Raw genomic sequence first — 112823 nt, forward strand, 5'->3', positions numbered from 1 at the left:
TCAGGATGGTCATTCCTCACTCCTTGCAGATCGGTGCGATCATTTCCTTCAGCCGCCCGGTTTGCTATGGTGGCCGGTATAGATTTTTTATAGCAGTTGATTGAGGATGGCGCAAGGAATCCGCTTGTGTTTTTGGGCGGGATCAGGGACCGGAAGAGCGGCCACACGGCCCGGAACCGCCGTTTCCGCGGCCTGCCACGAAAGGCGGTGCCGGGCCGTGCCGCGCATGCGGGCAGGAGCCCTTCTCCGGACCGGCAAGTATGTGACGGCGGGGAGCTGCGCCTATGGGGCCTCCCTGTACCTTTCGCCGGCATGAATCCTCCAGGCCCGCGTCAAAGGGGGTCTAGGCTGCCAGCCCGGAGTCCTGGCTGTGGGACTTGCGGTTGTGCGGCGAGGCGCCTCGGGGACGCCCGGCGTCGGGGATGCTGGCGCCGTCGGGCACCAGGCTGTCCCCGTGCAGCACTACTCCCTGGCCGATGCGTGCCCCAGCGCCGATGCGCGAATGGCTGCCGACGCGCACCCTGCTTCCCAGCACCGCTCCGCGGCCAACGTAGACATCGTCCCCAATGAAGACAAGGTCAGCGATCACCGCCTGCCGATCGATCCAGCCTCCCCGGCCGACCCGGCATCCGGAGCCGACACAGGCTCCGGCCTCGACGTAGGTTGTTTCAGCGATGAATGAATCCGCCGCTACCCGGGCCCGATCAAGCCTCCCCCGTGAGGATGCCGGCGATAGGTGGTGGCCTTGCCGGCATCGTCCTCGACCACCTCGAGGTTCCCTCTCCTCCTGCTCATCCTGTTCCTTCCTGCGACTATTTGCCGCATGAAAATTAACGCCGCAGATCCGGCGTTGATTCCGGAACCGGCTCGACGGGCGATGGTCACGGACCAGTGTTCTCCGTCCAGGGCAGTCGGGCAGCCAGGTAGGAAAGAAGGAAGAAAGGAAAGAAGGGCAGCCGGGAACTCATCCGGAGTCGAGGAGGCGCAGTCACGGAAGGATCCGGTGTACGGGTGACCTGACCCCGGGTTGCAGGGCCGGCCCCGCTCTCTACTTCCCGGCCCTCGATGAATTCCTTGAACCGTTCCAGGTCCCCGGCGGGAACAACCGGTCTTGCTGTTCCGTTTCTTTCCAGAGGGCTGTGGCGGCTGCTCGGAGGCGGGGCCGAATCAATTTCCCGGGGCGACTGGCACGTCTACCTCAATGCCCGCGGCAGTCTGCTGAACCTGCAGCCGAACCTCCGTGCCGCCCAGCTCGCGGGGGATGCGGGCCGGGTTGTTCTCCTTCCGGGGCTCGGCCCGGTCGTTGGCGTCATTGGCACTTTCCGTGCGCAGACCGCGGCCAGACGCAGCCCGGTCCGGAACGCATGGTCGGGCATGGGGACTTTCCGGTTCAGGGCGCACCAGCCCACGCAGAGCCCGTAGAACGCAGCGGAGCCGGGTCGTGAACGGCCCGCCCCATCGTGGAGAGTGCAGTCCTGGAGGAACCGGCTGATTTGTTGCGGGTCGTGGTAGCCCTCCGGGTTCGCTGACGGTTGCCCGGTCCGGGTGCGGTTCAGGGTTGGGTTCCGTAGATGAATTCCTTGGCGTGGGCGACGGCTTTTCTGAAGGCGTCGTTGCGCAGGGTGGCTTGCTCGGGGTTCTTGGGGTCGGTTTCGAGGTAGTTGGTGTAGCCGGGGCGTAGGACCCAGATGTCGCCGGCCGGTGGCAGGTAGAACACCCCGAAGGAGCGGTGCTGGGGGTCTTCGGTCCAGATCGGGACGACCGCGACCGCGGCGCCGGTGTCGACATTGATCCATTGGGCCCGGGGCATGGGTTGTTCGTGGGTTTCGGGGTCCAGGAACGGTGCTGTTCCCGTGCCCCACCGCTTCTCGAAGCGTTCGTAGAACGCGGGCAACAACTGGCTGTCGTACGGACGCCAGGCGCTCATTGGGTCTCCTTGGTCAGGTGTGGTTCGGGCGGCAGCCGGTGGTCAGTGGGGATGCGCCGGCTCAACGGGTAGCTTCATGGGTTGGGGACAGGGATGGTCCCCGGTCCGTTCAGCCGGGGACCATCGTTGCGGGAGTCGTCCTTGGGGCCTCTATCTCTTGCGCTACCCGCGCTGTGGCGTGGTCTATGTACTCCATCACCCTCTTGCGTGTTGGCCGCTTCGGTGCTCCCGGTCCGGGAAGCCACTTCGATCCTCAGGCACTGATCTCCTGGCGCTGGTTTCCGGAGGTTTCGATTTCGATGCGGCGCGGCTTTGCCTTCTCCGCCACCGGGATCCGCAGAGTCAGGACGCCGCCGTCGTAGTTTGCCTTCACGCCGTCGGTATCGAGCGCTTCGCCGAGGATGAGCTGGCGGCTGAAGACGCCGCGGGGACGCTCGGAGGCGATCAGTTCCGTGTTCTCACCCACCGGGTCTGGGCGTTCGGCCTTGACGGTCAGCACGTTTTGTTCGACGTCGATGTCCACCGAGTCCACGTTGACTCCGGGAAGGTCGAAGGCGACGACGAAGTCGTCCCCATCCCGCCAAGCGTCCATCGGCATCGCCGCGGGCCGTGCCGTCGTTCCGAATACCTGCTGGGCCAGCCGGTCGAATTCACGGAACGGATCTGTTCGCATCAGCATGGTTTCTCACTCCTTGCAGATCGCAGTTTACCTCTTTGTAAACCCAGCCGATCTATGGCAGCTGGTATATATTTCTTATAGCACTATGAATGGGTCGGGGCAAGCCCGGTAGGAGAGATTTTGGAGGTACCCGATGGGCGACGCCGATGACCGGGCAGGGGTGTGTACGCGATTTCCGTGGCCGCCGAGCTGGTGGGGATGGGGCACCAAAACCTGCGCCTCTACGAGCGCAGGGGGCTGGTGATACCGGGCAGGACCCTGGGCGGCACCCGGCAGTACAGCGAGGGCGATCTGGTGACATTGCGCGGATCGGTGAGCTGCTGGACCTGGGGTTGAACCTGGCTCCTGCCGTCTTCAGCTGGGCACGACCTCCATCATGTGACCGTGGCCTAGAAGCTTCTCCTAGCCCGGGCATTGACATGGCCAGGGCGCGTTAAGCACTTAAGGGGCCGCCGCTGTTGAGCTGCGCACAACCAGACGTGGCTCGAGCATGCGCTCGATGACAGGATGGGTGGGGTTGGCAAGCCTTTCGAGCGCTGTGATTCCGGCAGTCCGTCCAAGCTCAAGCGCGTGGAGATCCACCGAGGTCAGATCGATTCCGTGGAGTCTGGCGATTCTCGAGTTGTCGTAGCCGACGAGCGAGAGGTCCCGTGGGACTTCAAGGCCGTGTACGTAGGCGCTCTCGCGGACGCCGAGCGCTATCTCGTCGTTGTGCGCGAAGATGGCGGTCGGCCTGTCCAATGCGCCGAAGAGTTGATCGGAGGCTTGCCGCGCCGCTTCCTGCGTGTAGTCGTGGACAAACACCACTTGCGGTACGAGACCGGCTTCGCGCATGACCTTTTCGTAGGTCTGCCGACGCTCCTCATGGCCTTGGTGCGTTGGTCCGGTCACGTGGGCAATGCGGGTGTGTCCGAGCCTGAGCAGATGCTCTGTAGCGGCTCGCGCGCCCGCTACGTCGTTTGAATATACGCTGTCAACGCCTTCCACGCGCCGCGTAACGTTCACGAGGGGCACGTTCCTGGCGAGTTCCTGCACCTCCGCGTCAGGCTCGAGGAGCGTCGCCGCGATGACGACCCCGACTCGCGCTTCAATGAGCGAGCCGATCGATCCTTGGTCGATGCTGCCACGGGAGTGGGAAACGCTGAGGATGAGGCGCTTCTTCATGGGGGAGAGGGCCTCGCGCACCCCGCTGAAAATATCAACGTAGACCTGATTGCTGAGATCGAGAAGGAAAAGACCGATGGTAGAGGGGCGTTTACTTGCCAGGTCTGCAGCGGCTGCATTGTGCCGGTAGCCCAGAAGTTTTGCCGCGTCGAAGATTGCCTGTTTGGTCTCGTCGCTCACGCCAGGGGCTCCGCGGAAGGCAAATGATACGAGTGTCCGAGATACACCCACCTCGCGCGCAACATCTTCCTGCGTGATGGAGTGAAGTCGCCCTGAAGGCTTATGAAGAGTCACATGAACAACCTGCTCTGATGAATGGCGCCGACGACATGAAGTCTTTTCTACCTTACATTTTGATAACTAATAGAAGGGAGGTGTCTGACTCACCTCGAGCCATCACCAGAGGTTGCCTAGATTCATGATGGCCCCGGGGCAGATGGCGTTGACGCGCACTGCCATACCCCATCAACCGCGAGGGAGATCGTAAACCCGAGGAGCGCGGCCTTGCTCGCACTGTAGTGGGTGATGCCTGCGTAGCCCAAGGGTTCGACCGCCTTGTCGTAGACCATGGCGTCAAGGTGGCCCTCGAGCTGCACCCGCGTCAGCACCGCGTACGCCGCGTCACGCTACGCACATTTTTGGCGCCCACACTGCTCCGAAACCCCGGAATCCCTGGCTCGCAGTCGGTTGGGAGCGCCGAAAACCTGCTCAGCGTGACGCGCTGCGACGCGCTATGACGGGCTCCGACTATCAGCGGGTCGCGTCAGTTGATCCGCTCGGCCAGGGCGACGATGATTCCCTCTGGACCTCGCACATAGGCCATGCGCCAGGCTCCCTCATACTGGCCGATGCCGCCGATCAACCCGTATCCCTGCGCGGCCAGCCGGTCGACGTGCGCCTGAAGATCGTCGACTTCGAAGGACAGACTGCGGAGCCCGAGCTCGTTGGCCATCGCGGCGGGTGATCCCGGCTCGGGGTCCGGCCTGACGAAGCTGGATAGCTCCACGCCTGTTCCTCCGTCAGGTGTCCGCAGCATGACGATCTCTGTACGGGAATCGGGGATGGCTATGACGGTGTCGATGAACTCGCCCTCCACGAACATCCGGCCCTCGACCTCGAGCCCGAGTCCAACGAAGAACGCCGTCACGTGGTCGAGGTCCTGAACGGTGACACCGACGTGGTCGAACCGCACGATTCGCGACATGGGAAAGCCTCCAAGTGTTCTTTACACAGGCAAGGGGCAGCCTACCGCGGACTTTAAGGCGAATCCACGTCGGGGGGAAAGGCTCCTGCCGCGCGCGGCAGGCTCCTTGCCGGGTACGGATTCCATTCGAGCCGGCGGCCCGGCTGGGTGCCGTCAAGCCTGCCGGTTGGCGCACGAACTGTGTGTAGGCGTGGGGAGTGACCATGTAAGACTGGACGCATGTGTCCCCGCCCTGTGAAGCCGCGCGCCCTGTCCGACAGCGTTGACAGCGGGAGCCCGACGCTGCCGGGCCTCGCGCGCCGCCATCTCGCCCTGAGGCTCGACGATGCCTGGCTCAGGTTCCAGACGCGACTGGCTATCCGGCGCGGTCGGGTGGAGACCGTCATCCCTTACACCGGTTACGGCACCACTTCCTGGGTCCGGGTGTTGGCGCGCGTTGTCCGCAGTGACGCGAGGGACACCGGGACCGGTGCTCAGGCAAGTGCGCTCAAACCATTGCAGGATGGAATGCGCGGCTGGCGCAATTTCACGAGTGCGCCCGTGGCACACGCCGCCGTGCGCGTGACGGTCGCGGGCACCGTCCATGACGTCGAAGCGGACCGCGGAGGCGTGGTCGACGCGCATATCCCCGTAGCCCTCGACGCCGGCTGGCATACGATCACGCTGCAATCCGGGGAATCCAGGGTGGTGGAGGCTCCGGTGCAGATCGTCGCTGACGATACACACTTCGGTGTCGTCTCCGATATCGACGACACCGTGATGGTCACCGCGCTGCCCCGTCCGTTCCTGGCCGCTTGGAACACTTTCGTCCTCGATGAACACGCGAGGACCCCGACACCGGGCATGGCAGTGCTGTACGAGCGGATCGTAAGGACGACGCCCTCGGCTCCCGTGGTGTATCTGTCGACCGGGGCTTGGAATGTCGCACCGACCCTGTCGAGGTTCCTGTCCCGCAATTTGTATCCCGCGGGTCCCATGCTCCTGACCGATTGGGGTCCCACGCCCGACCGCTGGTTCCGCAGCGGCCAGGAGCACAAGAGGACATCTCTGGAACGCCTCGCGGCGGAGTTCCCCGGCGTTAAGTGGCTGCTGGTTGGTGATGACGGACAGCACGACGAGGCCATCTACGCCGAGTTCGCCCAACGCCATCCGCAGAACGTCAGGGCCATCGCGATCCGCCAGCTTTCCGTCAGTGAGGCGGTGCTCGCCGGCGGGCGGTCGAAGTCCCCAGTCCAGCCCACCCCTGGGGTCCCGTGGATCTACTCTCCGGACGGTGCCGGGATGTCGGCCCAGCTCGAGCAAATGGGCATCATCCGGCGCGGCGACCGGTCCGCAGACGTTCCTGAGGGTTCCGACTGAGAAGCAGTTCCATCGGGCCGTGTCAGGAATCCGCCCCAGCTCTGACGCCCAACTCCGCCTATGATTGAGATGAAAGCGCGCACGGAGGTTGACGTGACAACTGCAATTATCGGAGTCGGCAATATCGGGTCAAGCGTCGCCCGCCACCTTGTTGAGGGCGGCGAGCCGGTCGTCTTGGCGGCCCGCGATCAATCCCATGCTGAATCGTTGGCCGCTGAGCTGGGTGCGTTGGCGAGTTCGGCGAGCGTCGCCGATGCCGTGGCACAAGCTGACGCTGTCCTGATGGCCGTGTGGCTGGACACCGAGAAGGAACTCATCTCCCAATTGTCCGACGCGCTGGCTGGCAAGGTGGTAATCGACCCGACCAACCCGATCGGGCCTGATGGCCAGGGCGGCTACACCACTACGCTGCCGGAGGGCCAATCAGCAGCCTCGATCGTGGCAAGCCTGCTTCCTGACGGCGCGCATTTCGTGAAGGCTTTCGGCACGTTGGGTGCCGACGCACTGGGTTCTGCCGCCAACCGGCCATCCGGGCGGGCAGTTCTGTTTTACGCAACCGACGACGACGCGGCGGCCGAAACGGTGGAGAGGCTCATTGGTGCCGCTGGCTTTGATCCGGTCAAGGCCGGAGGACTCGGGGCGGCCGGCAGGCTGGAGCTGATGCGAGGCGACCTTCACCAGAACGGCGGGCTTGGTGGAAGGCTTTTGAACGCCGACGAGGCGCGTGCCGCACTCTAGGCCCCCGGCCTGGCTAAACGAAAACGGATAGCAGCAGTGTGAATCCGAATCCCACGACGGAAATTATGGTTTCCATGACCGACCAGGTCTTGATCGTTTGCCCTACAGTTAGCCCGAAGTATTCCTTGACCAGCCAGAAGCCGGCATCGTTGACGTGGGAGAAGAACAGCGATCCGGCGCCGATGGCGAGTACAACCAGCGCCAGCTGAGCCGGCGACAAGCCGGTTGCCAGGGGTGCGATGATGCCGGCCGCCGTCACCGTAGCAACAGTTGCCGAGCCGGTGGCGAGGCGAATGAGCACTGCGATGATCCACCCAAGCACGAGGGCCGACAGACTGGCAGCTACAGCGATTTTGGCGATCGCGGTTCCGGTACCGCCGTCGACGAGCACTTGCTTGAAGCCGCCGCCCGCGCCGACGATGAGCATGACCCCGACAATCGGCAGCAGGCTCTCGCCGATCTTCTTCGTCAGGGTCGAGGCGGAGAATCCCACCCTTGTACCAAAAGTCACCATGGCCAGAAGCACCGCGACGAGCAGCGCAAACACCGGATCGCCGATGAAGTCCAGCAAGGGCCGGAGCGCGGCGCTCTTGTCCATCCAAATGTCTGCCCCGGCTTTGATCAGCATGAGCACCAACGGCGACAGCAAGGTCACCAGGGTCCAGGCAAAGGACGGGCTGCGCGTGGCCTGTGGATCCTGTGCCTTGCCGACGGGCGCTTCGCCGCGGGACCCTGCGGCTTTTGCGCCGGGGCCTTGGGACCTGGCCGACTGGCTGTCACCGGCTCCGACGGTGACGGCCAGGCCAGCGCCTGCAGCTCCGATCGGTACGATCCGGGCAGCGAGACGGCCAAAGAGGGGACCTGCGATGATGACGGTTGGAACCGCTATAAGCAGGCCAAAGGCAAGAGTCACGCCGACATTGGCGTGGAGGATGCCGATCGCGGCCAACGGGCCCGGGTGCGGTGGGATGAAACCGTGGAGTACCGACAAGCCCGCCAGGGCCGGAATGCCAAGACGCATCGCCGGGCCCTTGGAACGGTGGACGGCGAGCATCACGACGGGTATGAGAAGCACGAGCCCGATCTCGAAAAACATGGGGATACCGATAATGCCGGCGATCAACGCCATCTTCCACGGCAGCGTTGCAGGACGGCCGTGGAGAAGTGTGTCCACGATCTTGTCCGCACCGCCGGAATCGGCCAAGAGTTTGCCCAGCATCGCTCCCAAGGCGATGAGCACGCCAACGTAGCCCAGCACGCCGCCGACGCCGTTTTCGTAGGACGTGGTCACCTTATCCAGGGCGATTCCCGAGGCAATGCCGACAAAGAGGGCGCCGATGCTCAAGGCCAGGAAAGCATGCATCTTTACCCAGACGATCAGCAAGACGACTATCGCGATGCCTATGGCCGCCACCACAAGGACTTGGGTGTCGTGGCCGGTCCACGGTTGATTCATCGCGTCCGTGGTGGCGTCGGTGGCGACCCCGGCGAAGGTCCTGTCGGGGATGGAGATTCCGTTCATGGTTCTCGTCCTGTTCCGCTCGGCCGCAGGCCGAACTTGTCCATGATTTGTTGGGCAATCACTCCCGGACCCGGACCCACGTCGATCCGGATTCCGGGCTCACCCGGGGACAGCTCCTCAAGGTCTGCGAACTGACTCCCCAACATGCTGGCGGGCATGAAATGGCCATGGCGTTCGGCCAACCGTGCGCTGATGGTCTCGGGCGTCCCGGACAGAAAAACGAAGACAACACCTGAACCTCGGCGATTAATGATGTTCCGGTAAGACCGTTTGAGCGCCGAACAAGTGATGACGCCGTTTTCCCCATGATCCAGCCTCCGGTCGACCCACTCGGCGACCTTCTCCAGCCAGGGATATCTGTCCTCATCCGTGAGTGGATGTCCCGCTGCCATCTTGTCGATGTTTGTTTGGGGATGCAAGGCATCGCCTTCTTCGAACGCCCAGCCAAGCCGGCCCGCAAGGAGGGCCGCGACTGTGGACTTGCCGGACCCGGAAACGCCCATGACAACCAGCACAACGGGTTCGTCCAGAGGCGGCGTCGCCATGTCCAGAGGGTCCATGGAGCCCATCATGGCAGCAGGTGGGCCTCTGTGCCATAGCTCATGGCAGCGGCCTGACGGCGCTTATTCGGGGCGCTGTTCGATCTGGGACAGGAGCGGCAATTCTCGAACGGCACCGGAGGCGGCAATCCAGCAAGCTGAAATCACGACGCCGGAGCTCGCCGCGGCGAGTACGGCACCGGTCGGAAGGAACAGGGCCAGAACGCCGGCCAGAGCAGCGCCGATCGGGTCGATACCCCACGTGAGGACCCTGCTGGCGGATGAGAATCTTCCGAGGGCTTCGTGTGGAATAAGAAGCTGTTTGAGTGTTTCGGTTCCGGTGATGTTGACCATCACGCAAGACGCCCAGAAACCGAGCGAAAGCCCGAGGAGAAGTACGTTCGCGACGACTTGTCCAGGCGTGAGTAAAAGCATGCCGAGGCCTGCGAGGGCTGGGAGCATGAAAGTTGCCATGAGTGCCCGGACAGGCCGAAACCTGTCCCAGACCCAGGGTGCGGCCATCATGGAGAGCAGGCCGATGATTCCACCGATGGCTCCAGCGATTCCGATCTCGGCCGGCGTCATCGATCCAGTCCGCAGTGCATGTGTGACATAAACCGGCTGGATCGCCGCGGTGAATAGGTTGAAATGGGCAATCGACAAGGTGACTGGCCGCATCACGCGATCCCGTACGAGAATTGCGAATCCTGAACCCAGCGACAAGAAGTAGCCCCTGAAAGTGAATGTCTGCGGTGGCGCCTGTCGCTCTTCCCGGATCCGGCCAACCGCAAGCGCTGACACCAAGTACGTGAGTGCATCCGAAATAAAGAGGGCCACAGGTGAGAGCAGCTGCAGGAGTATTCCGGCCGTCGCTCCAGCACCAATGTCGCCAGCGGATCTGATTCCCGCGACCCAGGTGTTCGCCGTCGTCAGTTTGGAACGATGGGCGACGCTCGGGAGAAGGGCTGCGAAGGCGCTGTCGTAGAGCCCGGTCAAGCCCGACACCAGGAAAGCCGCAATTACGAGGGCGAGCAGTGAAAGGTTTCCCATGAGAAACAGAACTGCCATCGCGCTGAGGACCAGTGCTCGAAGTCCCGACATCACGGACATGAACCGCGTCCTGCGCACCTTATCGGTCCAGGGTCCCAGCAGCCCGAGAAAGACCACCGTTCCCAGTCCTGCTGCCGTGTTGATCCACGCGACGTCCGAGGCGGAAGAGTCAAGGATCTGGAGCGCCACGATGGGAATCGCGAACAGGGTGAGCTGGCTTCCGAAGAACGATACGGCTTCGCTCCACCACAGTGTGCTGAAATCGCGATTCCAGAGCTTGGCGGAGCTGCGCTCTATTTGATCAGTCATTTTGAAGTCAGCGCTCCGACTTCAACCACATTTCGGCCAGCTAAGTGGAAGAGAACCTCCTTAAGCTCGTTGTCAATCCCAGAACTGAAGGTCACCCAGCGCTCAAGCTCCAGCCGCTCAAGTTGTGTCCCCACTGCCGAATTTACCTTCACTGTGAATTCCTCGAACGAGAATGAGAATCCGTCTTCAGTCTTCGTGACGGTTGCGTCCTCCTTCAGTCGGATCCGGTTTCGTTCGTTGTATAGATTTGCCCAGGAAGTGAAGGGCAGATGATGCAACACGTGCGGGACCTTGTATGGCTGCGGCTTCGTCAATTCAAGTTCGAGTGCTCCGAGAAACGCTGAAACGTCCGGCTGCTCTGTGCCCCACGATTGCAGTTTCCTTAAGTCGGGTATGTCAGACACGACGCGATTGACAGCGTCGTCGAGGATGTGGCGAACGCGAGGACGTTCGACCGAGAACGTGATGTGGATCGAGAGGTTCTCCTGGGTCGTTGCGACATGCGGCGTTCCAGCTGGCATGAAGAACATGTTTCCGGCGCTGAGCACCCGCGGTCGAACCTGTTTCATCTGTTCGTTGAAGGGGAATCCCGATGCTGTGGCAATTTCCTGCCGCTGGTCGTTATCGACTGTCCACCTTTTGGTTCCAAATGTCTGGAGCACGAACACGTCCTCTTCGTCTGTGTGCGGGCTAAGCCCTTGGCGGCCCGGAGGGGTTACATAAGCCGTGGCCGTCGCCTGCATGCCGAGTTCATCGCTGAGATGACCGCAAATCTCTCTTATGGGATCAGACAGGTATTCAAGTGAGTCCAGCGTGATAGTGGCGCCCCGTGTGAGCCAGCGGGCGACGCAACGGGCGTCAATACCATCCTGGATCCATTGGGTACCAATCCGCCTCGATTCGACGTACTCACTTGAGGGGACAGGTTTTCCTGACGAGGCGACCCGAACTTGTGGATACCTAACTAGGGGATGGGCAAGAAGGTCGCCAAGGCGTTCCGGCGAAAGGAGGCTACTTGCCGTCTCAGGTGGAACGCTTCCGGCGGTGAACCGCTCTGCGCCACGTCCGGCTGCAAGGGCCACGATTTGCGCCGAAAGGTCGCTTATTTTCATCGATTTGCCTTTCTAGGTTCTAACAGGCTGAAGTCGAACAATCCGCTCCTTGGGAAGTTCAGCGCTGATTCGCACCGGAACCGTGTGAGCAATCGTCCAATGACTGCCCTACGCAAGACGGAATCGAGCGGTCGTTCAATGTCCTTCGCGATCTGTCGACGTTCAACGGGGCTCTCTGTGCCCCACATCGCCTCAGAGAGCTCGCGAATTTTTGCTGCCCCGGGGACGGATCCATTGGCGACGACTGCGCTTTCGACGAGGAGGCCAGCGTCGTCCGGGAATTGCGAAGAATGGATTTGGAGCGAGAATCCATCCCTCGGTATCGCACCGGCTATGTAGTCTTCGTAAGGGATCACGGTTGGTATCAGCTGGTTTCCAAGGGTCCTCGCTAATTCCGTGGCGATCTCACGATTCGGGGGGAAATCCGTGAAGTACAGCGGCCAGCGGTCTGATGCGACGCGAGGCGCAGCGCATGAGGGTGGCGGCGATTCATACTCGCTCGAGAATCGCGTAAATGTTCGTTTGAGGCCGAAATTGGTGCCATCGGAAAGCCCGCACTGGGAGAGGATCTCGCTGGCCGTCGTCTGGGGAAGGTTTCGCCCTGCGGTAACGATCACATGCATGTCGAGCTGGTGGGACTCCGAAAACGGGCCCGGATCCTCGACTGACCAAAACGACGGGGGAACCCCGATCCCCCAGCCAATATCAAGCCGGCCATCCCTAAATTGCCGACGGCCTTCTTCGCGAGAAGAAGTCGTCACCAGTTCGATGACCGATCCACTGGTCCACTCGTTTGGCTCCAGGATCGCTCGGTTCCGTTGTACTCGAGCAATGCGATAATTTCCGGAAGAGCTGCCCGGGTGCCGTGGGGCGAAAAGGGGACTGGCGAATATTCGGTCGAGCAGCACGACCCTTTGTCGAGTGGTCACACTGAGTGTTCGGGCATCGTGAACCCGGCAAGCGCTTAAGAGGGCACGGACCCACACCAACTGGGGGAGGTCAACCACCTGGGCCAATCTTCTGGCAACATCGTGCGCGGAAACAGCTTCGCTCTCCTGCCAGCGTGCGTCATCTGAAATACGAAAAACCCATTCTTTGGGTCCAAGCTGGTCATGATGAGATAGCAGGTCTGGGGCGAGATCGGGACCGGCCTCGCGAAACAGAGGTCGATGGAGTTGTCGATCGAGTAGTAAGCCGGTGAACTCCCGGGACGTTCTGTATTGGGAAGGTACGGTATCGATCTCGATGGATACGGTCGCGTTCATAGCTGAACCGTGTCCACCCGGGTAGCGCGAGGGGCTCCGTCCGGAGTTCGTCGAATAATCAATGCCTTTTCGTACTCGACAAAATGATCCAGTCCCGCCAGATGGTGCAATATCTGGTCTGCAGCGATGGCCGCTGGGAACGTGTTTGTGGGTCCATGGGATGCTTGAAAGGGTTGTCCAGAATTGCGAAACTGAGCTGCCGGAAAGACGTCGCGGGGGGCTTTGGGACTAAGTTCAGGCGAGAAGACTGGGCTTACGAGGGACCTATGCAAGCCAACGGTGGCAAGTATCGAAGGCACCTGAGCCGACCAAGATACTTGCAGTATGGCGATCGCCGACTCAATCGTAGGCTTATCTATGGCTGCGACAACGAAGTCCACACCTTGTGAAACGAACGATCTTTGTTGAGATGAGTTGGGGTCCCAACTGGCTGCAAGCACGGAAACGTTTGCGGCGGGGACTCGGTCAATTACGTAAGCGCGCGCGGCGTCGACCTTCTGACTACCGACCGAGGACTGACCATAGATGAATTGGCGATTGAGATTTGATAGTTCGACATCGTCGGCGTCGAGGAGCCGAAACTGGCGCACTCCAGCTCCGACGAGATGCTGAAGAACTACTGCGCCGATACCACCCACTCCAACGATCGCAACAGTCGACGAGCATACGTTTGAAACGGCACCGACCGCGTCGTCGGTGAATGCCCGCCAGTACTCGATTTGCCGTTCTTGCTCTGGGATGGGGGCGATTGCCCGAGGTCGGAGGATACCGCGCCGGGCAAGCTCCGCTCGGAGCGGTTCCAACTCAGGCACCTCGTTTGGCGCCCAGCCTGCAAGAAGTTTCCTCATGGCTGCCGTAACGTTTTTATCCAACCTGATCCTCAGCTCGGTTTCTTCGGAGCTGAGCACGATTCGCGTCGCAGTTTGGACCACGGTCCAACCAGGCGTCAGAGTGTATTTCATCCGTGTCTCTTCTCAAGACAGGGGGTGCGCACGCATGCGCACCCCCTGGTTGTACCGCCTCAGCTGCGGTGGACAATAAGGGTGTCGATTTCGATCGACGCCTCTTCGATCTCGAACGAAGTGGTCTCCATGCTGCACCTCCTCCCGAGGTAATTCGCGCCGCTAATCGCTGTGCGTTCAAGCACGGACGGGAACGGACTTCCCTGTCCAGGTTTGACACTACGGACATCGTTGAGCAAAAACAAACCGGTCGACCTGATTTTTCTAAGCTACGTCTTGTCAGATTCATCGGGCGCCCGATCGGTTGACGCGCGCAGGCTAGTTGCCAATATTTGGCAATCGGTTGTCAAACGGGTGCCAAGGTGGCTAGACTCAAGGCGAACGCATGCCCGCGAACTACCACTTGGCGCCATATGCCGCCGTGCGGGCGAACGGATCCAAAGGAGATTTCCGTGACTGAAACCAATGCCATGTGGAGCCTGTCCGGTTTCGGCGACGAAGTAGATCCCGATCCCGCGGTCCAGGCCGCCGTACTGCAAGCCCTCGGTGCCAGCCATATCGAAGTGCGCAGCGCATGGGGCACCAACGTTTCGGAACTCGAGCAGGAAAAAGTCGAGCGGCTCAAGGCCATCCTGGACGAGAAGGGCTTGAAGGTTTCCGCGGTCGCGAGCCCCATCGGCAAGATCGACGTCAGTGTTCCCGTGGAACATGAGCTCGCCCGGCTGCGGCAAATCATTTCGGTGGCCAAGGGCCTCGATACCAAATACATCCGCATCTTCTCCTTCTACCGGGCCGAAGGGCAGAGCCACAAAGACATCCGCGACTTAGTGATGGAGCGCCTGACCGCACTCACGAACGAGGCGGCCGCGTCCGGCGTCGTACTCCTGCACGAAAACGAAAAGGGCATCTACGGCGACACGCCCGAGCGCGTCCTGGACATCATGGAGACCGTGGATTCCCCCTCGCTGCGCGTTGCCTGGGACAGCGCCAACTTTGTCCAAGTGGGCGTCAAGCCGTACACCGAGGGTTATGCCGTGCTGCGCCCCTACCTGGAGTACTTCCAGGTCAAGGATGCGGTCGCCGGTACAGGTGAAGTGGTGCCTGCCGGTGAAGGCGACGGCGAACTGGACGCCACCATCGCCGCGCTCAAGGCCGACGGCTTTGCCGGCTTCGCATCGCTGGAACCGCACCTTGCAAGCACCCACGAACTGGGCGGATTCTCCGGACCCGTCGCCTTCGGCGCTGCGGCGCGCGCCTTTGCGGCACTGGCAGCCAAGAACGGTGTTGCCCTCGCCTGAGGGCCTGTAGGTTCAAAGAAAAACATCTTTCGAGGAGAAGAATGCCTACAGCAGCAGTCATCGGTTGCGGCGATGTATCGAGCGTGCACTTCGGAGCGATCGCCAAGCTGGACGACGTTGAACTCGTGGCAGTCTGTGACACGGACGCCGGACGCCTCCAGGCGGCAACGGACGCCTACGGCGTGGCGGGGTACGCGGACTACCTGGAGATGCTCGATGCGGTGAGGCCCGACGTCGTGCACGTCTGCACCCCGCACCACCTGCACGCTTCGCTGGCCGCGGTCTGCCTTGAGCGCGGCGTCAGTGTGATTGTCGAGAAGCCGCTCGCTCACACCCTTGAAGAGGGGCGCCGGCTGGTCGAGGCGGCTGAACGGAGCACGGCGAAGATCGCCGTATGTTTCCAGAACCGCTACAACGCGACGTCGCAGGCCATACGGAGACTGCTCGACGACGGCAGGCTGGGCCAGGTTCTGGGCGCCTCGGCAACCGTGATGTGGCACCGGACGGCCGAGTACTACCGGGACAGGCCGTGGCGCGGGACCTGGGCCGAAGGAGGCGGCGGCCTCATGATGAACCAGGCCATCCACACGGTGGACCTGCTCCAGTGGCTGGTAGGCGACGTGACCAAGGTGGAAGGCCACGCCTCCACGCGCTCGCTCGGCGGCGTGATCGAAGTGGAGGACACGGCGGAATTCATCGCCGGCCACGCGAATGGTGCCACCAGCGTCTTCTATGCCACCCTGGCCAACGCAACGAACGCACCGGTGACGCTCGACATCGTGACCGAGAACGCCACCCTCAGCCTCCGGGGCGACCTTGTTGTCAGCTACGCCGACGGCACCCAGGAAACTGTCCCGGAACGTGCCTTGGAATCGGGTGGGCGTGCGTACTGGGGCGTATCCCACGAACTCCTGATCAAGGACTTCTACGCCAAGCTCGGGGACCCTGCTCCGTTCTGGATCAGCCCCGCGGAAGCCGAAAAGTCGCTCAGGATCGTCAAAGAGATCTATGCCCAGAGCTACCCGGAGATCTCCGGGCAGGTGGGCTAACCACGCGGCCCACGAGGGCCCGGAACCAACGGAGGACATAGTGGCCAAAATCGGCGTACAGGCAATGATGCTGAAGGGCAGCTTTGCCGAAGCAGGGGCGTTTGAAACGCTCCGCAAGGTCAGCGCGATCGGGTACAACGCCGTCGAGATCTCCCAGATCCCGATGACCCCGGAAAACGTTGCCGAACTGGACCGTTCGCGCAGCGAACTGGGCATGGACATCGCGGCCCTTTCGGTTGCCATGGAGACGCCGAAGGGTATGCCCGGCGACTCCCTCAAGGACCATTTCGCCAAGATCGTTGACGACGCAAGGCGGTTGGACACCCACCTCCTGCGGATCGGCATGATGCCGTTCCCTGCCATGAAATCGATTGACGCAGTTGTGGACTTCGCGAAGCAAGCCAACGAATACGCCGAAAACCTTCGGGAACATGGCATCGGCCTGTACTACCACAACCACCACATCGAGTTCGCGAAGTTCGACGGCAAGTACATGCTGGACATCATTGCCGAAAACTCTCCGGCCATGGGCATGGAGATCGACGTGCACTGGGTGCAGCGCGGCGGACTGGACCCTGTCCGGATCCTGGCCAAATACGCCGGACGCACTGCCACGGTGCACCTGAAGGACTACCGTATCGGCGAGTTGCCGGAGCAGGCCTTCGGGCTCCTGGAAACGGGGGACATCGCGGGCTTCATGGCCGAGTTCAAAAACGTGGTCCAGTTCGCCGAAGTGGGGGAAGGCAACCTTGACTTCCCGTCCATCATTCCGGCGGCCCAGGCTGCCGGCGCGCAGTACTTGCTCGTGGAACAGGACGAGCTCTACGGCCGGACGGTGTGGGAAGCGCTGCAGACTTCCTACGACAACCTGGTGGCCATGGGCCACGCAGACCTCTTCTAATCGCACAACAACGAAAGATCCACTCATGAGCAAGAAAGTACGCCTTGGCATCATCGGCCTGGGCCAGCAGGGCGGCACGTACGCCAAGTTCATCACTGAAGGAATGGTTCCGAACATGGTGATCGGCGCTATCTGCGACACCGACCCGGCAAAGAGGGAGCTGGCGGCCTCCCGGTACCCTGATGCGCCTTTCTACGACGACTACATCGCCATGCTTGAAAGCGGCGGCGTCGATGCGATCGTCACCTGCGTGCCCCACTACCTGCACCCGGAAATGGGCATCGAATCGCTCAAGCGCAATATCCACGCCCTCGTGGAGAAGCCCGCCGGTGTCTACACCAAGCAGGTCAAGGAGCTCAATGAGTTCGCGGCCTCCAAGCCAGGGCTTTCCTTCGGGATCATGTTCAACCAGCGCAACAACCCGCTGTACAAGAAGCTCAAGGAGATCGTCGACAACGGCGAGATCGGGGCCATCCGCCGCACCAACTGGATCATCACCAACTGGTGGCGTCCGCAGGGCTACTACAACTCCAGCGAATGGCGCGCCACGTGGGGCGGCGAAGGCGGCGGTGTCCTGGTCAACCAGGCACCCCACCAGCTCGACCTGTGGCAATGGATCTGCGGCGTGCCGAAGTCCGTCTACTCCAAGGTGGCGTACGGATTCCGCCGGGACATCGCCGTCGAAGACGAGGTCACCGCCGTCGTGGACTACGGCAACGGCGCCACCGGCGTCTTCGTCACGGCCACGCACGACCTCGTGGGCACGGACCGCTTCGAGATCCTGGGCGACCAGGGCAAGATCGTGGTGGAAAACAGCAAGACCGCCACGGTCACCCGACTGGTCAAGCCCGAGCGCGAACTCAGCGACGGCATGGACATCGACGATGTCCGCAAGCTCTTCATGGGCGAATTGAAGGCCGAGGACTACTACACCACCGAGGTCATCGAGTTCGAGTCGGCCTGGGGCGGACAGCACGCAGGCGTCCTGGAGAACTTCGCGGCCAACATCCTGGACGGCACGCCGCTTTTGGCACCCGGCTCGGACGGAATCAAAGGCGTCCGGCTTGCCAACGCCATCCACCTGTCGAGCTGGACCGGCAAGGAGGTCTCCCTCGACTTCGACGAGGAGGAATACATGCGCGAGCTCAACAAGCGCATCAGCGAAGAAGGCAAGTTCGCCGAGCGCTCGTAAATCAGCAGCGCACTCAAGCGGGGGACGTCAGCAGCGCACTCAAGCAGGGCGGTCGCCGGCCGAATGGTTTGGCAACCGTCCTGCTTTTTGTTGCCATGCCCCATTACGATGGAGCGGTGACTGAAGCGACGAATTCCGGAGCAGCAACTTACCCCGCCAAACGTGGACGCGGGGAAAAGTCCTCGCCCACCATCTACGACATCGCGAGGCTTGCGGGAGTCAACCCATCCACGGTTTCGCGGGCGCTCAGCAAACCGGGCAGGGTCAGCGCCAAGACCCAGAAGATCATCGAGGATGCCGCCGAGCAGCTGAACTACCAGGTGAACCCCTTCGCCCGGGCTCTTCCCACCGGCCGTACCCAGACGATCGGATTGATCGTCGCGGATATCACCAACCCGACCTTCTTCGACATTATCCGCGGTGCGGAAACCACGGGGTCCGCCCGGGACTACACCTTGGTGCTCGCCGAGTCAGCGGAGTCGGCTGAAACCGAGCTCATTGCCGCCCGCAGGATGTTGAGTACGGTGGACGGCCTTATCTTGGCGAGCCCGCGCATGGACGACGACAAGATCCGGGTCCTGGCTGCGGACAAGCCGGTGGCCGTGATCAATCGGGAAATAGAGGGAGTGCCATGCGTGGTCCCCGATGTCAACAAGGGAATCAGCCAGGCCGTGCGGAGCCTTGCTGCCAACGGCCACCAACAGCTCGCTTATGTTGCGGGGCCGCCACAGTCCTGGATGTCGCGGCGCCGCTGGGAAGGCGTCCAAGCTGCCTGCGATTGGTACAAGTTGGGGGCGGTCCGCTTGGAATCGTCCAAGCCAACCGTCGACGGCGGCCGCCAGGTAGCGCGCGACGTGCTGGCGAGCGGCGCGACGGCGGTGATCACCTACAACGATCTCCTCGCCATAGGCCTCATGCAGGAGCTTCAGGCCGCCGGTATTCACGTGCCCGACCAGATCAGCATCGTGGGCTTCGACGATATCTTCGGGGCAGACTTCACGACGCCGCCGCTCACTACGGTGAGGTCGCCTTTGGGGGAGTGCGGTTCCCGCGCTGCCACCCTTCTGCTGGACATGTTGCTCGGCCACGATGGGCCCGCGGGAGCAGTCCGGGTAGACACCGAGCTTGTGGTGCGCGGCTCCAGCGGACGGCTGATGGCCTAGTTTCAAGCGGCCGGGGATGAGTTGCAACGAGATGGCAATAGTTGGCAACCGGTTGACAGATTGCCTCTTCAGGCCGAAAATTGATCTATGTCACAGTCGATCGCAGCCAATCCTGACCGGCTCCTGCCCGCGGATCCCGGGACGCGCCGCATCGCGCGCTCCCTGCTGGAGCGCGTCCGGGACCTGCCCATCATCTCTCCGCACGGCCACGTTGACGCCGCCGTCATCGAGCACAACACCCCGTTCCCTGATCCGGCCGCGCTTCTGGTCAGCCCGGACCACTACGTCACCCGGCTGATCCACGCCAGCGGAGTCCCCATGGACAAGTTGCTGCCGGGAGGCGCCAATCCCTCCGAGTCGCGGGAGATCTGGCGGACTTTCGTCCAGGCTTGGCCACTCTTCGAAGGCACCGCGTCCGGGTACTGGCTGCGAACCCAGTTCGACAGCGTATTCAAGCTCGGCGCAGACCTTGGCGAGATGACTGCCGACGCCAGCTACGACGCCATTGCCGCCAAGCTCGTCGAGCCCGATTTCCGTCCCCGCCAGCTTTTCAAGGACTTCAACATCGAGGTCCTCGCCACCACTGACGACCCCTTGGACAGCCTGGCCAGCCACAAGGCCATTGCCGGGGACCCTTCATTCAACGGCCGGGTGCTGCCGACCTTCCGTCCGGATGCCTACGTGAACATCGCGCACCCGGCGTGGAGTGCCAACGTCGAGCGGCTCATTGAAACCGCCGGCGATGGTGCTACCGGCTACACCGGCTACATCAAGGCCCTGGAAAACCGCCGTCGCTATTTCGTGGACCATGGCGCGGTGTCCGCGGACCACGGCGTCCTCACCCCGGCAACGCTCAAGCTCGACCGGGGCGAAGCCGAGCGGATCTTCGAGCTTGCGCGTGCCGGCAAGGCCACGGTCGTGGACCGCAACACCTTCGAAGCCCACATGATGTACCAGATGGCCAGGATGTCGGTCGAAGACGGCCTGGTCATGACCATCCACCCGGGTTCCTTCCGCAACCACCACCAGCCCACCTTCGAGGCCTACGGCGCGGACACCGGGCACGACATCCCGTTCGCCACCAACTACACCGAGGCCATCCGGCCCCTGCTTCAGGACTTCGGCACGGCCAAGGACTTCCACTTGGTGCTGTTCACCCTGGACGAGACCGTGTTCTCGCGCGAACTGGCGCCTCTGGCAGGGTTTTACCCCTCCGTGTACCTCGGCGCGCCGTGGTGGTTTCTCGATGCACCGGACGCCATGCTCCGCTTCCGCTCGGCCGTCACCGAGACCACCGGCTTCTCCCGGTCCTCGGGCTTCATCGACGACACCCGCGCATTCTGCTCCATCCCGGCCCGGCACGACGCCTCCCGCCGGATCGAAGCATCCTTCCTCGCCCGCCTCGTAGCCGAGCATCGTGTCAGCGAGGACCGCGCACACGAAATCATTGTCGACGTCGTCGACTCCTCACCCCGGAGGGTTTTCAAGCTGTGACCAACGAACCCGAGCAAACCGCGGACCTTCCCCGCCTGAGCCGTGCCATCAGGCCCATCGGCAAAGCCCCGGTGCGCATTGTGCACATGGGACTGGGTGCCTTCCACCGATCCCACCAGGCGTGGTACACCCAGCACGCCGGGGACGCAGCCGAGTGGGGCATCGCCTCCTTCACGGGCCGCCGCCCGGATGCCGCAGAAGTCCTGGCCGCCCAGGACGGCCTGTACACCGTGGTGGAGCGTTCGGACGCTGGTGATTCTTTCGAAGTCATCGGCAGCATTGTCGAGGCTGATGACGGTGCCGACGTCGGGCGATTTGTGGAGCTTGTCGCCGCCCCGCTGACTTCACTCATTACGCTCACGATCACTGAGGCCGCCTACCGGCTGGGCGCCGACGGCAAGCTGGACACCCAAGCGCCGGACGTCGTCGCGGACCTCGCTGTGCTCGCTGGCGGATCTTCTTCGGGCAAGCCGACGACGCCGCTGGGCCGCCTCGTGCTCGGCCTCGCCGCGCGCCGGGACGCCGACGCCGGTCCACTCGCTGTGGTGTGCTGCGACAACCTCTCCAACAACGGGACCGTCGCCAGGAGCGCCGTGGTGGGGATGGCCAAGGCGTTCGACGCCGGGCTCGCCGCTTGGATCGACGCCAACGTCAGTTTTGTCAGCACTTCCGTTGACCGCATCACGCCGCGGACGACGGACGCAGATATCGACGCCGTGGCCGCGGCCTGCGGATATCGCGACGAATCGCCCGTGGTTGCCGAGCCGTTCCGCAACTGGGTCCTGAGCGGGGACTTCCCGGCAGGACGCCCGCACTGGGAAGACGCGGGCGCCGTTTTCGTGGAAGAGATCGAGCCGTACGAGAACCGCAAGCTGTGGCTCCTCAACGGCGCCCATTCGCTCCTCGCCTACGCCGGGCAACTGCGCGGACACAAGACCGTCGCCGAAGCCCTCGCTGACGATTTCTGCCGACGGGCTGTGGAGGACTTCTGGGACGAGGCCGCTGCCAGCCTGCAGGGTGAAGATTTGCGCATTCCCGAGTACCGGGCCGCTCTCTTGGAACGCTTCGGCAATTCCCGGATCGCCCACCATCTGGCCCAGATAGCCATGGATGGCAGTGCCAAGCTGCGCATGCGGGCGCTGCCTGTGCTCCGCGCCGAGCGCGCCGCGGGACGCAGCGGTCAGGCCGCTGCGCGGATGATCGCAGCCTGGTCTGCCTACACCGCCACGGCAACAGGCCTCCAGGACCCGCTGGCGGAAGACATCGCCGCGGCGAACCTCCTCACGGGCCGTGCCCGCGTTGAGGCCCTGCTCGGCCTCGTGGATCCGGATCTGGTTGCCGACGCGGGGATCGTGGACCTCGTCGAGGGCTTGGCCGGAACCTTCGCGGCCGCCGGCAACCTCAGCTGATCCACCAGGCACTTTCGACGGCGCCCGTTGCCTTCCACGTGAAGGCGACGGGCGCCGTCGTGTGGGCCTGCATATCTGAGCGAGCGTTCGCCAGACACGCGATATATGTGAGCGAGCGTTTGGCAGGGACGCGATATATGTGAGCGAGCGTTTGGCGGGACCGACGCTCGCTCACCTTTACGGCATTTTTCGCCAACGCTCGCTCACCTTTACGGCACCTTTCGCCAACCCTCGCTCACGTCTACGGCACTTTTCGCCAACCCTCGCTCACCTTTAGGGTATTTTCTTCCGACCCTCGCTCACCTTTGACGAGTCCGGTCTGAGGGGAAAGGTTTATGGAAACATTTGGCAACCGCTTGCCGAATGATTGCCCGGCTCATTAGAATTACATCAAGCTTCAACTAATTCAGGCCTGGTTCGGCCGAAGCCTTTCCATCATCGCAAGCCGGGACATGGGGTACCGGCAAGGGTAAAGGAGCCCGCAATGAACAAGCTCAGCAAACTCAGCATCCTAGGCTACGGGGCTGGCGACGCCGCCAACAACCTTGCCTTCACTACTGCCACCATGTTCCTGCTCGTCTACTACACCGACGTCGCGGGCATATCTGCGGCGGCCGCCGGGACCCTGTTGCTCACTGTCAGGATCTTCGACGCTTTCGCCGATGTCTTTGCCGGACGGTTGGTTGACCGCGCCTACAGCAAGCGCTTCGGAAAATTCCGCCCATTCATCATGTTCGGCTCCATCCCGTTGCTGCTCCTGAGTGTCGCGGCCTTCTCCATTCCGCAGATCGGCGAAACGGGGATGTTGCTCTATGCCTACGTGACATACGCGGCCTTGGGCCTGGCCTACTCGCTGGTCAATATCCCGTACGGTTCGCTCGCAGGTGCGATGACCCAAGAACCGGGCGAGCGCGCCAAGCTGGGTTCCGCCCGCATGGTCGGCGCCCTGTTGGTAAGTTCCGCGTTGGGCATCTTCGTAGCTCCGCTGATCAAGCCCGGCGCCAACCTGCAGTCCACGTTCACCATCATCACCCTGGTCTTCGTCGTGATCGGCGCAGCGCTGTACTTCTTCACGTTCCTGACCGCCAAGGAACGTGTCCACCGGGCGGTGCCGAAGGTGTCCTTCAAGCAAAGTATGGCGACGCTCAAGACCAACCGTCCCTTGCTCATGCTGTGCCTAAGCTCCTTCCTCTTCCTGACCGGCTACATGGCCCTGTCTTCCGTGCAGCTGTACTACTTGCGCGACGTCCTCGGCCGGCTGGATCTCTACGCAGTCCTCTCCATCGTTCAATTGGCGGTGACCTTTGCCCTCACTCCGCTCATGCCGAGATTGGTCCGAAGCTTCGGCAAGAAAACCATCTACGTGGCCGCCGGGTTCCTCGCCATCATCGGCGGCGCAATCGTCTTCTTCGCTCCGGCCTCCATGGTCTGGATCGGGTTCTCCGGTCTGCTCCTGAGCATGCTTGGTGTCATGGCCGTCAACATCGTGGTGTGGGCCCTGGAAGCAGACACCGTGGAATACGGCGAATGGAAGACCGGTGTCCGGACTGAAGGCATCACGTACGCCCTGTTCTCCTTCACCCGCAAGACGGGCCAGGCCGTCGGCGGTGCCCTTGCCGCATACGCGCTCGCGGCCGGCGGCTACAAGTCCGGTCCTACGCACACCGCCGAATCCCTGCAGGCTATCCAGTTTGCCGCAGGCGCGCTGCCCGCCATCATGACCATCCTCGCAATCGTCGTCATGGCCAAGTACAAGCTGACCGATGCGTTCCATGCCCAAATCCTGGGCGAAATCAAGGCCCGTCGGGCCCTGGAAACATCCGGCGCGGAGCCGTCGGGTGGGGGACGTGCCGTCTCGACTCCCGGAGTGCGGACCGCGTCGGAAGCCGCCTTGGAAGCCGCTGCAGAAACCGCCGGACCGCGAAACATCTCGACGAAATAATACTGCAACCGGTTGCCAATAATTGTCATTCGTCCTAAGATCGTCTTTACCCGCCCTGTGGTGCACGTCGCATCCGGGCCACGCCAGCCCTCGATCAGCAACCCTGAAAGGACCAGCTGTGAAAATCATTGCCGCTGAAGTCTTCGTGACCAGCCCCACCCGGAACTTCGTGACTTTGCGGATCACCACCGAGGACGGCGTGACCGGCATCGGAGATGCGACGCTGAACGGCCGTGAACTCGCCGTGGCCGCGTACTTGAAGGAGCACGTCGCGCAGCTGCTCATCGGCAAGGACCCGCACCGGATCGAGGACACCTGGCAGTTCCTGTACCGCTCGGCGTACTGGCGCCGCGGTCCGGTGACCATGGCCGCGATCGCCGCCGTCGACATGGCCCTGTGGGACATCAAGGGCAAGGTGGCAGGGTTGCCGGTCTACCAGCTCCTGGGCGGGGCCTCCCGCAACGGGCTCCGCGCGTACGGCCACGCTTCGGGCGCGGACATTCCCTCCTTGTTCGACTCGGTCCGGGAGCACTTGGAGCTCGGTTACAAGTCGATCCGTATTCAGACTGCCATCCCGGGCATCAAGGCCGTCTACGGGGTGGCCGCGCAGGCGCAGGCCTCGGGCGAGCGCTACGACTACGAGCCTGCCGGCCGCGGTGCGTTTCCGCAGGAAGAGGACTGGGACACCCGGGCCTACCTGCGCCACCTGCCCACTGTCTTCGAGGCGGTGCGCAACGAATTCGGCCCGGAAATCCCGTTGCTGCACGATGGCCACCACCGCATGACTCCCATCCAGGCAGCCAAGCTCGGCAAGGCGCTGGAACCGTATGACCTGTTCTGGCTCGAAGACTGCACTCCGGCCGAAAACCAGGAAGGGCTGCGCCTGGTCCGCCAGCACACCACCACGCCGCTGGCCATCGGTGAAATCTTCAACACGGTCTATGACTTCCAGACCCTCATCAAGGAACAGCTCATCGACTATGTCCGTGCCGCGTCCACGCACTTCGGCGGGATCTCGCCGCTGAAGAAGGTCATGGACTTCGCCGCGCAGTACCAGATCAAGTCCGGCTTCCACGGCCCCACCGACATATCCCCTGTCGGTTTCGCCGCGCAGCTGCACGTGGGCCTGGCCATCCACAACTACGGCATCCAGGAGTACATGCAGCACTCGGACAAGACCAACACGGTCTTCGAACAGTCCATGACCTTCACCGACGGCTACCTGCACCCGGGCGACAAGCCGGGCCTCGGCGTCGAATTCAACGAAGAAGCCGCCAACTCCTTCCCGTATCAGCAGGCCTACCTGCCGTACAACCGCCTCGTCGACGGCACCGTCCATGACTGGTAGGAACATCGGCTCGGCCGGCGATCTCGGCGCAGCCGCCGAAAAGCCGCGGCGCATTGTGGTGATGGGCGTCTCCGGTTGCGGCAAGACAACCATCGGGGACCTCGTGGCCAGGGCGCTGGGAGTTCCGTTCCTCGACGGCGATTCGCTCCACCCGGTGGAAAACGTCGCCAAAATGGCTGCCGGAACCCCGCTGACTGACGAAGACCGCTGGCCGTGGCTTGCGACGGTCGGCACGGAACTCGCCAACGCCGGGGACGGCGGGCTGGTCCTTGCTTGCTCCGCCCTCCGGCGCAGCTACCGTGACGCCATTCGTGAGAAAGCCCCGGACACCGTCTTCCTGCACCTGCACGGCAGCAAAGAGGTGCTGAGGGAAAGGACAGAAGGGCGTTCCGGCCACTTCATGCCGGCTGCCCTCCTTGATTCGCAGCTCGCCACCCTGGAACCGCTCGACGCCGACGAGGCCGGGTTCGTCGTGGACATCGCCGCCCCGGTAAGCGAGGTGGTCGCGGAAGCGCTGGCCGGGATTGCCGCAGTCGCAGGTTCCAAAGCTCCGGCCGGCAGCCGCCCCGCGGGTGCCGCGGGCACCCAAGCGCGCCAGTTCGACGTCGACCTGCAGTCGGCGCCGTTCAACCTCGACGACGACGCCGTTGCGTGGGTGGACTCCACCATCCGCGGCATGAGCCTCGAGGAAAAAATCGGGCAGCTCTTCATCAACCACAACAACGATTACTCGCCCGAGTACCTCGACGGCGTGCTGGAGAACTATCACGTTGGCGGGATGCGGTACAGGCCGGGTCCGTCCGCGGCTGTCCAGCAACACATCCGTTACGCCCAGTCCAAAACGCGTATCCCGCTTCTGGTGGCCTCCAACCCGGAAATGGGAGGAGCCGGAAGCTGCGACGACGGAACTTTTGTGTCGACCCACCTGCAGGCCGGTTCGCACCCGGATAAGTCCATCGCCAGGAAAATGGGCCAGGTGGCGGGCGTTGAAACCGCGGCATTGGGCTGCAACTGGGCCTTCGCGCCGATCGTGGACATCCACTACAACTGGCGCAATACAGTCATTTCCACCCGGGCCTTCGGCAACACACCGGAAATCGTGGTGGAGCGCGCCAAGGAGTACTTCGACGGCATCAGCGAATCGCCCACCGTCTGTGCCATCAAGCACTTCCCGGGGGACGGCGTGGACGAACGGGACCAGCACGTGGTCACTTCGTACAACACGCTCGGGTATGCGGAATGGAATTCCAGCTACGGACATGTGTACCGGGAAATGATCGGCCACGGGGTCCAATCCATCATGGTCGGACACATCGGGGCGCCTGAGCTCACACGGCATTTTCGTCCGGGGACGGAGGACAGGGACATCCTGCCCGCCACCCTCGCTCCGGAGCTTCTCCAGGACTTGCTCCGTGGCGAGCTCGCCTTCAACGGCCTTATTCTCACCGATGCATCGCAAATGGTCGGCCTCACCCAGGCCAAGAAGCGCAAAGACCTCGTTCCAGCCACCATCGCCGCCGGCTGCGACATGTTCCTGTTCTTCCGCAACCCGGCGGAGGACTTCCAGTACATGATGGACGGCTACAAATCCGGCGTGATCACCGATCAGCGCCTGCATGACGCACTGCGCCGGATTCTGGGATTGAAGGCCTGCCTCGGGCTGCACAAGAAACGGCCGGAAGAATTGACGCCGTCGGCCGAGGCATTGCGGCTGATCGGCAGCGAGGCGCACCTCGCCGTCGCCGCCGAAATCGCCGACAAGACCGTCACCCTGATCAAGGACACCGCCGGCAATCTGCCCATCACACCGGAAACCCATAAGCGCATTCGCCTCTATGGCATCTCCGGCGGTTCCGATTTCACCCGGGCGGACCCGCTGGCCTACCTGGATACGGTCAAGGAGGAACTTGAAACCGCCGGGTTCGAGGTCCACCTCTTCAAGACCGCGGAACAGCGCGAAGCTGCGGGGGAGTCGGGCGTGAACTTCATGAGCGTCATCTCGGACGAAGCCACCGGCGATTATGCGGAAAAGTATGATGCCGCGTTCGTCTTCGCTTGCGTGTTGGGCTTCGCCCAAGAGGCCGCGATCCGCATCAAGTGGTCCAGCCCCATGGCGGCGGAAATCCCTTGGTACGTCACGGAAGTCCCCACGGTGTTCGTCTCGCTGAACCAGCCGAACCACTTGATCGATGTGCCGATGGTCAAGACGGCCATCAATGCCCATGCAGGGACTCGCGAGGCCATCCGGGCCACCATCCAGAAAATCCAGGGCAAGTCCGAGTTCCACGGAACGTTCAACGAGAACGTGTTCTGCGATTCGTTCGACACCCGGCTTTAGGTGGTGGCGGCCCCTTCCCAGCGGCACGGGAAGCGGCCGCCGCACGCCCGGTGCCCCGCAAGGACGGGTTAAGGAGCTCGAATCTCCTGACCTCCATATTGTCGATGCCTCGCAGTAGTATTCGGGCATGCCTGACCAGCCCGAATATCCCGCGCCGTTGAATTCAGTCGGTGCCCCGCCTCCGCGCCAAACGGAACCACTGTCAACCGTTTCGAGGGTGCCCGTTATCGCCAAGCTCGTTTGGCCGAAGTACCTTCAATATGTTCCGGCCATGGTCACCCGGACCTCGGAGGGCAAAGTCCTCGTGCAGTGGTGGCCGAATCCCTTTGGATCGGCCACCAGATTGACGTGGCTAAAGGATACGGACGTGAGGGCCGAACTGCGCTACGAACGTTGAGTCAGGCGGCCGGATTCGCGACGTCCACCAACTTGGTGTTGTCCTCAACGAGTTCCACGGGCCTCGTCGTCCATGACGACGCCAAGCCATACGCATCGCCCAGCACGGCGTCCAGCAGGGCCTGGCCCCTGGTTTCCTTGGGGTCGATCCAATCGTCGATCATGTCTGCAGAGATCGGAACCGGGATCCGGTCATGCAGATTGTGCAATCTCTCATGAACGCCTTCCGGAGGGGAATCCATGGTCAGGATCGAGCAGGACAAACGCCAGGCGCCGGGCGCTGACTTGTCCTCGATGCTCTCGTCACGCCATGGCGCAAACAATCCGGCAAAGGTAATCAGCTCATCCTGGGGTTCAACGATGTAGCGCTGCTTGGGATCCTTGCGGCCGGGCCCCGATTTCTTCCACTCGTAGTAGGCGGAAGCCGGAACGACGGCCCGCCATTTGGGTAGGGAAGCCCTGAACACCGGGACTGCCCCGGCGGTTTCCGAGCGCGCATTCCAGGTGGGCACCTTCGAATCGAAAGACTTGGAGAAGGTTGGAACCAAACCCCACCGCCCGGCCGCGAGCTCCCGTTCGACTGAACCGTTTCCAGCCCGTCCCCGCAGAAAGATCACGGGGTCGGTCGGGTTGATCTGGAGCGTTGGCGAAGGGTAGTCGGTATCACCGCGCAGCACGGCACCGAGCTTCCTCGAGAGATAGTCTGCTTCGAACCCGACACTGAACCGACCGCACATATCGACATTCTCGCCTAGCGCTTGGGACAACGCCAGCCGAACGAGCCCATACTGAAGCAAGATGCAAGAGCCCGCATCCTGACCACCCGGACATCTGGAGGGCCCCATGAGCAATCCCCGTGGCGAGGAAACGCCGCTGGCCAAGGGCCGCCCCGCCCGCTTGAGCGGACCGGTGCTGGCAGGTGTCCTCCCACATCAGCCTGGCGCTGTGGTTGAGAAAGCCGCGGAAGTTGCGCTGAGTGCGGGATTGGAATTGGTCCTGGCCTTCGCCGATGTCACCAACTTCCCGGCGGCAGGGGACCGGGACGGGCATCTGGCGGCCCAACCGATCGACCCGGACGGAATCGACGACGACGCCGCGGCCATCTCGGAGTCGCTGCGATCCCGCATCGCGGATCAACTTGACGGAACGGGTGTGCGGTGGACCTTTGTGACGCTCGCCGGCGAGCCTGCCCGTTCACTGGGCCGTTATGCGGCGGGTATCAACGCTTCCATGATCGTCGTAGGAACCAAGGAACATGGCCTCGGCCCGAGGTTTGAAGGACTGCTCACCGGATCGGTAGCCTTGCATCTGGCACATCGCCAAAACTGCCCCGTGCTCATGGTTCCCTTGGGCCGTCACGACCCAAGCAGGGATCAATGAAGGAAAGCAGTACCGCCCCGCCGGGAGCCAAATCCCAGACGGCACCACCTGACCGGCACCCGCACCGCCCGCTTCATCTGCACGGGCGGTTCGTTCTGCTCGTCGCCGCCGGCGGAAGCCTGGGGGCTTTGAGCCGCTACGGGTTCGGCATCGCTCTTCCGGCGCCAAACGCGTGGCCGCTGCCCACCCTGCTTATCAATCTGTCCGGCGCGCTCGCGCTTGGCTGGCTCCTCGAAGCACTCTCACGGAGCGGGCCCGACGCCGGCCTCCGCCGGATTGCCCGCTTGGGCATAGGAAGCGGCTTCCTCGGGGCCTACACCACCTACAGCACCCTGGCGCTGGACTCTGTGCAGCTCTTCGGAGCAGGACGCGCGATGGATGCTATCTGGTACCTGGCAGCCAGCCTGCTAGGCGGTGCCGCGGCCACAATCGTGGGGATTTGGCTAGGGGCGCTCCGCCACAAGTCCGCCCAAAAGGGGCAGAAGGGCCGGCCATGACCCTCCTTCTCATAGCGCTCGCGGGGGGCGCAGGGGCGGCAGCCCGATTCGTAGTCGATGGAGTGGTCCGGTCCTGGGCCCGGACGGCGCTGCCGCTGGGCACTATCTTCATCAACACCTCCGGTTCGCTGCTCATGGGGATCCTGGCGGGACTGGTCATGGCACACCAGGCTCCCGAATCCCTTCAGTTGATTCTCGGCACAGGATTCCTCGGCGGATACACGACCTTCAGCACGGCGAGCTTGGAGACCGTCAGGCTTGTCCAGAGCGGCCGGACCGGACTTGCCCTCCTCAACGGAGTGGGCACTATGGCGGCTTGCGTCGCAGCTGCGGCAGCCGGCGTCGGGCTGGTCCTGTTGTTCTGAGGCGCTGTCCGCAGCTTGTTCTGAGGCGCTGTCCGCAGCCAAATCCCAAAGGTAGGATCGGGCGCATGGCAAAGAAGACATTCAATGAGCTCCTGGCTGCCCAGGTAGGAAACGAGTTTGCCGCGTCCCAGCAGTACATCGCGGTGGCGGTGTACTTTGATGCCCAGGATCTACCGCAGCTGGCGGCACACTTCTACAGGCAGTCATTGGAAGAACGCAACCACGCCATGATGATGGTCCGGTACATGTTGGACCGCAATCAGCCGGTCGAGATTCCAGGAGTTCCGGCCGTCCGAAACGACTTTGCCGACGTACGGGAACCGATTGCCTTGGCGCTGGCCCAGGAAAAGGAAGTCACCCGCAACATTGAGGAACTCTTCCGGGCAGCGAGGGAACAAAGTGATCCCCTCGGCGAGCAATTCATGTTGTGGTTCCTGAAGGAGCAGGTCGAAGAAGTGGCCTCGATGACCACTTTGTTGAATGTTGCTGAGCGTGCGGAGAACCTCTTCGACCTCGAGAACTATGTCGCCCGGGAACAAGTCGGCGACAGCGGGAACGACACCGGCGCGCCGCCCACGGCAGGTGGGGCGATCTAGCTCCCGACCCGCCGCAGATGTGCTGCTCAGGCTTTGGGAGTGGTTTTTTCGCCTGCGAGGGACGCTGTGAGTCCGGCGAGCAGGATGCTGATGCCCTGGTCCAGTTCGGCCGCGCCATCGTAGTCCGCGAGCACCGGGCCAAGGGCGCGGAGGCGGGGAAATTCCTTCGCAGGCAGGCGGTGCAGGCCAAGGCGGAGCAGCGCTTCGTTTTCGTCCGGATCCACCACGAATTCCTGCAGTTCATTGAGGATGTGGCCGTACAGGAACCCGTAGTAAGCCCGGTAGACGTGCAGCGCGTCGGCCGGGGCGAACCCGGCGTCGATCAGCAACGAGAGGATCTGTTCAAGCGGGCGCAGCGTGCCCAGCGGGCGCAGGCCCAAGGGCGTCGAGAGCGGGCGGGTCACGAGCAGCGGCACCACGTTCGGGTGCCGTAGCGCCAACAGACGCAAGTCATGGGCTATCTGCCGCAGCTGTGCCTGCCAATCCGGGCGGTCCGGAAAGATGGAAAGCTCCTTCAGGACCAACTCCGTCACGCCGTCCAGGAGCGCGGCCCGATTGGCGGCGTACCGGTAGAGACTCATCGGATCCCGGCCGAGTTCCTGCCCAAGGCGCCGCATGGTGAGCGCGTCCAGTCCTTCCGCGTCCACCAATGCCAAGGCGGTGGAGAGCACGAGGTCGCGGCTGAGCTTGGGTTTCTCCCCGGGGGCTTTATCGCCGGCAGTCGAAGAATTGATCGGAGTCTTTCGGGGCGGCACGGGTTTCCATCCTGATCTGATCGCGTTTCGCGTGTTCTTGGGGAAGAAAGAAGCTTGATTACTTTGTAGTCTACGCGTAAAGTCTACATCGTAGACAAGATTTCTACGCAGGTTTAACGAGGCGGACTTCAGCGCACGGCCACCGGCCGTCGCACCCCTTGGAAAGCCGTGACTGCGCACAACGCACAGACCGCCCGAGCCGCAGAGTTCCACAGAAACCGGGTGACCGCCCCGGTGCCGCGTGCACGCATTGGGGCTCAGCTGCTATAGCCACATGGCAGCACACACAATGCACCCGCAACAAAGGGCCCCCATGGCTAATGCACTTAGTATCCACTTCGACAAATTCCTTGAAGAAGCCACCATCCACACGAACGAACGGTCCGACTCGACTCTCGGACGGGATTGCTTTTACGGCCTGTACACCAGTTGGAGTTGGCTGCAGCAGTCCGTGCCGCAGCCGGAGAGCTCTTTTTGGGCGGCGATGAAGGCCAGGGGCATTGATCCTGCCGGCAACGGTTTGGCCATGACGGGCCCGGCCGCTGCCGACTACATTCTGGCAAGCTGCCCGGCCCTGGCCTGATCCGATGAGCACCATCTCAAGCACCTACCTCCCCCTGGATGCCCACCAGCCCCGGGGCAAGCAGCCCTGGTGCGTGACATGCGACACCGACGTGCACCTCGTTGTGGACTCCATCACCATGATGGACCGCCGCAGCGAAACCCTCGCCGCTGCCTTCAACTGCGCCAAATGCGGCGGCGCGCGCGTCCTGTCCACCACGGCGGCCTTCGTCGCCGCGGTCCTGGCCCGGTCGACAGCCAATACTGACGTCCTCCATCTGGGCGCCGAGTACATCCACTGCGGGGAGCCCATGACCCCGAGCGATCCGGACCGGAGAAGCTCGCTCACGCCGGTCTCCACCCAGTCGCGGCCAACGGACCTCCTCGGGAACTACCTCCGCATCCGGGTACTGCGTTGCCGGTGCGGCTTCCAAATGGAAAAGCCGCGCTAGCTGACCCGCTTACCTCAATTAGTAAGTATACTTAGTAACGAATGCCCTAGGGCGTCGGCCCGGGCACGCAAACAAACAAGGGAGACTCACATGTTGCTTTGGATAGCCATCATTATTGCCGTTCTCTGGCTTCTCGGCCTTATCGGCGGCATCGGCGGCGGGCTCATCCACCTGCTTTTGGTTGTCGCTGTCGTCGTTCTGATCTTCCACTTCATCCGCGGCAGGTCACGCGTGTAGGGTCCGACTGCTACGCCGCCACCTCCTGGGCTTAGGTTCCGGAGGAGGCGGATTCCAGGGCAGCTGATCGCCGGGAACCGGCGATCAGCTGCCCCCGGTCTCTATCTCTTCAAAAGGTTCCGAGGCTTCCACCCGGCCCAGGAGCGACAGGCGGCTCGCGATTCGCGCCAGATCAACCCGCCGGGCACCGATCGGCCGGCCCGGGTCCGGGGCCAGGTCACCGGCCAGCTCCCAGTCCAAGGGCCCGTGTCCCACCAGGAACAGCGTGATGCCCTGGTCGTACAAGACATCCACCACGTTGCTGAACCGTTGCCAGGCCGGTGCGGACCCGGCAGCCGACTCGATCGTTGGCGAGGGTACGCCGTCGATCACCCAGGTCCCGTAGTCCTCGGCCAAAGCCAAGTAGTCCGCCGTCGACATGAGGCCGCCGCACAGTTCCGCGAAACCGACCCAGAGCATGTCGTCAGCCATTTTGACGGTGAGCCGTTGCGTCGTAGGGGTGAGGATCCGCTCTTGTGACTTCACCGGCTGGAACAAACCGAAGGCCCCGAGTTGCGCCGGCGACCCGGGAGTGATGATCTTGCCCCTGCTGAAGCCCTCCTGTCCGGGAGCCACTAGAGCCAGCTCTTCCGCTTGAAGATGACGTACATGATGAAGCCCGCGGCAAGCATCATTCCCAGCGCCATGGGATAGCCGAATGGCCAATGGAGTTCAGGCATGACGTCGAAGTTCATGCCGTAGAGCCCGGTAACGAAGGCTGGTGCAAAGAAAATCGCGGCCCACGAGGAGATCTTCTTGGTCTGTTCGTTTTGTGCCGCGCTCGCCTCGTTTTGCCGGTTCGCGGTCAGGGTCCCGTCGAGGGTCAAGGCGTTTTGGAGCAGCTCGCGGAACCCATTGGCGCGGGAGATTACTTGTTCGACGTGGTCCTCCACGTCCCGGAGCATGCGCTGCAGCTCGATGTCGACTCCGTATTTCACGAACCCGCGCTTCAGCGAGGCCATCATGTCCGGGAGCGGGTTGATTGCGCGCTGGAACTGGATGACCTCGCGGGCAAGTTCATAAATGCGCCGCGAAACCAGGGGATCGCCGCCGAATAGCTGGTCCTCGATCTCGTCGATGTCGTTTTCCAGCCCCGAGATCACCGGGCCGTAGTCGTCCACCACCCGGTCCAACAATGCGTACAGGACGGCTTCGGGACCATGGCGCAGCAGTTCCGGTTGTTTTTCCAGGTCGCGACGGACCTGGGCCACCCCGGGCGTTTCCGCGTGCCGGACCGTGACTACGAAGTTCTTCCCCGTGAAGATGTGAAGCTCACCGAACTCCACGGTCTCTGTAGCGTCTACGTATCGCGCAGGCCGGAGGACTGTGAAGAGGTTGTTGTCGTAGCGTTCCAGCTTGGGCCGCTGGTGGGCGTTGACGGCGTCCTCGACTGCGAGCAGGTGGAGGCCGAATTCGGCAGCAACTGCCGCCATTTCCGTCTCGTCCGGCCGGTACAGTCCAATCCACACCATCCCGCCGTGGGCGGCCAGCGTTTCGACGCTTTGCTCGAGGCTTCCAGGGGTGGCGGTCCGGATACCGTTCACATAGACGGCATTGTCAATGATGGTCACGAGGCTATTCTCCTCCCGTTACTGCAACGCTCCGATGATTGACCCGGCGACAGTCATGGCCACGATGTCATGCCCGGAGTCGATGAGGGTCACGGCGGACGGCCTGCCCGCGAAGCCGTTGTGGATGACGTGGCCGCCGACGCGGAAGACAACCGCAATCACTAGCGCAAAGAAACCCGCGGCCAGGCTGCCCTGCACGCCCAGCTTCCCGATGAGGACGGCCAGAACGATGCTCGTGAGTGCTGCGGCCACCATCATGGGGACCCAGATCCCTGCGCCGCCGTCGATCTTCTTGAGGTCTTCCTCGGTCTTGCCAATGGCTTCCATCCATCGTCTGCCGAGGACGGCGGGCATGTACCAGACAAATCCGATCACCATGCTGGAAACGAACGCCAGGAGTATGGCCAGCCAGTTGAGGTGCTGAAGAGAAGAGAGCCAATCCATGCTGGAATCCTAGTCGGCTTCCCTGACCGGCGAATCAGTGGAAAGCTGCGTTTTGACCCGTTTCGTGGCGCCAGCGGTCTCGGCGGCGTCGGCGAGCCTGCCGATGAGCGGCTCTGTCCGGTAGGGGATATGGGTGTGCAGGGCAAGGACCGTCTCCGTGCGGATGACGCCTTTGGTTCTGAGGATGGAGCGAAGCGCGGTTTGCAGGTTGTGCGTGTCGGTGGCCACCACCCGGCATAAGAGATCTCCCCTCCCTGAAATTTCATGCACCTCAAGGACCTGCGGGATGCGGCGCAGGGCTCCGATCACGCCGTCCAGTTCGCGGTGGGTCACCTCCAGCGTCACGAAGCCGACGACGTCGTAACCCACCTTTTCGAGGTCGACCTCGCGGCCGCCGTCGTTCAGTACGCCCGAGCGGACCAGCCGGCGCATCCTCGATTGGGCGGTGTTGCGCGCAATCCCCAGGGACTCGCTGAGTTCGCCGATCTGGACCCTGGGATCACGGATCAACTCGAGCAAGATCTTCAGGTCCGTCGGATCGAGGGTATTCAAATCGTCACTCCGGCTCATTTGTGGTCATCAGTGGACCTCAATTTTGACTATTCTGATCAATTCTTTCACGGACATCTGATCTATCCAGCAGGCCTGCGGCATCCTATTGCCATCAATATTTTGGGCCGTCCAGTCCCGGCCCACAAGGCCCGGTACCGTGATGGCCGCTGAGGCGAAGGCACGGAAATGACTGTCATTAGCGAACTGCGCATGCGCCAGGCCACCGCCGCGCGCCGGGGCTGGGATGCTTCCACCACGGCGCGGCTGGTCCTGGCCGGCGCCGTCATGTTCACGCTGCTGGTCGGTGCCAACCTGGCGAGCCCGCTGTATCCGCTTCTGCAGGCAGAACTGGGAATCACTTCACTGGGTGTGACCATTGCTTTTGCAAGCTACGTCCTGGCACTCGTGGCTGTGCTGATGCTCGCAGGGCACTGGTCGGACCATATCGGCAGACGTGCGGCCCTGGTGCTGGCTGTCCTCGTTGGCTTGGCGGGCGGCCTGGTTTTCGCCAACGCTGACAACCTCTTGATGCTCTCGGCCGGCCGGATGCTCCAGGGCGTCGCCGTGGGCCTTGCAACCGGAGCGAGTTCGGCGGCGCTGCGTGAATTGCTTCCGTCCCGGCCCGAGTGGGCTTCCCGTTTCACTTTATTGTCGTCCTCCGGAGGGGTCGCCGCCGGTCCCGCCATCGGTGGACTGCTTTCGCTGCTCCCGGGTGCCACGTCAACACCGTTCTTCATTCACGCGGCCGTCCTGCTCCTATTGCTGGTCCCGCTGTGGCTTCTCAAAGCACGCCCGGCGATCCGGCCTGCCGGAGGACCTCGCCCCTACACGGTGCTCGCCCCACGCCGGCCCTCCGTATCGCGGGAAGCCAGGGGAGCGTTTTGGCTCGCCTCAAGCGTGGGATTCCTCAGCTTTGCCGTGTTCGGATTCTGCCTTTCGCTCGCGCCCGGCTACTTCGCGGTCGTCGTGCACGCCGATTCCCGCCCCATGGCCGGTCTGCTCGCCGGACTGACGCTCGGGGCGTCCGCGCTTAGCCAATTGCTGAGCGTCCGAGGCCGTTTCGCCGTGCCCGCCGGACTGGCGGTCCTGGCGGTTTCCATTGTGCTGGTCGGCGCTGCGGCGTCCCTTTCCAGTCCGGTGCTGCTGGTGGCAGCGAGCCTGTCCGCAGGGGTAGGGCAGGGGATTGCCTTCCGGCTGGTGTTCAATGATGTTGCCAGCAAGGTTGAAGCGTCCCGGCATGCCCAGATCATCAGCACCGTCTACGTCATCACCTACCTTGGCAGCGCCGTGCCGGTCATCGGGTTGGGACTGGCTGCCTCGGTCATCGGGCTGGGCGCCGCTGCCAGCTATTTCACTGTGGTGTGCGGGCTGGCCGCAACGGTACTCGCCGGCGGATCCTTCCGCGGGGTGCTCCGCAAGGGCTGACCGGCGGCCCGTTTGAGGAGCCCGCGTTCGCAAAGATTCATTTGCAAAGAAACTCTTGCAAAGGTTTCTTTGCAAGAGTAGCGTTTCCGGCATGGACACGCTTCAAGAGCCGGAATTCCCCGTCCGGAAGGTCGATACGGCATCCCTCAAAGCGCTCGCGCACCCTCTGCGCGTCCAGATCCTCGAGATGCTGTCCCGTTACGGGCCGCAGACCGCCTGCAGCCTGGCCGAATTGCTCGATGAATCCAGCGGTGCCACGAGCTACCACCTGCGGCAACTTGCCAAGTTCGACTTCGTCCAGGAGGTCCAGGGCAAGGGGACGGCGCGGGAGCGGTGGTGGGAGCGGCCCAGGGGAGCAATCCAGATCACTTCGCCCGAGTTGGCACATTCACCGGCAACGCAGGAGGCATCGCGGCTGGTAACCCGCGAGTTCGAACGCAGCAGGCAGGCTGTCCTCGCCGACTTCATGGCACACGGCATGGACTCCTTGGACGAAGACTGGCTCGACGCAGCCATCGTCAACACGGCCAATGCCCGGATGTCGGCCGAGCAGCTGGGCCGCTATGCCCGCTCCGTCGAAGCCTTCGCCCGCAATCTTCTGGAGGAGATCCGGAGCGAACCCGAGGCGGACGGTGCCCGTCCCGTGCAGATCCATTTCAACGCCTTCCCGATCCTGGGCGTTCCGGCGTGGGCCGGAGACAAGAAATCCCGCGACGCCAAGTCGTACGCAGCAGCCACCGAAGGGAAAGAGTCATGAGCACTGCCACCGCACCATGCGGCACCTACCGCCGGCCCTCCATGCTGGAGTCGGCAGCCGCCGGAATCGGAACCAGCCTGGTTTCGTGGGCCGAGCGCAGGCGCTACACGCCTCCGGTCGACCCGGCCATGCAGCGGGCCGCCCTCACGCGCCGGCAGGAACTCGGTGACTTGCGTCAGGACGCCATTGGGGCCTCACACTCGGGCTTCGAGCCGCGCCACTGAGCTGAGTCGAATCGCCCGCTAGTCAACCGCTATTCCGGCAGCGGCCCGTGGTTGCCCTGGATGTGGGCGAAGACCAAAGTGGTCTCGGTGTGGCCCACCACGGGATCCGTAGCGAGGTTGTCCAGGACCCAGTCGCGGAGGTCGTCGGTGTTGGCTACGGCGATGTGCAGCAGGTAGTCCACGGAGCCCGAAGTGTGGAACGTGGAGATGACCGCAGGGAGGGCGGGAACCCGGGCGGTGAACCGGTCGATCTGGTCGCGGTCATGGGCGCGCAGGCGCACGGCGATGAGGGCCTGGACCGAGCGGCCGATTGCCGGGAGGCTGAGGACGGCTTCAAAACCCTCGATAATGCCGCGTTCGGAAAGTGACCGCGTCCGCATGAGCGCCGTTGACGGCGCGATTCCGACGAGTTCGGCCAGCTGCTTGTTGGAGATCCGGGCGTCCTCAACCAAAGCCGCAAGGATGCGTTCGTCGATCGCATCCAAGGGCTCGCTGATGCCGACGGGCCGAACGTTCTTCGGGGTGGTGGTCACGGATCCTCCTGAAAGTGCTGTCTATTCATCATAGATGCCAGTTTCCACTCAATCCATTCATTTGCACTGTAAATCTCCGAATTATTGCCAGATACTAACCGAATTCAACGGTGAATAATTCAAGGAGAGCAGTGACAGCCATAGACACACTCGCAGTCCACGCCGGCCGGACAGGACTCACGGAGCAAGGCGTGCACGCCGTTCCCATCGACCTGTCAACCACTGCGCCGTTGCCTTCTGTTCACGACGGCGGCCTCGCCTACGAGCAGATGGCCACCGGCGGCGTGCCCTTCGACGGTCAGAGCACGGTGTACCAGCGTCTCTGGAATCCTACGGTAGCCAGGTTCGAAGACGGCGTAGCTGCGCTCGAAGGTGCAGCGCAAGCCGTCGGATTTGCCTCAGGGATGGCCGCCTTCAGCGCCGTGCTGCTCGCGTCCCAATCAGAAGGCAAGACGCACGTGGTGGCGGTGCGGCCACTCTACGGCGGCACGGACCACGTTCTGGCCAGCGGCCTGCTTGGCAACCAGGTCACCTTCGTCCAGGCGGACGCCGTCCGGAATGCCCTTCGCCCGGATACCGGCCTGGTGGTAGTGGAAACCCCCGCGAACCCGAGCCTTGACCTCGTGGACCTTGACCGCCTCGTGGCCGACGCCGGAGACGTCCCGGTTCTCGCGGACAACACTTTTGCCACGCCGATCCTCCAGCGGCCACTCAAGCACGGCGTTGCGATGGTGCTCCACAGCGCCACGAAATTCCTGGGCGGCCACGGCGATGCCATGGGCGGCGTGGTGGCAACAAGCGAGGAGTGGGCCACGCGGCTGCGCCGGGTCCGTGCCGTGACCGGAGGGATCCTGACTCCGTGGCCCGCCTACCTGTTGCACCGGGGCCTGGCCACCCTCCCGATCCGGGTACGGGCCCAACAGGACCACGCCCACAAGATCGCCGCAGCGCTCGCAGGCCACGAACTCGTCGCCAAGGTGTACTACCCGGGGCTTCCCGAGTGCGACCCCTTGCACTTGGTAGGTACACAGATGAGCGGTCCGGGCTCGTTGGTCTCTTTCGACCTTGAATCGGCCGAGCATGCAGAGCGAATTCCCGGCGCGGTCCGCCTCATCACGCACGCAGTGTCCCTGGGCGGAATCGACACACTGATCCAACACCCGGCCGGATTGACCCACCGCCCGGTGGCCCCGGAGGCCAAGCCCCAGGCGCGCATGCTCAGGCTTTCCATCGGTTTGGAAGACCCGGCCGACATCATCGATGACCTGGTCCAGGCTATCGAGTCCACCGTTGAACTCAATTCGGGAACGTGAATCTTGGTTACCTAAGGCAATCTGCTGGTTACCTTAGGTCGTCCGACATACCATAAAGGTGCTGGGATTGTCAATTTCCAATGGTGAATCGGATGACTCAAGGAGGCACTCGGAATGAGTGATGTCAGTCCACTAAGGAATGCAGTCCGCAAAGGGAGCGGCCTCAAGCAACTGGGTGGTACGTGGGGTGAACTCCTTGCCGAGTTCCTCGGCACATTTGTGCTGATCTCCTTCGGCGACGGGGTTGTGGCGATGGCGGTTGCCGCCTTGCCCGGCTCGGGACGGGCCGCGACGTCGACCACGATCTTCATGGCCGCCGGCGACTGGTTGTTGATCACGTGGGGATGGGCCATAGCGGTGATGCTGGCAATCTACGTCGGCGGAGGGGTCAGCGGGGCGCACATCAATCCGGCAGTGACACTGGCCTTCGCGGTCCGGCGGAAGTTTCCGTGGAAAAAGGTAGGCCCGTACATCCTTGCCCAGATTGTTGGCGCCTTCGCCGGCGCCGCGCTGGTGTACCTGCTCTATCACGATGCCATCGACGCCTATAACAAGGCTGTCGGCACCGGGCGCGCAGATCCCAAGGGGCTGGCGACATATTCCATTTTCGCCACCTTCCCGGCACCGTACTTCAACGGAAATCCCGTGGGTCCACTGGTCGACCAGATTGTCGGCACGGCTTTCCTCGTCTTGTTCGTCGTGGCCATCATCGACATGCGCAACACGGCCGTACAGGCGAACCTGGGCCCGTTCATGATCGGGCTCGCCGTGGCGGCGATCGGCATGTCCGTGGGCGCGAACGCCGGATACGCCATCAACCCAGCCCGTGACTTCGGACCGCGGTTGTTTGCATGGCTCGCGGGATGGGGGCAGACGGCGCTGCCGGGAACAGTTGACGGAGCGTTCAGCTGGTATTTCTGGATCCCGATCGTCGGCCCCCTCGTCGGCGGAGTGATCGGTGTGCTGATCTACGACTGGTTCATCGGGGACGTGCTCCATGCGCGCACCCTGTTGGCAGAACCCACGCTTCCGGGACGGGCCGGCGCCGAGATCCCTCCGGTGTCCGAACCGAAACGGGCAGCCTAAAATAGCCCGATCCTGGGCCTGATCTGCCGTGCTGTGCGGCGAACGCACGGTCACACGGAGGAGCCGACGACGGCGACCTGGCGCGCCGGGGATCGGTGCACGACGGCGGTGATCACCGCCGTCGTGCACCCGAGCGCGATGACCGTCCAGGCGAGTGCGCTCCAGCCGAAAGCCTGGAAGGCGAGTCCGCCGGCCCAGCCAATACTGCTGGAACCCAGGTAGTAGGAAAGGTTGTACAACGACGCTGCTTGCGCGCGGCCGACCGTCGCGATAGTCCCGGTCCAGCCGGCTCCGATGCTGTGCGCCGCGAAGAAGCCTCCGGTGAAGACAACCAAGCCTGCCAAAACCGCGGCGATGTTGTCCCACAGGGTGAGTCCAAGGCCGGCCGTCATGGTCGCGATTCCGGCGAGCATGACCGTGCGGCGGCCGAAGCGCATGGACAGTCCGGCTCCCCAGCGGGAACTCACGGTTCCGGACAAATACGCCAGGAAAATGAGGCTGACCACGGTGGCGGGCAGTCCGAAGGGCGCGGCATGGAGGCGGAATCCGAGGTAGTTGTAGACGGCCACGAAACCACCCATCAACAGGAACGCTTGAACGTAGAGGGCCAGCAGCCGAGGATTCGAAGAATGGGCCGCCAACGTCTTCACGGCCCCGCGGAAACCTCCAGCGGAACTCGGTGTGAAGCGGCGCGGCTTCGGGACCAGCAACAGGAACAGGGCTGCCGATGCCGTCGCAAGGACGGAAACGGCGAAGGCCGCGGCCCGCCAACCCCACAATTCGCCGATGGGTCCCGCGAGCAGACGGCCGGCGAGTCCGCCGAGGGTTGTGCCTGCCACGTAGCTGCCGGCGGCCAGCGCGGCGTGCACTTTGTTGACTTCTTCATTCAAGTACGCGATGGCGATCGCCGGAATACCGCCCAGGGCCATGCCCTCCAGTGCCCTCAGGGCGAGAACGAGCGGAAAGGTGGGGGCCAGGGGGACGAGCAGGCCCAGGACCGTGGCTGCCGCGATTCCGATGGCCATCGCACGCACGCGGCCGATCTTGTCGGCGACGAAGGACCAAGGCAACACTGTTGCCGCCAGGCCTACCGTGGCCAGGGAAATGGTGAGCGCTGCCTCTGCCGCCGTGATGTGCAGCTCGTTCGCCATGAGTGGCAAGACGGCTTGGGTGGAGTACAGCTGCGCGAAGGTGGCCACTCCGGCGAGGGCCAGGCCGGCGAGGATCCGCCGGTAGGCAGTGGAGCCCTTCAGGTGGCCTTCCCAATCGGACTCTGCGGGGCTCGTGGATGCTGCGCTTGTACTCACCTTTCCACAGTAGGGCGATCCGAAGTGATGATTCCAATGCATGATTCACTTAAGATTGATAGCCAAAATGGATGATATTGAGATGGTCAATCGGAGGATGGAGAGGCATGGACATCGAACACAAGCAACTGGTCCAGCTACTGCCGTTGCTGCCACTGCTGGCTGAGCTTGGCCGGACGCAACATGTCACCGAGACGGCCGAGCTGCTCGGAGTACCCCAATCGACGGTGAGCCGGGCGCTGGCCCGGGCAAGCGCCGTCGTCGGGACCGAACTCCTTATCCGTGAGGGCCGGGGAGTCCGCCTGACCCCGGCCGCCAAGACCCTGCTTCCCTACATCGAAGCGGCGCTCGCCGAGTTCCAGGCGGGACTGGACGTGGTCCGCCACGAATCCGATGTAGTCCGCGGCCGAATCGGGGTGACCTTCCAGCACACTTTCGGCGAGGCCACGTTGCCGCTGCTCATGAGCGCATTCCGGAGCCGGCACCCTTCCACGGCCTTCGAGCTCAGCCAGGGAGCACGCGCCGCCTGCCTCGATTCGCTCATCGCGGGTGAGGCCGACTTTGCCTTGACGGCACCCGTGGCGGCGCCCGGCAGGGGCCTCGCCTCGGCGTCGCTGTACCGCGAGCCGTTGCGGTTGGTGGTCCATCACCGCCATCCGTTGGCCCGGCGGGCCAGCGTGCGGCTCGCCGAGCTCAAGCATGAGCCGTTCGTTTCCATGGGGCCCGGCTTCGGCTTGCGTTCGCTGACCGACGCGATCTTCCGGGACGCGGGCTTCCGTCCCAGGGTCGCTTTCGAGAGCCAGGACTCGCACACCATCCGCGGGCTCGTCTCCGCTGGACTGGGCTACAGCATCCTGCCGCCGGGAGGACTAGGGCCCGGTCCTCAAGGGGTCCTGGATTCCACGGACCTGGGGTGGGTGGAAGTGTCGCTCGACTCGGAACTCGCATACCGGGAGATAGGGATTGCCTGGCGTGAACGGCGCAAGGAACCGGACCCCGTAAGGCTTTTCCGTGAACTGGTGCTTTCCGATGGGCCGGGGCTGCTCGCAGGCCTTGTCAAAGCGCGATCCGGAACCCAATAGATCCACCCGCTGCGCCCGCGCTAGGCTTTTGGACGTGGAGACTGCAGAAAACACGACCCCCCGGCCCGACGACGGATTGGTACCGGGCGCCGCCGAGGGCACTGCCCGCGGACCCGTGCCGAGTCACGGCTCCGTCGCGGCAACGGTCATCGGGCTAGACATCGGTGGCACGAAGACCCGCGGTGTCCGCTTCGAGCACGGCAAGCCGGTCCGCGACGAAAGCACGGGGAGCTCCAACGTCCAGAACGTGAGCCGGGAGACGGCTGCGAAGAATCTTGGCGAGCTCTTCGCCATGATCGGTGGCGGCGACGTGGACCGCGTCCTCGCCGGCGCAGGGGGAATCGACACTGACGCCGATGCCCGCGCCCTGGCCGAGCTGATCGAACCCCATGTCCCGGGCGCACAGGTCACGGTGGTCCACGATTCCCGCCTGCTACTGGCGGCAGGCCGGGCCAGCACAGGAGTGGCCGTCATCGCCGGTACTGGATCCGCGGCCTGGGGAAAGAACGCCGAGGGGGAAGAAGCCCGGGCCGGCGGCTGGGGCTTCCTCCTGGGCGACGAGGGCAGCGGTTACTGGCTGGGCCGGGAGGCGGTGCGTCACAGCCTCCGGCGGATGAACAAAGGGCTGGAGCCGGATGGCCTCACAGTGGCCCTCCTGGAATCCTGCGGCGTGGATGACCCCAACAAACTCATCGCACTGTTCCATTCGGAGGACACCGACCGGCGGTACTGGGCCCAGCGCGCAAGCGCCGTAGTCGAGACCGCGCGTGAAGGGCTCGAGATCAGCCGCCAACTTCTGGACCAGGCAGGGCGGGATCTCGCGGAGCTGGCGGCGCAGGCAGTTCGCCAGCTTGGCCTCCCCGGACCGGTGATTCTGGGCGGCGGCCTCGGCATGAACGTCGAGCCCTTGCAGTCCGCTTTCAGGGCGGGACTGGCCGCGCACGGGATCACCGACGTGCGGGTCCTGGACCAGGAACCGGTTTTCGGTGTGCTGCAGATTGTCGCGGAGTTGCCCTAAGGCGTGTCGCCAGGCTGTGGGTTCTACTCCGCAGCCCTGTTCCGTGACCTCGGCTTGAGCTGGACGCCCGGCATGGGCGGGGCGGGGATGCGCCCGGCTTCGGCTCCGGCATCCGGCCCGTGGCCGTGGATCCAGCCGAACCGCGAAGCGCGGGCATCCTCGTCACTCAGGAGCGCCTGGGCTTCCCAGTCGTCCCGGGCCTGCTCCACTTCCTCGTGCGTCCGGCCCACGAAGTTCCACCACATCAGGATGTCCTCTTCGAAGGGTTCCCCGCCCAGAAGCATGAAGCGTGTCCCAGGCGCCGCCTCAAGGCGGAGCGATTCCCGGCCCATGCCGAGGAAGGCCAAGGGACCGGGATCGACTTCCTGGCCGTCGATCACGGCGGAGCCGTCCAGGACCAACACGGCATGCTCGAATTCGGGGTTCAGCGGCAGCTCGATCGGACCCGAGGCTGAGATTTCCACGCCGACAATCGGGCTGTACATGACCGCGGGAGAGTTCTGCCCGGCGAATTCGCCCACGAGCACCGTTGCCCTGAAACCGTCCGTAGTGACCACCGGAAGGTCGACGATCTGCTGGAACGACGGCGCCCGGTGCCTTACGGCGTCTGGCAAAGCAACCCACAACTGCAGGCCCCGGGACAGCGGCAGGAGGGTGCCGCCGTCGGGGGAGTCCGGGTGAAGTCCTGCCGGCAGCACGCCGAACTCGGAATGCGAAATGCCGCGGCCGGCCGTCATGATGTTCAACTGTCCGGGACGGACCACGACGTCGCTGCCTACGCTGTCGCGGTGCCGTACCTCGCCTTCGAGGGGCCACGTGACCGTCTGCAGTCCCATGTGCGGATGGGGAAGAACGCTCATCGCGACGCGGTCCGGGCCGAAACTATCGAGGAAGCACCAGGCTCCTACGGTCGGCATTCCGCGCTGGGGCAGGGTGCGGGAGACCGTCATGTTGCGGACACCGCCCAAGGGAACTTCGCGGGCCGGCCAAAGCTGTACAAAAGGACCCTGCCCGGGGTGTCCGGCGGGGCAGACTTCCTGGGACGGCGCCGTTTCCAAGTTGGTCACGATACAACTCCATGTGCTGAACAGTGTTCCTCCCAGCTTAGGCCTAGGCTGGCTCCATGAGCATGCAGTTCGACACCCGCCCGGCCGCGTACGGCGTGGTCATACGCGACGGAGCAATCCTTTTGGCCTATTGGAAGCAAGACGGCAAAGAGGGCTGGACCCTTCCCGGCGGAGGCCTGGACCTGGGGGAGCATCCCGTGGACGGCTGCCGCCGCGAGATCCGGGAGGAAACCGGGTACGAGGCCGACATCCGAGCGATGCTCGGGATCGACGTCGGCCACTGGCCGGGTGAGGAGCGGCTGGACGGATCCGGCCGTGATTTCCAGGCACTCCGGCTGGTTTACGAGGCAAGCATCACGGGCGGCGAATTGACCCACGAGATAGACGGCAGCACTACCCACGCCGCCTGGGTGCCGCTGGGCAAGGTTCCCGGACTGAACAGGGTGTCCCTGGTCGATATCGGCCTCCGCCTGCACCGTGAGCGGCCCCTCAACGGAAAACTGCCGGCGCCCTGAGGATTGCCGATTCATTACGGTCTTCGCGCCTGCGCTGACATCGTCGGTGGTGCTGGTTAGGCTGTAGAACATCAGTACGCTGTTGATTGATTTCCCTCGTTGATATTTGCGGCCCGAAAAGTTAGGTAAGCCCCGGAATGGCTGAAGCCATGATTGAGTTCCAGAGCGTCACCAAGCAGTATCAGGGCGGACAACCCGCTGTTGATCGATTGAGCATGTCCATCGACAAGGGTGCCATCACCGTATTCGTCGGACCCTCGGGCTGCGGAAAGACCACGTCCCTGCGGATGATCAACCGCATGGTAGAGCCCACCTCGGGCACCATCACCGTGGCCGGCAAGGATGTTTCGAACGAGCCGGCCGCCCAGTTGCGCCGCTCCATGGGCTACGTCATGCAGTCTTCGGGACTCATGCCGCACCGTTCGGTGCTGGACAACATCGCCACCGTTCCGCGGCTCAACGGCGTTTCCAAGGCGGCGGCCCGCAAACGCGCGGAAGAGCTGCTCGACGTCGTCGGGCTGGCGTCGGTGCTCGGCAAGCGGTACCCGTCCCAATTGTCCGGCGGCCAGCAGCAGCGCGTCGGCGTAGCCCGCGCGCTCGCAGCGGACCCGCCCGTACTGCTCATGGATGAGCCCTTCAGCGCGGTGGACCCCGTGGTCCGCGACGAGCTCCAGCAGGAACTCCTCCGGCTCCAGCGCGAACTGGCCAAGACGATTGTCTTCGTCACCCATGACATCGATGAAGCCACCGTGCTCGGCGACAAGGTGGCCGTTTTCGCCGTCGGCGGCAAACTGGCGCAATATGCGGCACCCGAAGAGATCCTCCGGGCGCCCGCCAATGACTTCGTAGCCTCGTTCGTAGGCCGCGACAGGGGATTCAGGCACCTTTCCTTCAACGGCGCCGAGGATGTTCCGGTGCATCCGGTCAAGACGGTGGAGGCCCCGCAAGTTGCCGCGGGCAGCAGCGAATGGGCCTTGGTGCTCGACGGCGACTCCCGGCCTTTGGGATGGGCCTCGCCGCGCGACGGTGCCGGCCTGATTCCCGGCGGCTCCTTGTTCCGGCGCGGCGATACGCTCCGCCGGGCGCTGGACGCCGCTTTGTCCTCACCTTCGGGCCTTGGCGTAGTGGTGGACGACGCCGGCAGGCTCGCCGGTGTGCTCAAGGCCGATGAAGTGCTGGCGCTCATCGAGAAGACCCGGCACAACCGGGAGGACGCCCCCTGATGGAATGGTTCCTGGCGAACAGCGGGATGGTCTTCGAGCGGGCCGGCGAGCACCTTGTCCTGGCGTTGATTCCCATGGTTTTGGGTCTGCTGATTGCGGTGCCCTTGGGGCAACTGGCCCGGCGCAACCGTACCCTCAGGGCTGTGGTCACCACGGGAAGTTCCCTGCTGTACACCATTCCTTCCTTGGCGCTTTTCATCATTTTGCCGCCGATCCTGGGAACGCGGATCCTGGATCCGCTCAATGTCGTGGTCGCCCTCACCCTCTATGCAGTCGCCTTGCTGGTCCGTGCTGCCATGGACGCCTTCGATTCCGTGGACGACGACCTCCGCATGGCGGCAGTGTCCATGGGGTTCAAACCGACCGCACGGTTCCTGCAAATCGACCTTCCGCTTTCCCTGCCCGTGCTTTTTGCGGGCCTGCGCGTGGTGTCCGTCAGCAATATCTCCCTCGTGAGCGTCGCCGCGCTCCTGGGGGTCGGGAATTTGGGAATGCTGTTCACCGACGGGTTGCAGCGCTCGTTCGTCACTGAGGTGGTGGTCGGCATCATTGCGATCCTCCTTCTGGCCCTCATCATGGATACGTTCCTGGTCCTGCTCGAGAAGCTACTGACGCCCTGGACCCGGGCCGGTGCGGCAACCGCCAAGCAAGACGCGAAAGCAGCGCAGTTCATCGCCGATGCCCGGATCCATGCGGAGGCGGGTCGATGAGCAACATCTTCGTTGACACCCTCGCATGGCTCACGGATCCAGCTCACTGGTCAGGAAGCGGCGGAATCGCCACCAGGCTCCTGGAGCACCTGGAGTATTCCGGGCTGGTCCTGGTGATTGCCGCAGCCATCGCCGTGCCGGTGGGCCTCTTCATCGGCCACACGGGACACGGACGCGTCGTTGCCGTGGCGTTCGCCGGCGCCTTGCGGGCCCTCCCCACCCTCGGCCTGCTTGTCCTCTTTGCCCTGTTGGCTGGAAGCGGACTCATGCCTCCCGTCTGGGCCCTGGTCATCTTGACTGTGCCGCCTCTCCTGGCCGGGACCTACGCCGGGATTTCGAGCGTTGATCCAACGGTGGTTGACGGCGCCCGGGCCATGGGCATGACAGAACTCCAGATCCTTTTCCGCGTGGAGCTGCCCAACGGACTCCAGGTCATGTTCGGCGGCATCCGCACGGCGGTCCTCCAGGTCATCGCAACGGTTTCCGTGGTGGCGTACCTTCCGCTGGGAGGCCTGGGGCGTTATCTTTTTGACGGATTGGTCCTTCAGGACTTCCCCCGCATGCTCGGCGGGTCACTGCTCATCGCGGCGTTGGCAATCGCCGTCGACCTCATTCTGGCCATGGCGCAGAGGATCCTCCTCCCGCCCGGACTTTCCACCGATTCCAACGGCGGCCACAAGGCCGCCGGAGATCTCGCAGCCGCTGCACCAGCAGGGGCTGCCGTTCAAGGAGGTACCGCATGAAGCAACCCGTCACCCTGACCCGCCGCGGGCTCGGCGGCCTAGCGGCCGGAGTCGGCATTGCGCTTGCCCTGAGCGCATGTGGCGGCAGCCCGCTGTCCACCCCGTCCACCAGTGCCCCGTCCGGGGCCGGCGGCTCGCTCACCGTGGGCTCGGCGGATTTCCCCGAGAGCCAGGTCATCGCCGAAATCTACGCCGGAGCACTGAACGCCGCCGGCGTCACCGCTACCACGAAGCCCAACATCGGATCCCGCGAGATCTATTTCAAGGCCGTGCAAGACGGTTCGATCGACCTCGCCCCCGACTATTCCGGCAACCTGCTGTCCTACCTGGATGCCAACGCCACGCAGGTTTCGGCTGACGACGTCTACAAGGCGCTGCCAGGAAAGCTTCCACAGGGCCTGGGAGTGCTCGACCCCGCCAAGGCTGAAGACAAGGACGCCATGGTTGTCACGAAGGCCACGGCGGAGAAGTACCAGCTCAAGTCCATCGCGGACCTGGCCAAGGTCTGTGGGGACTTGACGATGGCGGCGCCGGCAACCTTCGAGACCCGCGCCTATGGGTTCCCGGGCCTCAAGGCCAACTACAACTGCGTGCTCAAGGGCCTGAAGCCGTTTAGCGACGGCGGCGGCAACCTCACGCTGCAGGCCCTGCTCTCCAACGACGTCCAGGTTGCCGACATCTACACCACCACGCCGTCCATCCAGGACAACGCCTTGGTGGTCCTGGATGACCCCAAGAACAACTTCAAGGCCCAGCAGGTCCTCCCGCTGTACAACATGGCCAAGATGACGGACAAGGCGAAGACAGCCCTCAACAACGTGTCCAAGATCCTCACCACGGACGACCTCATCAACCTCAACCGGGCAGTCAGCGGCAACCAAAAGCAGAACCCCAAGGACGCTGCGGCCGCTTGGCTCAAGGACAAGGGGATCGTGAAGTAAGTCCCCACGGCCTCCGTCGCCTCGCTCCGCTCGTCCAGGGAACCCTCCCCGCCACCTCCCCAAAACTCGCAAGCTCGATTGGGGCCCCTCGGTGGCGTGGGCCCAGGCGGCGGAGGCCCCTGCAAAGGACGACGGCGGCGAGGAACCCTTTTTGGGGGCCTCGCCGCCGTCGTCGTGAATGTGAGTGATGTCTCAGCTGAAGTACATCCCCGGTATGGCATATTTGATGAATGGCAGAATTCAAGCAGTCCACCAAGCTTCATAATGTCCTTTACGACATCCGTGGACCGATTCTTCAGGCCGCCCAGCAGATGGAGGCAGAGGGTCACCGCATCCTCAAACTGAACATCGGAAACCCGGCACCGTTCGGATTTGAAGCGCCGGACGCGATTTTGGTGGACATGATCCGCCATCTGCCCCATGCCCAGGGATACAGCGATTCACGCGGAATTTTCTCGGCCCGCACCGCCGTTTCGCAGTACTACCAGACCCGCGGCATCCAAAACATCCACGTAGACGACATCTACCTTGGCAACGGCGTCAGCGAGCTCATCACCATGTCGCTCATGGCCTTGCTCGAAGTGGGAGATGAGATTCTCATCCCCACTCCGGACTACCCGCTCTGGACCGCCTCGGTGGCATTGGCCGGCGGACGTCCGGTCCACTATCTGTGCGACGAAGAGTCGGGCTGGCAGCCTGACCTTGAGGACATGGAATCGAAGATCACGCCTCAAACCAAGGGCATCGTGGTCATCAACCCCAACAACCCCACGGGCGCCGTCTACCCGGAGGAGACCCTCAAGAAGATCGTGGCCCTCGCCGAAAAGCATGGCCTCGTGGTGTTCGCGGACGAGATCTACGAGAAGATCCTCTACGAAGACGCCGTCCACGTGAATCTTGCCGGACTCACCGGCGACGACGTGCTCTGCTTGACGTTCAGTGGATTGTCCAAGGCCTACCGGGTGTGTGGCTACCGCGCCGGCTGGATGGCCATCTCCGGACCCAAGAAGGACGCCGCAGACTATCTTGAGGGCATCAACCTGCTGGCCAACATGCGTCTGTGCGCCAACGTGCCGGCGCAGCATGCCATCCAGACCGCCCTCGGTGGCCACCAAAGCATCAACGATCTCATCCTGCCCGGGGGCAGGCTCCTTGAACAGCGAAACAAGGCCTACGATCTTCTCAACGCCATCCCCGGCGTAAGCACACAACAGGCCAGGGGTGCCCTCTATTTGTTCCCGAAGTTGGACCCCGAGGTCTATCACATCCGTGACGACGAGAAATTCGTGCTCGACCTTCTCAAAGAGCAAAAGATCCTCGTCTCACACGGACGGGCCTTCAACTGGGTGCGTCCTGACCACTTCCGCATGGTGACCCTGCCGAACGTCAAGGACATCGAGGAAGCGATCGGCCGCATGGCGGACTTCCTGGGGCGGTACCAAGGCAACTAGCCTGTAGTGCAAGCCGCAACGAATGCGGCCGGACCAGAGGGGACGTCGAAATGGCCGGGGCCAAGGAGTTCACCAAGCAGGTATCCACGATCTTGAAGGCCGGCCCTGGTTTCTCGTTGGACGCCGTAGACCCCGGATCGACGCCCGGCTACAAGGGGAAGAAGCCTGACGGCGTCGCTTTGCTGGAAGCGCAGGACGGCCGTTTGGATGTCCTGCAGGAGATGCTCTTTGCCGAGGGAAAATTCGGCAGCTCCAAACGGGTGCTGTTGATCCTCCAAGCCATGGACACCGCCGGCAAAGGCGGGATTGTTGAGCACGTCGTCGGATCGATGGATCCCCAAGGTGTCAAGGTTGTTCCGTTCAAGGCTCCGACTGATGAAGAGAAAACCCATGATTTCCTCTGGCGGATCGAAAGGGCACTGCCCGGCCCCGGGATCGTCGGGGTGTTTGACCGATCCCATTACGAGGACGTGCTGATACACCGCGTGCACGGTTGGGCCAATGAAGCTGAACTGGAACGGCGCTACGCGGCCATCAACGAATTCGAGGCCGGCCTGGCCGAGCAAGGCACTGCGATCGTCAAGGTCATGCTCAACATCAGTCGCGATGAACAAAAAGCTCGACTGCTGGCGCGATTGGATGACCCGTCCAAGCACTGGAAGTACAGCCCGAGCGATCTTAAGGAACGTGCCCTGTGGGATTCCTATATGGAGGCCTACCAGCTCGTCTTCGAGAAAACATCAACAGATGTAGCGCCCTGGTATGTGGTTCCAGCGAACAAGAAATGGTTCGCGAGGATCGCTGTCCAGGAGCTTCTACTCGAGACCCTCGGGAAGCTGGAGCTGAGCTGGCCGAAAGCAGACTTTGACGTGGCGGCGGAACGGGCGCTGGCCGTCCAATCCTAAGGAGCCTTCGCGTCGTCCTCGCCGGTGTTCCGGGCCGCGGCAAGCCTCCTGCGGGCACCCTCCAGCCACTCTTCGCAGCGCTTTGCCAAAGCCTCGCCGCGTTCCCAGAGGGCGAGTGATTCCTCAAGGCTCGCTCCGCCTGCTTCAAGGCGGCCAACCACAGCCATGAGCTGCTCACGGGCTTCCTCGTAGCTGAGGGCGTCCAGGTCCTCAGCGGATGCCTTGGCCGCAGGGGAGGTGTCTTCTGTTGTCATTTCTCAGTCCTCATTGTGCTGGTGCTTGCTAGATTGTCCGGCAGCGGCGGCTGCGGCGGCTCCGGTAGATGCGGCGGCTCCGGTAGATACGGCTGCAAGGCGGCCTTCCGCCAGCCGGAGGCTCAGCTCCGTCCCGTCAGGGGCTTGGTCCGGGCTCCGGACGACTTCGTGGCCGACCCCGTCCGCTCCCGCTATCTGGACGACGGCGTAGCCGCGGTCCAGTGTTTTTTGCGGAGACAGTGCCCTTAGCTGTGCGCGGAGGTGGTGCAACTGGTCAAGTGCGCGGATAACCGCGGAACTTACTGCGGTATGGGCATGTTTCCGGAGCCGTTCGACGTCCTCTTCCCGTGCCGTGACCATTCCCTCGGGGGACGCCAGCACAGGGCGTGATCTCAGCGCGTGGAGTCGGTCCGTTTCGCGGTCCACGAGGCGTCCCACGCCGCGGCGTAGCTGCTCGCGGGCCTGACGTACCCTGGCCAGCTCCTCGACGACGTCAGGGACGATCCTCTTCGCGGCGTCGGTGGGCGTCGATGCCCGAAGGTCGGCGACATCGTCCAGGATGGGATGGTCGGCTTCATGGCCGATCGCGCTGACTACCGGGGTGGCCGCTGCCGATACCGCCCGGACCAGGCCTTCGTTGCTGAACGGAAGCAGATCTTCCAAGGCTCCGCCGCCGCGGGCGATCACGATCACATCCACGTGCGGATCGGCGTCGAGTTCCTTAAGCGCAGCCAGGATCTGGCCAACAGCGGTGACACCCTGGACTGCGACCTCCCGGACGGCGAATTCGACGGCGGGCCAGCGAAGGGCCGCGTTGCGCAGGACGTCCTTCTTGGCGTCCGAATCGCGGCCGGTGATGAGCCCGATCCGGTGGGGGAGCAGGGGCAGCCGCTTCTTCCTCGAGTCTGAAAACAGCCCCTCGGCGCCAAGGGCCTGGCGCAAGCGCTCGATTCTCGCGAGGAGATCGCCGAGTCCGACGGGCCGGATGTCCTTGATCGACATGTTGAGCCGACCGGTCTTGAGCCAGAATTCCGGTTTGACCAAGGCCACGACGCGTGAGCCACGCTCCAGCGGCATCTTCTGGCGGTCCAGGACGTTTGACCACAGCGACGCGGGCAAGGAGATTTCGGCGTCGGTGTCCCGCAGGGTCACGAAAGCGCTGCCGCCGCGACGGTTGAGTTCGATGACCTGGCCCTCGATCCACGCGGCCGGGGCCCGTTCTATGTGGGTCTTGAGCTTGCGGGACAGCAGTTGCAGCGGCCACGGATTGTCGGGACTTGTCTCCGACGCCGTCGCGGGCAGGGTTGACTCTGCCTTCGTGGATTCTCCTCTGGAGGACTCCTCTTCCCGGGCTTCCGGGTTCGGGAATCCTGGAATCGGCAACGCCCCGGGCGCGCCGCCCGGTACAGCATCATGGGACACGCGGGTAGCCTCCTGCTGGTGGCTGGTGCATGGTTCAGTCCTCGCTGGTACTTTGCTAAGGGGTGCGGGAAGCACTGCTGCCGTCAGTGCAACTCAAATATTGCTACCGAAAAGATTTGCTACCGAAAACACGGTGGCAGGCTTCCAACTCTATCCATACCTTGTAGCATGCATGACTGACATTTACTCGTCGTCGCTCCGCCTGGAATTGCTGTACTCCAAACTTGAGGAATCCATTGCGCACGTTCGTCTCTGCAATCGCAGTGATCTTTGCCCTTCTGCTCACAGGAATCGCCGTCCCTATGGCATGGACGGACGCCAACATCGTCAGGGAAGACGGATTCGTGGCGCTCACCTCTTCGATCGGGAAGGACCAAGCGTTCCAGTCGCGCCTGGCGGGCACCGCCGTCGCAAGCCTGGAATCCAAAATCAATCTACCGGCGCCGGTGGAGCAACTTGGCGCCGCTTTCCTCAAGGATGCGGCCACCGCAATGTCCACGTGGCCCGAATACCCGCAAGCGTGGAATGAAACCGTGCGCCGGAGCCACCAACTGAATTTCGCAAGCAACGCCGGTTCCGGGAACTCGACCGCAGGGACGTCCTTGGTGCTCGACGTCGGGCCCCTGGTCAAGCTCGCCGCTGACCGGCTCCACGCGGCAACCGGCCTCCCCATTGCGACGCCGGACTCCACCCTGGTCAACGTCGGCGGTCCCGCCCAGCGCCAGCAGGTAGACGCCATCGCCGCGTACGCGCCGATGTGGTGGATTCCAGGACTTGGCGCCGTCCTGCTGTTTGTCCTGGGGCTGCTTGCCGCGAAACGCAGGGGCGTGGTTCTCTTCTTCACCGGACTGGGCCTGGCCGCAGTCGCAGCGCTGTGGCAAGTGGCCACGGCGGTGCTGAAGGGCGCAGGCGATGCGGGCCTGGGCGGAACCGCCACCGGCGGTCTTTTCGCGCGGGAGCTGGTGGCGGCGTCGGTCGACAATTTCACCGGCTGGATCACCATCGCCTGGATTGCCGCGGGAGTGTTTGCGCTTCTTGGCCTGCTCGGTGCGATTTTCTCACGCAAAGCCAGGCCGAGCGTGCGGGCGAACGCTGCCGGTAGCATGGAGGGATGACCAGCTCAGCAGTTTCCATTCCGATGCCCTCTGTCCCGCGTAGGCGCCGGACGCCGGAAGAGGTGCTGGCCGCCGCGCCGGTCTCCGGCCCCAAGCGGGTCTTGCTCGCGGCTCCCCGCGGATATTGCGCAGGTGTCGACCGCGCAGTCATCGCAGTGGAGAAGGCACTGGAACACTATGGGCCGCCGGTATACGTCCGTAAGCAGATCGTGCATAACGTCCATGTCGTCTCCTCGCTGGAGGAGAAGGGTGCCATCTTCGTCGAAGAGACGGACGAGGTACCCGAAGGCGCCCTCGTGATCTTCTCCGCCCATGGAGTGTCCCCGGCGGTAGTGCAGTCGGCTGAAGACCGCGGCTTGCGCACCATCGATGCCACGTGCCCCCTCGTCACGAAGGTGCACCGCGAGGCAGTCCGCTTCGCCAAGGAAGACTACGACATTCTCCTCATCGGCCACGACGGTCACGAGGAAGTGGAAGGCACGGCGGGCGAAGCCCCGGATCACATCCAGATCATCAATGGCCCGCACGAAGTGGACAAGGTCACGGTGCGCAATCCGGAGAAGACCATCTGGCTTTCGCAGACCACCTTGAGCGTCGACGAGACCATGGAAACCGTCCGGATGCTCAAGGAGCGCTTCCCCACGTTGCAGGATCCGCCCAGCGACGACATTTGCTATGCCACCACCAACCGCCAAGTGGCCATCAAGAAGATTGCCCCGCAGGCGGACCTCGTGATCGTGGTGGGATCAGCGAATTCCTCGAACTCCGTGCGGCTCGTCGAAGTGGCGCTTGAGTATGGCGCCAAGGCCTCCTACCGGGTCGATTTCGCGAACGAGGTCGACGAGAGCTGGTTCGAAGGCGTTGCAACCGTGGGCGTCACATCCGGCGCTTCCGTTCCCGAGGTCCTGGTCCAGGATGTTCTTCGTTTGCTCGCCGACTACGGCTACGGTGCGGTTGAAGAAGTAGTGACGGCGGAGGAAGACCTGCTGTTCTCCCTGCCGAAGGAACTGCGCGCCACCCTCAAAGAGGCCGGAGACGTCACACGCGCCTTGGGCGGACGCGGGAACCGCCCAACCTCGTAGTTGGGTCCGGGTCCGGCACGCTTTGCCGGGCCCGGACCGCTACTCGGCCGGTCCTATGCCGCGGATTCTCCTTCGATCAGCTCGGGCGCGGCAAGGGTCCGCGGCACAGCTTCCACTGCGGACGGTGCCACCAGGCCGTCGGTGTCCATGGAATTGAGCTTCCGTGCCGTCGGCAGGACACGCGCTTCGAGGGTTCCGACGAGTGCGTTGTAGCGTTCCACCGAGGTCTTCAAGGACGAACCCAGCTTGCCCACGTTGTCACCAAGGGTCCCCATGCGTTCATACAACTGCCGGGCGAGCTCGAAGAGTTCCCGCGCGTTGTCCGTCAAGACGTCCTGGCGCCAGGTGAAGGCGACGGACTTAAGTACCGCCAGCAATGTGCCCGGGGACGCAAGCACCACGTTCCGGGACAAGGCGTGATCCAAGAGCGCGGGGTCCGCTTCGAGGGCGGCGGCCAGGATGGATTCCGCTGGCAGGAAGCAGATCACCAGCTCGGGGGAGTTGCCGGGGATGTCCCAGTACTTCTTGGACCCCAGGGCATCCACGTGTGACTTGAGGGCCTTCGCATGTGCGAGCAGCAAGGCATCCGTGCCGTTGCCTGCCGGGAGCGCGCCGCTCCCAGCCGTGTGCCCGGTGTTGCCTTGTTCCTGGGCGGCGAGGTAGGACGCCAACGGAACCTTTGCGTCCACCACGAGCTGCTTTCCACCCGGCAACTGGACCACAAGATCCGGCCGGATGGCGTTGTCGACGGACGCAGAATGGACCTGCTCGTGAAAGTCGACGTGACGGAGCATGCCGGCGGCTTCCACTACCCGGCGCAGCTGGACTTCACCCCACTGGCCCCTGGCACTGTTGGACCGAAGGGCGGAGGCCAGCGCGTGGGTGGAGCGCAGCAGCTGCTCATCGGACAATCGGGCTTCCTGGAGCTGCTGGGCAAGCTGGCCGTACTGCTCCAAACGATCCCGCTCCAGAAGCGAGACCTGTTGCTGGACGGCCGTGAGCTTCTCGGCAACCGGGGCAAGGGCGCGCATCACACTGCCATCCTGGTTCCTGGACTCGTTCAGTTCACGGTTCTGGGACAACAGAAGCCGCCGTTCGGCGTCGGCGGCGGCAAACTGGGCGTTCACCGCGGCAAGCCGGGCCGAGACGCCGTCGAAATCTTCTTCAAGAGCGGCATTGCGGCGCCGAAACAGGAAGAAGCCCGCCACCACCCCTGCGGCGGCCCCTAGAAGAAGCATGAACAAAGCGAGTATTACTGCGAAACCATCCATGTCTCCAACCTTGGCACAGGGGTAGGACAATACAGCGAAGCCAGGTCACGGCCGGGCGTGGGGTCCGGGGTTCTTGCCGCAAAGCGGAGAAGGGCACTCAACGGGTAGAATCAATGCTCGTGGCTCTTACTATTGGCATCGTCGGACTGCCCAACGTCGGCAAATCAACTCTTTTCAACGCACTGACCCGCAACCAGGTGCTGGCCGCGAACTACCCGTTCGCCACCATCGAGCCAAACGTCGGCGTCGTCAACCTGCCGGACCCGCGCCTGCAGAAGTTGGCCGAGGTCTTCGGATCGCAGCGCCTCCTGCCCGCCGTCGTCTCGTTCGTTGACATCGCAGGCATCGTCAAGGGCGCCTCAGAAGGCGAAGGCCTGGGCAACAAGTTCCTCGCGAACATCCGCGAGGCAGAAGCCATCGCCCAAGTCATCCGCGTCTTCGATGACCCCGACGTTGTCCACGTTGACGGCAAAGTCGATCCGCGCTCGGACATTGAGACGATCAACACCGAACTGATCCTGGCCGATCTCCAGACGATCGAAAAGGCCATTCCCCGGATCGAAAAAGAAGTCAAGATCAAGAAGCGGGAAGCCGCGGAACTCGCAGCAATCCTGGCTGCCCAGGCCGTGCTGGAACGCGGCGACACGATCTTCTCCTCGGTCAAGAGCGACAAGCTCGAGATGGAACACCTCAAGGAACTCAGCCTCCTCACGGCCAAGCCCTTCATCTACGTCTTCAACTCGGACGAAGAAATCCTGGGCAACCCCGAAAAGCAAGAGGAACTGCGTGCCATGGTGGCGCCGGCCGACTGCATTTTCCTTGACGCCAAGCTGGAGTCGGATCTCGTCGAACTCGACGAGGAAGAAGCCCGCGAAATGCTCGAGATGAATGGCCAGGACGAATCCGGCCTCGACCAGCTGGCACGCGTCGGATTCCACACGCTCGGACTGCAGACCTACCTCACGGCCGGTCCAAAGGAAGCCCGTGCCTGGACCATCCACCGAGGCGACACCGCGCCCCAGGCCGCAGGAGTCATCCACACGGATTTCCAGCGCGGATTCATCAAGGCCGAAGTGGTCTCCTTCGATGACCTCATCGATGCCGGATCCATGGCCGAGGCCAAGTCCCGCGGCAAGGTCCGTATTGAAGGCAAGGAATACGTCATGGCCGACGGCGACGTGGTGGAGTTCCGCTTCAACGTCTAACCTCTGCGGGTCCGGGTAAGAAATGAGTGCCGCCCCAAGTTTTGACCGATCGCGAGCAGTTGGGTCGAGCTTGTCGTCGGAGAGTTTGTCGGATCCCGTTCGCAGCCAGGAGATCCCAGATACCGAGCCTAGCGAAACTGCTGACTCAGCCACCTGGGTGGTTCTGAGGGGCACGGCACACGGTCAACTCACCAGAGGATCAGGGTTGGGCTGCGGTGCGGTGCACTTTGCTCATCGGCGATTTGTAGGCAGCGTTGATCCTGGTCCCGTCGAGCCAGTCGTCCAGCCGTTTCGACTGCGCCTGTAGGGCTTTTCGTCCGGCGATCCCGGGGTCGCGGCCGATCAAGAGCTCGACGTGACCGGCGTCGTCCTGGACGTAGCTTCCGATGATCTGGCCGTTCCACCAGGCGGTGGTGCCGCAGTTGCCAGACCAGTCGAATATCGAAGGGTAGAAGTCGGGCGGGAGGTAAAAGTCCTTCTCCTTCCAGCCGAGCGACGTCGGGTCCAGTGCCGGCAGCACGGCGGCCCACGGCTCGACCGGGGGCTCGGGTTCCTCGTCGTCGGGCAGTACCCAGCCTCGCTGGTCACGCTCCAGCTGCACTTGCACGGCGGCGAGGTCGGCCAAGGCGTCACGAATGGCCCGCTTGGTGGTGCCGAACCACCAGACCAGGTCGGTCTCGGTGACAGGCCCGAACGCACGGAGGTATTCGCTGACCAGCGCTTCATATGCGGTGCGGGGGTCGGCGTGCTCGACGGGCTCGCCGAACCAGTCGTCCATGCGCGCCCATCGGTGCCGGTTGGTGCGCCAGGTGCCGTCGTTGCCTCCGCGGACCAGGTCGCCGGCCGCACCCATCCAGCTCAGCACCCGTGGTGCGATGTGCTGGACGTTGCCGTAAGGCTTGTGCGCAAACCAGGACACTTGGCCGGAGAGCTCTGGGAGTTGTTCGCGGAGCTCTTGTGCGCTGGCCTCGCGGTGATCCTTGAGTGCGTTCAGGACCGCCGATCGTGCGGTGTCCATCCAGATCTGGCCGTCCTCGGCGATCGCTGCCGCCTCGATGTCCTTGCGCAGCTTCGTGGACTCCTGCCGGGCCACGCGCGCCGACGGCCCGCCAAGGACCTGAGGCAGGCGCGACGTGTTGAACAGGAAGACGGTGCGGCGCATCGCGAGCTGCTTCACGACCGTCCGTGAGCTGACCTGTGCATCCTCGAGCGTCTGGGGAGTGGACTGCTCGGTGCGGGCGAAGGTCGAGAGGTACGGCGTGGCTGGCTCGGTCGCGTGCAGGGCGAGCATCGCCTCGATCGCTGCTTCGGCGTCGGCAACGCGGTGCTGCGGAGAGATCGCGTGCCGGCGGGCGAGGCGGGAGCGGCGTTCGATATCGGTGATGAGGCGCAACGGGGTCTTCCTGGCTTTCGATCTCGGCAGTTCAGGGCAGAGCCGTGATCCAGGCTGCGACGGCGCGACCGATTTCGTCGGGTGAGTCCTCCTGTAAGAAGTGGAGGCCGGGAACAGTGACCTCTTGCTGTGCCGGCCAAGTGCGCGCGAAGTCGCGGCGGCTACCGGTCAATCCCATGCCTGGATCGCCGTTGACGAACAGCTTCGGAACGTCGCTCTGGACGAGCCAGTCGCAGTAGTCGCTGACGATTGCGGTCACGTCGGCAGGCTGGCCGTCGAGCGGGTTAGCTCGGGCCCAGGCGAGCGTCGGACGCCGGTCCTCCCCGGCGTTGAGGAATGGGCGTCGGTACTGTGCGAGCTCTTCTTCGCGCAGTTTCCGGAGCACGCCGCTGGCGAGTATCTGCTCGTAGATCGGAGTCTGGAGAGCGATCCGCTCGCCTTCCTCGGACTTCAAGAGCGTCATCAGGCGTCGCGCGTCCTCGGACAGATTGTCTGATTCGGGAGACCGGACGATCGCCTCCATGAACGCGATGCCGCGCACGGCGTCGCGATGACGATTCGCCCAGTCAAAGCCCAAGCCGGAACCCCAATCGTGGACGACGAGGGTGACCCGGTCGCGGACAGCGAGTTGGTCCAGCAGTGCGTCAAGGTAGCGGCGCTGCTCGGCAAAGCTGTAAGAGCCAGGGTGTCCGGCAGCTTGGCCGAGTCACCCATCCCGATCAGGTCGGGTGCGATGCAGCGGCCGAGCTGGGTGAGATGCGGCAGGACGTTGCGCCACAGGTACGAGGACGTCGGGTTCCCGTGCAGCAGCAGGATCGGATCCCCCGATCCTTCCTCCACGTAGGCCACCTCGCAACCGAGCACCAGCGCGCGCTTCTTCTGAAAACCGAAACCGACCGAGATCGTCGACGGATACGGAGCCATGCTCTGTCCCCTCTCATGATGGCGCCGCACCGGAACGCGGGCCGCTGGGCCTGTGGGCCCTGATCGGGCCTTGAATGAGACTATCATTAAGCGGAATCACCAATTCCGGTACCCGATGGGGTCATTGACGCCGGAGAGCTGAGAGGAGGGCCCCGTGGTAGGAGCTGCAGGAGTTGGACCGACACCGTCGCGTGTTCGACCGGGGGTGGAAAAGGCTCTGAGGCGGGATGCAGTGCGGAACCGACAGCGGGTGCTCGACGCGGCACGTACGGTCTTCGCGCGCGACGGGCTGGATGCGACGATCGAGGACGTGGCCACCGAAGCCGGCCTCGGCGTCGGTACCGTTTACCGTCGATTCGAGAGCAAGGACTCACTCGTCGACGCCCTGTTCGTCGACGGACTCGATGCGCTGTCCGGACTGGCGACCGAAGCGACCGGGTTCCCGCGCGCGTTCGACGGGCTCCGCCACTTCTGGGAAACCATGCTGCAGCTACAGGTCGAGGACAAGGGGCTGCGCGACCTGATGATCGCCCGGCAGTCCGAAGCCGCGATCCGCACCAGTCTCCAGCCACTGCTCGAGGAGCTGATCTCCCGCGCCCAGAAGGAGGGCGACCTCAGGCCGGATCTCGAGGTGACCGACTTCGTTGCCCTGGAGATCGCCGTGCAAAGCACCGCGGCCTTCACCGCCCCGGTGGCACCGGACGCTTGGCGTCGCTACGTGACGATCGTCCTGGATGGCATGCGCACCCGGACCGGCGGCGACTCGCTGGCGTTGGAGCAGCCGGCCATCACGCATGCGCAGGCCTACGCAGCCGCCGACGGTTGGCGGTACGGCGCGCGCAGGCCCGCGCAGAGATCAGCCGACGCCGAATAAAGGGAAGCGCCAATACAAACAGTCTTGCGACAAGGAATTGGCGGATTGCCAGCGCAGACACCTTCCGGGAACACCCGGCCCCGATACGCCGCGGTTAGTCCGGCCAGTGGTTCCCTCTCTCTCCGGATGGCGGCAGACTTGCACCGGAGACCTACACGCGACCACAAGGAGAATCGATGAGCACCGCCATTTCAGTTGTTGTCTTTGATGTCAACGAAACCCTGTCAGATATGTCGCCCATGGGGGAACGCTTCAGGGAAGTCGGGGCCCCGGCTGAGCAGGCGAAACTCTGGTTCGCTACGCTGCTGCGTGACGGCTTCGCGCTGGCGGCCAGCGGAGACAACGGATCATTCGCCGCCCTGGGGGCTGGCGCACTCCGTGGACTTCTGACCGGGGTGGAGCTTGACCGCCCTCTTGATGCGGCGGTCGACCATGTCATGGGCGGCCTGGCCGGCCTGGGGGTACATTCCGATGTTCCCGGGGGAATTAGATCCCTCGCCGCTGCAGGGTTCCGGCTGATTACGCTAAGCAACGGCTCGGCCCGGATCGCCGAGCAATTGTTCAGCGAAGCCGGGATCCTGGACGCTTTTGAGTCGCTGCTTTCGGTCGAAGACGCTCCCGCATGGAAGCCTGCCCGGGCCTCCTATGAATATGCCGCTGCTGCTTCCGGGGCTGACCCGGCCGGGATGCTGCTGGTCGCCGTGCATCCGTGGGATATCCACGGCGCCGCCCGTGCCGGGCTGCGCACGGCGTGGCTGAACAGGACCGGCGGTAGCTACCCGGGCTACTTTCAGGCTCCTGAATTCACAGTTACCGCCCTGACCGACCTTCCCGGGGCACTGGCAGCAGCGCACTGACGAGGACCGTGGCTGCCGGCCCCTGCCGCTTGTTTGAAAGATCAGACCGCGGTCCGGTGGGAGGGTGGCGATGCTTTCTCCCACCTCCCACGGGTCTCAGGCGGTGAGTTCCGGGACCGGGGGAAGGTCCGCTTCGGTGCCTGCCAAGTGGTTGAAGTAGTTGGTGAACATGAACATGTGGACCTGTTGTTCGATCCACCATGGACGCGACGCGCCTCCCGCCTTAGAGCCCGGCCGGGGCCACAGGGCCAAATTCCTATTGGTCCGGGTACCAGGAGTGGGCTACGTTGAGGATAAGGGGAAAGCCCCCGAAGGCCGCCTCGCTGCCGCCGCCTGCGTCCGGGCATCGCCATCGAGGAAGGAAGCTCACCATGGCATACAACGTCGCCCAGAAGCTCATCGCATCCCATCTGGTGGCGGGGGATATGACTCCCGGGACTGAGATCGGGCTGCATATCGACCAGACTCTCACCCAAGACGCGACCGGAACCCTGGTCATGCTTGAACTGGAGGCTCTCGGACTCGATCGGGCACGCACCGAAGTGTCCGTGCAGTACATCGATCACAACCTCCTGCAGGCCGACAGCAAGAACGCGGAGGACCATGATTTTCTCCGCTCCGCCTGCCGGCGGTTTGGTCTGTGGTACTCGAAGGCCGGCAATGGGGTATCTCATCCGACCCACATGCAGCGGTTCGGTATCCCGGGCAAGACCATGGTCGGCTCCGACAGCCACACTCCGGCCGCAGGTTCGCTCGGGATGCTGGCCATCGGCGTCGGGGGCACCGAAGTGGCCTTGGCCATCGCGGGCGAGCCGCTGTACCTGAAGATGCCCGAGGTCTGGGGAGTGCGGCTCACCGGCACACTGCCGCCATGGACGAGCGCCAAGGACGTCATTCTCGAAATGCTGCGCCGGCACGGTGTCCATGGCGGCCTGAACCGGATCATCGAATACCACGGCCCCGGCTTGGGAGGACTGACCGCGATGGACCGGCACGTGATCGCCAACATGGGCGCGGAACTGGGTGCGACGAGCACCGTATTCCCGGCCGACGACCAGGTCCGGGCTTTCCTGCGCACCGAACAGCGCGAAGGCGACTTCACCGAACTGCTCGCCGACCCGGATGCCGGATACGACGTGACCGAGGAGATCGACCTCTCCACGATCGTCCCGCTCATCGCGCTCCCCAGCTCGCCGGGCAACGTCGTTCCGGTGCGGGAGGTCGTCGGCAGGCCGGTCGCGCAGGTCGTGATCGGATCCTCCGCGAATCCTGGCCTGCGTGATTTTGCGATTGTCGCCGCCATCGCCAAAGGGCGGCAGACCCACCCAGGCCTGTCCTTCGATGTCAATCCCAGCTCCCGACAGATCCTGCAGGACCTGACACGAATGGGCGCCACCTTCGATCTGATCAGTGCCGGCGCCCGGCTGCATCAGACCGGATGCATGGGCTGCATCGGCATGGGCCAGGCCCCAGCGAACGGAAGCAACAGCCTGCGCACGATGCCGCGCAATTTCCCGGGCCGTTCGGGTACGAAAGAAGACTCGGTCTACCTGTGCTCACCGGAGACAGCCGTGGCGGCCGCACTCACCGGAACGATCACGGACCCGCGTGACCTGCCGGAGCTCTTCGGACTGGAGTACCCCGAACCCGATCTGCCCGCGGTCTCGAGCGTGAACCTGGCAATGCTGGAGAAGCCGTTGCCGCCGGACGAAGCCTCCGAAGTGACACTGGTCAAGGGCGAAAACATCTCCTCACTCCCGGTCTTCGACCCGCTCCCGGACCGCATTGAGGCACCGGTCGCCCTGGTCGTGGGGGACAACATCTCGACCGATGAGATCCTGCCCGCCGGTGCACGCGTTCTGCCCTACCGCAGCAACATCCCGAAGCTCGCCGAATTCACCTTCGCCCAGATCGACGCAAGCTACCCTGCCCGCGCTGCCCAGACCCGCGACACGTCCGGCCACATGTTGGTCGCCGGCGCCAACTACGGCCAGGGATCCTCGCGGGAGCACGCCGCGATCACGCCGCGCTTTCTCGGGCTGCGCGCGGTGCTGGCTGTCTCCTTCGCACGCATCCACTGGCAGAACCTGGCCAATTTCGGCGTTCTCGCACTCGAATTCGCGGATACTGCCGATCACGGCCGTATCCAGCAAGGCGACGTGCTCCTGCTGCCAAATCTGCGGGACGCCCTCGTGAACGGCACGGACATCCTGGTGCAGAACCAGACCCGTGATGAGGCCTACCCCGTGCGGCACGGCCTCTCCCCACGGCAGATTCAGATGCTCCTGGCCGGTGGCCTCATCCCCTGGCTGCGCGGGCGGAGCGCCCGGGACGCCCGTCGTGCCGGGTCGAGGCTTTGGCCGTGAACGAAATCGACTTCGATGAACGGGGGCGTAAGCGTTCTGGCTGAGGCTCTAGCGGGAGTAGCTCGTGAAAAAGTGAAGTATCCGACGCTAACCAGCGCAAACATCCGCATCTCCCGCAAGCGCAGAGGCCCCGAGCTGCCGCCCACCGGACTCGCCCAGGATCGTTTTACACCGGGTTTCGTCTGTTTATATACCTCAACCAAACGCTAAAGACTGGGACCGGATCGACTCGCCGCTGCTGGTAAGAGACGGGACCGGTAGGCGCGGTGGGATGATCGGTCCATGAGTCTTACAGGCATGACGGGCGGTTCGGATAAAGGTTTCAGTTCCGTGGCGCATCATTCTCGGCTGCGGGTTCTGGTGATGACCGTTTTGGGTCTGGGAACCGCCCTGGCTGTTGGGGCATTGAAGTCCTGGGCATACGCGCCCCGCCATGGGTTGGGCGGTGGCGTCACTGACCTACCTCATCTGGGTGTGGGCGATCATCGGGCGCCTGCCTGCAGAAGCCACGGCAGCCCACGCACGGCGCGAAGATCCGGGCCGGCACGTCTCCGATGTCCTGGTGTTGGCCGCTACCGTGGCCAGCTTCGCCGGGGTGGCGCTGATCCTGCTGGATGCCTCCAACGCCCAAGGCGGGACGAAGGCGGCCATCATCGCCATGGCCCTGGGCAGCGTCGCGCTGTCCTGGTTCCTGGTCCATACGCTGTTTGCGCTTCGCTACGCGTCGATTTATTACCGGGACAGGGCCGGGGTGGATTTCAACGAGGACAAACCGCCCCGCTACCTGGACTTCGCCTATTTGTCCTTCACCGTCGGGATGACTTTCCAGGTCTCCGATACTGACCTGAAGACAGAGGCGATCCGCACCACGGTGCTTCGCCAGGCGCTGCTGTCCTATCTACTGGGGGCGATAGTACTGGCCACCACCATCAACCTCGTGTCCGGCCTGATCCACTGAACGCAAGTGCTGAGAAAGCGGCGTAGGGGGACAGGAACACGCCACAAGTTATTCGGCCCCCTTGAAGGAACCGAAGCGGAACCTGGCAGCCCTGGCGCCTCAGGGCTCCCAGATCGCCGCAGCCTTCTGCCCTGCTTCGAAGATGCTCTTGGACCGTTCGGCGATCTTGTCGATGTCCTGCGGAGCGATGTTGAGTCGAGATCCCTCCCGGTCCGGCTGAGCGGAGCCAGACGTGGCGCCCGGCGCCCGAGCGCGCGGCACGGCGAACACGTAAGGGGAGAAGGATTGGGCAGCCAAGTTGCCCATCGCGGCATGTCATTGCCTCCTGAGGGGCGAGGAATCTCCCACGGACCAGGCATGGCCGAAGGGGTCGAAGAACCCGCCTTGGCGGTGCATCCCCCACGGCCTGTCGTGGTCCTCGACGGGCGATCCCGGCGTCGCCCCAGCGGCAATCGCCGTGGCCACGAAGACGTCCGGGTCCTCCACGAACAGCTCGATCCGAGTGCTCGTCACCCGTGCCCGGTCGGGGCTCGTCTCTGCGGGGTTTCCGGGGTTGATCTCGTGGATGAAGAAGGGCGCACCGTCTACCGCGAGTCCGGCGACACCGCCCAGATTCCAGAGCTCGACGGCGCCGAGGGCCCGCCGGGAGTCGTCCGTGCCGTCCTCTGCGTACAAGGTTCGAGCGTATTAAGCACCCACGATGCGCGCCCCTTGAGATTGTAATTCATGGTGCTGCCAACCGTGAGGGTTTCCGGACGGTGACCAGTCGGACGATCAGAAGCGATACCCCTGCCGCCAGGATCGACAGCTAGTAGAGCGCGAGTATGGTCCGGAGGCCGTTCGGTCCGATGAAGTCGAAAGGGTCCAGCCTGCGCCTAGCCCACCACACGCCGAGCAAGAGCGACCGGACGGTGAGGGATCGGCTGTTGCTTCTACGCCTTCCGGACCACGATCCGGAGCCACGCCTTGGTGCCGGTTCTGTTCCGTTACTTGTCATGGGCAGGGATGCACCATTCCAAAATGATGAAGGAAAGCGGCCAAGGCCCGGCCCGGTCACTCGCAACATGACATGATGCACCCATGACGACAATGGATCCGGGCCGCACGACCGGGCAACAATTGTGCTGGTGCTGTGGCCGAATGTTCCCCGAAGCAGGCGTCATCCGTCTAGGGGCCAGGCCCGAGGCCGGGGTATGCGTCAACTGCACCATCTCGCTGCGCAGAAGAGCCCGGGAACAGATGGCAGAAAACAAAGGCGCTTGGTCCCGGTGGCAGTCACAAGCTTTTCGGCAAAGCCGGGAGTTCATCATGCAGCACCACTGGCACGAACGCCCCGTCATCGGACCAGCACTGCGCTGGATCAACCGCCACCTTCCCTAAAAACTTCCTCGGCAGCCCCCTGCCGACGGCATTGTGACCCACCCATCGCGCAAAGGGATCCCTCATCGGTCACTAAGAACGACCTGACGAGCATTATCATTGTGGCCGACTTTCGTAGGGCATATTCTGTGAGCCTGATCGTGGGACTGGGGTGGGCGTACGGCCGGAATGAGGATCTCATCATTGACTGCGGCGCTGTTGGCCGTCCTGTGTGCGTGCGCGGGCCCGCCAATGCAGATGACCGAAGCCTCCGGGCAAGCGCCGGCCCCGAGTGCTTCCGGCATGCGAATCATGCTTTACACGCACTGCGGTATCGAGGAATTGCGCGTCGATGGCACATTCTTCATTGCAGAAACACCAATGGATGATGGTCAGGGCAATCCCCCTCCGGGGTGGCGGAACCCTTATCAAGCGGGCACCGTGACCGTGTCCGGATCGCAGGCTGTTTTTCGTGATGAAAATGGACACACAGTCACATTCCGGGCTCGTCCCGGCGCCACAGCCGTACTTAGGACCTGCTCCTGAGAGTCCGATATGCCGGCCGGTGAAGGATCCTTCACCGAACAGACCATAAAATCATCTCCCTTGTGAATGTGACTTCGGGTGCCGGCAGCGTGCTGTGCGGTCCCGTCCGGCCACCCCGCGAGCCAGGGCAGGAAGTAGCCACAAGGCTTGTGTCTGGCTCTGTACTTTCTGGTCAGGCGGTCAACAAAAACGAGGGCAGTCCGGTTCGCTCAGGTACGGCTGCGCCGCCCCGCACGTTCGGCGAATGCGTCCAAGGCTGCCAGCATGTCAGGAGCCCGCCAGAACCGGCCTTTCTTGTACTTATCGACGCCGACGACGATCCCGGCTTCCTCCAGGGCGTCCAGGGCGCGCTTCTGGCGCATGTAGTCGAGGCCGAGCTTGGACTCCAGAACCGTTGCGTTGACAACTGGCTGGCTGGCAAGAAGTTCCAGGACCGGCCATACGGCCGAGTCGCGGCGTGCGGTGATCCTGTCAGCCCAGGCCTCGGTGATGGCGACAACATCGTTGGCGAGGGTCGTGCCGTTCTCAATGGCCCGGAACGCGGCTTCGGAGGTCACTGTGATGATTAGCTCCGGGTTCCCGGCCCGGAAGGCGGTGAGAGCGGCGTGATAGCCGCCGACGTTGGAGAGCAGCCCGGCGGAGACGGGGACGGTCACGTTGGAGGCCACGCCCCGGTGCTTGAGCATGGCGTGCAGCAAGGCTCGTCCGGTGCGGCCGTTGCCGTCGGTGAACGGGTGGATGGTCTCGAATTGGGCGTGCGCGATGGCGGCCTGGACGATCGCCGGGAGGTCCTGGCGCCGGGCGTAGTCCATGACGTCCGTCATGAGGGCCGGAACGCGGCTGGCGTGCGGCGGCACGAATTCGGCGCCGATTGGACTGTATTGGCTGGTGCCGATCCAGACCTGTTGCTCGCGCCAGTGTCCGGCGACGTCGGCGTCGGACGTGCCGTCCATCAGGGCCCGGTGCATGTCCAGGACGCTTTCGGGCGTCAGGTGGTCGGCAGCGGCCAGCGCCGTCTCCATTGCCCGGACATTGCGGACGACCAAGGTGGCGTTGGCCTTGTCTTCCACACCGAGCTCGGCCTCACCCAGGCTGCGGGCGCTGGCGGTCAGGTTTTCGATCTGGGAGGAGGCTACGGACTCACTGCGCAGCATCAGCGACACGAACGGGCGCAGGTGCTCGCCGTAGCGTTCGTCGAACCGGCTGATCTCCTGAGTGGCTTCCTCGGCCAGGGCTGCGACCCCTGGAGAGGGCAGGTAAGCCGATTTTGCGATGGTCGACGGGATGAACGCCTCATAGGGCTGCCCGGCCATCCCGGACAGATAGTTGCTGGTACGGAAGGCGTCCTGGGTCCCGGTCCATTCGTAGGTTTCATACTCGCCCGCCGGCCAGACAGGTGCACCGCCCAGGGGGACGGGTCCGTAGGTGCCGTCGGTGTGACTCGGCTGCTCCATGATCACCTAACTGTAAGAATATCCCGTGAATTCTTACATTTATACTCCTAAACGTAAGAACCCGCGACGGATTCTCTCATTTAGACATGCCGGAGCATCGCTGCCAGGGCCCCTTCCGCGTTCGTGAGTATCTTCCTGTCAAGCCGCGCGTGTTGAAGCCAGGATCACTCGGGCTGTGTCGCCTTGGTCCATGAGGGTCTCGACGTGATGCGTCATTCACGGGGCCGAAGCAGCGGACATATCTGGACCGTTCGCAAGGCAACCAGCGAAGGACGGCCATCGAGGCGTTCACCCCCGATGCCGTCGTCGTCGACGACGGACACCTCTACCGTGGCACTTCCGAAATTGCGGGATGGCTCGATCGCGTCGCAGCAAAAGACGGGCGACCTTGCGACGAAGGGAGTTTGAGATGCCCCGTCCCTTGGAGGCCGTGGACGCCGCTGAGCTTCTGTTGTTATCCATCGAAATGAATCCACGTTTGCCTTCCACCAACATCAGACCGGCCGGGCAAGAAGTAATGGGTCCTGGCCTGTCCCGAGGAGTGCAGTCGTGCTTAGAACAGCGGCCAGGGCACCGCTGACATCGCACCGCTCGGAGCCGGAAACCGCCCTGCCAACCGCAAACGGGCGCAGCGCTCGGCGAGCGACGCGATTTCTTCGGCGCTGAGCAATTCCGCCAGCTTTCGGCCCAGCTCACCGCGGAGTCCTTCGCTGACTCGATCGACGCCGTCGCGTTCCTCGGAGGTCAGAGGGTCTCCCAGCCATCCCCACAGCACCGTGCGCAGTTTGTGGTCACGGTGGAACGTGAGCCCGTGGTCCACGCCGTGCCGGTGTCCGTCCGTCATGGCAAGAATGTGGTCGCCTTTGCGGTCGGCGTTGTTGACGACCGTGTCGAACACGGCCATGCGTCTGAGCGCCGGCGAATCTTCGTGAACGAGGGTGACCATCCGTCCGCTCTCATCTTGTCCCTCGAGAACTTGTTTCCAGCCCGTCTTCGGCACGTGGTCTGTCGCGACCAGGTTCACGGCGTTTTGGGCGGTGTCTTGCTCCTGCCAGAGCTGCACCATACCTTTGCCCATCGGACCGTCGCGCAGCCAGGTGTGCGGCACGATGTCCCAGCCGAAGACCTGCGAGACAAGGTAGGCGGCCACCTCCCGGTATGCCAGGGTGCCGTGGGGAAAGTCCCATAGCGGAGTTTCGCCTGCTATCGGCTTATAGACGACCACCACGTCGCCGATGCGGCCAAGAAATGTAGCGTTCGAAGCCGTCGTGATGCGGCCGGTGAGCGTCAGCTCGGCGGTCACTAGGTCCGGCGTCGGCATCAGGCCTCGGGAAAGGTGCAGATGTGCCCGTCGGCGTCTATGGGGTAACCGCAGAGCGGGCACGTCGGACGCCCCGCGCCCACGATCTCACGGGTGCGCTTGGCGAATGCGCGGGCGGTGCCAACCGGCATTCGCACCAGCAGCATTTCGGGCGCGTTAGCGCCGTCCTCATCAAGCGATGCGTCGTTGTCGTCGGCGTCGACATCGGTGATGGGGTAGGCCTCTAGTACGAGCTGTGCCGTGGTTGGGTCCCAAGCTAAGGTCATGGCGCCGGTGCGAAACTGCTCCTGAACGGCATCGAGTTTGTCATTGTCGACAAGTTCAACGGGAGTACCCGTGGGGACACTGAAGGGGTTGCCTTCGACGGTGATGAGCTGGTCGAGAATTTCGTCGATCTTCTCCGCGAGCAGGGCCGACTGCTCTTTCTCCATGGCAATGCTTACGATCTGCGTCCCTTCGCGCACCTGCAGGTAGAACGTTCGCGCCCCCGGCAGGCCGATGGTGCCGACGACGACCCGGTCAGGCCAGGCAAACTCGTGAACACGTGTAGGCATGTCAGTATTCTAGGCGCATGAGGCTTTTGGCGCCTTTTGCCCTGCACCGCCGCCCACCGGCGCATCGCCAGAATGGATGCCGTCCGACAGCCAGGACAGATCACCCGCGTCGGTGTTTGTCGCGTGGACGCTGGGCCGGCTAGCGCCGTAGCGTACGATCGATACGGAGCCGGGGCCCACGGTAATACGCTGGAACAGGTCAAGGTGCATGCCGAGTGCGTCGGCAAGGATTGACTTGATGATGTCGCCGTGGCTGACCGCCACCCACACGGCTCCTGGTCCGTACTCGGCTTCGAAGGCTGAATCGTGGCGTCGAATCGCTGCCACCGACCGAGCCTGCATGGCGGCCATGGATTCACCGCCGGGAAAGACGACGGCGGACGGTTGGGACTGCACGATGGGCCACAGTTCCTCGGATGCGAGATCACTGAGCGTGCGGCCCTGCCACTGGCCGTAATCGCACTCGATGAGATCGGGCTCGACCGGCGCGTACGGCGTGCCGGCCTGACGATCGAGGATGAGCTGTGCGGTCTGCTGACAACGCTCAAGAGGGCTCGACACCACCGCGACCAAGGGCACGGCCGCGAGCCGGTCTCCGGTCAGGGCCGCCTGATCGTGCCCGATCCGGTCCAGGCCGACGCCGACGGCCCGGCCGGCCAGCAGCCCAGTGGCATTGGCTGTGGTGCGGCCGTGCCGCACGAGAATAACTGTCGCCATGCACCCAGCCTAACCACCCGCCCGATCGCAGGGTGAACCGTGCCGGGTCCCGTTCCGCTTAACTGTGAGCAAGTAGTCGAGCGTATAGTCGCTTAGCCCCGACGGGCGACATCCTGGCTCAGAATGTTGGGCCAGGTTTCGACGTCTCCGGGGGTGCGGGCGACCGTCAGCGTTGCTTGGGGGAGCAGTGCGGCAAGGGATTCCGCGGTTGACAGCGGGTGGCCCGGATCATCGACCCACGCCAAGATTGTCGTCGGTATGTCGATTCGCGCGACGGCTTGGCGAGCAGGCAGATCGCTGAGTGCCGCGCCGCGAAACAACGACGGCAGGAGGGCATCGGCGACGTCGGGCACCGTCTCCGGCGCACCGACCGTGGCGGGCGGCGGTGTTGTTCCGCGAGTGGTGGCGAGGAATGCCTCGACACCTACAGACTCGATCAGCGCTGCTGCAACTCGGTAGTTCGCAGCCTGCGCAGCCCGGGTTTCCCACGCCGTGGGTGGCACCATCAGCGTGAGCCCGGTAAAGCGGTCTGGCTCGCGGGAAGCGGCATGCAGGAGTGTGCCGGTACCCATGGAGGGGCCGACTCCGTGGACAGGTTCGCCTGGGAACCAGTGATCGAGCACTCGCAGGAGGTCATCGGCGAGGTTTTGCCATTGATATTCCTCGGGAACCTTCCGCCCCGTCGACTCGCCATGGCCGCGTGCGTCGTACCGCAGCAACCGTGTTCCACTAAGCCCTCGACCGAGGTCGAGGTTGAGTACCCGATCGTGCGCGCGGCTTGAGGTAAGGCCATGCAGTTGGACAACCGGGTGTCCGCCTTCGTCGCTCAAAGCAACCGCAAGCTCGGCTCCGGGAACCTCGAAGGTGGGCATCAGGCTCCTCGTTTCGTAACTGACCGCGTCACGTTGAGCGGCCCCGTTGAACATTCAGGCTATCCGGGGCGATAGGATACTGCCATGCGGCTGACCAACGTCACGCACCTGCGCCTACCGTTCGGACGACTTTGGGGCTACGACGTCAGTGTGTCTGCTCTCGGCCGGCGTCTTCCAGTGTCATTTGACCAGCGGCTCCATGTGGGGGCAGGCGACCGCCCCGGCTCCTGGATGGCATTGTCTTTTCGGCTGCCTTCACCAACTCGTCGTGGGTCAATCGCCGATGCCTGGCTCGCTGTCCTCGCCCGTCATGGCACACTGCGAACGGCATTCGTGCCCGGTGCGGATGGTGATCCGGAGCTTCACGAAATTGAAATCGGTCCGGGAACCTGGGTGGAGCATCAGGTATCTCCCGGCCAGGCAGTCAATGACGCGGTGCGGGACATACTTGATGCCACCTGTTCGCCATACCAACAGCCCTCACACCGGCTGTGCGTGTTGGAGACTGCTGCCGGACTCACGGTCGTGATTGCGGCCGACCACGCCCACGTCGATATGTGGTCCATGCTGGTGATCGCGCGGGACCTGCTGTCGGCGCTGGATGCCGGGCGGGCCGGCCGTGAACTGTTGCCCGGGGCCGCGCCAGCATTCGTTGAACACACCCAAGCACTGTTGGATCGGAATGCGGCGCCGGACCATGTGCGTCACCGATGGGAAGAGATCATCGGTGAAAGCGGCGGCGTCATGCCGCAATTCCCACTTCCCCTGGGTGCGCCCGATCCGCAGCGCGAGCGGGTAGAAGTTCGCGATGTGTTCGATCTCGATGACGGTGCCGCATTTGCTGCCCAGGCCCGCAACGACGGTGTCTCGACGCTCGCGCTCGCTGTTGTTGCGATGACAGCCGTGACCCGCGAGTTGGCGGGAAGCCCGCTCCGGGCCGTTTTTCCCGTGCACAGCCGCTTCGACGACAACTGGCATGACTCCGTGGGCTGGTTCATTACTAACTCGGTACTTGAGTCGGCAGTCGCCGAGCCGCGCGCCGCGGCGGCCGCGGTAAAAGAGGCTGTGCAGCTTGGCTCGTGGCCGCTCGCGGACGTCCTGGCTCCATGGGGCGGCATGCCCGTAGCTCCTGGTATGTTCGCGATCTCCTGGCTCGACCTGCGCAGGCTGCCGGTGCGAATCGACTCCGTCGGACTCGACGCCCAATATGTGAGCGCGACAATCGACACCGACGGGGTCATGCTTTGGTTCATCCTGGACGAATCAGGTCTGCATTTGAGATGCCGCTATCCCGACACGATGGAGGCTCGAGCCAGTGTCGGCGGGTGGCTTGATCTGTTGGTCGCTCGTTTGCAGGCATATGCGCGCTCCTCGGTTCAAGGACTGTTGCGGGTGGCGGGCCGGACCTTCAGGCTTGAACGGGCGAGCCACGATGACGTTGCGGCCATCGCGGCGCTGTTGTCTGATGATCAGTTCGGTCCCGATCGGGAGTGCGTCGAGCTCGAACGATACGAGGCGGCCTACAACCTGGTTGTTCGCGACAGTTCCAACTATCTGGGGGTTGTTCGCAATGATGCCGATCGCATCGTTGCCACAATGCAATTGACCGTCATTCCCGGTCTTTCCCGGGGTGGTTCTTCCCGACTACAGATCGAGGGACTGCGAGTTGCGGCCGCGGAACGGTCACAGGGCTTGGGCACCGCGATGCTCGAGTGGGCACATAATTTCGGGCGTGCGCGGGGGGCGCAACTGGCACAGGTCACCACCGACGAAGCACGGGAACGGGCTCGGGCTTTCTACTCCCGACTCGGATATCGGTCTGCCCACGTAGGACTGAAACGGTCCATATAGAAGTCCACACAGATCGGGCTAGTCGGTTTTCGGGTACCAGACTACGGTCGCCGACTCGCCGTCGTCGGACTCACCAGCGGGTTGGTCGGCCAGAGGCTGGCCGTGTGCCAAACCAGACCATTGGTACTCACCGTCCGGGTGAATCTCCGGGAAGTCCGATACCTCGCCCTCGCTGCGTTCTTTATCACGCGGACCGCCCTCATAAGTGAATTTCTCGCCCATATACCTCAACGTAGACCCCAAAACGAGGCCTGGACACCCCTGCACCCTACCGGCGGCTCCTGCGGCCCCATCCCAGCGGTCCCCGCGTGGAGTGTTCAGTGATGGGGAATTAACCGACTTAGGCCCCGGTTCGCCTTTGAAACGGGGCTTATGTCATATTGACGGGGATTACGGAACCACTAGGACGTCCTTCAATGATTGCATCTCGATAACAAACTTTACCGGCGGGAAACTTTGCACCCAAACATCCGTTCCGGGCGCTAGGCTACTGCTCATGTGAGACCAGCCACAAGCCTGCTGAGGGGGTTGTGGCAGTCTGCCGGAGTCAACAGCGCCGGCTTTTTCCACTCAAAAAAATAGGAGGCGGAATGCGTTTCGGACGTACTTCCAAAGCAGTGGGTATTGCGGCAATCGCCGCGATCGCACTGAGCGCCTGTGCCGGCAATTCCGGTGGCAATACCCCTTCCACCGGGTCAGCCAAGACGGGTGGCACGGCCACTGTGGTCGAGGTCAACGCTTTCAACACGTTCAACCCCAACACAGCCGACGGCAATACTGACATCAACTCCAAGGTCAGCTACGCGACGCACTCGGGCTTCTACTACATCGACAACAAGCTGAACGTCGTCCACAACGACAAGTTCGGCAAAATGGAGAAGGTCTCGGACAACCCGCTGACCGTCAAGTACACCATCAACGATGGTGTGAAGTGGTCTGACGGCACCCCGGTCTCCGCCGCTGACCTCCTCCTGCAGTGGGCGGCCTTCTCCGGTTACTACGACGACGCCGATTCCAAGGCCAAGACGGGTACGTCCTATTTCTCGTACGCCGGTGACAACACGGGCCTCAGCCTGACTGACTTCCCGGAGATCAGCAACAACAACAAGACCCTCACGCTCAAGTACTCCAAGCCATTCGCTGACTGGGAGATCGTGCTTGGTGGGCCCGGCATCGACGTTCCTGCCCACGTCATTGCCCAGAAGGCCGGCCTGAAGGACACCCAGGCCTTGATCGACTTCTTCAAGAGCAAGCCGCGCGGAGATTCCAAGGCACCACTTCCCGCCGATCCGAAGCTGAAGGCAATGTCGGACATGTGGAATACCGGCTTCGATACGAAGACGCTTCCCGCCGATCCGACCCTGTTCCTCTCGAACGGTCCTTACATCGTCAAGAGCATGAACCAGGACCAGTCCCTCACCATGGTCCGCAACAAGGACTACAACTGGGGACCGACTCCCAACCTTGACGAAATCACCGTCCGGTACATCGGCTCGGCGCCGGCCCAGGTCCAGGCCCTCAAGAACGGCGAGGCGGACATCATTGCCCCGCAGGCTTCCGCGGACACCCTCGACCAGCTGAAGGCACTGTCCAGCCAGGGTGTTACCGTCGACCAGGGCAACCAGCTGGCCTTCGACCACTTGGACCTGAACTTCTCGGGCCCGCTGGCCGACCAGAACGTACGTACCGCCTTCATGAAGACGGTTCCCCGCAAGGACATCGTCAACAAGATCGTCGGCAAGCTCGATCCGAACGCGAAGCCGCTGGACTCCCAGATCTTCGTTCCCCAGCAGGCTGCCTACGCTGATTCCGTGAAGAACAATGGCTCCTCGGCCTACCAGGACGTGGACATTGATGGTGCCAAGAAGCTTCTGAATGGTGCGACTCCGGAAATCCGCATCATGTACAACAAGGACAACCCGAACCGTGTTGACGCTTTCTCGCTGATCCGCGAATCCGCCACCAAGGCAGGCTTCAAGATCGTCGACGGCGGCTTGGGCGCCTCTGACTGGGGCAAGGCCTTGGGCAAGGGTGGCTATGACGCAACGATCTTCGGGTGGATCAACCCGGGTGTCGGAGTCTCCGGCGTTCCGCAGATCTTCAAGACCGGTGGGGGCAACAACTTCAACCAGTTCAGCAACACCGATGCGGACAAGCTGATGGAGGAGCTCGTGGTCACCACTGACCGCAGCAAGCAGGACGATCTCCAGAAGCAGATCGACAAGAAGATCTGGGACAGCTCTTACGGTGTTCCGCTCTTCCAGTCAGTGAACGTGGACGCCTACAGCGACCGCATCACCGGCGTGAAGCTCATGCCGAACCAGACTGGTGTTTGGTGGAACTTCTGGGAGTGGGCCCAGAAGTAAACCTTGCTCGCTGAGCTAAAATACCTGCCAAGGCGCCGGGACCGACGTACCATGGTCCCGGCGCCTTGGTTGGTGCACCGGCATATTGTCCGCTTCCCCCAACCCCATCCAGGGAACGGGCACGATTCTGCGATGGGCGCCGGCGAACCCGGGCCTGGATTTCGAGGTTCCTCACCATGTTGACCTATATAGTCCGGCGGTTGGTTACCGCCGCATTCATCCTTCTCGGAGCATCGTTCCTGGTGTATCTCCTGACAGCGTCGTCCGGAGATCCCCTGGCGGAATTCCGGGCCAGTAGCGCGCCGAACCGGCAAGCGCTGATGGATGCCCGAATCAATCTGCTTGATCTCAACACTCCGCCGCCACTGCGCTACTTCAAGTGGCTTGGCGGTGCGGCCCAATGTGTTGTGCCGTTTGGAAATGCCTGCAACCTTGGCAGGAACATCGCCGGACAGCCAATTACCGAGGCTCTGGGCTTTGCCTTGGTCCAAACGCTCACGCTCGTCACGGGCGCCACAGTCCTGGCCATCCTGATCGGCATCTCCCTCGGCATCGTCACCGCCCTCCGCCAGTACAGCGCGTTGGACTACGGCGTAACGTTCATGGCGTTCCTGTTCTTCTCGCTGCCGATCTTCTGGGTAGCCGTCCTCCTCAAGGAATTCGGTGCCATCGGCTTCAACGACTTCCTTCGAAATCCGGAAATACCTCCTGCCGTGGCCTTGGGGATCGGTGCCGTCCTCGGCGTCATCGCCGCAGTGGTCGTCGGCGGAGCGGCCAAACGCCGGCTGATCGTCGGTGGCTCGGTCTTAGCGGCTGTCTCCCTTATCCTCATCTACTTCTCCCTGACGCAGTGGTTCCGCAATCCCGGCTTGGGGCCCGTCATCATCGCCATTCTTGGAGTGGGAATTGCCTTCGGAGTCACGGTATTGGTTTCGGGGCTCAAGAACCGCAAGGCCCTGCAATCAAGCCTGATCGTTGTGGGCATCGGCGTGATCGCCTACTTCGCTGTCCAGCCGTTGCTCAATGACGCGACCGGGCTCATGATTTTCCTCCTTGCCATCGCCACCATCCTTGTTGGCGTGGCCGTCGGGTACTTCATGGGCGGTTTCGACCGTGGACAGTCAATGCGTGCTGCCGCTATCACCGCGTTCCTGGTCGGAGCCCTCGTGGTCATGGACCGCTTCATGCAGGCGTGGCCGTCGTACTTCAACAACAGCCGGGTTCGCGGGCGTCCCATTGCCACCATCGGGGCGGGAACCCCGAACATCCAGGGTGACTTCTGGATCATGTCCACCGATACGCTCACCCACCTCGTATTGCCCACGATCGCCCTGATCCTGGTCTCCCTGGCCAGCTATACGCGATTCACGCGCTCGTCGATGCTGGAAATCATGAACATGGACTACATCCGGACAGCACGGGCAAAGGGCTTGAGCGAAAGGTCCGTGATCATGGGCCACGCGTTCCGGAACGCCCTGATTCCCATCGCGACGATCGTCGCGTTCGACATCGGCGCATTGATCGGTGGTGCGGTCATCACGGAATCGGTGTTTTCCGTCCGCGGCATGGGCTTCCTTTTCATTGACGGACTGCAACGCTCCGACGTGAACCCGGTGATGGGCGTCTTCTTGTGCGTCGCCATCACCGCAATGGTCTTCAACCTCGTAGCGGACCTCGCTTACTCCGCTCTCGACCCACGCGTAAGGATCAAAGCATGAGCCAGCCAACCCAAGAGGAAGAAATCCTGGCACAACAGGCGCTCGCCGAAGCAGCAGGCGCCGAGGCCGGCTTCGAAGTTACCGGCGGCCTCAGCCAGGGCCAGATTGTCCGTAAGCGGTTCTTTGGCCACACCGGTGCCTTGATCGGGCTCGCCGTATTCGCTGCGATCTTTCTGCTCGCTTTCACTTCAGTGGGTGCTTTTGGCATCCCGGGGTGGTGGAAGTACAACCATGTGGATGTTTCGCCCCTCGTCAACGATGGTGTCCCGACGTCGTCATTGTGGCCCGTTGCCTGGGGAGAGCACCCGTTCGGCCAGGACCGGATTGGACGCGATCTGTTCGCCATGACCATGCGCGGTGCCCAACAGTCCATCACTGTCATGGTCCTGATCGGCGCCATCGCGGGCGCGGTCGGCGCAATCGTCGGCGGACTTGCCGGCTATTTCCGCGGCTGGGTGGAAGCAGTCCTCATGCGCCTCACCGATGTCATCATCATCATCCCCGTGCTGCTCCTGGCGGCCGTGGTTGGCCAGATTGCCAACCGCAGGGATGAAGGCAGCTGGATTGCGGGCTTCGCCTCCAACAACGGCGTCGTCATTCTTGGCGTTTTCCTTGGCTTCGTCCTCTGGGTGGGCCTCGCCCGCCTGGTCCGCGGTGAGTTCCTGACCCTGCGCGAGCGGGAGTTCGTAGACGCAGCCAGGATCTCCGGAGCGTCCAATGCGAGGATCATCTTCAAGCACATCCTGCCCAACGCCGTCGGTGTGCTGATCGTCAACGTGACGCTGACCATGTCCGCAGCGATCCTGCTGGAGACCGCCCTCAGCTACCTGGGCCTCGGCGTGAAGGCGCCCGATACCTCGCTCGGCCTGTTGGTTGCGCAAAACCAAGAAGCCTTCGCTACAAGGCCGTGGCTGTTCTGGTTCCCGGGCCTGTTCATCATCCTCATCTGCTTGAGCATCAACTTCATCGGCGACGGCCTGCGGGACGCGTTCGATCCGCGGCAGAAAAAGTTCAAAGCCAAGACCGCCGTCGAAACAGCGCGCCACTCCAGCACGACGGCGCCGGTTGCCGATGCCTCGAAAGGCAGCTGAGTGCTACCCGTGCAGGGAAACCTCCTAGAGGAAGACCGCCCAGTAGCTGGCCGCGGCCAGGGCCACGGTGGCCGCTATCCGGAGCCATCCGACGGCGACCGTCACCAAAGCGTCCTCAGCCCGGCCGGGTTCCACGCGTCCGGCTTCAACGAGGTCCTGCCAGCGGGTGCGGACGAGGACTGCTGCGGTGCCCGAATCGGTGTTCTTGAGGTCTCCGGGACGAACCGAGCTGCCGGGGCCGTAGGTGGTGCCCGGGAGTCCCTTGAGGTGCTCGGGGCGGGCGTTGCGCCCGCCCCAGATTCCCGGCGCGGGAGCAGCCCAGGCCGGGTACCTCTTGTGAGGTGTCACGAGGGTGAGGGCGAAGCGGGTATCAACCTGCACCAGGGCGTCCCACGGAACATCGATGGTCCGGTAGGGATTCTCCAGCGCGACGCCGGAATCCCTGACCACCACTACCGGGCGCCAGAAAAGCAACCAGCCAAGGAACGCTATGAAGAGCAGGGGCGTGGTGCCCGGAAGGGCGCGCGGACCGGCTGCCACGAGCGTCACGACAATCCCGAAAACGGCAACCGCCCAGCAGATCCAAGCAAATGTCTTGCTGCTGCGGGCCTTGAAGATTTCGACATTTCCGGCATACGGCGCTCTGCTCATGCCCCTAATAATTCAGGATTCCGGGCTACTTCACTAATCACCCCTTGGAGGGTGGCCCGGGTGGAAGGGAAGACCCAACATGACTGACAACGCCAGCCCCGAACCGGAGGCTACCCACCTCGAGACCGAGTCGGACAAGAGCGCGCGCGGGACCATGGTCCTGGAAGTACGCGATCTCAGCGTCGACTTCGGTGTCGAAAAGAAATGGGTCCCTGCCGCCATCGGACTGAACTACGAGGTCAGGGCCGGCGAGGTCCTCGCGATCGTCGGCGAGTCTGGTTCCGGCAAGAGCGCAAGTTCCATGGCCCTGCTCGGCTTGCTGCCCAGCAACAGCCGCGTTCGGGGGAGTGTCAAGCTCTCGGGCAAAGAGTTGCTGGGTGACAAGTCAGGCAATATCCGGGAAGTCCGGGGCAAGGACGTCGCTGTCATCTTCCAGGAGCCCATGACCGCACTCAACCCCGTGTACACGGTAGGTGCACAGATAGTGGAGACGATCCGGCTGCACAACTCGATCTCCCCTGACGAAGCCCGGCAGCGGGCCGTGCGCATGCTCGAGCTGGTGGAGCTGCCGGACCCGGAGAAGGCCTTCAAGTCCTATCCCCACCAACTCTCCGGCGGCCAGCGGCAGCGAGCCATGATCGCGCAGTCATTGTCCTGTGATCCCAAACTCCTGATCGCTGACGAACCCACCACTGCCTTGGACGTGACTGTCCAGGCCGAAATCCTGGATTTGATGCGCAACCTGCGCAACAAGCTGGACAGCGCCATCGTCCTGATCACCCACGACATGGGCGTGGTGGCCGACCTCGCCGATCGTATTGCGGTGATGCGCAAGGGCGTCATCGTGGAGAGCGGTACCGCGCAACAGATCTTCTCCAATCCGCAGCACGAATACACCCAAGCCTTGCTAGCCGCTGTTCCCCACCTGGGACAGGGGGCGGACAGCTCCGACGTCGACGTCACCGCGGCATTGGCCGCCGCGACCCACGCCGAGCTGGAATCGGTCGATCACGATGAACTGGTCCGACGGGAACTCGAGAACCAGACTGCTTTGAAGGCAGCGGCCGAAGAAGCTGCCAAGCCCAAAGGCGAGGCCGTGCTTGAGCTGATCGACGTGGCTATCGAGTACCCCAAGCAGGGCCGGGTTCCGGCCTTCCGCGCTGTCGAGGGTGCCAACCTCGTGATCTACCCCGGTCAAGTGGTAGGCCTTGTCGGGGAGTCCGGATCGGGCAAAACGACCATTGGACGCGCCGCCGTCGGACTCTTGCCCGTAGCCGCAGGCAGCATGCGTGTGGTGGGGCAGGACATTTCCGGCGCAAAACGGAATGGGAAGCAACTGCACGAAGTGCGGCGGGATATCGGCATGGTGTTCCAGGATCCTTCGTCGTCCCTGAACCCGCGGCTGCCCATCGGCGAAAGCATCGGCGAACCGATGTACCTCGCCGGGGTCGCGAAGGGCGTCGATCTGCAGAAACGGATTGAGACCCTCCTGGACCAGGTGGAACTGCCGCGCGGCTACCGCAACCGGTACCCGCATGAATTGTCAGGCGGCCAGAAGCAGCGCGTCGGCATTGCCCGGGCGCTATCCCTGCAGCCCAAGCTCATGGTCGCGGATGAGCCCACGTCGGCGCTGGACGTTTCCGTACAGGCAAAGGTTCTGGAGCTCTTCCAGAACCTCCAGCGGGAGCTGGGATTCGCGTGCCTGTTCGTCACGCACGACCTCGCCGTGGTGGATGTGCTCGCGGACCGGATCTGCGTGATGCAGCGCGGCCGGATCGTGGAGCAAGGGACCCGGGAGCAGATCCTTCGCAATCCGCAGGAGCCCTACACGCAGAGGCTGCTGGCCGCGGTGCCGCTTCCGGACCCTGAGAAGCAGCGCGAGCGTCGGGAACTGCGCGCCCAGCTCATGGCCGCCGGCATCGAGTAGCAACCCGGGAGCCCGTTCCCGGCGGCGCCTACTCGCTGTCGCAACCGCAAAGGAGTCCCCGTGGCCATTGGCCGCAGGGACTCTTTTTCGTTTTTTGTGAGGCACGGAGTGTGTCCGTTGCAACTCTTGGGTGCCCGAAAAACCCCTGCATTCCGCGGAAAAACAAGGGTCAGGCATGTCGAGTGTAGCAACGGAACACCCATTACGTGAAATGACTGCTTCATTTACTTGAAATGACTGCTTCATTACTAAAACTGTCAAGAGCACACTTCGTTGTTCATGCCAATGGGATTCCATATTTCGGACAAGGTGTGGTTAGGATTACACATCCATGTAGGCCGCGTCACAGGATAATTCTGTGCCTGGCCCCGGGGGCAGCCATGAGTTGCCCCGACCCATCCCCCTGAATCCATAGGAGGCGGAATGCGTTTTTCGCGCACTTCCAAAGCTCTTGGCTTGCTGGCAGTCGCCGCACTTGCCCTCACCGGATGCGGCAGCGCTGGCTCCGGAAGCAGTGGCCAGACCGCTGCCGGCGATCCGAACAAAATCATCACCGCGTACAGCAATGAACCCCAGCACCCCCTGATCCCTTCCAACACCAACGAGGTGTACGGCGGCCGCGTTGTCGACCTCCTGTTCGAAGGCCTGACCAGCTACGACGCCAATGGCAAGTCCGTGAACGCACTCGCGGAATCCATTGACACGAGCGATGGCCAGAACTACACCATCAAGGTCAAGAAGGGCGCCAAATTCACCAATGGCGAGGCCGTCACCGCCAAGAGCTTCGTCGATGCTTGGAACTTCGCCGCCCTGAGCACCAACGCCCAGGCCAGCAGCAGCTTCTTCGAATTCATCGAAGGCTACGACGCAGTCAGCGCCGTCACGAAGACCAAGGGCGCGGACGGCAAGTCAACGTCGACTCCCGCACCGACCGCCCAGACGATGTCCGGCCTGGTGCTGAAGGACGATTCGACCATCACGGTCAAGCTGGCCCAGCCGGAAGCCGACTGGCCGCAGCGCCTCGGCTACTCCGCCTTCATGCCGCTCCCGGCCGACGCCCTCAAGGACCCGAAGGCCTTCGGCGAAAACCCGATCGGCAACGGCCCGTACAAGATGGCCGCCAAGGGTGCCTGGCAGCACGACAGCCAGATCGCCCTCGTCAAGAACCCGGACTACCAGGGCACCCGCATGGCCAAGAACGGCGGCGTGACGTTCAAGTTCTACACCGACCCGGCTCCGGCTTACACGGACGTCCAGGCCAACAACCTCGACGTTACCGACGTCCTGCCGACGAACGCCCTGAAGACCTACACCACGGACTTCCCGGACCACAGCCTGAACAAGGCATACGCCGGCAACGCAACCTTGAACATCCCGAACTACCTCCCTGAGTTCCAGGGACCTGCCGGCCAGCTGCGTCGCCAGGCCATCTCGATGGCGATCAACCGCGATGAGATCACCAAGGTCGTCTTCAACGGCACCCGTATTCCGGCAAAGGACTTCACGTCTCCGTCCGTCGACGGCTACAACGCCAACGTGACCGGCTCCGACGTTCTGAAGTTCGACGCCGCGAAGGCCAAGGACCTCTGGGCAAAGGCAAACGCCATGAGCCCGTGGCCCGCGGACAAGGTCCTTCAGCTCGCGTACAACACCGATGGTGGCAACAAGGAATGGATTGACGCCGTTGCCAACAACCTGAAGAACAACCTCGGCATCAAGGCAGAAGGCCAGCCGTTTGCCAAGTTCGCCGAGATCCTGAACCTCCGCACGGCCAAGACCCTCCCGGGCTTCACCCGCGCCGGTTGGCAGGCAGACTACCCGTCGCTGTTCAACTTCCTCGGCCCGCTGCTGAAGACCGGCGCCAGCGCCAACTACGAGGGTTACAGCAACCCCGAGTTCGACAAGCTGCTGACCGAGGGCCTGGCATCCAAGTCCACGGACGACGCCAACAAGAAGTTCACCCAGGCACAGGAAATCCTCTTCAAGGACCTCCCGAACCTGCCCCTGTGGTACCAGGCACGCCAGGCTGTATGGAGCCAGAACGTCAGCAACGTCGACTCCGGCTGGAACGGCGTCCTGCTGTACTACAACATCACTGCAAAGTAGTCCTACTGGACTTGTTCCAAGCTCGTTAGCGTATGGGGGTCCGGCCACAAACCGGGCCCCCATGCCTTGATTCGGCACGAAAGCTGTCCCTAATGAATCCCCACATTTTCAAGAGCGCCCAGGAACCGTTGCTGTGACCCAGTACATCCTCCGGCGTTTGCTGCAGGTCATTCCCGTATTCCTGGGAACCACCCTGCTCGTGTACTTCATGGTCTTTGCCCTCCCGGGTGACCCTATCCGCGCCCTGTTCGGCGACCGGCCGCCCAGCGAGTCCGTCATTGCCGCGCTGCGCCAGCAATACAACCTCGACCAGCCGTTCTGGGTCCAGTACGGCCTGTTCCTCAAGAACCTCTTCACGTTCAACCTCGGGGTGGACTTCACCGGCCAGCCAATCGCCGCCACCCTTGGCCGCGTCTTCCCGGTCACCGCCATGCTCGCCGTCGAAGCCCTTGCCATCCAGGCTGTCTTCGGTGTGGCCTTCGGCCTGATTGCCGGCCTGCGCAAGGGCAAGATCTTCGACTCCACCGTGCTGGTGGCCTCCCTCGTGGTCATCGCCGTCCCGACGTTCGTCCTGGGCTTCGTGCTTCAGCTCGTCGTCGGCGTGCAGCTCGGCTGGGCCAAGCCGACCGTTGGATCCAACGCGGATTGGGGGACCCTGATCCTTCCGGCCACCGTCCTTGGCCTCGTGTCCTTTGCCTACGTGTTGCGCCTCACCCGGGCCTCGGTCATTGAAAACATGAACGCCGACTACGTCCGCACCGCAACCGCGAAAGGCCTCTCCCGCCCCCGCGTGGTGCTGGCCCACATCCTGCGGAACTCCATGATTCCCGTGGTCACATACCTGGGCGCGAACCTGGGTGGCTTGATGGGCGGCGCGATCGTGACCGAAGGCATTTTCAACGTGCCCGGCGTCGGCCAGAAGCTCTACCAGGCCGTGATCCGCAGCGAAGGCCCCACCGTCGTCGCCATTGTGAGCGTGCTGGTACTGGTCTTCGTTGCCGCCAACCTGTTGGTGGACCTCCTTTACGCCTGGCTTGACCCGAGGATTCGCTATGAAAAGTAACCGTCAGATCGAGCACTACGTTGCCCCTATCGACGAGACGCCGCTGCTGGCGACCGATACCCTCAAGGTCGACGCAGCACCCCTGAGCCTGTGGGCGGATGCCTGGCGGAAGCTCCGCCGTCGGCCGCTCTTCATCATCTCTGCGCTCATGATTCTGCTGCTCCTGGTCGTCGCGTTCTTCCCGGGCCTGTTCACCCAGACGGCCCCGAACGACAACTGCCAGCTGGGCGACTCCCTCGCGGGTCCCTCGGCCGGCCACCCCCTGGGATTCACCTTCCAGGGCTGCGACATCTATTCCCGCGTCATCCACGGCACGCAGGCATCCCTGACCGTCGGCGTCGTCTCCGTCATCTTCGTCCTCATCATCGGAGTTACGCTCGGCGCGCTGGCAGGCTTCTTCGGCGGCTGGGTTGACACCATCATTGCCCGCATCGGAGACATCTTCTTTGCGTTGCCTTTGGTCCTCGGTGCGCTGGTCGTTACCCAGCTCCCCTTCTTCCGCGAGAACAAGAGCGTCTTCACGGTGGTCATGGTCATCGTGATGCTCGGCTGGCCCCAAATGGCCCGTATCACCCGCGGTGCCGTGATCGAGGTCCGCAACGCGGATTTCGTGACTGCCGCACGCTCGCTCGGTGTCTCCAGGATCGGCACGCTGGTCCGGCACGTCGTTCCGAACGCGCTCGCGCCGATCATCGTCCTGGCCACCATGGAGCTTGGCGTCTTCATCGTGACGGAGGCAACGCTGTCCTTCCTCGGCATCGGGCTGCCCGGCAGCATCATGTCCTGGGGCAACGACATTTCCGCGGCGAAGGACACGTTGCGCACCAACCCCGAGGTGCTGATGTTCCCCGCAACCGCACTGTCCATCACGGTCCTGAGCTTCATCATGCTTGGCGATGCGCTGCGTGACGCCCTTGATCCCAAGAGCCGCAAGCGATGAAGGAGGCAATCATGACAACGTCCAACATCACCATCGACGAAGCCGGAACCGACGAGCGTCCGCTCCTGGAGATCCGGGACCTCGCCATCTCCTTCCAGACGGCGGGCGGCGAATTCCAGGCCGTCAAGAACGCGCACCTGACCATCATGCCCGGCGAGACTGTCGCCATCGTGGGGGAGTCCGGTTCGGGAAAGTCGACGACGGCGCTTGCCGCTATCGGCCTCCTGCCGGAGAACGGCCGGGTTTCCGGCGGGCAGATCCTCCTGGATGGGGAGGACATCTCGCACGCTTCGGAGAAGCGGATGATCGAGCTGCGCGGCAACACGATCGGCATGGTTCCGCAGGATCCGATGTCCAATCTCAACCCGGTCTGGAAGATCGGCTACCAGGTCCGCGAGACACTGCGCGCCAACGGCAAGCCCAGCGGTCCTGCCGACGTCGCCCGCGTCCTGGGGGAGGCCGGCTTGCCGGACTCCGCGCGCCGGGCGAAGCAGTACCCGCACGAATTCTCCGGCGGCATGCGCCAGCGGGCCCTGATCGCCATCGGCCTGTCCTGCCAGCCGAGGCTCCTGATCGCGGATGAGCCGACGTCGGCCCTGGACGTCACGGTACAGCGCCAGATCCTGGACCACCTCGAAACCATGACGGCCGAGCTCGGTACGGCGGTCTTGCTCATCACCCACGATCTTGGCCTGGCTGCCGAGCGTGCGGACAAAGTGGTGGTCATGTACCGCGGCAACGTAGTGGAGGCCGGCTCTTCGCTCGAATTGCTCCGTAACCCGCAGCACCCCTACACCCAGCGCTTGGTGGCTTCGGCGCCGTCGCTGGCTTCCCGGAGGATCCAGGCCGCCAAGGCCGAAGGAATCCAGACGGAAGAACTCCTGGCGCCCACCGAAGCTGTGGTCGAAAAGGCGTTGTCAGAGGACGTCCTGAAGGTCGAAAGCCTCAGCAAGGTCTTCAAGCTGCGCTCCGGAGTAGGCAAGGCAACCGACTTCAAAGCGGTGGACAACGTCTCGTTCAACGTCAAACGCGGGACGACGACGGCGATCGTGGGGGAGTCGGGTTCCGGCAAGTCCACGGTGGCCCAGATGGTCCTCAACCTGCTCGCGCCGACGTCGGGGCGGATCGTATTCGACGGCGTGGACACCTCCACCCTGAACAGCCGGGAGATCTTCAAGTTCCGGCGCCGCGTCCAGCCGATTTTCCAGGACCCGTACGGTTCCCTCGACCCGATGTACAACATCTTCAGGACCATCGAGGAACCGCTCCGGACCCACAAGATCGGTGACAAGGCCAGCCGCGAGAAGAAGGTCCGGGAGCTCCTGGACCAGGTGGCGCTGCCGCAGTCCACCATGCAGCGGTACCCGAACGAGCTCTCAGGCGGGCAAAGGCAGCGCGTCGCGATCGCGCGTGCCTTGGCGCTCGACCCCGAAGTGATCATCTGTGACGAGGCGGTCTCCGCCCTCGACGTTTTGGTGCAGGCCCAGGTACTGAACCTCCTGGCCGAGCTGCAGTCCAATCTCGGACTGACGTACCTCTTCATCACGCACGACCTCGCGGTCGTGCGGCAGATCGCCGACCATGTCTGCGTGATGCAGAAGGGCAAGCTTGTGGAGACGGGCAGCACTGACGACGTCTTCGATTCGCCGCAGCAGGACTACACCAAGGCGCTGCTTCACGCGATCCCGGGTGCCAGCCTGATGCTGCCGCCCGTGGTGGCCTGACGGGCCTGCCGCCCGTCGGCTGAGTGCCGCCGAGGCGGGAAGAAGAGCCGGTACCACTTCCGTGGGGGGAGAAGTGGTCCCGGCTCTTTTGCTTTTTCCGGCTTGTCCCGGAACCCGCCGCCGATTGTGATGAAGGGCACAATTCAGCAGCCTTCGGGGTGATTTTTAGGCCAATAAATACCACAGCGCTTAGACTCTATGAAGGTGCCCTGTGTCAAAGGGTCTAATCCGTCGTGCGTTCCGGTTGGAAATGTCGCGATACAACAGCTGACTTCACCACTGAATCGAGCCATTACGCATGTCTGAAACCACCACCAACACCGCCGCGGCCACTGCATCGCGCAGTGATCTGCGCAACGTCGCGATTGTGGCCCACGTTGACCACGGCAAGACCACCCTGGTCGACGCCATGCTCAAGCAGACCAACTCCTTCGCCGAGCACAACCACCTGGAAGACCGCGTCATGGACTCCGGTGACCTGGAGCGCGAAAAGGGCATCACCATCCTCGCCAAGAACACCACGGTTGCCTACAACGGCCCGTCGTCCAATGGCGAGACCATCACCATCAACGTGATCGACACCCCCGGCCACGCCGACTTCGGTGGCGAGGTGGAGCGCGGCCTGTCCATGGTTGACGGCGTGGTCCTCCTGGTCGACGCTTCCGAAGGTCCGCTGCCACAGACCCGCTTCGTGCTCCGCAAGGCCCTTGCGGCGCACCTGCCTGTCATCCTGCTGGTCAACAAGACCGACCGCCCCGACGCCCGTATCGAAGAGGTTGTCCACGAGTCCATGGACCTGCTCCTTGGCCTGGCCTCCGACCTCGCGGACGAAGTTCCGGACCTGGACCTGGACAAGATCCTGGAAGTACCCGTGGTCTACGCCGCAGCTAAGGTCGGCCGCGCCTCCCTCGACCAGCCGGCTGATGGCTCGGCACCGGAAAACGAAGACCTCGAACCTCTCTTCAAGACGATCATCGAGCACATCCCAGCGCCGACCTACAACCCGGACGGTGTCCTGCAGGCGCACGTCACCAACCTGGATGCTTCCCCGTTCCTCGGCCGCCTCGCACTCCTGCGTATCTACAACGGCACCCTCCGCAAGGGCCAGACCGTCGCTTGGGCGCGCGCCAACGGCGAGCTGAAGAACGTCAAGATCACCGAGCTCCTGGCCACCAAGGCCCTCGACCGCGTTCCGACCGACTCGGCCGGCCCCGGCGAGATCGTGGCTGTTGCCGGTATCGAGGAAATCACCATCGGAGAGACCCTGACCGACGCCGAGAACCCGCAGCCGCTGCCGCTCATCACGGTGGATGACCCCGCGATCTCCATGACCATCGGTATCAACACCTCCCCGCTGGCCGGCAAGGTCAAGGGCGCCAAGGTTACCGCCCGCCAGGTGAAGGACCGCCTGGACAAGGAACTGATCGGTAACGTCTCCATCAAGGTTCTGCCCACCGAGCGTCCGGATGCCTGGGAAGTCCAGGGCCGTGGCGAGCTCGCGCTGGCCATCCTCGTGGAGCAGATGCGACGTGAAGGCTTCGAACTGACTGTCGGCAAGCCGCAGGTTGTCACCCGGACCATAGACGGCAAGATCCACGAGCCGATGGAACACATGACCATCGACGTTCCCGAAGAGTACCTCGGTGCGGTCACGCAGCTCATGGCCGCCCGCAAGGGCCGCATGACCAACATGGCCAACCACGGTACGGGCTGGTGCCGCATGGAATTCATCGTTCCGGCACGTGGCCTCATCGGCTTCCGCACCAAGTTCCTCACGGACACCCGTGGCGCCGGCATCGCTTCCTCGATCTCCGAGGGCTACGAGCCGTGGGCCGGCCCCATCGAGTACCGCACCAACGGTTCGATGGTTGCCGACCGCGCCGGCGTCGTCACCCCCTTCGCCATGATCAACTTGCAGGAACGCGGCTCCTTCTTCGTGAAGCCCACGTCCGAGGTCTACGAAGGGATGATCGTCGGCGAGAACTCCCGCGCCGACGACATGGATGTCAACATCACGAAGGAAAAGAAGCTCACCAACATGCGTGCAGCTTCCTCCGACACCTTCGAGAACCTGACGCCGCCGCGCGACCTCACCCTCGAAGAGTCCCTCGAATTCGCCCGCGAAGACGAGTGCGTTGAGGTGACCCCGGAGTCCATCCGCATCCGCAAGGTGATCCTGGACGCCAACGAGCGTGCCAAGGCCACCCGCGCCCGCGCCAAGGTCTGATCCTGCGCTGACTGCGTACTGAACGGACTGACGCATTGAATAAGGGAGCCACCGGAACGGCACGCGGCATTGCCGCGGCTGTTCCGGTGGCTCTTTTTGCTGCCCTTGCAGGCACCGCACTGCACCGGCAGACGTTCCTCCTGCCCGGCGTCGACGTCTATTGGGGCACCGCAGCGGCATTGCTCCTGCTCGCATCGCTCCAACTCCTGCTGGGTGCGTGGTCGCGGTCTTTGCTCCCGACGGCGGTAGTGGGCATTGTCTGTTATGCCACCATAGGCCTGCTATCGATGGGTGGAACGGGCAAGCAGCTGATCGTCGCGGATGTGCCCGGAAATGTGTGGGTCTACGGGAGTGCGGGCATCACTTTTGTGATGCTCTTGTGGTGCCGGCGCTACACGCGTCCATCCCGCGGTTAGCTTAGTCGGCGCTCGGGTCCCGGTGGTGGGCGATCAGGAGCGAGGTGGCCTCGCCGTCGTCGTCTGCCGGAAGGCGCATGTATTCCTCGACGACCGCCCGCAGCTTGCCCATCATTTCCTGCTGCCGTGCGGCGTTGAACTTCACGCCAAGCCGCCAGACGTCGATATCCTCTGGTGCGAGCCCGCGGGTTTCCTGGACGAATGTTTCGATCAGGACCGGGGAAATGTCGTTCACGGGAGTGCTCCACGAGGTGCGCGTTGCGATGTACGGCACCTCCTTGGCACCCCTCTTTCCCTTCCGGCCTTCCTGCGGCTCGAGAAAACCGGTGCGCACCAGGGTCCGGACATGGTGCAGGCTCGACGCCGGATTGATGTCCAACAGCCCGGCAATCTCTTTGTTGGTGCGCGCGTGGTGCAGGCAGAGCCGGAGAATCCTCAGGCGCAGGGGCGAGCTCAAGGCGCGGCCCTTGGCCACCAGGTCGCTGTCCTCCCGCTCGTGTTCCGTCATGGTGGCCAGTGTAGCCACCCCAGAGTGATTGACATATACCAATCACTGCAGGAAACTGGGCGGGTGAATGCCGGGACCACTGACAATCCTCTGCAAGCGGACACAGCTCCGCGCGCTTCTTCGCTGTGGCGGGACCGGAACTTCGTGACCTTCTGGTCGGGCCAGGCCGTCAGCCAGCTCGGGGCGCAACTGGGGCAACTGGCGTTTCCCGTCCTCGCAGTGACTTTGCTCGGCGCCAGCGAGTTCGAGGTCGGGGCACTCAATGCCGCCGGCCTTGCGGCCTTCCTGCTGATCGGTTTGCCCGCGGGAGCCTGGGTGGACCGCTGGCTCAAGCGTCGCACCATGATTGTGGCGGACCTGGTCCGGACCGCGGCGATGGCGACTGTGCCAATCCTCTGGTGGGCCGGCGTCCTGCAGATCTGGCACCTCTACGCAGTGGCCGCCGTCGTCGGGGCCGCAACGGTCTTCTTCGACGTTTCCTACCAGAGCTATGTTCCTGTTCTCGTGGATGCGGCCAAAGTGCCGGAGGCCAACTCGAAGCTGGAAGCCACCTCCCAGATCGCGCGGATCGGGGGTCCTGCCGCAGGCGGTGGGTTGCTGACTATTGTGTCCGCGCCGGTGCTGTTCGCCGGGGAGTCGATCGGATATCTGCTGTCGGCCATTTTCCTGCTCAGGACGCGCGATGCGGAACGGCCTGCACCCGCGAATGATCGGCAGCCACTGGCAAGCGAAATCAAGGAAGGCCTGGTCTTTGTGGGCAGGCACCCGTTGATCAGCAGGATTGTGGCCTGCACGGGCGGGGTCAACTTCTTCACCACGATCGCGTTCACCTTGATGCCGGTTCTGGTCCTTCGTGAGCTGGAACTCGGTCCGGAGGGCATGGGCCTCATCATGGCGGTCGGGGCGGTCGGCGGACTGATCGGAGCGGTTGCCGCGCCCCGGCTCGCGGCCTGGATCGGCGAGGGGACCGTCATTCCCGTGGCGTCGATGATCAGTTCGGTTTTCCTGCTCCTGGTTCCGCTGTGCGTGCTTGCCCCGGAGCGATGGGTGTCCCTGGTGATGCTCATCGTCTCCGAGTTCGGGTTCGCTTTCGGAGTCCTGGTGTACAACATCATGCAGTTGAGCATGAGGCAGCGGGTGTGTCCTCCCCGGCTCCTTGGGCGCATGAATGCCTCCATTCGCTTCGTAGTGTGGGGAGTCATGCCGATCGCAGCCCTTGCCTCAGGCCTCCTGGCGGAGAACCTTGGCCTCGTCCCGACACTCTGGATCGGCTTGGGCGGAAGCGTTGTTTTTGTTGCGCCTGTGCTGTTCTCCCCGCTGTGGGGGATGCGCAGGCTGCCGGACGAGGTGCACGGCGCCTGACCCTCCTCCGGACATGCCCCTCCTTGGCCCGCAGCACTGGACATAATGGCAACATGCGCATTCCATGGTCCCAATACGGCGCATGCTCTGCGGTGATGAAGGCGCATGTCCAATGCTTGACCGCGGGAGCGGGCAAGATGTTTTCCACATAGTGAATGTTGGCGCTTCCGCACCAACCACTTCGGCCGGAACGATGGGGCGCATGGTGAACATCATTGACGTCCTTTCAGCGTACGACGGCGTGGCGCGGGCTAAGCATCTCGCTGCGGCCGGGGTGTCGCATTTCCAGCTGAAATCCGCGTTGGCGAGCGGTCGGATTCTCCGCGTGGCGCGAGGGGTCTACGCGGTGCCGGGTGCCGATCCGGGCTTGCTCGCCATTAGGTCCCTTCCTGCGGAACCGGCCTGCATTTCCGCGGCCGGGCTGTCCGGGTTGTGGGTCATGGATGCCCCTCAATTTCCCCACGTGGCAGTCCCTCACAGCCGAACGTACGAGGGTTTTGTCTGTCATAGATCCGCGGCCCCGCCAACGCTAATGGATTCAGTCGTCCAAGCCCTGCGTTGCCTGCCGGATCTGGACGGCCTGGTCATTGCCGAATCGGCCGTGGCTCTTGGCAGGTTGCCGCTCACGGCTATCAGGATGAGGCTGAGTGGGCGGAACGATGCACGGGAGCGGAGGCTCGTGTCACGGATCGTTCCCCAGTCACAGTCGATCATTGAGTGCATCGCCAGGTACCACCTGCGCGAAGCGGGTTTCCACGTTGAATCTCAGGTGAACATACCGGGCATGGGGCATCTGGACCTGATGGTGGACGGAAGACTGGGGATTGAAACCGACGGAGCAGGTTTCCACATGGACAGGCCGAGCTTCGAGGAGGACCGCCGTCGGTGGAATGTCACCACCAGGTTGGGCGTCCCTACCTTGGTTGTGAGCTATTCGATGGTGAAACACCGGCCCCGGGAATTTGTGGCGATGGTCCGGGACACGCTGAGGTCTCTCGACGGGGCCGCGTGACCTCCGGCGTATCCCAAGATTCAGCCGTCTCCGAAGGGACATGCCCATCGCTACTCACCAGGAACGGACATGTCCCTTGCCCCGGCCCGCGCTGCCGCGGGACATGCTCTGCCCTGAGAGCCAAGAATGGGCATATTGGCACTATGTCCAATGGTTCGGGCAGGCAGGGGGCATGTCCAGTGGTTCGGGCAGGCAGGTGGCATGTCCAGTGGTTCGAGTGCGCAGGGGGCATGTCCTGTGGGTGGGTGAGGGGTTGCGGCCAGGGGAGCGCGGGATTACTCGCGGGCTGAGCGCGTACCCCGGCGTGGCGGCGGAGGGGGGACCTCCTTTGCCGCCACTACAAGGGCCAGCGGGATCTCGACGTCGGACTGGCGGGTACGGATGGTGCATGCACCTTCGGTGACGGAGAGCAGGTAGCCGAGGGCATCCGTGAAGCCGCTGTCCAGCCTGTATCGGACAACTACCCGTGTTCCGGATACGGTATTGAGCAGGAAATCCTGGGGCCGGGTCAGATTCACCAGTTCATAGTAAGACGCCCGGCTAGGTTGCTGGGTTCCGGCTGGGGGATAATAGGCTCAGAATTCGATGTACCGGCCACGGGGCCGGTGGACTACCCGGAATTGTCCGGGACAACTGTGGAGAGGCAAGGGACGTGACCTACGTAATCGCGCAGCCGTGTGTGGACGTCAAGGACAAGGCGTGTATTGAAGAATGCCCTGTTGACTGCATCTACGAAGGCGAACGTTCCCTCTATATCCACCCGGATGAGTGCGTGGACTGTGGAGCTTGCGAACCCGTGTGCCCGGTCGAAGCGATCTACTACGAGGACGACACCCCGGAGGAATGGGCCGACTATTACAAGGCCAACGTCGAGTTCTTCGATGACCTTGGTTCCCCTGGCGGAGCTGCCAAGATCGGCAACACCGGCAAGGACCACCCCTTCATCGCCGCGCTGCCTCCACAGAACCAAGACCACTAAGAACGGTTGCTTCCTTTGATTTCTGCGGCACCCGCTTTCGGCCTCAACCTGCCCGACTACCCTTGGGAAGCGATGGCGCCGTACGTGGCGAAGGCTTCGGAACACCCGGGCGGGGCAGTCAATCTCTCGATCGGCACCCCTGTGGATCCCACTCCGCAGCTCGTCCGCGAGGCACTTGCCGGGGCAGCTGACGCCCATGGTTACCCAACGGTTCACGGCACGGAGGCACTTCGCGAGGCCGTATCCGACTGGTTTGCCAGCCGTCGCGGGGTCCCTGGGATCGATCCGCGGGACGTCCTGCCGACCATCGGCTCCAAGGAACTGGTGGCCTGGCTGCCGTTCCTGCTGGGACTGAGCGCAGGCGACGTCGTGGTCCGCCCCACTGTGGCTTACCCGACCTACGACATCGGCGCCATGCTCGCAGGGGCTACTGCGATCGCAGCGGACAGCCTGGACGAACTGGACCTGGCCACCCGCTCCAGGGTCCGGCTCATCTGGATCAATTCCCCGGGCAATCCCACGGGCAATGTCCGCGACGTCGAATCTCTCAGGCAGATCGTGGCCCAGGCGCGCGAGATCGGCGCCGTCGTGGCGTCGGACGAATGCTATGCCGAGCTCGGATGGGGCGAATGGGATGCCCAGCGTGGCGGCGAGGCGGTGCCGAGTGTCCTTGACCCACGCGTCACGGGAGGGTCCACGGACGGCCTGTTGTGCGTCTACTCCCTCAGCAAGCAGTCGAACCTGGCCGGTTACCGTGCCGCTTTCGTGGCCGGCGCCTCGTCCATCGTGGCGAATCTGGTCAACAGCCGCAAGCACGCCGGCATGATCGTGCCGTACCCGGTCCAGGAAGCGATGCGCATCGCGCTCGGCGACGCCGGCCACGTGCTCGCCCAAAAGGATCTCTACCGCGGCCGCCGCGAACGCCTCCTTCCGGCGCTGAAGAACTTCGGCCTGGAGATCCACGAGTCCAAAGCAGGCCTGTACTTGTGGTCCACTGCGGGCGAGGCGACGTGGGACACAGTTCAGCGTTTCGCTGACCTGGGGATCGTCGTCGGGCCCGGGGTGTTCTATGGTGACGCCGGCAATGGTTTCATCCGGGTGGCGCTCACGGGCACGGACGAACGCATCGATGCAGCCGTGGAACGTTTGAACACCACTCGGTAACAATGCTGTGACTTGCCGCACATGGCGCGTCATTCCGCCGGTAACCGTAGCTTGTGAATTAGTTTGTCCCGCGTACTGGCGGTAGCTTTTAACTGACTATCAATGGTGGCTTTCTCCACGAAGGCAGTCCGACCGATGGCGTCTGCACCTGCGGGCCCCCGGCTGGAGGCACCAGATGTTGGTTGGATCAAGCTTTCGACCGAGGCCAAGAGCCTCATGAAGGGGACTCCATGACTGAGACCACCAGCGCTACCCTGCGCCATGCCGGCGGAGAGCTCGAGCTCCCGCGGATCAAGGTTGTAGAAGGGAACGAAGGATACGACGTTTCCAAGCTGCTGAAGCAGACGGGCGCCGTCGCCTATGACCCCGGCTTCATGAACACCGCCGCCACCACGTCGGCAATCACCTACATCGATGGCGACGCCGGTATCCTGCGGTACCGCGGCTACCCGATCGAGCAGCTTGCCCAGCACTCCAGCTTCCTGGAAGTTTCCTACCTGCTGATCTACGGCAACCTGCCCACGCCCACCGAGCTGGATGCCTTTGACCAGCGCATCCGCCACCACACGCTCCTCCACGAAGAGCTCAAGGGCTTCTTCGGCGGTTTCCCGCGTGACGCGCACCCGATGCCGGTTCTTTCCTCGGCTGTCTCCGCGCTGTCCACGTTCTACCAGGACTCCTTGGACCCGTTCAACCCTGAGCACGTGGAAGTTTCCACGATCCGGCTCATGGCGAAGCTCCCCGTCATCGCCGCCTACGCGCACAAGAAGTCCATCGGCCAGCCCATGCTGTACCCGGACAACTCCATGAACCTGGTGGAGAACTTCCTGCGCCTGAGCTTCGGACTGCCGGCGGAGCAGTACGAGCTGGACCCCGTCGTCGTCAAGGCGCTGGACCTCCTGCTCATCCTGCACGCCGACCACGAGCAGAACTGCTCGACGTCGACCGTCCGCCTTGTGGGCTCCTCGAACGCGAACCTGTTCGCTTCCGTTTCCGCAGGCATCAACGCCCTCTTCGGTCCGGCCCACGGTGGGGCCAACGAAGCGGTGCTGAAGATGCTGCGCCAGATCCAGGCCGACGGCATTAAGCCCGAGGAATACATGGAGAAGGTCAAGAACAAGGAGGACGGCGTCCGCCTCATGGGCTTCGGGCACCGAGTCTACAAGAACTACGACCCCCGCGCGAAGATCATCAAGGCGACGGCGCACGAGATCCTCGGCAAGCTCGGCGGCAATGACGAGCTCCTGGACATCGCGATGCGGCTCGAAGAGAAGGCCCTGGCCGATGACTACTTCATCCAGCGCAAGCTCTACCCGAACGTCGACTTCTACACCGGCCTGATCTACAAGGCCATGGGCTTCCCCGAGAAGATGTTCACCGTGCTGTTCGCGATCGGCCGGCTCCCCGGCTGGATCGCCCAGTGGCGCGAAATGATCAACGATCCCCAGACGAAGATCGGCCGTCCGCGGCAGCTTTACACAGGAGAGCCGGAGCGCGACTACCCGGCGGTCTAAGCCAACGCGGGGTCACTTACGGTCCGTCCCAAGGGACATTATGGGCCGTAAGTGACCCCGCGTTGCTTTAAGAGCTGTAGCCGAGGGGGTTGTTCTTCTGCCAGCGCCAGTGGTCTTCGCACATTTGGTCCACGGTTTTCGTGGTGGACCAGCTCAGATCCGCCAGGGCTGAGGAGGCATCGGCCCAGAACGCGGGCAGGTCTCCGGCGCGGCGTCCAGTGATCTCGTACGGCAGCGTGTGGCCCACGGCCTTCTCGAAGGCGTGGAGCATCTCCAGCACGGACGTGCCCTTCCCGGAGCCAAGGTTCCAGCGGTGCACGCCGGGGCGTTCCGCAACGTAGTCCAGTGCGGCGACATGGCCATCGGCGAGGTCGACGACGTGGATGTAGTCCCGCAGGCAGGTGCCGTCCGGGGTGTCGTAGTCTCCGCCGAAGACCATGAGCTTTTCGCGGCGCCCGACGGCAACCTGGGCGATGTACGGAACCAGGTTGTTGGGGATGCCCTGCGGGTCCTCGCCGATCCTGCCCGAGGGGTGTGCGCCCACCGGGTTGAAGTAGCGCAACAAGGCGACGTGCCAGCGCTCGTCCGCTGCCCCGAGGTCCGTGAGGATGTCCTCGATCTGCTCCTTGGTGCGGCCGTAGGGGTTGTTTGCCCCGATCTCCATCTTCTCGACGTAGGGGATGGGGTTGTGCTCGCCGTACACCGTTGCCGAGGAACTGAACACGATCGAGCGGACCCCGTGCTTGTCCATGGCGCGAAGCAGGTTCAACGTGCCCACGATGTTGTTGTAGTAGTAATTCAGCGGTTCCTGCACGGATTCGCCAACGGCCTTGAGCCCGGCGAAGTGGATGACGGCGTCGATGCTGTGCTCATCGAACACCGCCTCAAGGGCGGCCTCGTCCACCAGATCCACCTTATGGAACGCCGCTGTCTTTCCCGCCAGTTCACCGACACGGCGCAGGGATTCTTCGCTTGAGTTCACGAGATTGTCCACCACGACTACTTCGTGTCCGGTTTCCAACAGGGACAGAACGGTGTGCGATCCGATGTAGCCGGTGCCACCCGTGACAAGAATTCTCATGCAAGCAACGCTAGCCGAACTTGGCACGGCTCGCTCAGTGTTGCGTAGGCCACACTCCCGTGGTTCCCGTGCGCCGGACGGCACGGTTCAAGCACGTTCGTGCTAAAAAGATTTGTGCCAAAGATTGTTGATGCCGAAGCCCGGCGCCTGGAAGTAGTCGAAGCCGTCTTCAGGATCATCGCCTCGGATGGCCTTGAGCGTGCGTCCTTGCGGGAGGTGGCCGATGAAGCAGGGCTCGCCGTTGGCTCCGTCCGGCACTACTTTGCCAGCAGCGATGAACTGCTGGTCCATTCCTTTGGCGTGGTTGTCGACAGGATTGCCGGGCGGCTTGAGGATGCGTTCGCCGTCGTCGAATCCTTGGAGCCGGGCTCGACGGAACACGACGCGGCGGTCTTAACCCTGCTGGGTCAGTTCCTTCCGCTCGACGAGGAACTGGCCGTCGACGCCTGCGTGTGGATGGCCTTCCGGCACGCGGCCCGAATCCGGCCGGTACTCGAACAAGTTGCCGCACGCAGCCACCGAGCCGTGGCCGCCGTCGTCGGCCGCTTGGTGATGCGGCTGATGCCCGACGGCGGATCCGTCCAGGAGCGGCTGGTGACCGAGGCCGAGCGACTCCTGGCCACCCTCGACGGACTGTCCATGCACGCGCTGCTGCAGCCTGAGTGGATGACAGCCGAGGTCTGCCGCGACGTTCTGACCGCTCATCTGGACACCCTTGTTGCACTCCCCTCAACCGTTAACGTCAAGGCTCATCGGGAATAGACTGGAACTCTGAGCGGGCACCTGCCAAGGGAGGCAATCGGATGCATGACACAGGCGGTCAGGGGTGGCGGATCACAATGGACACCTCCGGACCGATGCTCATTGCCTTGTATCTGAGAGACGTTGCTGGATTGGACGGAGCTGGTACGCCGACGTTATCCCACGCCACACCCAAAGTCAGACACGCGGACCACACACACCTCACCGCCGAGGTCGGCGGGGTACCGGCACTCAAGACGGAATGGGAAGCCTGGTGGGAGCAGCTGCTGAGGGCATATCCGGATGCCGCTCCGGAGCTCTCACCTCCGGGATTCAACGCCTTCGGCAACTCGCCTGCCCTCCGGCGGGTACTGCAAGCCCACTTCGGGGCTGCCCTCACGTGGGCCCGTGAACGCCTCGAAGATTACGAAAAGCTCGAAGCGGAACGCGTGGCTAGCGGTGCCATGTTGCTTCTTGGCGACATGGTCGAGGACCGCTTGCTGGAAGTCGGACGGAGCTCCCGGGACTTCGAGCTGACGATCATCGAGCTACCACTCAGCGAGCCAAGGGCCTGGTACTTGGAGCCGGACAAGATGATCATGAGCCACCAGTTGTTGTCCCAGCCGGAGATATTCCGCAGCTACGTCCAGCCGGTGGTTGAACTACTGGTCTGACGCCCGCGGCCTGACGCCCGCAGTCTGACGCACTCAGTCTCAGGCCACAGCCACGCGTTACGTCTTCGGAGCCGAAACCGTGATGGTCACGGTTCCCGCTGCCGCCGCTGAATCCTGCCAGCCCTTGTGGTCCTGCCGGTTCCAGGTGGCGCCGGCCACGTCAACCTGCGTCACGGAGAGGTCCTTGGCATTAGCCACAGCCCATTGGGCCACTGCCCACGCCTGGGGCCCGGTAATGTTCAGCTGGACCGTGCGGCCCTGTGCCGCGGCGGGCAGGGAGCCGAACGCCGTCGTCATGGCCGTCACAACGGCGCTCGGGTCACCGGCAGTGTCCGCGGCGCGGAGCGTGCAGTCGAGGGCCCTTTCGGAATGTCCCGTCAGCGCCGACGCGTACGCCCGGCCCATCGCTTCCTGCTGCGCATATGCCTGGGGGTACGCGGAATGCTGGACCGCTTGCGCCGCATCAGTGATCGCCATGGTTTCGTAGCCCGGCACTTTCACCAAGTGGTCATAGAAGGCATTTGTCGCGTAGACAGGGTCCATGACCTCGGCCTCGGTGCCCCACCCCTGGGAAGGGCGCTGCTGGAACAGTCCCTTCGAATCGGGGCCCACCTCGTCACCGTGGCCGATGTTTCGAAGCTTGGATTCCTGCATGGCGGTGGCCACAGCGATCGTGGCCGCGCGCGCGGGCAGCCCGCGCTGCACCGCAATGGCGGTGATGAGGGCTGCATTGGCGGCTTGGTCGGTCGCCAGCTCGTATGAGTCCGAGCCGACGACGGCGACGCAGCGCTCCGTAACCAAGGTTTCGGAGCGCTGCAGCACAGTCACCACGGCAAAGATGGCACCAGCCACCAAGGCAAGAGCCAGCAACAAGATGATGGTGCGTCGGAGACGGCGCATCCAGATATCAGCTAGTTGGCGTGGAGGGCTTCGTTGAGTTCCACCGTCTGGCCCTTGCGGGGGAGGACCTCGACTTCACCAGTGGTGGAGTTGCGGCGGAACAGCAGGTTCGGCACGCCGGAGAGCTCAACAGCCTTGATGATGCTGCTGGTGTCCTCGCCGTTGGCGTCCTTCGGGCCGGGGATGCGCACACGGGTTCCAGCCGTGACATAGAGGCCTGCTTCAACCACGGAGTCGTCGCCGATGCTGATCCCCACGCCGGAGTTGGCGCCCAGGAGGACGCGCTCACCCAGGGCGATCTTTTCCTTGCCGCCGCCCGAGAGGGTCCCCATGATGGAGGCGCCGCCGCCGACGTCGGTGCCGTCACCGGCAACAACGCCTGCCGAGATGCGGCCTTCCACCATGGACGTGCCGAGCGTGCCGGCGTTGAAGTTCACGAAGCCCTCGTGCATGACAGTGGTGCCTTCTGAGAGGTAGGCGCCCAGGCGGACCCGGTCGGCGTCGGCGATCCTGACGCCGGTGGGGATGACGTAGTCCACCATGCGGGGGAACTTGTCCACGCCGTAGACCGTCACGGCGCCGCGCTTGCGCAGGCGGGCACGGGTCACTTCGAAGCCGTCCACTGCGGCAGGACCGAAGTTCGTCCACACAACGTTGGGGAGCTTGCCGAAGATGCCATCCAGGTTGATGCTGTTGGGCTTGACCAAGCGGTGCGAAAGCAAGTGGAGGCGCAGGTAGGCGTCAACGGTGTCCGCGGGGGCCTCATCGAGGTTGATCTGGGCGAAGACCACTTTCTGTTCGGTCCGGCGATCGGCGTCGTGGCTTTCGGCCGCGAGTGCGGTCAGGGTCCCGTCGGCGTGCTCCACGTCCCGCAGGGATCCGGCCGCTTCGCCCAATGCCGGCGCCGGAAACCATACGTCCAGCACTGTCGCTTCTCCGGCGTCGGAGGTGACGATGGTGGCCAGGCCAAAGCCATAGGCGGAGCGATCGTTGTCAGAAGCGCTATCGAGAGCGGCAGAGGCAGCGGTTTCAGTCATGGCGCAAGTCTATCGAGAGCCGCTGCTTCCCTCGAAACCGTGTGTGGACCGGAGGGGTCGCAATTCGCTCGGGATACAGTGGAGAGGTGACTGTTGAAACTACCCCGATCCTTCTTGACATCAGGCAAGACGTTGCGCTGCTGACCGCCGCGCTGATGGACATCAACAGCGTGTCCGGCAACGAAGCCGCACTTGCAGACGCCGTTGAATCCGCCCTCCGCACGATCCCGGGCCTGCAGCTTGTGCGCGACGGCGACGCCATCATTGCCCGGACCGAGCTGGGACGACCGGAGCGGGTGATCCTGGCCGGCCACCTCGACACCGTGCCGCTGCCCAGTGTGGAAGGTTCACTCGGCACCGTGCCCGCCACGTGGGAGTCCGGCGTCCCCGGGACGGGAAACTTGTATGGACGCGGAGCCACTGACATGAAGGGCGGGGTCGCGGTGCAGCTTGCGCTCGCGGCAACCATGTTCGACGGCGGCGCCGAGCCAGGCAAAGACGTCACCTTCGTCTTCTACGACCACGAGGAAGTTGAAGCGGTCAAGAGCGGCCTTGGCCGGTTGGTCCGGAACCACGGCCATCTCCTGGAGGGGGACTTCGCGATCCTGCTCGAACCCACGGACGGCACTGTGGAAGGCGGTTGCAACGGCACCAGCCGCTTCGAAGCCACCACGGTCGGGGAAGCGGCGCACTCCGCCCGGGCATGGATGGGCAGCAACGCCATCCACGCAGCCGCGCCCATCCTGAGCCGCCTGGCAGCCTATGAACCTCGTACAGTCAACGTGGACGGGCTGGATTACCGGGAAAGCCTTAATGCCGTGAAGATCAACGGCGGCACCGCGGGCAACGTGATCCCGGACCGCTGCGTCGTTGAGATCAACTACCGTTTCGCGCCGGACAAGACTCCGGACCAGGCCGAAGCCCATGTCCGCGAACTGCTGGAGGGCTTCGACGTCGTCCGCACCGATGCTGCCGCTGGAGCGCGGCCCGGCCTCAACCACCCGGCCGCGGCGTCCTTCGTTGCCGCCGTCGGTGCCGAGCCCAAACCCAAATACGGTTGGACCGACGTCGCGCGCTTCAGCGAGCTGGGCGTGCCGGCGGTCAACTTCGGGCCGGGGGATCCGCTTCTGGCGCACAAAGACGACGAACACGTCGACGCCGACGCCATCCGTGAGTGCCTTCGTGCGCTGCGGTCGTGGCTGGCTGATTAGGAATTGAGGCTTCCCTCTACCTTCAAAGCGTGGGTGTGGCCCGTGGGCTTGGTTCCGGAACCAAGCCCACGGGACACACCCACGGTGTCGGAGCTATTCAGCCCTCGATTGCCACAATTTCCGACTTGACCACCTTCGCCACTTTGACGTTGCGGCGCATCCGGCTTTCAAGCCACTTGGCGATTCCAGCCAGGATGAGGCACATTCCGACGTACAGGACACCGGCGATGATCGCGGAAGGAATGATGGGCGAACCGTACTGGGCCTGGCTTCCGAAGTACTTCGCTTGGAAGAGGATCTCGTTGTAGGTCACGATGAAGCCCAAAGCCGTGTCCTTGAGGATGACCACGAGCTGGGAGATGATCACCGGGAGCATTGAGCGGACCGCCTGCGGAAGCAGGATGTTTGTCATGACCGCGCTCTTCGGCAGTCCGATGGCGTAGCCGGCCTCGCTTTGGCCGCGGGGGAGCGATTCGATCCCGGCGCGGAAGACTTCGGCGAGCACTGATCCGTTGTAGAGCACCAGGCCTGCAACGACTGCCGTGAAAGGCGTGATCCCCTGGACGCCGAGCGGAGGAAGGCCGTAGTAGAAGATCATCATGAGGATCAGCAATGGAATGGCACGGAAGAGTTCCGTGAACCCGTAGCAGGGCAAGCTGATCCACTTACGGTCGGAGAGCCTGCCGAAGGCGAGGAAGACACCGAGCACCAGGCTGAGCACGGCCGCCGTGGCGAACGCCGAAAGCGTGGCACCCACCGATTGGATGATGGTCTGCTGAACCAGCGGGAAGGTGAACAAGTGCCACTTCTTCTCGTCGAACTGGCCGCTTTGGGCGAAGCGAAGGACGATGAATCCGACGATGGCGATAATGACCAAAGCGGTCACGACGCCTAGAATCCGGTAGCGTGCGCGGGCCTTTGGGCCCGGAGCGTCGAAAAGGACCGAGCTCATCGGACCACCTTCCATTTCTTTTCAAGCTTCCGCTGGGCAAAGGAAAGAATGAAAACGAGCAGAACGAAGATGAGTGCGACCCATAGCAGCCCGGCCATGGCAGGCTCGCCGCGCTCGGAAAGATTCGATCGGATGGCGCCCGCTTCGGCGACCGAGAAGCCGGCAGCCACGGTGGTGTTCTTGAGCAATGCAATGAACACACTGAACATGGGCGGGATGACGGCGCGGAAAGCCTGGGGGAGGATCACAAGCGTCAGGGTTTGCGTAAACGGCAGGCCGATGGCCCGCGCGGCCTCGGCCTGACCGACAGGCACCGTGTTGATGCCGGAGCGTACAGCCTCCGCCACATAAGTAGCGGTGTACAGGCTCAGGCCGACGATTGCAGCGGTCATGAAATCAATTTCCACGAGACCGAGCTTCGGGTAGCCCAAGGCAAAAAAGAACAAGACCAACGTCAACGGGGTGTTGCGTACAACGTTGATATACAACGTGGCGGCGGCGCGCATCGCCGGGATCGGCGAAACACGAAGTGTCGCCACGATGGTGCCCAGGATCAGCGCGAAGAACCCGGCAACGACGAAAAGTATGAGGGTGTTCCGGAACCCTGTGATGAAAAGGTCCGAATTATTCAGCAGCGTATTCACAGAATGGTCGCTTTCAGCCGATATTCGAGGGGGCGGCCAGGGCCGCCCCCTCGACATGGGTTTAGTAGTTGTCCACTGCGGGCTGGGTGACCTTGGTGCCGGACTGTCCCAGCGTGGAGTCGTAGATCTTCTGCCACACGGAGCCGCCATCGGTGAACATCTTGTTCACGAACTTGCGGAAGGCGGTGTCGCCCTTCTTCAAGCCCACACCATACTTCTCAACGGTGAACGGCTGGCCCACGACCTTGAGGTTATCGGCGTCCTGGGAGGCATAGCCGATCAGGATTGCCTGGTCAGTGGTCACAGCGTCGACCTGGCCACTCTTGAGGGCCTCGACACACTGCGAGTAGGTGTCGAACTCGGTGGTCTTGGTGCCGGGGAAGTTTGCCTTGATGTTCTGGATGGGAGTTGAGCCCGTGGCTGAACAGACGTTCTTCCCGGACAGGTCCTTCTCGCTGTTGATCGTCGTGTTGGACTTCTTGACCAGCAGGCCTTGACCTGTCACGAAGTAGGGACCGGCGAAATCAATCAGCTGCTTGCGCTTGTCAGTGATGGAGTATGTGCCGACGTAGTAGTCGATGTCGCCGTTCGTGATGGCGGACTCGCGGTTGGCCGAAGGAATCGGCTTGTACTCGATCTTGTCCTTGGAGAAACCGAGCGATGCCGCAATCCACTGGGCAATCTGGATGTCGAAACCGCTGTACTCGCCGGTCGCGGCGTCCTTGAAGCCCAGGCCAGGCTGGTCCTGCTTGACGCCGATCCTGATTTTTCCGTTCGATTTGATCGTGTCGAACGTGGGGCTGCCCGTAATGGACACGTTCTGGGCCACCGTGAACGGCGCGGACTCGCTGCTTGGCGCCGTGGTGGAACCTCCGCCGCCCCCGCCGCAGGCGCTCAGGGAAAGGGCGAGCGCCGCGCTTGCAGCGACCAGGAGGGATTTCCTCCGGGTGATAAAAGCCTTCATGATATTCCTTTCATTGTGCGGCCACCCCCGCGGCCTGGATGCGGTAAGTGTCAGTGAGTCAGGAGTTTGGAGAGGAAGTCCTTGGCACGGTTGCTCTGGGGATTAGTGAAGAATTCCTCCGGCTTGGCGTCTTCCACAATCTGGCCATCGGCCATGAAGACAACGCGGTCGGCAGCTTTGCGCGCAAAGCCCATCTCGTGGGTTACCACGATCATGGTCATGCCTTCCTTGGCCAGCTGGACCATGACGTCCAGAACCTCGTTGATCATTTCCGGATCAAGTGCCGAGGTCGGCTCGTCAAACAGCATGACCTTCGGCTTCATGGCGAGCGCCCGGGCAATTGCCACGCGCTGTTGTTGGCCGCCGGACAGCTGTGCAGGCATCTTGGGTGCCTGTTGCCCGACCCCAACCCGCTCCAACAACGCCATGGCGTCCTTGTCCGCGGTTGCTTTGTCCAGTTTCTTGACCTTGATCGGTCCGAGCGTGACGTTCTCCAGGATCGTCTTGTGGGCGAAAAGGTTGAAGGACTGGAACACCATCCCGACGTCGGCCCGGAGGAGTGCAAGTTCCTTGCCTTCCTCAGGCAGCTTCTTGCCATCGATCGAAATCTCGCCTGAATCGATGGTCTCCAAGCGGTTGATGGCCCGGCACAGCGTGGACTTGCCCGAACCCGACGGGCCGATGACAACCACAACCTCACCCTTTTTCACCTGGAGGTTGATGTCCTTCAGGACATGCAGTTGACCAAAGTGCTTGTTGACGCCATTCAGAGAGACGAGGGCATCGCTGGCGGCTTGAATAGTCATGGGACGAATCTAGCGAAGAAATGATTCAAGATGAGGCAGCTCACGGCAACTTCCGCAGATCGTGATTCAACAGATACCTGCTTTGCAGGTATCTGACAGCAATTGGTGGTTAGAACAGCCAACACCGCAAACAACAGGGCCACGCAAGAACGGCAGCAGCCGCCATCCGCGCTAGCCTTGGTCAATGAGTACCAGCCAGCCCCAAGTTCCTAATCCAGACGCCAATGGCAAGGCGATGAGCAACGGATCGGCAGCGTCAGCTCCGGCCGTAGCCGCAGAGCCGCCCGCCAAGCACAAAGGACCCTTGGAGCTTCGGCGCAAACAGGCCGCCGTGCCGATGTCGGACCAGCGGCTCCTGGACACGAAGGGAGCCGACCACTTCATTCACACCGACCCGTGGCGGGTCCTGCGTATCCAGAGCGAATTCGTTGAAGGATTCGGTGCGCTCGCTGAGCTCGGCCCCGCTGTCAGTGTCTTTGGTTCGGCCCGCACCAAGCCGGGCACCGGCTATTACGATATGGGCGTGCAGGTCGGCCGCCACCTCGCGGAAGCCGGCGTCGCCGTCATCACCGGCGGTGGCCCGGGATCCATGGAAGCCGCAAACAGGGGAGCGGTCGAAGGCAACGGCGTTTCCGTTGGACTGGGAATCGAGCTGCCCTTTGAACAGGGCCTCAACCGCTGGGTGGATCTTGGCATCAACTTCAGGTACTTCTTCGCCCGGAAGACCATGTTCGTCAAGTACGCGCAAGGGTTCATCGTCCTGCCGGGCGGCCTGGGAACCCTGGACGAACTTTTCGAAGCCATGGTCCTGGTGCAGACCCGCAAGGTCACATCGTTCCCGATCGTCCTCCTCGGTGTCGACTTTTGGAGCCCCATGATCGAATGGATCAAGGGGACCCTGGTGGCCGAAGGAATGGTCTCCGCAAAGGACCTGGACCTCATCCAGCTTGTGGACGATCCCGCGGACGCCGTTCACCGGGTCCTGCACGGAATCCCGCGCCCACCCTCGACCAACGGCGACCAGCGCCCGGAGTAGCCTTGCCGGCACTGAGCTCTCAGCTGAGTCTGGCACGATGGTTGTTGTGAGCTTTTTCCTGGTCTTTCTCGCGATTGTCGTCATCGGTGCCGTGTTGTTCCTCGGTGCCGGAATGGCGGGGTCCAGCCGCGACTCCGGCGCAGGTTTGGATGAACCCGTTCCGAACCTGCCGCCCGTTCTGTTACCGGCCGGAGCCAAGGCGTCCGACGTCGACCGCGTGCGCTTTGCCCTTGGCCTGCGGGGCTACCGGATGGACCAGGTGGATGAGGTGCTCGATGAGCTGCGGGATCAGCTGACCTCCCAAGAGAGGGAAATCGAACGGCTGAAACTGGCCCTTGAAGCAGCCGGGAACCGGGAAGAACCAAAAGAGTGACCCCGTCGGTCGAAACCCGGTCCCCGAAGGGATCCCTGGCCCGAAGGCTGCACCGCGTCGGAGCCCACGCTGCGGGCTGGCCGTGGTGGGTCCAGGTCGCCCTTGTTTACATCGCTTCGAGACTTGTCAGCGCTTGTATCTTCATGGCTGCGGCGTTGCAGCAAGGCGTCAATCCGTGGTTTCCACCAGCACCGGACTACTGGAACTTCATCACGATCTGGGACGGGCGCTGGTACGCCGAAGCAGCAAACAACGGCTATCCGTCTGTTTTGCCGGTCGATGCGAACGGCGGTGTCGCCGAGAATTCGTGGGCGTTCTATCCGCTCTTCCCCTACCTTGCCAGGGCGCTCGGTGCTCTCACTGGACTGGCGGCCCTGCCGGCGCTGACAGTCATTGCCATGGTGGCAGGGCTCGGGGCGGCCATGGTGGTCTACAAACTGTTCCGGGAATTCGCCGGGCGAAGCACGGCGCTGTGGGCACTGACCTTCTTCTCGATGTTCCCGGTCTCGGCCATACTGCAGGTCCCCTACGCGGAATCCCTCAATACCTTGCTGCTGGCGGGTTCGCTTTTGCTTGTGGTGCGACGCAAGTATCTTGGCGCGATGCCCGTGGTCTTGCTCATGTGCCTGTCGCGGCCCACGGGAGTGCCCTTCGCGGCCATGGCGGGGCTGCTCCTGCTCCACCACTTGTGGAAGAGGTTCGGTCGCCGCCCAGGGCCCGACACCGTGCCGACGCTCCGTGACCTTGGATCGCTGGCCGCGCTTGTGGTGGTCAGCGTGGCGGGCGCCCTCGCGTGGCCGGCCATTGCCTGGGCGGTCACGGGGGATCCGCTGGCCTACACCAAGACAGAGACTGTTTGGCGCGGGGCCGATCTCATTCCGTTCAAGCCATGGTTCGAAACTGGCCAGGTGCTCTTCGGACCGGTGCTCGGTGTTCTGGCGCCGTTTGTCTTCGTGGCGCTCTTTGCCCTGTTGATGTTGAGCAAACCAGTCCGGGCCCTGGGCACTGAGCTGAGGCTATGGTGCACGTGCTACATGGGCTACCTTCTGGTCTTCCTGCACCCCCAGACGAGCACGTTCCGGATGCTCTTGCCCTTGTTCCCCTTGGCGCTCAGCGCGGCCTGGTTGTCCCGCTCGAAGGCCTACCGCGGCACGGTGGTGGTCATGTTCTTCCTCCTCCAGATCGTTTGGATCGTTTGGCTGTGGGCGTGGGCGCAGTTGCCGGGCGGCGGCGACTACCCGCCGTGATGCCGCGCGGCCTTTCGCCTGTTCAGGCCCGATCGCGGCCCGCCGGGAAAAGTCCATCAATTAGCTACGGGCGGGTAATTACGAGATAATGGACACAAGCACGGACAAAGGCACTCTCGGGTGCCCGGCGACGACGACTGAACTGCCATGACTGTCGACGCCGTAAATTCCACGCGGAGCCAGCCCGGCCGGGTTGGCGGGACTTGGGACAACTGGAGGGGATTTTCCTAATGGCGGCTATGAAACCACGTACTGGCGACGGCCCTATGGAAGTAACCAAAGAGGGCCGCAGCCTGATCATGCGTGTGCCGCTCGAAGGCGGAGGACGGCTGGTGGTCGAGCTCAACGCAGCAGAGGCGGCGAACCTCAAGGAATGCCTCGTGGGCGTCACAGAATAGATTCACTGGGCAGGGCCCGGCGGAAGAGCCGGCGCCCTGCTTTCATGTTTAAGCCTGAAAGCGATGGCTGGCCGACTACTTCTTTACCGCCACCAGCAAGCCGTCACCTGTGGGAAGCATCGCCGAAGAGAGCCGCTCGTCGTCGCGGATGGCCTTGCCGATCTGGCGCAACACGACGGTGGTACTGTCCCTGGCGGCCGGGTTGGAAACCTTGTCCTTGTCCAGGGCGTCATTGATGACCAGTGTTCCACCGGACTTGAGCAGCCGGATGGCTTGCTCGACGTAACCGGGAAAGTTGGGTTTGTCGGCGTCGATGAACACGAGATCGTAAGCGGAGTCGGTGAGGCGCGGCAAGACATCGGCCGCGCGGCCTGAGATTGTCCGGGTCCGGTTCGCCGGACTGCCGGATTCCAGGAAGGCTTCGCGGGCGGCCTTGAGGTGCTCGACGTCGACGTCGATAGTGGTCAGGACAGCCTGCGGACTGAGGCCCCGCAGCAGGCACACGCCCGAGACGCCTGCCCCGGAGCCCACCTCCACAACAGTCTGGGCTTTCGACGCCGCGGCCAGGACTGTCAGGACGGCGCCGACGCCGGGGCTCACAGGAGTAACGCCCAGCTCGAAGGAGCGTTCACGGGCGCGAAGCAACACGTCGTCCTCGGCAGGCAGATCTTCTGCGTAGGACCAGCTGGTTGACTTGTCGGCACTCATGGGGTTCGCTTTCCAGGCAGAGGGGTATTGCTTCCAGACTACTGGCTACGGGCCGCACGGCCCGGACGCCTGCGGCCCGCAATTCTGTGTCTTCCCGCGTGTCTTTGCGGACAATGTTCGCTCTGCGGGAAAAGCCTGCCTGTGATCAGCAAAATCTCAGCCAAGGCTGGGATGATAAATATCCAGCCATCCAAGCGAGGGCCGGCAACGAACTCCTGAGTGACCGGCAGGATGACAAACAGTTTGAGGGGAGCGGACGATGCGGGCATCAAGTGCTGCGCCAGTCCAGACAACGGCAGCAGTCCTGGGTTCCACCGACACGGCCCCTCCGGCCGAGGAATGGGTCAGGCCAAGCTGGGAGGAAGTGGTGGAGAATCACTCCGCCAAGGTCTTCCGCCTTGCCTACCGGCTCACCGGAAACAAGTTCGACGCCGAGGACCTCACCCAGGAAGTCTTCGTCAGGGTCTTCCGTTCGCTCGAAAACTTCAAGCCAGGCACACTCGACGGCTGGCTGCACCGCATCACCACCAACCTCTTCCTTGACCAGGCCCGTCGGAAGAGCCGCATACGCTTCGATGCCCTGGCCGAAGACGCCGAATCCCGGCTGCCCGGGCATGAACCCGGTCCCGAGCAGAGCTTCGAGCTGAACAACCTCGATCTTGACGTCCAGCGCGCCTTGGAAGAACTCCCCCCGGACTTTCGCGCCGCCGTCGTGCTTTGCGATCTTGAAGGCCTTTCCTACGACGAAGTTGCCGAAGCACTTGACGTAAAACTGGGGACAGTCAGGTCCCGCATCCACCGCGGACGGACAATGCTCCGTGAAAAGCTGGCGCACAGGGACCCGCGTCCAGTCCAAGCCCGCAAACCCCGGCTCAAGATGCCGCGCATCGCCGGACTCCTTTAGTCGACGATGGGTTTGCTGAAAGGACGACGCGGTGTTTTGACTCGGGGAAATATCCGGCACAGCCGCGCCCCGGGCCACCTGCAGGAATGTTCTCAATGCCGCGCCGCGGTACTGCGGGAACGCCAATACCTGGAACGGCTTCGCCGTGCCGCCGTCCCCGAGGCCAGCCAGGATTTCACCAACAGGCTGATCGAACACACCCAGCGGTTGGCGCAAACCGATTTTCCGGAACGCCCTGCGTCCCAGCGAAGCGTGTGGCACGGTATCCGGCTTGCCAGCGCCGCGGCCGGCGGACTCGCCGTGAGTGCTGGAATCCTGGCGGTTGCGGCCTACGCGCTAGGTGGTGAAGTTGCGCCGCAGGCGTCCAACCGTGGAGAGCAGGAAGTCCGGACCCTGGTTAGTTCAACCGTGCCCGGAAACGCCGGAGAGCAACTCCCCGTGACAGGTTCGCAGTTGAGTCTGCCCGTGAGCGTAGCCGGGACGGTGAGCCTGAGCGAGCAGCAGTTGTCCGAACTGCGCAGAGACGGTTGGGCATGTCCCGAGATGGCAAGCATGGGATACCACGTGGTTTCCGCCCGGGCCTTGATGCAGGACGGGCACCCCGCCGTCGAACTGCACCTCAGCGACGGTGACCACCACGCCACCCTCGTGGAGCAGCACCTGGAGGGCAGCGGCGCTTCGGGGACCCAGCTCTCCATCACCCAGGGTGCCCCGTGGCAAGCCGTCTACTCCTCGCCGGTGGCCGTGCTGCGTTATTCCTCCGACATGCCTGCCAACCAGGCTGCGGGGGCCGTTCCTGAGCTCGTGAAGGCGGGCGATTCGCTGGTAGTGGCCCGGCCCGCCGAAAACAGTTCAGAAACCTGGAATGAACGGCTGCAACGGGGACTTCATGCCCTGGCGGCCCTTGCGGGTTTCTGAGCGGACCAACGGACAAGGTAATCTTCGATACGTGTTTGGAATCAATGGCTCGGAGTTTCTCATCCTGCTGATCATCGGCGTCATCGTGATCGGCCCCAGCCGTTTGCCTGAATACACGCGGAAGCTGACGAATCTGGTCAAGGAACTGCGGCGCATGGCGTCCGGTGCCCGTGAACAGATCAAGGAAGAAGTCGGCATCGACATCGATGAAGTCGACTGGAAGAAGTATGACCCGCGCCAGTACGATCCGCGCCGGATCATCAAGGAAGCACTGCTCGACGACGACACGAAGCCCGTCAGTGACGGTGCGCCTGCCGCTGTTGCAGCCGTGGACACCCCGGCGAAAGCTCCCGAGCGGGTTGTTGAACGGCTTTCCGTCGGTGAAAAGGCGCCCTTCGACGCCGAGGCCACCTAGAAGCTATTTTGGCTGGATCCCGAGGGACATTCCGGCGAGGCCGCGCGGCTTGGCGTTGAGCTTGCCCGCGATGCCCTGAAGGGCCTGTGCCGCGGCCGTCTCCGGAGCCGTCAACACCACGGGGCGGCCCGCGTCTCCGCCTTCGCGCAGACGGATGTCCAAGGGGATCTGTCCCAACAGCGGAACGTCGGTTCCGACGGCGGCGCTCAACCGCTCAGCCAGCACCCGCCCGCCGCCGCTTCCGAACAATTCCATCCTGCCGCCGTCGGGCATCTCCAGGAAGGACATGTTCTCCACGACTCCGGCAAGCTTCTGGCCGGTCTGCGTTGCGATGGTTCCGGCCCTCTCGGCAACATCCGCCGCTGCGGCCTGCGGGGTGGTCACCACGAGGATTTCAGCGTTGGGAAGCAACTGCGCCACCGAGATGGCGATGTCGCCCGTGCCTGGCGGAAGATCCAGGAACAGGGCATCCAGATCGCCGAAATAGACGTCCGTAAGGAATTGCTCCAGTGCACGGTGGAGCATGGGCCCGCGCCAGGCCA

At 63.3% G+C, this 112823-nt stretch carries 116 protein-coding genes and 2 pseudogenes (1 of these 118 running past the window's edge); 69 read left to right on the forward strand and 49 right to left on the reverse strand.

Going from position 1 to position 112823, the window contains the following annotated elements; genetic code table 11:
* Positions 1–343: 343 nt before the first annotated feature.
* Entirely contained in the window at positions 344–589 is a 246-nt protein-coding gene (locus AB0O52_RS02155; RefSeq protein WP_364532726.1) for a hypothetical protein, read from the reverse strand.
* A 476-nt stretch (positions 590–1065) separates the two neighbouring features.
* On the opposite strand from AB0O52_RS02155, the gene AB0O52_RS02160 reads away from it, so the two are divergent.
* A complete protein-coding gene (locus AB0O52_RS02160; RefSeq protein ID WP_364532729.1) occupies positions 1066–1422 on the forward strand; it encodes a hypothetical protein in 357 nt (118 codons plus the stop codon).
* A gap of 130 nt (positions 1423–1552) precedes the next feature.
* Here the strand turns inward: AB0O52_RS02160 and AB0O52_RS02165 are convergent, their stop codons facing one another.
* Positions 1553–1927 carry a hypothetical protein gene (locus tag AB0O52_RS02165; protein WP_364532732.1) on the reverse strand — a complete coding sequence of 125 codons (375 nt, stop codon included), beginning with the start codon at positions 1925–1927 and terminating at the stop codon, positions 1553–1555.
* Between the two features lie 253 nt (positions 1928–2180).
* The gene (locus AB0O52_RS02170; RefSeq protein WP_364532735.1) at positions 2181–2606 is read right to left on the reverse strand and encodes an Hsp20/alpha crystallin family protein; all 426 of its coding nucleotides are present in this window, start codon (positions 2604–2606) and stop codon (positions 2181–2183) included.
* Positions 2607–2768: 162 nt separating this feature from the next.
* Between AB0O52_RS02170 and AB0O52_RS02175 the strand changes: the two genes are divergently transcribed.
* Positions 2769–2942 (forward strand): MerR family transcriptional regulator, encoded by a 174-nt coding sequence (locus AB0O52_RS02175; protein ID WP_364532738.1) that lies wholly within the window; start codon positions 2769–2771, stop codon positions 2940–2942.
* A 105-nt stretch (positions 2943–3047) separates the two neighbouring features.
* Here AB0O52_RS02175 and AB0O52_RS02180 read toward each other — a convergent pair whose 3' ends face one another.
* The 3 genes from AB0O52_RS02180 to AB0O52_RS02190 form a co-directional block, all read right to left on the reverse strand.
* A complete protein-coding gene (locus tag AB0O52_RS02180) occupies positions 3048–4064 on the reverse strand; it encodes a LacI family DNA-binding transcriptional regulator (RefSeq protein WP_364532741.1) in 1017 nt (338 codons plus the stop codon).
* Between the two features lie 122 nt (positions 4065–4186).
* Complete coding sequence (locus AB0O52_RS02185) at positions 4187–4378, reverse strand: hypothetical protein (RefSeq protein ID WP_364532744.1); 192 nt, start codon at positions 4376–4378, stop codon at positions 4187–4189.
* Positions 4379–4533: 155 nt separating this feature from the next.
* On the reverse strand, positions 4534–4974 hold the full coding sequence (locus AB0O52_RS02190; RefSeq protein WP_364532747.1) for a VOC family protein: 441 nt from the start codon (positions 4972–4974) through the stop codon (positions 4534–4536).
* 219 nt (positions 4975–5193) lie between these two features.
* On the opposite strand from AB0O52_RS02190, the gene AB0O52_RS02195 reads away from it, so the two are divergent.
* Both AB0O52_RS02195 and AB0O52_RS02200 read left to right on the forward strand, forming a co-directional pair.
* A complete protein-coding gene (locus AB0O52_RS02195) occupies positions 5194–6333 on the forward strand; it encodes a phosphatase domain-containing protein (protein ID WP_364532750.1) in 1140 nt (379 codons plus the stop codon).
* Positions 6334–6426: 93 nt separating this feature from the next.
* The gene (locus AB0O52_RS02200; RefSeq protein ID WP_364532753.1) at positions 6427–7071 is read left to right on the forward strand and encodes an NAD(P)-binding domain-containing protein; all 645 of its coding nucleotides are present in this window, start codon (positions 6427–6429) and stop codon (positions 7069–7071) included.
* Positions 7072–7084: 13 nt separating this feature from the next.
* Here the strand turns inward: AB0O52_RS02200 and AB0O52_RS02205 are convergent, their stop codons facing one another.
* The 7 genes from AB0O52_RS02205 to AB0O52_RS02235 all read right to left on the reverse strand — a co-directional run bounded on the left by AB0O52_RS02205 (position 7085) and on the right by AB0O52_RS02235 (position 14015).
* Positions 7085–8527, reverse strand: a complete 1443-nt coding sequence (locus AB0O52_RS02205; RefSeq protein WP_364533755.1) for a gluconate:H+ symporter — start codon at positions 8525–8527, stop codon at positions 7085–7087.
* 62 nt (positions 8528–8589) lie between these two features.
* Positions 8590–9153: a gluconokinase gene (locus AB0O52_RS02210; RefSeq protein ID WP_364532756.1), complete on the reverse strand. Its 564-nt coding sequence runs from the start codon at positions 9151–9153 to the stop codon at positions 8590–8592.
* 63 nt (positions 9154–9216) lie between these two features.
* A complete protein-coding gene (locus AB0O52_RS02215) occupies positions 9217–10491 on the reverse strand; it encodes an MFS transporter (RefSeq protein WP_364532759.1) in 1275 nt (424 codons plus the stop codon).
* On the reverse strand, positions 10488–11603 hold the full coding sequence (locus AB0O52_RS02220; protein ID WP_364532762.1) for a cupin domain-containing protein: 1116 nt from the start codon (positions 11601–11603) through the stop codon (positions 10488–10490). Before AB0O52_RS02220 ends, AB0O52_RS02215 begins: the two co-directional genes overlap by 4 nt.
* Entirely contained in the window at positions 11600–12868 is a 1269-nt protein-coding gene (locus AB0O52_RS02225) for a hypothetical protein (protein WP_364532765.1), read from the reverse strand. The genes AB0O52_RS02220 and AB0O52_RS02225 overlap by 4 nt, the downstream gene beginning before the upstream one ends.
* The gene (locus tag AB0O52_RS02230) at positions 12865–13830 is read right to left on the reverse strand and encodes a ThiF family adenylyltransferase (RefSeq protein ID WP_364532768.1); all 966 of its coding nucleotides are present in this window, start codon (positions 13828–13830) and stop codon (positions 12865–12867) included. The genes AB0O52_RS02225 and AB0O52_RS02230 overlap by 4 nt, the downstream gene beginning before the upstream one ends.
* Positions 13831–13889: 59 nt before the next feature.
* A complete protein-coding gene (locus AB0O52_RS02235; protein ID WP_364532771.1) occupies positions 13890–14015 on the reverse strand; it encodes a hypothetical protein in 126 nt (41 codons plus the stop codon).
* A gap of 285 nt (positions 14016–14300) precedes the next feature.
* Between AB0O52_RS02235 and AB0O52_RS02240 the strand changes: the two genes are divergently transcribed.
* The 11 genes from AB0O52_RS02240 to AB0O52_RS02290 all read left to right on the forward strand — a co-directional run bounded on the left by AB0O52_RS02240 (position 14301) and on the right by AB0O52_RS02290 (position 28361).
* Complete coding sequence (locus AB0O52_RS02240; RefSeq protein WP_364533758.1) at positions 14301–15128, forward strand: sugar phosphate isomerase/epimerase family protein; 828 nt, start codon at positions 14301–14303, stop codon at positions 15126–15128.
* 41 nt (positions 15129–15169) lie between these two features.
* Entirely contained in the window at positions 15170–16177 is a 1008-nt protein-coding gene (locus AB0O52_RS02245; protein WP_364532773.1) for a Gfo/Idh/MocA family oxidoreductase, read from the forward strand.
* Positions 16178–16217: 40 nt separating this feature from the next.
* Positions 16218–17078 (forward strand): sugar phosphate isomerase/epimerase, encoded by an 861-nt coding sequence (locus tag AB0O52_RS02250; protein WP_364532776.1) that lies wholly within the window; start codon positions 16218–16220, stop codon positions 17076–17078.
* A gap of 25 nt (positions 17079–17103) precedes the next feature.
* On the forward strand, positions 17104–18270 hold the full coding sequence (locus AB0O52_RS02255) for a Gfo/Idh/MocA family oxidoreductase (protein ID WP_364532779.1): 1167 nt from the start codon (positions 17104–17106) through the stop codon (positions 18268–18270).
* Between the two features lie 116 nt (positions 18271–18386).
* Positions 18387–19433 (forward strand): LacI family DNA-binding transcriptional regulator, encoded by a 1047-nt coding sequence (locus tag AB0O52_RS02260; RefSeq protein WP_364532782.1) that lies wholly within the window; start codon positions 18387–18389, stop codon positions 19431–19433.
* 87 nt (positions 19434–19520) lie between these two features.
* Complete coding sequence (gene uxaC / locus AB0O52_RS02265; protein WP_364532785.1) at positions 19521–20927, forward strand: glucuronate isomerase; 1407 nt, start codon at positions 19521–19523, stop codon at positions 20925–20927.
* An 86-nt stretch (positions 20928–21013) separates the two neighbouring features.
* Positions 21014–22336: a mannitol dehydrogenase family protein gene (locus tag AB0O52_RS02270; RefSeq protein WP_364533761.1), complete on the forward strand. Its 1323-nt coding sequence runs from the start codon at positions 21014–21016 to the stop codon at positions 22334–22336.
* Between the two features lie 484 nt (positions 22337–22820).
* Positions 22821–24278, forward strand: a complete 1458-nt coding sequence (gene uidB / locus AB0O52_RS02275; protein WP_364532788.1) for a glucuronide transporter — start codon at positions 22821–22823, stop codon at positions 24276–24278.
* Between the two features lie 118 nt (positions 24279–24396).
* A complete protein-coding gene (manD, locus tag AB0O52_RS02280) occupies positions 24397–25626 on the forward strand; it encodes a D-mannonate dehydratase ManD (protein ID WP_306863514.1) in 1230 nt (409 codons plus the stop codon).
* Positions 25616–27964 carry a gluconokinase, GntK/IdnK-type gene (locus AB0O52_RS02285; protein WP_364532791.1) on the forward strand — a complete coding sequence of 783 codons (2349 nt, stop codon included), beginning with the start codon at positions 25616–25618 and terminating at the stop codon, positions 27962–27964. The genes manD and AB0O52_RS02285 overlap by 11 nt, the downstream gene beginning before the upstream one ends.
* Positions 27965–28091: 127 nt before the next feature.
* Entirely contained in the window at positions 28092–28361 is a 270-nt protein-coding gene (locus AB0O52_RS02290; RefSeq protein ID WP_139359719.1) for a hypothetical protein, read from the forward strand.
* 1 nt (position 28362) lies between these two features.
* On the opposite strand, the gene AB0O52_RS02295 is transcribed toward AB0O52_RS02290, so the two are convergent.
* A complete protein-coding gene (locus tag AB0O52_RS02295; RefSeq protein WP_364532796.1) occupies positions 28363–29097 on the reverse strand; it encodes an SOS response-associated peptidase in 735 nt (244 codons plus the stop codon).
* Positions 29098–29203: 106 nt separating this feature from the next.
* On the opposite strand from AB0O52_RS02295, the gene AB0O52_RS02300 reads away from it, so the two are divergent.
* From AB0O52_RS02300 to AB0O52_RS02315, 4 genes are all read left to right on the forward strand, one after another.
* Positions 29204–29740, forward strand: a complete 537-nt coding sequence (locus tag AB0O52_RS02300) for a universal stress protein (RefSeq protein ID WP_364532799.1) — start codon at positions 29204–29206, stop codon at positions 29738–29740.
* Positions 29737–30237, forward strand: a complete 501-nt coding sequence (locus tag AB0O52_RS02305) for a CrcB family protein (protein ID WP_364532802.1) — start codon at positions 29737–29739, stop codon at positions 30235–30237. Before AB0O52_RS02300 ends, AB0O52_RS02305 begins: the two co-directional genes overlap by 4 nt.
* Positions 30234–30602 (forward strand): fluoride efflux transporter CrcB, encoded by a 369-nt coding sequence (gene crcB, locus AB0O52_RS02310; RefSeq protein ID WP_364532805.1) that lies wholly within the window; start codon positions 30234–30236, stop codon positions 30600–30602. Before AB0O52_RS02305 ends, crcB begins: the two co-directional genes overlap by 4 nt.
* A 65-nt stretch (positions 30603–30667) precedes the next feature.
* The gene (locus tag AB0O52_RS02315; protein WP_364532808.1) at positions 30668–31198 is read left to right on the forward strand and encodes a ferritin; all 531 of its coding nucleotides are present in this window, start codon (positions 30668–30670) and stop codon (positions 31196–31198) included.
* 26 nt (positions 31199–31224) lie between these two features.
* Here the strand turns inward: AB0O52_RS02315 and AB0O52_RS02320 are convergent, their stop codons facing one another.
* Complete coding sequence (locus tag AB0O52_RS02320; RefSeq protein WP_364533764.1) at positions 31225–31932, reverse strand: TetR/AcrR family transcriptional regulator C-terminal domain-containing protein; 708 nt, start codon at positions 31930–31932, stop codon at positions 31225–31227.
* A gap of 334 nt (positions 31933–32266) precedes the next feature.
* Here AB0O52_RS02320 and AB0O52_RS02325 point away from each other — a divergent pair, with 334 nt between their 5' ends.
* The 3 genes from AB0O52_RS02325 to AB0O52_RS02335 all read left to right on the forward strand — a co-directional run bounded on the left by AB0O52_RS02325 (position 32267) and on the right by AB0O52_RS02335 (position 33203).
* A complete protein-coding gene (locus AB0O52_RS02325; RefSeq protein WP_364532811.1) occupies positions 32267–32536 on the forward strand; it encodes a hypothetical protein in 270 nt (89 codons plus the stop codon).
* Between the two features lie 4 nt (positions 32537–32540).
* Entirely contained in the window at positions 32541–32966 is a 426-nt protein-coding gene (locus tag AB0O52_RS02330; RefSeq protein ID WP_364532814.1) for a hypothetical protein, read from the forward strand.
* Between the two features lie 90 nt (positions 32967–33056).
* Positions 33057–33203 carry a lmo0937 family membrane protein gene (locus AB0O52_RS02335; protein WP_364532817.1) on the forward strand — a complete coding sequence of 49 codons (147 nt, stop codon included), beginning with the start codon at positions 33057–33059 and terminating at the stop codon, positions 33201–33203.
* Positions 33204–33287: 84 nt separating this feature from the next.
* Here the strand turns inward: AB0O52_RS02335 and zapE are convergent, their stop codons facing one another.
* The 4 genes from zapE to AB0O52_RS02355 are packed head-to-tail and all read right to left on the reverse strand — an operon-like array spanning position 33288 to position 35827.
* Positions 33288–33818 carry an AFG1/ZapE family ATPase gene (gene zapE / locus AB0O52_RS02340; RefSeq protein ID WP_364532820.1) on the reverse strand — a complete coding sequence of 177 codons (531 nt, stop codon included), beginning with the start codon at positions 33816–33818 and terminating at the stop codon, positions 33288–33290.
* Positions 33818–34813 (reverse strand): magnesium/cobalt transporter CorA, encoded by a 996-nt coding sequence (gene corA, locus AB0O52_RS02345; protein ID WP_364532823.1) that lies wholly within the window; start codon positions 34811–34813, stop codon positions 33818–33820. Before corA ends, zapE begins: the two co-directional genes overlap by 1 nt.
* An 18-nt stretch (positions 34814–34831) precedes the next feature.
* Positions 34832–35257, reverse strand: a complete 426-nt coding sequence (locus AB0O52_RS02350) for a DUF1761 domain-containing protein (RefSeq protein ID WP_364532826.1) — start codon at positions 35255–35257, stop codon at positions 34832–34834.
* A 9-nt stretch (positions 35258–35266) separates the two neighbouring features.
* Complete coding sequence (locus tag AB0O52_RS02355) at positions 35267–35827, reverse strand: Lrp/AsnC family transcriptional regulator (protein WP_364532829.1); 561 nt, start codon at positions 35825–35827, stop codon at positions 35267–35269.
* Positions 35828–35995: 168 nt separating this feature from the next.
* Between AB0O52_RS02355 and AB0O52_RS02360 the strand changes: the two genes are divergently transcribed.
* The 3 genes from AB0O52_RS02360 (at position 35996) to AB0O52_RS02370 (ending at position 38215) form a co-directional block, all read left to right on the forward strand.
* The gene (locus AB0O52_RS02360) at positions 35996–37234 is read left to right on the forward strand and encodes an MFS transporter (protein ID WP_364532832.1); all 1239 of its coding nucleotides are present in this window, start codon (positions 35996–35998) and stop codon (positions 37232–37234) included.
* 91 nt (positions 37235–37325) lie between these two features.
* On the forward strand, positions 37326–37991 hold the full coding sequence (locus tag AB0O52_RS02365; protein WP_364532835.1) for a winged helix-turn-helix domain-containing protein: 666 nt from the start codon (positions 37326–37328) through the stop codon (positions 37989–37991).
* Positions 37988–38215, forward strand: a complete 228-nt coding sequence (locus AB0O52_RS02370; RefSeq protein ID WP_364532837.1) for a 2-nitropropane dioxygenase — start codon at positions 37988–37990, stop codon at positions 38213–38215. Before AB0O52_RS02365 ends, AB0O52_RS02370 begins: the two co-directional genes overlap by 4 nt.
* A gap of 29 nt (positions 38216–38244) precedes the next feature.
* Here AB0O52_RS02370 and AB0O52_RS02375 read toward each other — a convergent pair whose 3' ends face one another.
* The gene (locus AB0O52_RS02375; RefSeq protein ID WP_364532840.1) at positions 38245–38748 is read right to left on the reverse strand and encodes an Lrp/AsnC family transcriptional regulator; all 504 of its coding nucleotides are present in this window, start codon (positions 38746–38748) and stop codon (positions 38245–38247) included.
* A 131-nt stretch (positions 38749–38879) separates the two neighbouring features.
* Between AB0O52_RS02375 and AB0O52_RS02380 the strand changes: the two genes are divergently transcribed.
* Positions 38880–40061, forward strand: coding sequence for a PLP-dependent aspartate aminotransferase family protein (locus AB0O52_RS02380; protein WP_364532842.1), 1182 nt, complete (start codon positions 38880–38882; stop codon positions 40059–40061).
* 114 nt (positions 40062–40175) lie between these two features.
* Positions 40176–41147, forward strand: a complete 972-nt coding sequence (locus AB0O52_RS02385) for an MIP/aquaporin family protein (RefSeq protein ID WP_364532845.1) — start codon at positions 40176–40178, stop codon at positions 41145–41147.
* Positions 41148–41197: 50 nt separating this feature from the next.
* On the opposite strand, the gene AB0O52_RS02390 is transcribed toward AB0O52_RS02385, so the two are convergent.
* Complete coding sequence (locus AB0O52_RS02390; RefSeq protein ID WP_364532848.1) at positions 41198–42454, reverse strand: MFS transporter; 1257 nt, start codon at positions 42452–42454, stop codon at positions 41198–41200.
* Between the two features lie 107 nt (positions 42455–42561).
* Here AB0O52_RS02390 and AB0O52_RS02395 point away from each other — a divergent pair, with 107 nt between their 5' ends.
* Positions 42562–43536 (forward strand): LysR substrate-binding domain-containing protein, encoded by a 975-nt coding sequence (locus AB0O52_RS02395; protein ID WP_364532851.1) that lies wholly within the window; start codon positions 42562–42564, stop codon positions 43534–43536.
* Positions 43537–43651: 115 nt separating this feature from the next.
* Positions 43652–44554, forward strand: coding sequence for a BadF/BadG/BcrA/BcrD ATPase family protein (locus AB0O52_RS02400; RefSeq protein ID WP_364533767.1), 903 nt, complete (start codon positions 43652–43654; stop codon positions 44552–44554).
* A 23-nt stretch (positions 44555–44577) separates the two neighbouring features.
* Here AB0O52_RS02400 and AB0O52_RS02405 read toward each other — a convergent pair whose 3' ends face one another.
* Positions 44578–45621: a pirin-like C-terminal cupin domain-containing protein gene (locus AB0O52_RS02405; RefSeq protein WP_364532854.1), complete on the reverse strand. Its 1044-nt coding sequence runs from the start codon at positions 45619–45621 to the stop codon at positions 44578–44580.
* 56 nt (positions 45622–45677) lie between these two features.
* On the opposite strand from AB0O52_RS02405, the gene AB0O52_RS02410 reads away from it, so the two are divergent.
* The 7 genes from AB0O52_RS02410 (at position 45678) to AB0O52_RS02440 (ending at position 52109) form a co-directional block, all read left to right on the forward strand.
* Positions 45678–46136, forward strand: a complete 459-nt coding sequence (locus AB0O52_RS02410; protein WP_364532857.1) for an NUDIX domain-containing protein — start codon at positions 45678–45680, stop codon at positions 46134–46136.
* Positions 46137–46273: 137 nt separating this feature from the next.
* Entirely contained in the window at positions 46274–47359 is a 1086-nt protein-coding gene (locus AB0O52_RS02415; RefSeq protein WP_364532860.1) for an ABC transporter ATP-binding protein, read from the forward strand.
* Positions 47359–48069 carry an ABC transporter permease gene (locus tag AB0O52_RS02420; protein ID WP_364532863.1) on the forward strand — a complete coding sequence of 237 codons (711 nt, stop codon included), beginning with the start codon at positions 47359–47361 and terminating at the stop codon, positions 48067–48069. The genes AB0O52_RS02415 and AB0O52_RS02420 overlap by 1 nt, the downstream gene beginning before the upstream one ends.
* Complete coding sequence (locus AB0O52_RS02425) at positions 48066–48812, forward strand: ABC transporter permease (protein ID WP_364532866.1); 747 nt, start codon at positions 48066–48068, stop codon at positions 48810–48812. The genes AB0O52_RS02420 and AB0O52_RS02425 overlap by 4 nt, the downstream gene beginning before the upstream one ends.
* Positions 48809–49753, forward strand: a complete 945-nt coding sequence (locus tag AB0O52_RS02430) for an ABC transporter substrate-binding protein (RefSeq protein WP_364532869.1) — start codon at positions 48809–48811, stop codon at positions 49751–49753. Before AB0O52_RS02425 ends, AB0O52_RS02430 begins: the two co-directional genes overlap by 4 nt.
* A gap of 230 nt (positions 49754–49983) precedes the next feature.
* Entirely contained in the window at positions 49984–51204 is a 1221-nt protein-coding gene (locus AB0O52_RS02435; RefSeq protein WP_059387460.1) for a pyridoxal phosphate-dependent aminotransferase, read from the forward strand.
* A gap of 50 nt (positions 51205–51254) precedes the next feature.
* Positions 51255–52109, forward strand: a complete 855-nt coding sequence (locus AB0O52_RS02440) for a polyphosphate kinase 2 family protein (RefSeq protein ID WP_364532871.1) — start codon at positions 51255–51257, stop codon at positions 52107–52109.
* On the opposite strand, the gene AB0O52_RS02445 is transcribed toward AB0O52_RS02440, so the two are convergent.
* Both AB0O52_RS02445 and xseA read right to left on the reverse strand, forming a co-directional pair.
* Positions 52106–52363 carry an exodeoxyribonuclease VII small subunit gene (locus tag AB0O52_RS02445; protein WP_364532874.1) on the reverse strand — a complete coding sequence of 86 codons (258 nt, stop codon included), beginning with the start codon at positions 52361–52363 and terminating at the stop codon, positions 52106–52108. The genes AB0O52_RS02440 and AB0O52_RS02445 overlap by 4 nt on opposite strands.
* A 3-nt stretch (positions 52364–52366) precedes the next feature.
* Positions 52367–53665, reverse strand: coding sequence for an exodeoxyribonuclease VII large subunit (xseA, locus tag AB0O52_RS02450; protein WP_364533770.1), 1299 nt, complete (start codon positions 53663–53665; stop codon positions 52367–52369).
* 356 nt (positions 53666–54021) lie between these two features.
* Between xseA and AB0O52_RS02455 the strand changes: the two genes are divergently transcribed.
* A complete protein-coding gene (locus AB0O52_RS02455) occupies positions 54022–54900 on the forward strand; it encodes a hypothetical protein (RefSeq protein ID WP_364532877.1) in 879 nt (292 codons plus the stop codon).
* Positions 54897–55982 (forward strand): 4-hydroxy-3-methylbut-2-enyl diphosphate reductase, encoded by a 1086-nt coding sequence (locus AB0O52_RS02460; RefSeq protein ID WP_364532879.1) that lies wholly within the window; start codon positions 54897–54899, stop codon positions 55980–55982. Before AB0O52_RS02455 ends, AB0O52_RS02460 begins: the two co-directional genes overlap by 4 nt.
* A 53-nt stretch (positions 55983–56035) precedes the next feature.
* On the opposite strand, the gene AB0O52_RS02465 is transcribed toward AB0O52_RS02460, so the two are convergent.
* A complete protein-coding gene (locus AB0O52_RS02465; protein WP_364532882.1) occupies positions 56036–57253 on the reverse strand; it encodes a DNA recombination protein RmuC in 1218 nt (405 codons plus the stop codon).
* Between the two features lie 119 nt (positions 57254–57372).
* On the opposite strand from AB0O52_RS02465, the gene ychF reads away from it, so the two are divergent.
* Positions 57373–58458 (forward strand): redox-regulated ATPase YchF, encoded by a 1086-nt coding sequence (gene ychF, locus AB0O52_RS02470; protein ID WP_364532884.1) that lies wholly within the window; start codon positions 57373–57375, stop codon positions 58456–58458.
* A 199-nt stretch (positions 58459–58657) separates the two neighbouring features.
* Here ychF and AB0O52_RS02475 read toward each other — a convergent pair whose 3' ends face one another.
* From AB0O52_RS02475 to AB0O52_RS02485, 3 genes and pseudogenes are all read right to left on the reverse strand, one after another.
* On the reverse strand, positions 58658–59851 hold the full coding sequence (locus AB0O52_RS02475; RefSeq protein ID WP_364532886.1) for a winged helix DNA-binding domain-containing protein: 1194 nt from the start codon (positions 59849–59851) through the stop codon (positions 58658–58660).
* A gap of 31 nt (positions 59852–59882) precedes the next feature.
* Positions 59883–60494: pseudogene (locus tag AB0O52_RS02480) on the reverse strand (haloalkane dehalogenase); the annotation flags it as partial.
* Positions 60495–60547: 53 nt separating this feature from the next.
* Positions 60548–60862: pseudogene (locus tag AB0O52_RS02485) on the reverse strand (alpha/beta fold hydrolase); the annotation flags it as partial.
* Between the two features lie 67 nt (positions 60863–60929).
* Here AB0O52_RS02485 and AB0O52_RS02490 point away from each other — a divergent pair.
* Positions 60930–61649: a helix-turn-helix domain-containing protein gene (locus AB0O52_RS02490; protein WP_364532888.1), complete on the forward strand. Its 720-nt coding sequence runs from the start codon at positions 60930–60932 to the stop codon at positions 61647–61649.
* Between the two features lie 176 nt (positions 61650–61825).
* Complete coding sequence (locus AB0O52_RS02495; RefSeq protein WP_364532890.1) at positions 61826–62506, forward strand: haloacid dehalogenase type II; 681 nt, start codon at positions 61826–61828, stop codon at positions 62504–62506.
* A gap of 96 nt (positions 62507–62602) precedes the next feature.
* Here AB0O52_RS02495 and AB0O52_RS02500 read toward each other — a convergent pair whose 3' ends face one another.
* A complete protein-coding gene (locus AB0O52_RS02500) occupies positions 62603–62758 on the reverse strand; it encodes a hypothetical protein (protein ID WP_364532892.1) in 156 nt (51 codons plus the stop codon).
* Between the two features lie 119 nt (positions 62759–62877).
* Here AB0O52_RS02500 and AB0O52_RS02505 point away from each other — a divergent pair, with 119 nt between their 5' ends.
* Positions 62878–64872: an aconitate hydratase gene (locus AB0O52_RS02505; RefSeq protein ID WP_364532895.1), complete on the forward strand. Its 1995-nt coding sequence runs from the start codon at positions 62878–62880 to the stop codon at positions 64870–64872.
* Between the two features lie 445 nt (positions 64873–65317).
* Positions 65318–65830, forward strand: a complete 513-nt coding sequence (locus tag AB0O52_RS02510; RefSeq protein WP_364532897.1) for a DUF1345 domain-containing protein — start codon at positions 65318–65320, stop codon at positions 65828–65830.
* A 99-nt stretch (positions 65831–65929) separates the two neighbouring features.
* Here the strand turns inward: AB0O52_RS02510 and AB0O52_RS02515 are convergent, their stop codons facing one another.
* From AB0O52_RS02515 to AB0O52_RS02545, 7 genes are all read right to left on the reverse strand, one after another.
* Positions 65930–66136 carry a hypothetical protein gene (locus tag AB0O52_RS02515; RefSeq protein WP_364532900.1) on the reverse strand — a complete coding sequence of 69 codons (207 nt, stop codon included), beginning with the start codon at positions 66134–66136 and terminating at the stop codon, positions 65930–65932.
* Between the two features lie 9 nt (positions 66137–66145).
* On the reverse strand, positions 66146–66505 hold the full coding sequence (locus AB0O52_RS02520) for a hypothetical protein (RefSeq protein WP_364532903.1): 360 nt from the start codon (positions 66503–66505) through the stop codon (positions 66146–66148).
* 1439 nt (positions 66506–67944) lie between these two features.
* Positions 67945–69189: a Fic family protein gene (locus AB0O52_RS02525; protein ID WP_364532905.1), complete on the reverse strand. Its 1245-nt coding sequence runs from the start codon at positions 69187–69189 to the stop codon at positions 67945–67947.
* 553 nt (positions 69190–69742) lie between these two features.
* Positions 69743–70510, reverse strand: a complete 768-nt coding sequence (locus AB0O52_RS02530) for an SCO1664 family protein (RefSeq protein WP_364532908.1) — start codon at positions 70508–70510, stop codon at positions 69743–69745.
* The gene (locus tag AB0O52_RS02535; protein WP_364532911.1) at positions 70510–71064 is read right to left on the reverse strand and encodes a DUF3090 domain-containing protein; all 555 of its coding nucleotides are present in this window, start codon (positions 71062–71064) and stop codon (positions 70510–70512) included. The genes AB0O52_RS02530 and AB0O52_RS02535 overlap by 1 nt, the downstream gene beginning before the upstream one ends.
* 9 nt (positions 71065–71073) lie before the next feature.
* The gene (locus tag AB0O52_RS02540; protein ID WP_364532913.1) at positions 71074–71781 is read right to left on the reverse strand and encodes a histidine phosphatase family protein; all 708 of its coding nucleotides are present in this window, start codon (positions 71779–71781) and stop codon (positions 71074–71076) included.
* A gap of 92 nt (positions 71782–71873) precedes the next feature.
* A complete protein-coding gene (locus AB0O52_RS02545) occupies positions 71874–72653 on the reverse strand; it encodes an alpha/beta fold hydrolase (protein WP_364532916.1) in 780 nt (259 codons plus the stop codon).
* An 84-nt stretch (positions 72654–72737) separates the two neighbouring features.
* Between AB0O52_RS02545 and AB0O52_RS02550 the strand changes: the two genes are divergently transcribed.
* Positions 72738–74504, forward strand: coding sequence for a GNAT family N-acetyltransferase (locus tag AB0O52_RS02550; RefSeq protein ID WP_364532919.1), 1767 nt, complete (start codon positions 72738–72740; stop codon positions 74502–74504).
* Between the two features lie 18 nt (positions 74505–74522).
* On the opposite strand, the gene AB0O52_RS02555 is transcribed toward AB0O52_RS02550, so the two are convergent.
* Positions 74523–74726, reverse strand: coding sequence for a hypothetical protein (locus tag AB0O52_RS02555; protein WP_364532922.1), 204 nt, complete (start codon positions 74724–74726; stop codon positions 74523–74525).
* Positions 74727–75094: 368 nt separating this feature from the next.
* Here AB0O52_RS02555 and AB0O52_RS02560 point away from each other — a divergent pair, with 368 nt between their 5' ends.
* The 3 genes from AB0O52_RS02560 to AB0O52_RS02570 all read left to right on the forward strand — a co-directional run bounded on the left by AB0O52_RS02560 (position 75095) and on the right by AB0O52_RS02570 (position 79679).
* Positions 75095–76870 carry an ABC transporter family substrate-binding protein gene (locus AB0O52_RS02560; protein WP_364532925.1) on the forward strand — a complete coding sequence of 592 codons (1776 nt, stop codon included), beginning with the start codon at positions 75095–75097 and terminating at the stop codon, positions 76868–76870.
* Between the two features lie 176 nt (positions 76871–77046).
* On the forward strand, positions 77047–78588 hold the full coding sequence (locus AB0O52_RS02565; protein WP_364532928.1) for an ABC transporter permease: 1542 nt from the start codon (positions 77047–77049) through the stop codon (positions 78586–78588).
* Positions 78585–79679: an ABC transporter permease gene (locus tag AB0O52_RS02570; RefSeq protein ID WP_364532931.1), complete on the forward strand. Its 1095-nt coding sequence runs from the start codon at positions 78585–78587 to the stop codon at positions 79677–79679. Before AB0O52_RS02565 ends, AB0O52_RS02570 begins: the two co-directional genes overlap by 4 nt.
* A 24-nt stretch (positions 79680–79703) precedes the next feature.
* Here AB0O52_RS02570 and AB0O52_RS02575 read toward each other — a convergent pair whose 3' ends face one another.
* Positions 79704–80330, reverse strand: a complete 627-nt coding sequence (locus AB0O52_RS02575; RefSeq protein ID WP_364532934.1) for a PH domain-containing protein — start codon at positions 80328–80330, stop codon at positions 79704–79706.
* A gap of 79 nt (positions 80331–80409) precedes the next feature.
* On the opposite strand from AB0O52_RS02575, the gene AB0O52_RS02580 reads away from it, so the two are divergent.
* The 7 genes from AB0O52_RS02580 (at position 80410) to AB0O52_RS02610 (ending at position 90733) form a co-directional block, all read left to right on the forward strand.
* A complete protein-coding gene (locus tag AB0O52_RS02580) occupies positions 80410–82257 on the forward strand; it encodes an ABC transporter ATP-binding protein (RefSeq protein ID WP_364532937.1) in 1848 nt (615 codons plus the stop codon).
* Between the two features lie 423 nt (positions 82258–82680).
* Positions 82681–84363: an ABC transporter substrate-binding protein gene (locus AB0O52_RS02585; protein WP_364532940.1), complete on the forward strand. Its 1683-nt coding sequence runs from the start codon at positions 82681–82683 to the stop codon at positions 84361–84363.
* A gap of 133 nt (positions 84364–84496) precedes the next feature.
* Positions 84497–85426 (forward strand): ABC transporter permease, encoded by a 930-nt coding sequence (locus tag AB0O52_RS02590; RefSeq protein WP_059387472.1) that lies wholly within the window; start codon positions 84497–84499, stop codon positions 85424–85426.
* Complete coding sequence (locus tag AB0O52_RS02595; protein ID WP_364532943.1) at positions 85416–86366, forward strand: ABC transporter permease; 951 nt, start codon at positions 85416–85418, stop codon at positions 86364–86366. Before AB0O52_RS02590 ends, AB0O52_RS02595 begins: the two co-directional genes overlap by 11 nt.
* 11 nt (positions 86367–86377) lie before the next feature.
* A complete protein-coding gene (locus tag AB0O52_RS02600; RefSeq protein WP_364532946.1) occupies positions 86378–88090 on the forward strand; it encodes an ABC transporter ATP-binding protein in 1713 nt (570 codons plus the stop codon).
* Between the two features lie 298 nt (positions 88091–88388).
* Positions 88389–90317: a translational GTPase TypA gene (gene typA, locus AB0O52_RS02605; RefSeq protein ID WP_364532949.1), complete on the forward strand. Its 1929-nt coding sequence runs from the start codon at positions 88389–88391 to the stop codon at positions 90315–90317.
* 35 nt (positions 90318–90352) lie between these two features.
* The gene (locus AB0O52_RS02610) at positions 90353–90733 is read left to right on the forward strand and encodes a hypothetical protein (RefSeq protein WP_364532952.1); all 381 of its coding nucleotides are present in this window, start codon (positions 90353–90355) and stop codon (positions 90731–90733) included.
* A gap of 1 nt (position 90734) precedes the next feature.
* Here AB0O52_RS02610 and AB0O52_RS02615 read toward each other — a convergent pair whose 3' ends face one another.
* The gene (locus AB0O52_RS02615) at positions 90735–91241 is read right to left on the reverse strand and encodes a helix-turn-helix domain-containing protein (protein WP_364532955.1); all 507 of its coding nucleotides are present in this window, start codon (positions 91239–91241) and stop codon (positions 90735–90737) included.
* A 24-nt stretch (positions 91242–91265) separates the two neighbouring features.
* Here AB0O52_RS02615 and AB0O52_RS02620 point away from each other — a divergent pair, with 24 nt between their 5' ends.
* Complete coding sequence (locus tag AB0O52_RS02620) at positions 91266–92603, forward strand: MFS transporter (protein WP_364532957.1); 1338 nt, start codon at positions 91266–91268, stop codon at positions 92601–92603.
* A 202-nt stretch (positions 92604–92805) separates the two neighbouring features.
* Positions 92806–93615 carry a type IV toxin-antitoxin system AbiEi family antitoxin domain-containing protein gene (locus AB0O52_RS02625; protein WP_364532960.1) on the forward strand — a complete coding sequence of 270 codons (810 nt, stop codon included), beginning with the start codon at positions 92806–92808 and terminating at the stop codon, positions 93613–93615.
* A gap of 275 nt (positions 93616–93890) precedes the next feature.
* On the opposite strand, the gene AB0O52_RS02630 is transcribed toward AB0O52_RS02625, so the two are convergent.
* A complete protein-coding gene (locus AB0O52_RS02630; protein ID WP_364532963.1) occupies positions 93891–94133 on the reverse strand; it encodes a hypothetical protein in 243 nt (80 codons plus the stop codon).
* A 134-nt stretch (positions 94134–94267) separates the two neighbouring features.
* On the opposite strand from AB0O52_RS02630, the gene fdxA reads away from it, so the two are divergent.
* The 3 genes from fdxA (at position 94268) to AB0O52_RS02645 (ending at position 97272) form a co-directional block, all read left to right on the forward strand.
* Positions 94268–94594 carry a ferredoxin gene (gene fdxA, locus AB0O52_RS02635; protein WP_018776555.1) on the forward strand — a complete coding sequence of 109 codons (327 nt, stop codon included), beginning with the start codon at positions 94268–94270 and terminating at the stop codon, positions 94592–94594.
* A gap of 15 nt (positions 94595–94609) precedes the next feature.
* Complete coding sequence (dapC, locus tag AB0O52_RS02640) at positions 94610–95758, forward strand: succinyldiaminopimelate transaminase (protein WP_364532966.1); 1149 nt, start codon at positions 94610–94612, stop codon at positions 95756–95758.
* Between the two features lie 230 nt (positions 95759–95988).
* Positions 95989–97272 (forward strand): citrate synthase, encoded by a 1284-nt coding sequence (locus AB0O52_RS02645; protein ID WP_059387479.1) that lies wholly within the window; start codon positions 95989–95991, stop codon positions 97270–97272.
* A gap of 67 nt (positions 97273–97339) precedes the next feature.
* On the opposite strand, the gene galE is transcribed toward AB0O52_RS02645, so the two are convergent.
* Complete coding sequence (gene galE / locus AB0O52_RS02650; RefSeq protein ID WP_364532969.1) at positions 97340–98353, reverse strand: UDP-glucose 4-epimerase GalE; 1014 nt, start codon at positions 98351–98353, stop codon at positions 97340–97342.
* Between the two features lie 114 nt (positions 98354–98467).
* Between galE and AB0O52_RS02655 the strand changes: the two genes are divergently transcribed.
* Positions 98468–99115 (forward strand): TetR family transcriptional regulator C-terminal domain-containing protein, encoded by a 648-nt coding sequence (locus AB0O52_RS02655; RefSeq protein WP_364532971.1) that lies wholly within the window; start codon positions 98468–98470, stop codon positions 99113–99115.
* 41 nt (positions 99116–99156) lie between these two features.
* Positions 99157–99768 carry a hypothetical protein gene (locus tag AB0O52_RS02660; RefSeq protein ID WP_364532973.1) on the forward strand — a complete coding sequence of 204 codons (612 nt, stop codon included), beginning with the start codon at positions 99157–99159 and terminating at the stop codon, positions 99766–99768.
* 57 nt (positions 99769–99825) lie between these two features.
* Here the strand turns inward: AB0O52_RS02660 and AB0O52_RS02665 are convergent, their stop codons facing one another.
* Both AB0O52_RS02665 and dapD read right to left on the reverse strand, forming a co-directional pair.
* Positions 99826–100668: a hypothetical protein gene (locus AB0O52_RS02665; protein WP_364532975.1), complete on the reverse strand. Its 843-nt coding sequence runs from the start codon at positions 100666–100668 to the stop codon at positions 99826–99828.
* Between the two features lie 11 nt (positions 100669–100679).
* A complete protein-coding gene (dapD, locus tag AB0O52_RS02670) occupies positions 100680–101705 on the reverse strand; it encodes a 2,3,4,5-tetrahydropyridine-2,6-dicarboxylate N-succinyltransferase (RefSeq protein ID WP_364532977.1) in 1026 nt (341 codons plus the stop codon).
* Between the two features lie 86 nt (positions 101706–101791).
* On the opposite strand from dapD, the gene dapE reads away from it, so the two are divergent.
* Positions 101792–102916 carry a succinyl-diaminopimelate desuccinylase gene (gene dapE, locus AB0O52_RS02675; protein WP_364532979.1) on the forward strand — a complete coding sequence of 375 codons (1125 nt, stop codon included), beginning with the start codon at positions 101792–101794 and terminating at the stop codon, positions 102914–102916.
* Positions 102917–103013: 97 nt separating this feature from the next.
* Here dapE and AB0O52_RS02680 read toward each other — a convergent pair whose 3' ends face one another.
* From AB0O52_RS02680 to AB0O52_RS02695, 4 genes are all read right to left on the reverse strand, one after another.
* The gene (locus AB0O52_RS02680; protein ID WP_364532981.1) at positions 103014–103868 is read right to left on the reverse strand and encodes an amino acid ABC transporter permease; all 855 of its coding nucleotides are present in this window, start codon (positions 103866–103868) and stop codon (positions 103014–103016) included.
* The gene (locus AB0O52_RS02685) at positions 103865–104512 is read right to left on the reverse strand and encodes an amino acid ABC transporter permease (RefSeq protein ID WP_364532983.1); all 648 of its coding nucleotides are present in this window, start codon (positions 104510–104512) and stop codon (positions 103865–103867) included. The genes AB0O52_RS02680 and AB0O52_RS02685 overlap by 4 nt, the downstream gene beginning before the upstream one ends.
* 61 nt (positions 104513–104573) lie before the next feature.
* Positions 104574–105476, reverse strand: coding sequence for a glutamate ABC transporter substrate-binding protein (locus AB0O52_RS02690; RefSeq protein WP_364532985.1), 903 nt, complete (start codon positions 105474–105476; stop codon positions 104574–104576).
* A 50-nt stretch (positions 105477–105526) separates the two neighbouring features.
* Positions 105527–106282 (reverse strand): amino acid ABC transporter ATP-binding protein, encoded by a 756-nt coding sequence (locus AB0O52_RS02695; protein ID WP_364532987.1) that lies wholly within the window; start codon positions 106280–106282, stop codon positions 105527–105529.
* Positions 106283–106517: 235 nt separating this feature from the next.
* On the opposite strand from AB0O52_RS02695, the gene AB0O52_RS02700 reads away from it, so the two are divergent.
* The 4 genes from AB0O52_RS02700 to AB0O52_RS02715 all read left to right on the forward strand — a co-directional run bounded on the left by AB0O52_RS02700 (position 106518) and on the right by AB0O52_RS02715 (position 109336).
* On the forward strand, positions 106518–107318 hold the full coding sequence (locus AB0O52_RS02700; protein ID WP_364533773.1) for a TIGR00730 family Rossman fold protein: 801 nt from the start codon (positions 106518–106520) through the stop codon (positions 107316–107318).
* A 37-nt stretch (positions 107319–107355) separates the two neighbouring features.
* Positions 107356–107691: a DivIVA domain-containing protein gene (locus AB0O52_RS02705; RefSeq protein ID WP_364532989.1), complete on the forward strand. Its 336-nt coding sequence runs from the start codon at positions 107356–107358 to the stop codon at positions 107689–107691.
* A 35-nt stretch (positions 107692–107726) separates the two neighbouring features.
* On the forward strand, positions 107727–108938 hold the full coding sequence (locus AB0O52_RS02710; RefSeq protein WP_364533776.1) for a hypothetical protein: 1212 nt from the start codon (positions 107727–107729) through the stop codon (positions 108936–108938).
* 230 nt (positions 108939–109168) lie between these two features.
* Entirely contained in the window at positions 109169–109336 is a 168-nt protein-coding gene (locus AB0O52_RS02715) for a DUF3117 domain-containing protein (protein WP_009357720.1), read from the forward strand.
* 75 nt (positions 109337–109411) lie between these two features.
* Here the strand turns inward: AB0O52_RS02715 and AB0O52_RS02720 are convergent, their stop codons facing one another.
* Positions 109412–110044 carry an O-methyltransferase gene (locus AB0O52_RS02720; protein WP_028264931.1) on the reverse strand — a complete coding sequence of 211 codons (633 nt, stop codon included), beginning with the start codon at positions 110042–110044 and terminating at the stop codon, positions 109412–109414.
* Between the two features lie 259 nt (positions 110045–110303).
* Between AB0O52_RS02720 and sigE the strand changes: the two genes are divergently transcribed.
* From sigE to AB0O52_RS02735, 3 genes are read left to right on the forward strand one after another with little or no spacing between them, the layout of a single operon-like run.
* Entirely contained in the window at positions 110304–110948 is a 645-nt protein-coding gene (gene sigE, locus AB0O52_RS02725) for an RNA polymerase sigma factor SigE (RefSeq protein ID WP_234748318.1), read from the forward strand.
* A gap of 36 nt (positions 110949–110984) precedes the next feature.
* On the forward strand, positions 110985–111866 hold the full coding sequence (locus AB0O52_RS02730; protein ID WP_364532992.1) for a hypothetical protein: 882 nt from the start codon (positions 110985–110987) through the stop codon (positions 111864–111866).
* Between the two features lie 31 nt (positions 111867–111897).
* Positions 111898–112281, forward strand: a complete 384-nt coding sequence (locus AB0O52_RS02735) for a twin-arginine translocase TatA/TatE family subunit (RefSeq protein ID WP_364532994.1) — start codon at positions 111898–111900, stop codon at positions 112279–112281.
* 3 nt (positions 112282–112284) lie between these two features.
* Here the strand turns inward: AB0O52_RS02735 and AB0O52_RS02740 are convergent, their stop codons facing one another.
* A protein-coding gene (locus AB0O52_RS02740; RefSeq protein ID WP_364532996.1) for an Mrp/NBP35 family ATP-binding protein crosses the window boundary here: on the reverse strand, positions 112285–112823 show its 3' portion. It continues 589 nt past the right edge of the window; only the last 539 of its 1128 coding nucleotides appear in the window; its start codon lies off the right edge, out of view; it ends in the stop codon at positions 112285–112287.

The sequence above is a fragment of the Arthrobacter sp. NPDC080073 genome (assembly GCF_040686575.1).
Taxonomy (GTDB): domain Bacteria; phylum Actinomycetota; class Actinomycetes; order Actinomycetales; family Micrococcaceae; genus Arthrobacter.

Bases quoted from the DNA above. Each gene is read 5' to 3' on its own strand.
- AB0O52_RS02220 (WP_364532762.1), bottom strand. From the start codon at position 11,603: ATGAAAATAAGCGACCTTTCGGCGCAAATCGTGGCCCTTGCAGCCGGA.
- AB0O52_RS02645 (WP_059387479.1), top strand. From the start codon at position 95,989: ATGACTGAGACCACCAGCGCTACCCTGCGCCATGCCGGCGGAGAGCTC.
- AB0O52_RS02365 (WP_364532835.1), top strand. From the start codon at position 37,326: ATGGACACGCTTCAAGAGCCGGAATTCCCCGTCCGGAAGGTCGATACG.
- AB0O52_RS02715 (WP_009357720.1), top strand. From the start codon at position 109,169: ATGGCGGCTATGAAACCACGTACTGGCGACGGCCCTATGGAAGTAACC.
- AB0O52_RS02420 (WP_364532863.1), top strand. From the start codon at position 47,359: ATGGAATGGTTCCTGGCGAACAGCGGGATGGTCTTCGAGCGGGCCGGC.
- AB0O52_RS02695 (WP_364532987.1), bottom strand. From the start codon at position 106,282: ATGACTATTCAAGCCGCCAGCGATGCCCTCGTCTCTCTGAATGGCGTC.
- AB0O52_RS02555 (WP_364532922.1), bottom strand. From the start codon at position 74,726: ATGGGCGAGAAATTCACTTATGAGGGCGGTCCGCGTGATAAAGAACGC.
- AB0O52_RS02465 (WP_364532882.1), bottom strand. From the start codon at position 57,253: ATGGATGGTTTCGCAGTAATACTCGCTTTGTTCATGCTTCTTCTAGGG.
- AB0O52_RS02460 (WP_364532879.1), top strand. From the start codon at position 54,897: ATGACCAGCTCAGCAGTTTCCATTCCGATGCCCTCTGTCCCGCGTAGG.
- AB0O52_RS02215 (WP_364532759.1), bottom strand. From the start codon at position 10,491: ATGACTGATCAAATAGAGCGCAGCTCCGCCAAGCTCTGGAATCGCGAT.
- AB0O52_RS02575 (WP_364532934.1), bottom strand. From the start codon at position 80,330: ATGAGCAGAGCGCCGTATGCCGGAAATGTCGAAATCTTCAAGGCCCGC.
- AB0O52_RS02360 (WP_364532832.1), top strand. From the start codon at position 35,996: ATGACTGTCATTAGCGAACTGCGCATGCGCCAGGCCACCGCCGCGCGC.
- AB0O52_RS02505 (WP_364532895.1), top strand. From the start codon at position 62,878: ATGGCATACAACGTCGCCCAGAAGCTCATCGCATCCCATCTGGTGGCG.
- AB0O52_RS02435 (WP_059387460.1), top strand. From the start codon at position 49,984: ATGGCAGAATTCAAGCAGTCCACCAAGCTTCATAATGTCCTTTACGAC.
- AB0O52_RS02410 (WP_364532857.1), top strand. From the start codon at position 45,678: ATGAGCATGCAGTTCGACACCCGCCCGGCCGCGTACGGCGTGGTCATA.
- AB0O52_RS02680 (WP_364532981.1), bottom strand. From the start codon at position 103,868: ATGAGCTCGGTCCTTTTCGACGCTCCGGGCCCAAAGGCCCGCGCACGC.
- AB0O52_RS02430 (WP_364532869.1), top strand. From the start codon at position 48,809: ATGAAGCAACCCGTCACCCTGACCCGCCGCGGGCTCGGCGGCCTAGCG.
- AB0O52_RS02535 (WP_364532911.1), bottom strand. From the start codon at position 71,064: ATGCCTACACGTGTTCACGAGTTTGCCTGGCCTGACCGGGTCGTCGTC.
- AB0O52_RS02550 (WP_364532919.1), top strand. From the start codon at position 72,738: ATGCGGCTGACCAACGTCACGCACCTGCGCCTACCGTTCGGACGACTT.
- AB0O52_RS02705 (WP_364532989.1), top strand. From the start codon at position 107,356: ATGGTTGTTGTGAGCTTTTTCCTGGTCTTTCTCGCGATTGTCGTCATC.
- galE (WP_364532969.1), bottom strand. From the start codon at position 98,353: ATGAGAATTCTTGTCACGGGTGGCACCGGCTACATCGGATCGCACACC.
- AB0O52_RS02545 (WP_364532916.1), bottom strand. From the start codon at position 72,653: ATGCCCACCTTCGAGGTTCCCGGAGCCGAGCTTGCGGTTGCTTTGAGC.
- AB0O52_RS02160 (WP_364532729.1), top strand. From the start codon at position 1,066: ATGAATTCCTTGAACCGTTCCAGGTCCCCGGCGGGAACAACCGGTCTT.
- AB0O52_RS02700 (WP_364533773.1), top strand. From the start codon at position 106,518: ATGAGCAACGGATCGGCAGCGTCAGCTCCGGCCGTAGCCGCAGAGCCG.
- dapD (WP_364532977.1), bottom strand. From the start codon at position 101,705: ATGACTGAAACCGCTGCCTCTGCCGCTCTCGATAGCGCTTCTGACAAC.
- AB0O52_RS02690 (WP_364532985.1), bottom strand. From the start codon at position 105,476: ATGAAGGCTTTTATCACCCGGAGGAAATCCCTCCTGGTCGCTGCAAGC.
- AB0O52_RS02240 (WP_364533758.1), top strand. From the start codon at position 14,301: ATGTGGAGCCTGTCCGGTTTCGGCGACGAAGTAGATCCCGATCCCGCG.
- AB0O52_RS02305 (WP_364532802.1), top strand. From the start codon at position 29,737: ATGAAGGAAAGCAGTACCGCCCCGCCGGGAGCCAAATCCCAGACGGCA.
- AB0O52_RS02530 (WP_364532908.1), bottom strand. From the start codon at position 70,510: ATGCCGACGCCGGACCTAGTGACCGCCGAGCTGACGCTCACCGGCCGC.
- AB0O52_RS02355 (WP_364532829.1), bottom strand. From the start codon at position 35,827: ATGAGCCGGAGTGACGATTTGAATACCCTCGATCCGACGGACCTGAAG.
- AB0O52_RS02625 (WP_364532960.1), top strand. From the start codon at position 92,806: ATGGTGAACATCATTGACGTCCTTTCAGCGTACGACGGCGTGGCGCGG.
- AB0O52_RS02580 (WP_364532937.1), top strand. From the start codon at position 80,410: ATGACTGACAACGCCAGCCCCGAACCGGAGGCTACCCACCTCGAGACC.
- AB0O52_RS02295 (WP_364532796.1), bottom strand. From the start codon at position 29,097: ATGTGCGGTCGGTTCAGTGTCGGGTTCGAAGCAGACTATCTCTCGAGG.
- AB0O52_RS02255 (WP_364532779.1), top strand. From the start codon at position 17,104: ATGAGCAAGAAAGTACGCCTTGGCATCATCGGCCTGGGCCAGCAGGGC.
- AB0O52_RS02720 (WP_028264931.1), bottom strand. From the start codon at position 110,044: ATGAGTGCCGACAAGTCAACCAGCTGGTCCTACGCAGAAGATCTGCCT.
- AB0O52_RS02415 (WP_364532860.1), top strand. From the start codon at position 46,274: ATGGCTGAAGCCATGATTGAGTTCCAGAGCGTCACCAAGCAGTATCAG.
- AB0O52_RS02210 (WP_364532756.1), bottom strand. From the start codon at position 9,153: ATGGACCCTCTGGACATGGCGACGCCGCCTCTGGACGAACCCGTTGTG.
- AB0O52_RS02230 (WP_364532768.1), bottom strand. From the start codon at position 13,830: ATGAAATACACTCTGACGCCTGGTTGGACCGTGGTCCAAACTGCGACG.
- uidB (WP_364532788.1), top strand. From the start codon at position 22,821: ATGAACAAGCTCAGCAAACTCAGCATCCTAGGCTACGGGGCTGGCGAC.
- AB0O52_RS02325 (WP_364532811.1), top strand. From the start codon at position 32,267: ATGGCTAATGCACTTAGTATCCACTTCGACAAATTCCTTGAAGAAGCC.
- AB0O52_RS02195 (WP_364532750.1), top strand. From the start codon at position 5,194: ATGTGTCCCCGCCCTGTGAAGCCGCGCGCCCTGTCCGACAGCGTTGAC.
- uxaC (WP_364532785.1), top strand. From the start codon at position 19,521: ATGTCACAGTCGATCGCAGCCAATCCTGACCGGCTCCTGCCCGCGGAT.
- AB0O52_RS02190 (WP_364532747.1), bottom strand. From the start codon at position 4,974: ATGTCGCGAATCGTGCGGTTCGACCACGTCGGTGTCACCGTTCAGGAC.
- AB0O52_RS02285 (WP_364532791.1), top strand. From the start codon at position 25,616: ATGACTGGTAGGAACATCGGCTCGGCCGGCGATCTCGGCGCAGCCGCC.
- AB0O52_RS02290 (WP_139359719.1), top strand. From the start codon at position 28,092: ATGCCTGACCAGCCCGAATATCCCGCGCCGTTGAATTCAGTCGGTGCC.
- AB0O52_RS02665 (WP_364532975.1), bottom strand. From the start codon at position 100,668: ATGCGCCGTCTCCGACGCACCATCATCTTGTTGCTGGCTCTTGCCTTG.
- AB0O52_RS02585 (WP_364532940.1), top strand. From the start codon at position 82,681: ATGCGTTTTTCGCGCACTTCCAAAGCTCTTGGCTTGCTGGCAGTCGCC.
- AB0O52_RS02395 (WP_364532851.1), top strand. From the start codon at position 42,562: ATGGACATCGAACACAAGCAACTGGTCCAGCTACTGCCGTTGCTGCCA.
- AB0O52_RS02245 (WP_364532773.1), top strand. From the start codon at position 15,170: ATGCCTACAGCAGCAGTCATCGGTTGCGGCGATGTATCGAGCGTGCAC.
- typA (WP_364532949.1), top strand. From the start codon at position 88,389: ATGTCTGAAACCACCACCAACACCGCCGCGGCCACTGCATCGCGCAGT.
- AB0O52_RS02595 (WP_364532943.1), top strand. From the start codon at position 85,416: ATGAAAAGTAACCGTCAGATCGAGCACTACGTTGCCCCTATCGACGAG.
- AB0O52_RS02565 (WP_364532928.1), top strand. From the start codon at position 77,047: ATGTTGACCTATATAGTCCGGCGGTTGGTTACCGCCGCATTCATCCTT.
- AB0O52_RS02540 (WP_364532913.1), bottom strand. From the start codon at position 71,781: ATGGCGACAGTTATTCTCGTGCGGCACGGCCGCACCACAGCCAATGCC.
- AB0O52_RS02225 (WP_364532765.1), bottom strand. From the start codon at position 12,868: ATGAACGCGACCGTATCCATCGAGATCGATACCGTACCTTCCCAATAC.
- AB0O52_RS02570 (WP_364532931.1), top strand. From the start codon at position 78,585: ATGAGCCAGCCAACCCAAGAGGAAGAAATCCTGGCACAACAGGCGCTC.
- AB0O52_RS02560 (WP_364532925.1), top strand. From the start codon at position 75,095: ATGCGTTTCGGACGTACTTCCAAAGCAGTGGGTATTGCGGCAATCGCC.
- AB0O52_RS02660 (WP_364532973.1), top strand. From the start codon at position 99,157: ATGCATGACACAGGCGGTCAGGGGTGGCGGATCACAATGGACACCTCC.
- AB0O52_RS02525 (WP_364532905.1), bottom strand. From the start codon at position 69,189: ATGGAGCAGCCGAGTCACACCGACGGCACCTACGGACCCGTCCCCCTG.
- AB0O52_RS02330 (WP_364532814.1), top strand. From the start codon at position 32,541: ATGAGCACCATCTCAAGCACCTACCTCCCCCTGGATGCCCACCAGCCC.
- AB0O52_RS02600 (WP_364532946.1), top strand. From the start codon at position 86,378: ATGACAACGTCCAACATCACCATCGACGAAGCCGGAACCGACGAGCGT.
- AB0O52_RS02205 (WP_364533755.1), bottom strand. From the start codon at position 8,527: ATGAATCAACCGTGGACCGGCCACGACACCCAAGTCCTTGTGGTGGCG.
- AB0O52_RS02445 (WP_364532874.1), bottom strand. From the start codon at position 52,363: ATGACAACAGAAGACACCTCCCCTGCGGCCAAGGCATCCGCTGAGGAC.
- AB0O52_RS02615 (WP_364532955.1), bottom strand. From the start codon at position 91,241: ATGACGGAACACGAGCGGGAGGACAGCGACCTGGTGGCCAAGGGCCGC.
- AB0O52_RS02370 (WP_364532837.1), top strand. From the start codon at position 37,988: ATGAGCACTGCCACCGCACCATGCGGCACCTACCGCCGGCCCTCCATG.
- AB0O52_RS02300 (WP_364532799.1), top strand. From the start codon at position 29,204: ATGAGCAATCCCCGTGGCGAGGAAACGCCGCTGGCCAAGGGCCGCCCC.
- AB0O52_RS02170 (WP_364532735.1), bottom strand. From the start codon at position 2,606: ATGCTGATGCGAACAGATCCGTTCCGTGAATTCGACCGGCTGGCCCAG.
- AB0O52_RS02385 (WP_364532845.1), top strand. From the start codon at position 40,176: ATGAGTGATGTCAGTCCACTAAGGAATGCAGTCCGCAAAGGGAGCGGC.
- AB0O52_RS02440 (WP_364532871.1), top strand. From the start codon at position 51,255: ATGGCCGGGGCCAAGGAGTTCACCAAGCAGGTATCCACGATCTTGAAG.
- AB0O52_RS02165 (WP_364532732.1), bottom strand. From the start codon at position 1,927: ATGAGCGCCTGGCGTCCGTACGACAGCCAGTTGTTGCCCGCGTTCTAC.
- AB0O52_RS02315 (WP_364532808.1), top strand. From the start codon at position 30,668: ATGGCAAAGAAGACATTCAATGAGCTCCTGGCTGCCCAGGTAGGAAAC.
- AB0O52_RS02270 (WP_364533761.1), top strand. From the start codon at position 21,014: ATGGGACTGGGTGCCTTCCACCGATCCCACCAGGCGTGGTACACCCAG.
- crcB (WP_364532805.1), top strand. From the start codon at position 30,234: ATGACCCTCCTTCTCATAGCGCTCGCGGGGGGCGCAGGGGCGGCAGCC.
- AB0O52_RS02335 (WP_364532817.1), top strand. From the start codon at position 33,057: ATGTTGCTTTGGATAGCCATCATTATTGCCGTTCTCTGGCTTCTCGGC.
- AB0O52_RS02350 (WP_364532826.1), bottom strand. From the start codon at position 35,257: ATGGATTGGCTCTCTTCTCTTCAGCACCTCAACTGGCTGGCCATACTC.
- AB0O52_RS02495 (WP_364532890.1), top strand. From the start codon at position 61,826: ATGAGCACCGCCATTTCAGTTGTTGTCTTTGATGTCAACGAAACCCTG.
- AB0O52_RS02425 (WP_364532866.1), top strand. From the start codon at position 48,066: ATGAGCAACATCTTCGTTGACACCCTCGCATGGCTCACGGATCCAGCT.
- AB0O52_RS02515 (WP_364532900.1), bottom strand. From the start codon at position 66,136: ATGGGCAACTTGGCTGCCCAATCCTTCTCCCCTTACGTGTTCGCCGTG.
- sigE (WP_234748318.1), top strand. From the start codon at position 110,304: ATGCGGGCATCAAGTGCTGCGCCAGTCCAGACAACGGCAGCAGTCCTG.